The organism is Ilumatobacter fluminis (assembly GCF_004364865.1).
Taxonomy (GTDB): Bacteria; Actinomycetota; Acidimicrobiia; order Acidimicrobiales; family Ilumatobacteraceae; genus Ilumatobacter; species Ilumatobacter fluminis.
This window is the reverse complement of the sequence record NZ_SOAU01000001.1, coordinates 1-112,247: the sequence shown is the minus strand read 5'-3', so window position 1 is coordinate 112,247 and position 112,247 is coordinate 1. Positions and strand designations below refer to the sequence as shown.

The 112,247-nt window shown below is 68.9% G+C and carries 112 protein-coding genes (1 of these 112 running past the window's edge); 49 read left to right on the top strand and 63 right to left on the bottom strand.

All coding sequences use genetic code 11. From position 1 onward, the window contains the following. Positions 1-96: the beginning of a hypothetical protein gene (locus tag BDK89_RS00545; protein WP_133867094.1), read on the bottom strand. It extends 507 nt beyond the left edge of the window; 96 of the gene's 603 nt are visible here — the first part of the coding sequence; its start codon is at positions 94-96; its stop codon lies beyond the left edge, outside the window. Positions 97-282: 186 nt separating this feature from the next. Between BDK89_RS00545 and BDK89_RS00540 the strand changes: the two genes are divergently transcribed. Together BDK89_RS00540 and BDK89_RS00535 are read left to right on the top strand one after the other, a co-directional pair. Further along, entirely contained in the window at positions 283-1,029 is a 747-nt protein-coding gene (locus tag BDK89_RS00540; protein WP_133867093.1) for a hypothetical protein, read from the top strand. Positions 1,030-1,062: 33 nt separating this feature from the next. Beyond that, a complete protein-coding gene (locus BDK89_RS00535) occupies positions 1,063-1,362 on the top strand; it encodes a GlsB/YeaQ/YmgE family stress response membrane protein (RefSeq protein WP_208293908.1) in 300 nt (99 codons plus the stop codon). 22 nt (positions 1,363-1,384) lie between these two features. Here the strand turns inward: BDK89_RS00535 and BDK89_RS00530 are convergent, their stop codons facing one another. Next, on the bottom strand, positions 1,385-1,762 hold the full coding sequence (locus tag BDK89_RS00530; RefSeq protein WP_133867092.1) for a hypothetical protein: 378 nt from the start codon (positions 1,760-1,762) through the stop codon (positions 1,385-1,387). A gap of 56 nt (positions 1,763-1,818) precedes the next feature. Here BDK89_RS00530 and BDK89_RS00525 point away from each other — a divergent pair, with 56 nt between their 5' ends. From BDK89_RS00525 to BDK89_RS00495, 7 genes are all read left to right on the top strand, one after another. Continuing rightward, a complete protein-coding gene (locus tag BDK89_RS00525) occupies positions 1,819-2,196 on the top strand; it encodes a VOC family protein (protein WP_133867091.1) in 378 nt (125 codons plus the stop codon). 71 nt (positions 2,197-2,267) lie between these two features. Then, positions 2,268-2,612, top strand: coding sequence for a nitroreductase family deazaflavin-dependent oxidoreductase (locus BDK89_RS00520; RefSeq protein ID WP_166657278.1), 345 nt, complete (start codon positions 2,268-2,270; stop codon positions 2,610-2,612). 94 nt (positions 2,613-2,706) lie between these two features. After that, complete coding sequence (locus tag BDK89_RS00515; RefSeq protein WP_133867089.1) at positions 2,707-4,953, top strand: CHAT domain-containing protein; 2,247 nt, start codon at positions 2,707-2,709, stop codon at positions 4,951-4,953. Between the two features lie 323 nt (positions 4,954-5,276). Beyond that, positions 5,277-6,011 carry an SDR family NAD(P)-dependent oxidoreductase gene (locus tag BDK89_RS00510; protein WP_133867088.1) on the top strand — a complete coding sequence of 245 codons (735 nt, stop codon included), beginning with the start codon at positions 5,277-5,279 and terminating at the stop codon, positions 6,009-6,011. A 22-nt stretch (positions 6,012-6,033) separates the two neighbouring features. Continuing rightward, positions 6,034-6,357: a DUF971 domain-containing protein gene (locus BDK89_RS00505; protein ID WP_133867087.1), complete on the top strand. Its 324-nt coding sequence runs from the start codon at positions 6,034-6,036 to the stop codon at positions 6,355-6,357. Between the two features lie 304 nt (positions 6,358-6,661). Next, positions 6,662-7,705, top strand: coding sequence for an LLM class flavin-dependent oxidoreductase (locus tag BDK89_RS00500; protein ID WP_133867086.1), 1,044 nt, complete (start codon positions 6,662-6,664; stop codon positions 7,703-7,705). Positions 7,706-7,877: 172 nt separating this feature from the next. Next, positions 7,878-8,351 carry a PNPOx family protein gene (locus BDK89_RS00495; protein WP_133867085.1) on the top strand — a complete coding sequence of 158 codons (474 nt, stop codon included), beginning with the start codon at positions 7,878-7,880 and terminating at the stop codon, positions 8,349-8,351. An 11-nt stretch (positions 8,352-8,362) separates the two neighbouring features. Here the strand turns inward: BDK89_RS00495 and BDK89_RS00490 are convergent, their stop codons facing one another. Then, positions 8,363-10,447 (bottom strand): EAL domain-containing protein, encoded by a 2,085-nt coding sequence (locus BDK89_RS00490; protein ID WP_133867084.1) that lies wholly within the window; start codon positions 10,445-10,447, stop codon positions 8,363-8,365. Positions 10,448-10,548: 101 nt separating this feature from the next. Continuing rightward, positions 10,549-11,490 (bottom strand): DUF808 domain-containing protein, encoded by a 942-nt coding sequence (locus BDK89_RS00485; RefSeq protein ID WP_133867083.1) that lies wholly within the window; start codon positions 11,488-11,490, stop codon positions 10,549-10,551. Between the two features lie 170 nt (positions 11,491-11,660). Between BDK89_RS00485 and BDK89_RS00480 the strand changes: the two genes are divergently transcribed. Further along, positions 11,661-12,080 (top strand): YrdB family protein, encoded by a 420-nt coding sequence (locus BDK89_RS00480; RefSeq protein ID WP_166657277.1) that lies wholly within the window; start codon positions 11,661-11,663, stop codon positions 12,078-12,080. An 89-nt stretch (positions 12,081-12,169) separates the two neighbouring features. Beyond that, complete coding sequence (locus BDK89_RS00475) at positions 12,170-13,189, top strand: glycerate kinase (RefSeq protein WP_166657276.1); 1,020 nt, start codon at positions 12,170-12,172, stop codon at positions 13,187-13,189. Here the strand turns inward: BDK89_RS00475 and BDK89_RS00470 are convergent. From BDK89_RS00470 to glgP, 11 genes are all read right to left on the bottom strand, one after another. Next, positions 13,186-13,950, bottom strand: coding sequence for an HpcH/HpaI aldolase family protein (locus BDK89_RS00470; RefSeq protein ID WP_133867080.1), 765 nt, complete (start codon positions 13,948-13,950; stop codon positions 13,186-13,188). The two genes, BDK89_RS00475 and BDK89_RS00470, sit on opposite strands and share 4 nt — an antisense overlap. Positions 13,951-13,984: 34 nt before the next feature. Beyond that, on the bottom strand, positions 13,985-14,974 hold the full coding sequence (locus BDK89_RS00465; RefSeq protein ID WP_133867079.1) for a 2-hydroxyacid dehydrogenase: 990 nt from the start codon (positions 14,972-14,974) through the stop codon (positions 13,985-13,987). Between the two features lie 3 nt (positions 14,975-14,977). Next, positions 14,978-15,652: an RraA family protein gene (locus BDK89_RS00460; protein ID WP_208293907.1), complete on the bottom strand. Its 675-nt coding sequence runs from the start codon at positions 15,650-15,652 to the stop codon at positions 14,978-14,980. Positions 15,653-15,707: 55 nt separating this feature from the next. Further along, positions 15,708-16,805 (bottom strand): Ldh family oxidoreductase, encoded by a 1,098-nt coding sequence (locus BDK89_RS00455; protein WP_133867078.1) that lies wholly within the window; start codon positions 16,803-16,805, stop codon positions 15,708-15,710. Beyond that, complete coding sequence (locus BDK89_RS00450) at positions 16,798-17,493, bottom strand: GntR family transcriptional regulator (RefSeq protein WP_133867077.1); 696 nt, start codon at positions 17,491-17,493, stop codon at positions 16,798-16,800. Before BDK89_RS00450 ends, BDK89_RS00455 begins: the two co-directional genes overlap by 8 nt. 13 nt (positions 17,494-17,506) lie before the next feature. After that, positions 17,507-18,730: an enolase C-terminal domain-like protein gene (locus tag BDK89_RS00445; RefSeq protein WP_133867076.1), complete on the bottom strand. Its 1,224-nt coding sequence runs from the start codon at positions 18,728-18,730 to the stop codon at positions 17,507-17,509. Between the two features lies 1 nt (position 18,731). After that, a complete protein-coding gene (locus tag BDK89_RS00440) occupies positions 18,732-19,700 on the bottom strand; it encodes an aldo/keto reductase (protein ID WP_133867075.1) in 969 nt (322 codons plus the stop codon). Further along, positions 19,697-21,271, bottom strand: a complete 1,575-nt coding sequence (locus BDK89_RS00435) for a tripartite tricarboxylate transporter permease (RefSeq protein WP_133867074.1) — start codon at positions 21,269-21,271, stop codon at positions 19,697-19,699. The genes BDK89_RS00440 and BDK89_RS00435 overlap by 4 nt, the downstream gene beginning before the upstream one ends. Next, entirely contained in the window at positions 21,268-21,792 is a 525-nt protein-coding gene (locus BDK89_RS00430; RefSeq protein WP_133867073.1) for a tripartite tricarboxylate transporter TctB family protein, read from the bottom strand. The genes BDK89_RS00435 and BDK89_RS00430 overlap by 4 nt, the downstream gene beginning before the upstream one ends. A gap of 7 nt (positions 21,793-21,799) precedes the next feature. Next, entirely contained in the window at positions 21,800-22,963 is a 1,164-nt protein-coding gene (locus BDK89_RS00425) for a tripartite tricarboxylate transporter substrate binding protein (protein WP_133867072.1), read from the bottom strand. Positions 22,964-23,087: 124 nt separating this feature from the next. After that, the gene (glgP, locus tag BDK89_RS00420) at positions 23,088-25,064 is read right to left on the bottom strand and encodes an alpha-glucan family phosphorylase (protein WP_133867071.1); all 1,977 of its coding nucleotides are present in this window, start codon (positions 25,062-25,064) and stop codon (positions 23,088-23,090) included. A gap of 118 nt (positions 25,065-25,182) precedes the next feature. Here glgP and BDK89_RS00415 point away from each other — a divergent pair, with 118 nt between their 5' ends. Next, entirely contained in the window at positions 25,183-26,040 is an 858-nt protein-coding gene (locus tag BDK89_RS00415; RefSeq protein WP_166657275.1) for a DUF4184 family protein, read from the top strand. Here BDK89_RS00415 and BDK89_RS00410 read toward each other — a convergent pair. Further along, positions 25,951-26,925: an isopenicillin N synthase family dioxygenase gene (locus BDK89_RS00410; RefSeq protein WP_166657274.1), complete on the bottom strand. Its 975-nt coding sequence runs from the start codon at positions 26,923-26,925 to the stop codon at positions 25,951-25,953. The two genes, BDK89_RS00415 and BDK89_RS00410, sit on opposite strands and share 90 nt — an antisense overlap. Before the next feature lie 255 nt (positions 26,926-27,180). Between BDK89_RS00410 and BDK89_RS00405 the strand changes: the two genes are divergently transcribed. The 4 genes from BDK89_RS00405 (at position 27,181) to BDK89_RS00390 (ending at position 32,177) form a co-directional block, all read left to right on the top strand. Further along, the gene (locus BDK89_RS00405) at positions 27,181-28,833 is read left to right on the top strand and encodes an amidohydrolase (protein ID WP_133867068.1); all 1,653 of its coding nucleotides are present in this window, start codon (positions 27,181-27,183) and stop codon (positions 28,831-28,833) included. Positions 28,834-29,068: 235 nt separating this feature from the next. Next, positions 29,069-30,604: an alpha/beta hydrolase gene (locus BDK89_RS00400; RefSeq protein WP_133867067.1), complete on the top strand. Its 1,536-nt coding sequence runs from the start codon at positions 29,069-29,071 to the stop codon at positions 30,602-30,604. Between the two features lie 213 nt (positions 30,605-30,817). Further along, positions 30,818-31,345, top strand: coding sequence for a cupin domain-containing protein (locus BDK89_RS00395; RefSeq protein WP_133867066.1), 528 nt, complete (start codon positions 30,818-30,820; stop codon positions 31,343-31,345). Between the two features lie 205 nt (positions 31,346-31,550). Then, complete coding sequence (locus tag BDK89_RS00390; RefSeq protein WP_133867065.1) at positions 31,551-32,177, top strand: alpha/beta hydrolase; 627 nt, start codon at positions 31,551-31,553, stop codon at positions 32,175-32,177. A gap of 18 nt (positions 32,178-32,195) precedes the next feature. Here the strand turns inward: BDK89_RS00390 and BDK89_RS00385 are convergent, their stop codons facing one another. The 5 genes from BDK89_RS00385 to BDK89_RS00365 form a co-directional block, all read right to left on the bottom strand. Then, positions 32,196-33,167 carry a quinone oxidoreductase family protein gene (locus BDK89_RS00385; RefSeq protein WP_133867064.1) on the bottom strand — a complete coding sequence of 324 codons (972 nt, stop codon included), beginning with the start codon at positions 33,165-33,167 and terminating at the stop codon, positions 32,196-32,198. A gap of 253 nt (positions 33,168-33,420) precedes the next feature. Next, positions 33,421-33,999, bottom strand: coding sequence for a TetR/AcrR family transcriptional regulator (locus BDK89_RS00380; RefSeq protein ID WP_166657273.1), 579 nt, complete (start codon positions 33,997-33,999; stop codon positions 33,421-33,423). A gap of 34 nt (positions 34,000-34,033) precedes the next feature. Beyond that, positions 34,034-35,635 (bottom strand): DHA2 family efflux MFS transporter permease subunit, encoded by a 1,602-nt coding sequence (locus tag BDK89_RS00375; RefSeq protein ID WP_133867062.1) that lies wholly within the window; start codon positions 35,633-35,635, stop codon positions 34,034-34,036. 223 nt (positions 35,636-35,858) lie between these two features. Further along, positions 35,859-38,015: a hybrid sensor histidine kinase/response regulator gene (locus BDK89_RS00370; protein WP_133867061.1), complete on the bottom strand. Its 2,157-nt coding sequence runs from the start codon at positions 38,013-38,015 to the stop codon at positions 35,859-35,861. Positions 38,016-38,196: 181 nt separating this feature from the next. After that, positions 38,197-38,988 carry a DUF169 domain-containing protein gene (locus BDK89_RS00365; RefSeq protein ID WP_133867060.1) on the bottom strand — a complete coding sequence of 264 codons (792 nt, stop codon included), beginning with the start codon at positions 38,986-38,988 and terminating at the stop codon, positions 38,197-38,199. A 134-nt stretch (positions 38,989-39,122) separates the two neighbouring features. Between BDK89_RS00365 and BDK89_RS21995 the strand changes: the two genes are divergently transcribed. From BDK89_RS21995 to BDK89_RS00340, 5 genes are all read left to right on the top strand, one after another. Continuing rightward, positions 39,123-40,244: a hypothetical protein gene (locus BDK89_RS21995; protein WP_208293906.1), complete on the top strand. Its 1,122-nt coding sequence runs from the start codon at positions 39,123-39,125 to the stop codon at positions 40,242-40,244. Between the two features lie 15 nt (positions 40,245-40,259). Further along, a complete protein-coding gene (locus BDK89_RS00355) occupies positions 40,260-40,910 on the top strand; it encodes a hypothetical protein (RefSeq protein ID WP_133867059.1) in 651 nt (216 codons plus the stop codon). Between the two features lie 75 nt (positions 40,911-40,985). Continuing rightward, positions 40,986-41,936 (top strand): hypothetical protein, encoded by a 951-nt coding sequence (locus BDK89_RS00350; RefSeq protein ID WP_133867058.1) that lies wholly within the window; start codon positions 40,986-40,988, stop codon positions 41,934-41,936. Positions 41,937-42,155: 219 nt separating this feature from the next. Then, complete coding sequence (locus BDK89_RS00345; protein WP_133867057.1) at positions 42,156-43,001, top strand: SMP-30/gluconolactonase/LRE family protein; 846 nt, start codon at positions 42,156-42,158, stop codon at positions 42,999-43,001. A 1-nt stretch (position 43,002) separates the two neighbouring features. Further along, on the top strand, positions 43,003-43,782 hold the full coding sequence (locus BDK89_RS00340; protein ID WP_133867056.1) for an exodeoxyribonuclease III: 780 nt from the start codon (positions 43,003-43,005) through the stop codon (positions 43,780-43,782). 268 nt (positions 43,783-44,050) lie between these two features. On the opposite strand, the gene BDK89_RS00335 is transcribed toward BDK89_RS00340, so the two are convergent. The 4 genes from BDK89_RS00335 to BDK89_RS00320 form a co-directional block, all read right to left on the bottom strand. Then, positions 44,051-44,317 (bottom strand): GlsB/YeaQ/YmgE family stress response membrane protein, encoded by a 267-nt coding sequence (locus BDK89_RS00335; protein ID WP_133867055.1) that lies wholly within the window; start codon positions 44,315-44,317, stop codon positions 44,051-44,053. Positions 44,318-44,336: 19 nt separating this feature from the next. Beyond that, positions 44,337-44,627: a TehB-like domain-containing protein gene (locus BDK89_RS00330; protein WP_133867054.1), complete on the bottom strand. Its 291-nt coding sequence runs from the start codon at positions 44,625-44,627 to the stop codon at positions 44,337-44,339. Beyond that, on the bottom strand, positions 44,624-45,064 hold the full coding sequence (gene trxA / locus BDK89_RS00325; RefSeq protein WP_133867053.1) for a thioredoxin: 441 nt from the start codon (positions 45,062-45,064) through the stop codon (positions 44,624-44,626). Before trxA ends, BDK89_RS00330 begins: the two co-directional genes overlap by 4 nt. 84 nt (positions 45,065-45,148) lie before the next feature. Further along, positions 45,149-45,565 carry a nitroreductase family deazaflavin-dependent oxidoreductase gene (locus BDK89_RS00320; protein ID WP_133870916.1) on the bottom strand — a complete coding sequence of 139 codons (417 nt, stop codon included), beginning with the start codon at positions 45,563-45,565 and terminating at the stop codon, positions 45,149-45,151. 95 nt (positions 45,566-45,660) lie between these two features. Between BDK89_RS00320 and BDK89_RS00315 the strand changes: the two genes are divergently transcribed. After that, on the top strand, positions 45,661-47,103 hold the full coding sequence (locus tag BDK89_RS00315) for an amidase (protein WP_133867052.1): 1,443 nt from the start codon (positions 45,661-45,663) through the stop codon (positions 47,101-47,103). 33 nt (positions 47,104-47,136) lie between these two features. Here BDK89_RS00315 and BDK89_RS00310 read toward each other — a convergent pair whose 3' ends face one another. Continuing rightward, complete coding sequence (locus BDK89_RS00310; RefSeq protein ID WP_133867051.1) at positions 47,137-48,168, bottom strand: alpha/beta hydrolase; 1,032 nt, start codon at positions 48,166-48,168, stop codon at positions 47,137-47,139. A gap of 92 nt (positions 48,169-48,260) precedes the next feature. On the opposite strand from BDK89_RS00310, the gene BDK89_RS00305 reads away from it, so the two are divergent. The 4 genes from BDK89_RS00305 to BDK89_RS00290 all read left to right on the top strand — a co-directional run bounded on the left by BDK89_RS00305 (position 48,261) and on the right by BDK89_RS00290 (position 51,949). Then, on the top strand, positions 48,261-49,448 hold the full coding sequence (locus BDK89_RS00305; protein ID WP_133867050.1) for a voltage-gated chloride channel family protein: 1,188 nt from the start codon (positions 48,261-48,263) through the stop codon (positions 49,446-49,448). Positions 49,449-49,618: 170 nt separating this feature from the next. After that, entirely contained in the window at positions 49,619-49,996 is a 378-nt protein-coding gene (locus tag BDK89_RS00300) for a hypothetical protein (RefSeq protein ID WP_133867049.1), read from the top strand. A 96-nt stretch (positions 49,997-50,092) separates the two neighbouring features. Further along, positions 50,093-51,541 carry a catalase gene (locus BDK89_RS00295; protein WP_133867048.1) on the top strand — a complete coding sequence of 483 codons (1,449 nt, stop codon included), beginning with the start codon at positions 50,093-50,095 and terminating at the stop codon, positions 51,539-51,541. Between the two features lie 219 nt (positions 51,542-51,760). Continuing rightward, complete coding sequence (locus tag BDK89_RS00290) at positions 51,761-51,949, top strand: hypothetical protein (protein ID WP_133867047.1); 189 nt, start codon at positions 51,761-51,763, stop codon at positions 51,947-51,949. Positions 51,950-51,977: 28 nt separating this feature from the next. Here BDK89_RS00290 and BDK89_RS21515 read toward each other — a convergent pair whose 3' ends face one another. Then, the gene (locus BDK89_RS21515) at positions 51,978-52,133 is read right to left on the bottom strand and encodes a hypothetical protein (RefSeq protein ID WP_166657272.1); all 156 of its coding nucleotides are present in this window, start codon (positions 52,131-52,133) and stop codon (positions 51,978-51,980) included. An 82-nt stretch (positions 52,134-52,215) separates the two neighbouring features. Here BDK89_RS21515 and BDK89_RS00285 point away from each other — a divergent pair, with 82 nt between their 5' ends. Continuing rightward, the gene (locus BDK89_RS00285) at positions 52,216-53,286 is read left to right on the top strand and encodes a L,D-transpeptidase family protein (RefSeq protein ID WP_133867046.1); all 1,071 of its coding nucleotides are present in this window, start codon (positions 52,216-52,218) and stop codon (positions 53,284-53,286) included. A gap of 9 nt (positions 53,287-53,295) precedes the next feature. Here BDK89_RS00285 and BDK89_RS00280 read toward each other — a convergent pair whose 3' ends face one another. Next, positions 53,296-54,660 (bottom strand): MFS transporter, encoded by a 1,365-nt coding sequence (locus tag BDK89_RS00280; protein WP_133867045.1) that lies wholly within the window; start codon positions 54,658-54,660, stop codon positions 53,296-53,298. A 260-nt stretch (positions 54,661-54,920) separates the two neighbouring features. Here BDK89_RS00280 and BDK89_RS00275 point away from each other — a divergent pair, with 260 nt between their 5' ends. Next, positions 54,921-55,433 carry a gluconokinase gene (locus tag BDK89_RS00275; RefSeq protein ID WP_133867044.1) on the top strand — a complete coding sequence of 171 codons (513 nt, stop codon included), beginning with the start codon at positions 54,921-54,923 and terminating at the stop codon, positions 55,431-55,433. Between the two features lie 12 nt (positions 55,434-55,445). Here BDK89_RS00275 and BDK89_RS00270 read toward each other — a convergent pair whose 3' ends face one another. After that, positions 55,446-56,702, bottom strand: a complete 1,257-nt coding sequence (locus tag BDK89_RS00270; RefSeq protein ID WP_133867043.1) for a serine hydrolase domain-containing protein — start codon at positions 56,700-56,702, stop codon at positions 55,446-55,448. Positions 56,703-56,917: 215 nt separating this feature from the next. Here BDK89_RS00270 and BDK89_RS00265 point away from each other — a divergent pair, with 215 nt between their 5' ends. Next, the gene (locus BDK89_RS00265; RefSeq protein ID WP_208293904.1) at positions 56,918-57,802 is read left to right on the top strand and encodes a bifunctional helix-turn-helix transcriptional regulator/GNAT family N-acetyltransferase; all 885 of its coding nucleotides are present in this window, start codon (positions 56,918-56,920) and stop codon (positions 57,800-57,802) included. Positions 57,803-57,945: 143 nt separating this feature from the next. On the opposite strand, the gene BDK89_RS00260 is transcribed toward BDK89_RS00265, so the two are convergent. Genes BDK89_RS00260 through BDK89_RS00245 form a run of 4 tightly spaced genes read right to left on the bottom strand, consistent with a single transcriptional unit; the run spans position 57,946 to position 61,768 of the window. Continuing rightward, the gene (locus BDK89_RS00260; protein WP_133867042.1) at positions 57,946-59,217 is read right to left on the bottom strand and encodes an SAM-dependent methyltransferase; all 1,272 of its coding nucleotides are present in this window, start codon (positions 59,215-59,217) and stop codon (positions 57,946-57,948) included. Between the two features lie 37 nt (positions 59,218-59,254). Next, positions 59,255-60,025 (bottom strand): DUF1365 domain-containing protein, encoded by a 771-nt coding sequence (locus tag BDK89_RS00255; RefSeq protein WP_133867041.1) that lies wholly within the window; start codon positions 60,023-60,025, stop codon positions 59,255-59,257. Next, positions 60,022-61,326, bottom strand: coding sequence for an NAD(P)/FAD-dependent oxidoreductase (locus tag BDK89_RS00250; RefSeq protein ID WP_133867040.1), 1,305 nt, complete (start codon positions 61,324-61,326; stop codon positions 60,022-60,024). The genes BDK89_RS00255 and BDK89_RS00250 overlap by 4 nt, the downstream gene beginning before the upstream one ends. A gap of 1 nt (position 61,327) precedes the next feature. Continuing rightward, on the bottom strand, positions 61,328-61,768 hold the full coding sequence (locus BDK89_RS00245; protein WP_133867039.1) for an SRPBCC family protein: 441 nt from the start codon (positions 61,766-61,768) through the stop codon (positions 61,328-61,330). 206 nt (positions 61,769-61,974) lie between these two features. Here BDK89_RS00245 and BDK89_RS00240 point away from each other — a divergent pair, with 206 nt between their 5' ends. Both BDK89_RS00240 and BDK89_RS00235 read left to right on the top strand, forming a co-directional pair. Continuing rightward, positions 61,975-62,286: a putative quinol monooxygenase gene (locus tag BDK89_RS00240; RefSeq protein WP_133867038.1), complete on the top strand. Its 312-nt coding sequence runs from the start codon at positions 61,975-61,977 to the stop codon at positions 62,284-62,286. A gap of 4 nt (positions 62,287-62,290) precedes the next feature. Continuing rightward, positions 62,291-63,460 carry a CaiB/BaiF CoA transferase family protein gene (locus tag BDK89_RS00235; RefSeq protein WP_133867037.1) on the top strand — a complete coding sequence of 390 codons (1,170 nt, stop codon included), beginning with the start codon at positions 62,291-62,293 and terminating at the stop codon, positions 63,458-63,460. A 137-nt stretch (positions 63,461-63,597) separates the two neighbouring features. Here BDK89_RS00235 and BDK89_RS00230 read toward each other — a convergent pair whose 3' ends face one another. Beyond that, entirely contained in the window at positions 63,598-64,467 is an 870-nt protein-coding gene (locus tag BDK89_RS00230; protein ID WP_133867036.1) for an alpha/beta fold hydrolase, read from the bottom strand. A gap of 82 nt (positions 64,468-64,549) precedes the next feature. Between BDK89_RS00230 and BDK89_RS00225 the strand changes: the two genes are divergently transcribed. Further along, entirely contained in the window at positions 64,550-65,095 is a 546-nt protein-coding gene (locus tag BDK89_RS00225) for a TetR family transcriptional regulator (protein WP_166657271.1), read from the top strand. A gap of 123 nt (positions 65,096-65,218) precedes the next feature. Here BDK89_RS00225 and BDK89_RS00220 read toward each other — a convergent pair whose 3' ends face one another. Further along, positions 65,219-65,740 (bottom strand): dihydrofolate reductase family protein, encoded by a 522-nt coding sequence (locus BDK89_RS00220; protein ID WP_166657270.1) that lies wholly within the window; start codon positions 65,738-65,740, stop codon positions 65,219-65,221. A 100-nt stretch (positions 65,741-65,840) separates the two neighbouring features. Between BDK89_RS00220 and BDK89_RS00215 the strand changes: the two genes are divergently transcribed. Beyond that, entirely contained in the window at positions 65,841-67,022 is a 1,182-nt protein-coding gene (locus BDK89_RS00215) for an MBL fold metallo-hydrolase (protein ID WP_133867033.1), read from the top strand. Between the two features lie 51 nt (positions 67,023-67,073). Here the strand turns inward: BDK89_RS00215 and cysN are convergent, their stop codons facing one another. Both cysN and cysD read right to left on the bottom strand, forming a co-directional pair. Then, positions 67,074-68,975 (bottom strand): sulfate adenylyltransferase subunit CysN, encoded by a 1,902-nt coding sequence (gene cysN, locus BDK89_RS00210; RefSeq protein WP_133867032.1) that lies wholly within the window; start codon positions 68,973-68,975, stop codon positions 67,074-67,076. Between the two features lie 40 nt (positions 68,976-69,015). Continuing rightward, positions 69,016-69,972 (bottom strand): sulfate adenylyltransferase subunit CysD, encoded by a 957-nt coding sequence (gene cysD / locus BDK89_RS00205; protein ID WP_133867031.1) that lies wholly within the window; start codon positions 69,970-69,972, stop codon positions 69,016-69,018. A gap of 161 nt (positions 69,973-70,133) precedes the next feature. Here cysD and BDK89_RS00200 point away from each other — a divergent pair, with 161 nt between their 5' ends. After that, positions 70,134-73,460: an SdrD B-like domain-containing protein gene (locus tag BDK89_RS00200; RefSeq protein WP_166657269.1), complete on the top strand. Its 3,327-nt coding sequence runs from the start codon at positions 70,134-70,136 to the stop codon at positions 73,458-73,460. A gap of 42 nt (positions 73,461-73,502) precedes the next feature. Here the strand turns inward: BDK89_RS00200 and BDK89_RS00195 are convergent, their stop codons facing one another. The 3 genes from BDK89_RS00195 to BDK89_RS21510 form a co-directional block, all read right to left on the bottom strand. After that, positions 73,503-74,474 (bottom strand): 3'(2'),5'-bisphosphate nucleotidase, encoded by a 972-nt coding sequence (locus BDK89_RS00195; protein WP_133867029.1) that lies wholly within the window; start codon positions 74,472-74,474, stop codon positions 73,503-73,505. After that, positions 74,464-74,931 (bottom strand): RrF2 family transcriptional regulator, encoded by a 468-nt coding sequence (locus tag BDK89_RS00190; RefSeq protein WP_133867028.1) that lies wholly within the window; start codon positions 74,929-74,931, stop codon positions 74,464-74,466. The genes BDK89_RS00195 and BDK89_RS00190 overlap by 11 nt, the downstream gene beginning before the upstream one ends. Positions 74,932-75,064: 133 nt before the next feature. Beyond that, positions 75,065-75,220 (bottom strand): DUF6131 family protein, encoded by a 156-nt coding sequence (locus BDK89_RS21510; RefSeq protein WP_166657268.1) that lies wholly within the window; start codon positions 75,218-75,220, stop codon positions 75,065-75,067. 60 nt (positions 75,221-75,280) lie between these two features. Between BDK89_RS21510 and BDK89_RS00185 the strand changes: the two genes are divergently transcribed. Together BDK89_RS00185 and BDK89_RS00180 are read left to right on the top strand one after the other, a co-directional pair. Next, entirely contained in the window at positions 75,281-75,748 is a 468-nt protein-coding gene (locus BDK89_RS00185) for a PPOX class F420-dependent oxidoreductase (protein WP_133867027.1), read from the top strand. A gap of 121 nt (positions 75,749-75,869) precedes the next feature. Further along, complete coding sequence (locus tag BDK89_RS00180; RefSeq protein ID WP_133867026.1) at positions 75,870-76,655, top strand: alpha/beta fold hydrolase; 786 nt, start codon at positions 75,870-75,872, stop codon at positions 76,653-76,655. Positions 76,656-76,765: 110 nt separating this feature from the next. Here BDK89_RS00180 and BDK89_RS00175 read toward each other — a convergent pair whose 3' ends face one another. Genes BDK89_RS00175 through BDK89_RS00165 form a run of 3 tightly spaced genes read right to left on the bottom strand, consistent with a single transcriptional unit; the run spans position 76,766 to position 79,265 of the window. After that, positions 76,766-77,497: an energy-coupling factor ABC transporter ATP-binding protein gene (locus tag BDK89_RS00175; RefSeq protein ID WP_133867025.1), complete on the bottom strand. Its 732-nt coding sequence runs from the start codon at positions 77,495-77,497 to the stop codon at positions 76,766-76,768. Continuing rightward, entirely contained in the window at positions 77,494-78,270 is a 777-nt protein-coding gene (gene cbiQ, locus BDK89_RS00170; protein ID WP_133867024.1) for a cobalt ECF transporter T component CbiQ, read from the bottom strand. Before cbiQ ends, BDK89_RS00175 begins: the two co-directional genes overlap by 4 nt. Then, the gene (locus BDK89_RS00165; protein ID WP_208293903.1) at positions 78,270-79,265 is read right to left on the bottom strand and encodes an energy-coupling factor ABC transporter permease; all 996 of its coding nucleotides are present in this window, start codon (positions 79,263-79,265) and stop codon (positions 78,270-78,272) included. The genes cbiQ and BDK89_RS00165 overlap by 1 nt, the downstream gene beginning before the upstream one ends. A gap of 223 nt (positions 79,266-79,488) precedes the next feature. Between BDK89_RS00165 and BDK89_RS21505 the strand changes: the two genes are divergently transcribed. Together BDK89_RS21505 and BDK89_RS00155 are read left to right on the top strand one after the other, a co-directional pair. Further along, positions 79,489-79,899 (top strand): Fur family transcriptional regulator, encoded by a 411-nt coding sequence (locus BDK89_RS21505; protein ID WP_166657267.1) that lies wholly within the window; start codon positions 79,489-79,491, stop codon positions 79,897-79,899. 31 nt (positions 79,900-79,930) lie between these two features. Continuing rightward, the gene (locus BDK89_RS00155; protein WP_133867021.1) at positions 79,931-80,551 is read left to right on the top strand and encodes an MSMEG_1061 family FMN-dependent PPOX-type flavoprotein; all 621 of its coding nucleotides are present in this window, start codon (positions 79,931-79,933) and stop codon (positions 80,549-80,551) included. Positions 80,552-80,576: 25 nt separating this feature from the next. On the opposite strand, the gene heR is transcribed toward BDK89_RS00155, so the two are convergent. Beyond that, entirely contained in the window at positions 80,577-81,386 is an 810-nt protein-coding gene (gene heR / locus BDK89_RS00150; protein ID WP_133867020.1) for a heliorhodopsin HeR, read from the bottom strand. A gap of 87 nt (positions 81,387-81,473) precedes the next feature. Here heR and BDK89_RS00145 point away from each other — a divergent pair, with 87 nt between their 5' ends. Continuing rightward, entirely contained in the window at positions 81,474-82,304 is an 831-nt protein-coding gene (locus BDK89_RS00145) for an enoyl-CoA hydratase (RefSeq protein WP_133867019.1), read from the top strand. 347 nt (positions 82,305-82,651) lie between these two features. Then, positions 82,652-83,731 (top strand): hypothetical protein, encoded by a 1,080-nt coding sequence (locus tag BDK89_RS00140; protein ID WP_133870914.1) that lies wholly within the window; start codon positions 82,652-82,654, stop codon positions 83,729-83,731. A 318-nt stretch (positions 83,732-84,049) separates the two neighbouring features. On the opposite strand, the gene BDK89_RS00135 is transcribed toward BDK89_RS00140, so the two are convergent. From BDK89_RS00135 to BDK89_RS00125, 3 genes are all read right to left on the bottom strand, one after another. Beyond that, positions 84,050-84,778 carry an alpha/beta fold hydrolase gene (locus BDK89_RS00135; RefSeq protein ID WP_133867018.1) on the bottom strand — a complete coding sequence of 243 codons (729 nt, stop codon included), beginning with the start codon at positions 84,776-84,778 and terminating at the stop codon, positions 84,050-84,052. A 103-nt stretch (positions 84,779-84,881) separates the two neighbouring features. Next, positions 84,882-87,311, bottom strand: a complete 2,430-nt coding sequence (locus tag BDK89_RS00130; protein WP_133867017.1) for an RCC1 domain-containing protein — start codon at positions 87,309-87,311, stop codon at positions 84,882-84,884. Positions 87,312-87,475: 164 nt separating this feature from the next. After that, the gene (locus BDK89_RS00125) at positions 87,476-88,024 is read right to left on the bottom strand and encodes a shikimate kinase (RefSeq protein ID WP_133867016.1); all 549 of its coding nucleotides are present in this window, start codon (positions 88,022-88,024) and stop codon (positions 87,476-87,478) included. 97 nt (positions 88,025-88,121) lie between these two features. On the opposite strand from BDK89_RS00125, the gene BDK89_RS00120 reads away from it, so the two are divergent. Next, complete coding sequence (locus BDK89_RS00120) at positions 88,122-88,850, top strand: MaoC family dehydratase (RefSeq protein ID WP_133867015.1); 729 nt, start codon at positions 88,122-88,124, stop codon at positions 88,848-88,850. Between the two features lie 6 nt (positions 88,851-88,856). On the opposite strand, the gene BDK89_RS21500 is transcribed toward BDK89_RS00120, so the two are convergent. Beyond that, positions 88,857-89,021, bottom strand: a complete 165-nt coding sequence (locus BDK89_RS21500) for a hypothetical protein (protein WP_166657266.1) — start codon at positions 89,019-89,021, stop codon at positions 88,857-88,859. Between the two features lie 165 nt (positions 89,022-89,186). Here BDK89_RS21500 and BDK89_RS00115 point away from each other — a divergent pair, with 165 nt between their 5' ends. Further along, positions 89,187-90,008: a sulfurtransferase gene (locus tag BDK89_RS00115; protein WP_133867014.1), complete on the top strand. Its 822-nt coding sequence runs from the start codon at positions 89,187-89,189 to the stop codon at positions 90,006-90,008. Between the two features lie 69 nt (positions 90,009-90,077). Here the strand turns inward: BDK89_RS00115 and BDK89_RS00110 are convergent, their stop codons facing one another. Together BDK89_RS00110 and BDK89_RS00105 are read right to left on the bottom strand one after the other, a co-directional pair. Beyond that, on the bottom strand, positions 90,078-91,655 hold the full coding sequence (locus tag BDK89_RS00110) for a WS/DGAT/MGAT family O-acyltransferase (RefSeq protein ID WP_133867013.1): 1,578 nt from the start codon (positions 91,653-91,655) through the stop codon (positions 90,078-90,080). Positions 91,656-91,744: 89 nt separating this feature from the next. Continuing rightward, on the bottom strand, positions 91,745-93,139 hold the full coding sequence (locus tag BDK89_RS00105) for a mannitol dehydrogenase family protein (RefSeq protein ID WP_133867012.1): 1,395 nt from the start codon (positions 93,137-93,139) through the stop codon (positions 91,745-91,747). A gap of 44 nt (positions 93,140-93,183) precedes the next feature. Between BDK89_RS00105 and BDK89_RS00100 the strand changes: the two genes are divergently transcribed. Beyond that, the gene (locus tag BDK89_RS00100) at positions 93,184-93,816 is read left to right on the top strand and encodes an MSMEG_1061 family FMN-dependent PPOX-type flavoprotein (protein WP_133867011.1); all 633 of its coding nucleotides are present in this window, start codon (positions 93,184-93,186) and stop codon (positions 93,814-93,816) included. A gap of 69 nt (positions 93,817-93,885) precedes the next feature. Here the strand turns inward: BDK89_RS00100 and BDK89_RS21990 are convergent, their stop codons facing one another. From BDK89_RS21990 to gluQRS, 3 genes are all read right to left on the bottom strand, one after another. Beyond that, positions 93,886-94,806 (bottom strand): L,D-transpeptidase family protein, encoded by a 921-nt coding sequence (locus BDK89_RS21990; protein ID WP_208293902.1) that lies wholly within the window; start codon positions 94,804-94,806, stop codon positions 93,886-93,888. A 92-nt stretch (positions 94,807-94,898) separates the two neighbouring features. Then, entirely contained in the window at positions 94,899-95,486 is a 588-nt protein-coding gene (locus tag BDK89_RS00090; RefSeq protein ID WP_133867009.1) for a 2OG-Fe(II) oxygenase, read from the bottom strand. 22 nt (positions 95,487-95,508) lie between these two features. Continuing rightward, positions 95,509-96,444, bottom strand: coding sequence for a tRNA glutamyl-Q(34) synthetase GluQRS (gluQRS, locus tag BDK89_RS00085; protein WP_133867008.1), 936 nt, complete (start codon positions 96,442-96,444; stop codon positions 95,509-95,511). Positions 96,445-96,492: 48 nt separating this feature from the next. On the opposite strand from gluQRS, the gene BDK89_RS00080 reads away from it, so the two are divergent. The 3 genes from BDK89_RS00080 to BDK89_RS00070 all read left to right on the top strand — a co-directional run bounded on the left by BDK89_RS00080 (position 96,493) and on the right by BDK89_RS00070 (position 99,540). Further along, complete coding sequence (locus BDK89_RS00080) at positions 96,493-96,876, top strand: HNH endonuclease (protein WP_208293901.1); 384 nt, start codon at positions 96,493-96,495, stop codon at positions 96,874-96,876. Between the two features lie 148 nt (positions 96,877-97,024). Then, positions 97,025-98,473 carry a zinc ribbon domain-containing protein gene (locus BDK89_RS00075; RefSeq protein ID WP_133867007.1) on the top strand — a complete coding sequence of 483 codons (1,449 nt, stop codon included), beginning with the start codon at positions 97,025-97,027 and terminating at the stop codon, positions 98,471-98,473. 38 nt (positions 98,474-98,511) lie between these two features. Beyond that, complete coding sequence (locus BDK89_RS00070) at positions 98,512-99,540, top strand: threonine aldolase family protein (RefSeq protein ID WP_208293900.1); 1,029 nt, start codon at positions 98,512-98,514, stop codon at positions 99,538-99,540. 112 nt (positions 99,541-99,652) lie between these two features. On the opposite strand, the gene BDK89_RS00065 is transcribed toward BDK89_RS00070, so the two are convergent. From BDK89_RS00065 to BDK89_RS00040, 6 genes are all read right to left on the bottom strand, one after another. Continuing rightward, positions 99,653-100,216 carry a YdeI/OmpD-associated family protein gene (locus BDK89_RS00065; RefSeq protein WP_133867006.1) on the bottom strand — a complete coding sequence of 188 codons (564 nt, stop codon included), beginning with the start codon at positions 100,214-100,216 and terminating at the stop codon, positions 99,653-99,655. A gap of 362 nt (positions 100,217-100,578) precedes the next feature. After that, positions 100,579-102,177 (bottom strand): alkyl hydroperoxide reductase subunit F, encoded by a 1,599-nt coding sequence (gene ahpF / locus BDK89_RS00060; protein WP_133867005.1) that lies wholly within the window; start codon positions 102,175-102,177, stop codon positions 100,579-100,581. A 257-nt stretch (positions 102,178-102,434) separates the two neighbouring features. Then, positions 102,435-102,998, bottom strand: a complete 564-nt coding sequence (gene ahpC, locus BDK89_RS00055) for an alkyl hydroperoxide reductase subunit C (RefSeq protein ID WP_133867004.1) — start codon at positions 102,996-102,998, stop codon at positions 102,435-102,437. Positions 102,999-103,126: 128 nt separating this feature from the next. Next, a complete protein-coding gene (locus BDK89_RS00050; RefSeq protein ID WP_133867003.1) occupies positions 103,127-103,711 on the bottom strand; it encodes a class I SAM-dependent methyltransferase in 585 nt (194 codons plus the stop codon). Positions 103,712-103,742: 31 nt separating this feature from the next. Further along, a complete protein-coding gene (locus BDK89_RS00045; RefSeq protein WP_133867002.1) occupies positions 103,743-104,216 on the bottom strand; it encodes a glutathione peroxidase in 474 nt (157 codons plus the stop codon). Positions 104,217-104,242: 26 nt separating this feature from the next. After that, the gene (locus BDK89_RS00040; protein WP_166657264.1) at positions 104,243-105,067 is read right to left on the bottom strand and encodes a diacylglycerol/lipid kinase family protein; all 825 of its coding nucleotides are present in this window, start codon (positions 105,065-105,067) and stop codon (positions 104,243-104,245) included. A gap of 81 nt (positions 105,068-105,148) precedes the next feature. Here BDK89_RS00040 and BDK89_RS00035 point away from each other — a divergent pair, with 81 nt between their 5' ends. The 3 genes from BDK89_RS00035 to BDK89_RS00025 all read left to right on the top strand — a co-directional run bounded on the left by BDK89_RS00035 (position 105,149) and on the right by BDK89_RS00025 (position 108,013). Next, a complete protein-coding gene (locus BDK89_RS00035) occupies positions 105,149-105,427 on the top strand; it encodes a MazG nucleotide pyrophosphohydrolase domain-containing protein (RefSeq protein WP_133867000.1) in 279 nt (92 codons plus the stop codon). A gap of 13 nt (positions 105,428-105,440) precedes the next feature. Beyond that, on the top strand, positions 105,441-105,896 hold the full coding sequence (locus BDK89_RS00030) for a CYTH domain-containing protein (protein ID WP_133866999.1): 456 nt from the start codon (positions 105,441-105,443) through the stop codon (positions 105,894-105,896). Between the two features lie 149 nt (positions 105,897-106,045). Then, the gene (locus tag BDK89_RS00025; protein ID WP_133866998.1) at positions 106,046-108,013 is read left to right on the top strand and encodes a hypothetical protein; all 1,968 of its coding nucleotides are present in this window, start codon (positions 106,046-106,048) and stop codon (positions 108,011-108,013) included. A gap of 77 nt (positions 108,014-108,090) precedes the next feature. Here BDK89_RS00025 and BDK89_RS00020 read toward each other — a convergent pair whose 3' ends face one another. Genes BDK89_RS00020 through BDK89_RS00005 form a run of 4 tightly spaced genes read right to left on the bottom strand, consistent with a single transcriptional unit; the run spans position 108,091 to position 112,223 of the window. Further along, positions 108,091-108,924, bottom strand: a complete 834-nt coding sequence (locus BDK89_RS00020; protein WP_166657263.1) for a L,D-transpeptidase family protein — start codon at positions 108,922-108,924, stop codon at positions 108,091-108,093. Positions 108,925-108,940: 16 nt separating this feature from the next. After that, positions 108,941-109,819, bottom strand: coding sequence for a M23 family metallopeptidase (locus tag BDK89_RS00015; RefSeq protein WP_133866996.1), 879 nt, complete (start codon positions 109,817-109,819; stop codon positions 108,941-108,943). A gap of 40 nt (positions 109,820-109,859) precedes the next feature. Further along, entirely contained in the window at positions 109,860-110,882 is a 1,023-nt protein-coding gene (locus BDK89_RS00010; RefSeq protein WP_133866995.1) for an aspartate-semialdehyde dehydrogenase, read from the bottom strand. Between the two features lie 51 nt (positions 110,883-110,933). After that, on the bottom strand, positions 110,934-112,223 hold the full coding sequence (locus BDK89_RS00005) for a serine hydrolase domain-containing protein (RefSeq protein WP_133866994.1): 1,290 nt from the start codon (positions 112,221-112,223) through the stop codon (positions 110,934-110,936). Between the last annotated feature and the right edge of the window lie 24 nt (positions 112,224-112,247).

Sequence of the window (112,247 nt, the reverse complement as noted above, 5' to 3'; positions counted from 1 at the left end):
GTCGTCGCTCTCTTGAGCGTTGACCATCGAGCCGACGCCGACGGCGGCGCCTGCCAGGCCGAGCGAGACGACCAGTGTGGAGAGTTTCTTGTGCATGGTGTTGGGTCCTGTCTGTGTTGCGGGGAGTTGGACGAGGATCACTCTGCGACCCGGAGGTAAGTCGGTTGTTCGCGAGTTCGAAAGACCGTCGAAAGATCGGCCGTGAGTTCGCTGGGTGTGTCTTTCGACGGTCTTTCGCGCCGCCGCCGTGCCGCCTTACCGCCGGCGGTGATCGTGCACCCGATGCCGCACACACTCCCCGACACCACCGACCGCCATACCCGCCCCCGAGCACCCGGCGCAGCCCGACCCGGGATGCCTGCCTCCACCCTGCTCCTCCCGCTCCAGCTGTTCCTCGCGGCCGGGTGGATGCGCGCCGGGATCGAGAAGGTGATCGAGCCCGATTGGTGGAGCGGTACCGCACTCGAGGCGTTCCTGTCCGCCCAAGACGGCCAGGTACTGCCGCTCTTCGTCCCATTCGTGGACTACGTCGTCGCCCCGTGGACGGTGGGGGTGGCGTGGTTCGTGATGATCGCCCAGCTCGCCGTGGCGTTCTGCCTCGGGCTCGGGCGCTTCCTCCGGCCTGCTCTGTGGACCGGCGTGTTGTTGAACGTCACCTTCGTGATGTCGGGTCGAGTCGATCCGTCGGCGTTCTACCTCGTGATGGAGATGTCGTTGCTGTTCGCGCTCGCCCGACCGACGAGTCGCCGGTTCGCGATGCGTCGAGCCACGCTGTGGTCACTCGCCGCCGTCCCGTTCGTGCCGTTCGTGACCACGCTGCATCCCGCCGAGGTCATCCACGATCCGGCGATGATGATGATCACCCTGTGTTCGATCGCCGCCATCACCACCATCGTGCGATCGGTCGACCGCGAGCGTCTCGGTCCCCTCGCCTTGCCGCTCTGGCAGGCGCCGACCGACGCTGCCGAACCGACCCCTGTTCCCCATGGTCGGGGCCAGACGTTTGATCGTGACGCCCGGAGGTACTGACGGCGTGTCATCGAACAAAGGAGTTCAACCGACATGGACATCGGAAGCCTGATCGCCGCCCTCCTCCTCGGCCTCGTGGCCGGAGCGATCGGACGGGCACTCGTCCCCAACGACGCGTTCCGTCACATGAGCGGGCCCACCTCGTGGCTCGTCTCGACCGGGCTCGGGCTCGCCGGCGCCCTCGTCGGCTACTGGATCTTCACGGCCCTGCTCGGCATCGGCGACGACGACCGGTTCGACTGGGGTGGCATCATCGGCGCAGTCATCGGTGCCGTGATCGTCGTGATCGGCGCCTCCTGGGTCCTGAAGCGCACCGGCCGCCCCGCCCTCTGACGCTGCGCCGTCCGACACGGCGCTAGTGCGAGATCACGTCACCGGCACGAACCGCTCGTTCGAGGTCGGCGAGGTCGAGGACGATCGCCGCAGTCGCCACGAACCCGTCGGCCGGCACCACCTCCGGCGGTTTGCCCGACCGGAGTACGACGACGAACTCCCGCTGTCGGTCGCCCAACGCCCGGACGTGTTCGTAGACGGTCTTGAAGCGCTTGGCGCCACGCGACCGTGCACACGCCGACGCCGCCAATGCGACGGCGTGATGGAGCGGGATCGACGTCGGCACCTCGCGGCCGTTCGGGCCCTTCGTCGACAACACACCGCGCAGTGATGCCGAGGGTGCCGGCAACCGGGCGATGAGTTCGGTCGTGTCGTACCAACCGTCGGACACCGTGCTCATCGCTCCCACCTCATTCCCGGATGATCGCACGTCACGGCGCGTGTACGTTCACGACCATGACGCACCGCAGCAGGCTTTTCGTCGCCGTGATCGATGTGCCAGCCGACGACCACGCCGATGAGACCGCCTTCTGGGGTGCCGCCACCGGCCACCCGATGCGCGAACTCGATTCGCCCGAGTTCCACGGCACCCGCCTCACCGAGCACTCGGCTCTGCTCGTCCAACGTCTCGACGACGGCGACGCCCGCATCCATCTCGACATCCACACCGACGACCTCGACGCCGAGGTCGAGCGGCTCGAAGGCCTCGGCGCCCGGGTCGTCCGTCGACACGACGAGTGGACCGTGTTAACCGACCCGGCCGGGCTCGAGTTCTGCGTGGTGATCGACCCACCCGGCACACTCAACGACGACAACAGCACCGTCTGGAGCTGAGGCCGGCACCCGCCGCACGAGATCCGGCGTGCTCGCGGAATACTGCGGGAGTGCTTGCTGTTGTTCCCACCGTGCTTCCCGACACCAGCGCCATCACCCGCACCGCCTTCCGCACCCTGAACCAGGTCGTTCGGCCGGTCCTGGCGACCGGACTTGGCAACCCCCTCCCCGTCGGGGCCGGCGCCGTGGTGGTCGAGACCACCGGACGCAAGAGCGGTCTGCCCCGCCAGGTGCCCCTGGTCGCCGTCCGGCTCGGTGACAAGGTCGCCGTGTCGACCGTGCGTGGCGACTCCCACTGGTTCGCCAACCTCGAAGCGAACGACGACGCCAAGATCCAGCTCGGCGGCCGCTTCCGCGACGCCAAGGCCTGCACCACCCGCGGCCCCCTCAACGTCGCCGTCCTTTCCACCACCTGACTTCCCTGCCCATCGGGTCGGGTGGGGCGCAAACATCGGCAGGGCGTCGCGGACGTTTTGTACGGTGGTCGGGACGTCGAGCGGAAGGCGCACCATGACGCAGGGGACACGATCGGCACGGTTCACGTGCATCGCAGCGGCCACCATCCTCCTCCTGAGCGCATGCTCGGGCGGCGACGACGCCGGCAGTGACGAACCGGACGAACCCGACGCCACCGAGACGACCGGCGCCACGAGCGAGCCCGGGGAGCGCGACGACTCCGACGACGAGTCGACGAGCACCACGGCCGCCGCCGACGACCAGACCGACCCGGCCGACGAGCCCGACGAGCCGGTCGAGGTGCCGACCGTCTCCGAGTTGACCACGTGCGGCGCAGCCGACCACCCCTGCACCTGGGCCGAGGCAACGACCGAGGCGCTGGAGGCGACGTTCGCCATCGGCGAAGCCGCCCAAGCGTCGTACGGCGGCGGAGCCGACCTGTTCACCGTCGCCGACGAGATCGCCGGCAACGACGACATCGCCGGCGTGCTCGTCAGCGGTGATGCGATCTGGTTCCGCGTCGACGGCGGCATAGGTGCCTGGTTCTTCGGCGACGGTGCACTCGGCACGAGGAGCACTCGATCCGCGGCACCCGCTCGCTCCGGCACCGCAGCCGTCACGCGACCGATCCCGCGCGACGTGGTCGGAGACGACCACGAGACCAAGCGCGCCCTCGTGCTGTCGCCCTACCAATTCGACTTCGCCGAGACCGACGAAGGCGCTGCCGTCGCCGCCCTGTACGAGGGAGCACGCGGCTATGAGGGCAACGTCGAGTACTACGAGAACACCGCCACCGAGACGGGCGTCGGCCTCTCCTCGTTCGAAGGATGGGACGCGTATGACGTCGTCCACGTCTCGACACACGGTCAGCAGATCTGCGACGAGAGCGGCTGTGTGACGTCGCTGCTCGTCGACTCCGACGTCACCATGCAAGTGCTCGTCCTCGACGAGAACGGCGGCGCCACCGTCGGCTTCAACCGCAACGGTGCCGACCGACTCGTCGACAACTCGTTCCTCGCAGAGCAGTATCCGGACGGTCTCCCCGACACGGTGGTGCTCTCCGCATGCGAGACCGGACGCGGCGAAGACCTCACCAACGCCTTCGGCGACGGCGTCGTGTTCTCCTGGACCGAAGCCGTCGACTCGGCATTCGCGCAGGCATCCTCGCTCGCCCTGCACAGCACGCTGATCGAGACCGGCTCGACGACCGAACGTGCCCACAGCGTCGTCGGCGACGCCGACCTGGTCACCTACGACGACGTCGCCGACCCCGACACACCGGACGAACCCGGCGAAATCCTGGTCCTCGGTAGCGACGGCCGGTTCCACTACGTCACCGGCGCAGATGTCGGCGGCAGCGAAGCGACGAGTGACGGCAACGGACCCGAGATCGAGGCGCTCGACCGGCCCGACACACCGGAGGAAGGCGGGGAGATCACCGTCACCCTCGTCCGGCGCGGCGGTGGCAGCGGCGACCTGCGCGTCCGTGAGGTCGCCTGGATCGACCACCCACAGGACGGGGGCGAGATGCAACCGGGCGCCGAAGTCCGGGTCGACATCCGCGACGACGCCGACTACATGCCGGTCGCGCTCCGCGTCGAAGGACTCGACCCGGGCACCGAAGCCGACACGACCCTGCGGCTCGAGGTCGACGGGATCGAGGTCGACACGTGGTCGGCATCCGAGGGCAACCCGACCGGCAAGTGGGGCGAGTGGCTCATCGAGGACGACGTCAGGCTGCTCAACCGGATCGAGGAGGACGACGAGGTCGAGATGAAGCTCACCATCGAACTCCCCGAGAGCGGCCAGAGCATCGACGAGATCGCACCGGTGAAGCTGACCTGTCTCACCGGCGTGTGGCGTCTGCGGAGCCAAGCGTTCCTCGACGAGATCATCCGCGTCGCCGGCCAGGGTCAGGGAGTCCAGATGACGCACCGGTCTGGCGAATACACCGTCACCTTGCGTCCCGACGGCACGTACACCGGACGCCGCAACCAGTGGCAGATCGGCATGACAACGCCGCAGGGCACACTCGTCACGACGATCGACTCGACCGATCCGGGTACCTGGAGCTCGTCGGGGAACCAGCTCACGATCTCCGACCCGGGCAGCCCGGCGACGGTCACCATCCAGCTCGAGGTGGGTGGCCAGCTGCAGAACCTGCCGTTCGGAGCTGGGAACCAAACCGTCGGCTCCGAGGCCATCGCCGGCACCGGCACCTTCACCTGCGAGGACCAGGTCCTCACCACGACCTACGAAGGCGTCACCGCCACCCTCGACTTCGTCGGCCCCGCCGAGTAACCACGCCGCCGGGTCAGGTCACCTGACTCGGGGGCCTGTGGTTGACCAGGGGGCTCGAGTGCTCGAGTTCGCGCACCGATCCCGGGTCAGGTGATCGCCGGTAACGCCTCGCCCCGGGGGCGAGTCGTCACCTCTGACACCTGACCCGAAGCACCGACGCCCCGACCCGAGGCGTCGGATGATGTCTGACATCAACCGACGGCCCGGGGAGTCGAGCCTGACAGGGACCTGGTCGGTGTCGCCGCTGACACCTGACCCGACGCACCGACGTCGCGTTTCCTCCGACACCCGGCCGGGCTGGGCTCCGATCTAGGTTCGTCGGGATGGGTCGCGTTGCGTTGATCGCTGACACGTCGTTCTACGTGGGGCCACACATCGCGCGGCTCCTGGCCGGGCGCGGGCACGACCTCGTCGTCGCCGCACCCGAGGACGGGCTGGTCGAAGAGCTCGTGGCGATGGGTGCGACCGTCGAGGTGTTCCCCGACCGGGTGCGCCTCGCCGACCCCGACGCCGCGACCGCCCTCGTCCAGGCCGGACTCGACCGGTTCGGCCACGTCGACGCCGCCGTCGCGTTCACCGGACGCGTCGTCACCGGCTCGTTCCTGTCGTCCACCGCCGACGATCTCGACGCCGCCGTCCGCGGGTGTGTCGTCGAGCCGTATCACTTCCTCCGGTCGGTCGTCCCGCACATGGTCGAGCGCGAGCAGGGCCAGGTGCTCGTGTTCACCAGCGCCGCCGGTTCGAAGCCGACGCCGAACGCACCGCTCTACTCGTCGGCCCGGGCAGCCGCGAACATGATGGTGCGCAACGTCGCCGCCGAGGTCGCCCCCACCGGCGTGCAGGTGAACGCGATCGGCACCAACTTCATGGACTTTCCCGAGTTCCGTCGGGCGAGCGGCGCCGACGACCCCGACGTCCGCGCTCGCATCGAGTCGGCCGTTCCGCTCCGCCGACTCGGCACCATGGAGGAATGCGCAGCCTTCTCCATGCCGTTCATCGACGGCACCAGCACCTTCACCACCGGCCAGATCGTCAACTACGCCGGCGGCTGGGTCTGACCGTGCCGAACGAGGGACGGCCATGAGCGCCGGCGACGTCGTGGGGATCGAGGTGGAGCGTGACTCGCACATGGCGGTGACGTTCGACGACGACGTCACCGTGCGGTACGGGGTCGGCGAACTCCGACTGGCGTGCCCGTGCGCGACCTGCGTCGGGCGGCGCAACGCCGGCGAGTCGGTGTCACCGGCCGTGGAGCGCGGCGAGCTGGTCTCGATCACCGACGCCGCACTGGCGGGCGCATTCGGGATCAACCTCGACTGGAGCGACGGTCACCGCACCGGCATCTACGCCTGGACCTACCTGCGGGAAGCCTTCGACACCGGCCGCCTCGGCACGGCTGCCTGACCCCCGGGGTCGGGTCACCGGGTCGGGTGCCAGAGGTGACGGGTGAGGCGCAGCCGAACCCGTGACCGGCGGTCACCTGACTCCGGGGTCCTGTGGTTGGCCAAGCGGCTCGAGCGCTCGGGTACGCGCACCGATCCCGGGTCAGGTGATCGCCGGTAACGCCTCGCCCCGGGGGCGAGCCGTCACCTCCGACACCTGACCCGGAGTACCACCTCTGACACCTGACCCGGAGTACCACCTCTGACACCTGACCCGGGGGTGCTCCGACCGGTCGTCGGCGGAGTCGGTCTGGGAGGCTGCGGGGATGGAGTTCGGGATCTGTGTGGCGTCGCGACCGGGCGACCTCGACTACGTGGTGGAGGCCGAGTCGCTCGGGTTCACCCACTGCTGGATGGCCGACAGCCAGATGATCTGGTCGGACGTCTACGCGATGCTCGCGCTCGCCGCCGAACGGACCACCACGATGCAGCTCGGCACCGGCGTCGCCGTCGCCGGCACACGACCCTCGTCGGTCACCGCCGCCGCCCTCGCCACCATCAACGAGTTGGCCCCGGGCCGGGTCTTCTGCGGGATCGGATCGGGCAACACGGCGATGCGCATCATCCGCCACAAGCCGATGCCGATCGCCGAGTTCGATCGCTACCTGACCGAGCTGCGATCGCTGCTCGACGGCGACGAGACGACCGTGCACTTCCGCGGCGCCGACACACCGGTGCGTCACCTCATGCCCGACCACGGCTTCGTCCGCTTCGAGCCACGCATCCCCGTCCACGTGTCGGCGTTCGGTCCACGATCGCTCGAACTCGCCGCTCGCCACGGCGACGGACTCATCAGCTCCGCGCCGGCCGACCCCGACGTGATCGCCGCGCTGCGCGGACGCATCGATCGCCCACGCGACGAGTTCGCGTTCTCCAACCTCACGACGATCGTCGTCACCGACGACGGCGAACCACACGACAGCGAACGAGTGCGCCGCCAGGCGGGTGCGTTCGCGATCGCAGCCGTGCACTACGCCTACGACCAGTACGCACAGTTCGGCCGACGACCCCCTGCCCACATGGCCGACTTCTGGCCCGACTACGTCGCCCTCGTCGAGGAAACACCGCCCGAGCTCCGGCACCAGCGGGTCCATCAGGGGCACAACTGCTGGGTGCTCCCCGAGGAGGAGCCGTTCCTGACCGCCGAACTGATCGACCGATCGTGCCTCGTCGGCACCCCGGCCGAACTCGCGACCCGCATCGCCGACCTCGAAGCCGCCGGGCTCGACCAGATCGTCGTGCTCCCACCCCTCGCCGAGAAGGAAGCCGTGATCCGCGACGTCGCTCAGAAGGTCATCCCCCTCCTCTGACCCGGGCACGCACCTGCGTCACCGGAGTCGGGTGATCTCCGGAAACGGCGACTCCGTCGCCGTTCCCTCCGACACCCGACCCGGCTCGTTCCTCGCCGTCACCTCTGACACTTGACCCGATCTGCTTCGTCAGCTGGACCGAGTGCGCTCTCGGTGTGGTTAGGTATCGGGCATGAAGATGATCGTGCGGGGCGTGTTGGGGTTCGGGTTGCTCGTGGGGGTGCTGTTCGGTGTGCTCCTGTTCGGGATCCGGACGCAGAACCCGACCGTGCTGCGGGGAGTGCGCACGGTCAACAAGTCGTTCTGGAACAAGCAGGCGATCAAGACCGCAGGCGACCCGGGGGCGGGCTACTCCAAGGTCGTGCACCGCGGCCGCTCCAGCGGCACCGAGTACGAGACCCCGATCGACGCCATCCCGACCGACGACGGGTTCGTCGTCGTCCTGCCCTACGGCACCCAGGCCGACTGGGTCCGCAACGTGCTGCACCACGGCGCCGCCACGATCGTCCACGACGGCGAACGGGTCGACGTCCACCGGCCGGTCCTCATGCCGCCGCGCGACATCGAGCAGTGGCTCTCCCCGGCGGCGCAGCGCACGAACCAGCTGTTCGGCATCGAGCGCGTCCTCGTCGTCCGCCGGGTCTGACCGGCCGGTCGTCAGGCCTTCGCCGGGCGACCCAACGACGATGCGATGACCGGCCAGAAGGGCCGCTCACCACTGCGCATCAACGCGTCGATGTGCTCGGCCGGTGCGGGCGGCGAGAACAGGAACCCCTGCATCAGGTCGCAGCCCAGTTCGACCAGCAACGCCGACTGGTCGGCGGTCTCGACGCCCTCGGCGACCGTGATGAGTTCGAGCGACCGTCCCAGTTCGAACGTCGACTTCACGAGCGCCTTCGCGCGGTCGGACACGGCGACGTCACGCACGAACACCCGGTCGACCTTGATCACGTGGGCCGGCAGCCTCGAGAGATGGCTGAGCGACGCCCAGCCAGATCCGTAGTCGTCGACGGCGACCCGGAAACCCATCTCGACCAACCGGCCGAGCACCCGCTGCGCCGCCGAATCGAGCGGCGCGGTCTCGACCAACTCGATCTCGACCTGCTCGGCCCGCACGCCATCGCGGGTGATCAGGTCTTCCATCTCACCAATGAAGCCTGGGGTCATCAACTCGTCGACGGACACGTTGAGGCAGATCCGCTCGAGGCCCAGCTCGAACCACGGCGTCGCATGATCGATGGCGAGGCGCCGCAAGGTCCGGCCGATCGTCGGCATCAGATCGAGCGACTCGGCGGCCGGGATCACGATGTTCGGTGCGACGACCTCACCGTCGAGGCCACGCATCCGCATCAACATCTCGAGCGCGACGATGCGGCCCTCGGCGTCGACCTGCGGCTGGAACCACGGTTCGAACCGGTGCTCGTCGAGCGCACGACGGACGTCGACCGGCGGCATCACCGGTCGATTGGGATGAGCCGGGTCGTCGGCCAGCGACGTCATCGGCGGCAACTGCGCCACCGCGAAGGCGAGCCGACGGGCGATGCGGTCGAAACGACCGACGTTCGCAGCATCGAACGGATTCCCGAAGTGCGACCACAGGGTGAGCGTCGCGACGACCTCACCGCCGCGCACGATCGGAACGGCGAGGCACGACGACACACCGGCTTCGAGTGCGAGCTGGCGCCACGCCGAGTAGCTCGGATGGTCGGGCGTCATGACCACCGGCTGTCGCTCCTGTACCGCTCGACCGGTCGGGCCGTCGGCGAGCGGTCCCTCGTCCCAGCGGATCTTGAGGTTCTGGATCGCCGGCACGTCGCCCGCGCTGGCGATCAGGTCGACCGAGCCGTCCGGCATCGGAAGACCGACGGCCGCGATCTCGACACCCATCAGATCGACCACCTGCTCGCACACCGATTCGATCACCTGCAGCAAGGGATCGCCGCTCGCCAGGCGGCCGAGCGTGGCGGCGCCGACCTCCGACTCGGCGCGATCGCGGCGCGACTCCGTGACGTCGCGGATCCGGCCGTCGATCGCGACGATGCGGCCGCGACGATCGGTCACCGAACGGAGATCGATCAACGAGTGGAACACCCGCCCGTCGGCATCGATCCACCGGATCAACGCGGGGACGTCGCTCGTCGCATGGGCGATCAGTTGTCCGAACCGCTCACGGTCGTCGGGGTGGACCTGGCGCACGAACAGGTCGGGCTGCGCGTAGTAGTCGGCCGCCGGCATGCCCATCCAGTGATCGACGTGTTCGGAGATGTAGTCGAAGCGGACGATCGGCCAGATCCGGTAGCGGAAGGTGAGGTCGCCGGTCGACTCGATCAGCTCCCGCAATCGGTTCGCCGACCGGCGGGCACGCCGTCCGTACTCGAGCAGCAATGCGCCGAAGAACACCGAGGTGGCACCGACGAAGCCGATCCCCTTCAGGATCTCCGGGTTCGTGATCGACGAACCCGACACGATCGACGACGACACGACGACCCACAACGATCCGAGGACGAAGTACAGCGTGGCGAGCGCCACGGCGGGGCGCCACGACCAGCGACTCGAGCTCGCCGACAACTCGACTGGGTCGAGGATGCGCGCCCACCAGCACCGCAGCCGACCCACCCGATAGGCGCGTGGATCGGCGCGGCGGGGGTCGAGCGTCGGATCGACACCGGGAATCGGTGGGAGGTCGGGCGTCGGCTCGCGACCGGGTGCGGGAACAGCAAGCGTCTGCGTCTCAACGGACATCCGCACCCCCCACTCTGTCGATCTGAATTGTCACGGACCGTAGCGCAATCGCCACTGGCACCACCAGTGGTATCGGCCGGCTCGGACCTCGGTCGAGCAGGTCAGTGCGCGACTGCACCGCGGCGTCCTTTGACAACGTTGACGACGGCGACGATCACGAAGCCGACGACGAGACCGATCAGCGCCGACACGGCGGTGTTCACCAACCACGCCAGCACACCCCCGATACCCCCGATGTCATGGACGCCTTCTTCGAGGCGGTGCACGAAGTCGTACGGCCCGTGCCAGCCGAGTTCGTCCGTGCCGACCAGGATGATGTGGCCACCCACCCACAGCATCGCCGCCGTGCCGACCACCGACAGCACGGCGAGCACCTTCGGCATCCCGTTCACCAACAACCGACCGATCCGGGCGGCGCGTTCGTCGCCGGTCTCGACCATGCGCAGACCGATGTCGTCCATCTTGACGATCAACGCGACGACGCCGTAGACGACGACCGTGATCAACACGGCGACGACGAGCAGGATGATCGCCCTCGACCAGAACCCCTCGTCGATCACTTCCTTCAGGGCGATCACCATGATCTCCGCCGACAGGATGAAGTCGGTCCGGATCGCGCCCTGCACCGTCGCCGCCTCGGCCTCCGGGCCCTTCACCGCCGCCGGCACCTCGTCGTGCACGTCGTGCGCGACGAACTTGTGGTGGACCTTGTGCGCGCCCTCGTAGGCGAGGAACGTGCCGCCGAACATCAGGATGATCTCGACGAGCAGCGGGACGAACTCGCTCAACAGCAGCGCGGCCGGCAGGATGAACAGCACCTTGTTGCGAAGCGATCCGGTGGCGATCCGCTTGATGATCGGCAACTCGCGGTCGGCGGCGAGGCCGTGCACGTAGGCCGGCGTCACCGCCGTGTCGTCGACCACCACACCCGCCGCCTTCGCGCTGGCGCGCCCGGCTGCCGCGCCGACATCGTCGATCGATGCCGCCGCGAGCTTCGCGAGCGCTGCGATGTCGTCGAGCAAGCCGACGAGGCCTCCGGCCATGTGGCCCTCCAAGGCGGTGTGGTCATGGGTGGCGCCGATCGGGAAATCGGACCCACGGAGACTACCGGCGGACCAGAAGAGGGCGCGCGGACGGCCACCTCATAACAGTGCACTAACGCGTACCGTGTCGGAAACGATGCCGTACGCGCCGCATGTGGCAGGCTCGCCACATGACCGGCAGCGCTGACGACCTCGCCGACACGAACGATTCGGCACTCACGCCGGCCCAGGGCGCCTTCCGGTTCCTGGTCGAGCTGGCGGCGCTCGCGTGCTGGGCCGTCGTCGGGTGGGAGGTCGGCGGTGACGGATTCGGATGGGTCCTGGCCATCGCGTTCCCGGTCGTGGCGGCGTCGACGTGGGCCACGTTCCGGGTGCCGGGCGATCTCAGCGCCGGGCAGGGCGGACCGATCCCGGTGCCCGGCATCGTGCGGCTCATCATCGAGCTCGACGTCCTCGTCCTCTCGGCAGTGTTCGCGATCGTCGTCGGCCAGGTCGTGCTCGGCGCTGTCGTCCTCGTCGCGATCGTCGTCCACTACCTCCTGACGATGCAACGAGTCCGCTGGCTCCTCGCCCAACGCTCCGTCACCTGACGACGGGGTCGCCCACGGCGCCTTCGGCTGACGCTGCCTCGGCCTCCGCTCACTCCTTCGTCAACCAGTTCGTGTCGTACAATCGGAGAGTGAGAGTTGTTGCGGCGGTCGACAAGTTCCGAGGGACCCTGGACGCTGACGGCGTAGCTGCGGCGATCGCAGCGGCGTGCGAAGCCAAGGGACACGAATGCGACCGGGTGCCCCTCGCCGACGGCGGCGAGGGGCTGCTCGAGGCATTCGGTGGTGCCACCGAATGGTCCACCGTCACCGGGCCCGCCGGCGAGCCGGTCCGCGCCGGCTGGTATCGCAGTGACACACTCACCGTCATCGAGATGGCCCAGGCCGCCGGGCTCGCACTGGCGGGGGGCGCCGATGTCAATCGGCCCGAGGAGGCCACCACCGCCGGCGTGGGCGAGCTCCTGCTCGAGGCCGTACGCCGAGGAACATCCCGGATCGTCGTCGGCATGGGTGGGTCGGCCACCAGCGACGGGGGCCAGGGCGCCGTCGATGTGCTCGAATCGTCGGGCGAGATCGACGCACTGCGGGCCGTCGACATCGTGATCGCCTGCGATGTCGACACAGCATTCGGCGATGCCGGCAGGGTGTTCGGCCCGCAGAAGGGAGCCGACGCAGCCGCCATCGAACGGATCACCGGCCGGCTCGAGGCCCTCGCCGACACCTACCGGTCGACATACGGCGTCGACGTCACCACGATGCCGGGAGCGGGCGCCGCAGGCGGCCTGGCAGGCGGGCTCGCTGCAGCAACCGGCGCTACCATCTCGTCGGGGTTCGAGTTGGTCGCGGGTGAGCTCGGTCTCGCCGGGCTGATCGATACCGCCGACCTCGTCATCACCGGCGAGGGGTCACTCGACCCGACCAGCCGGAACGGCAAGGTGGTCGGCGGGGTGCTGTCCATGTGTTCCGATCGCTCGGTCGACGTGCACGCGATCGCCGGCATCGTCCGAGATGTCGACTGGATTCCATACACCGCGCTCGTCGAGACGTTCGGGGAGCACCGGGCGCTCACCGACACCCAAGCCTGCGTCGTCGAGGCGACGCACCGTCTTCTCGAAGCTCGCAGCTCGGCTGCCGCTCCGGACCAGTCCTAGTCGGACGACGCCACGGCGGCGGCCAACTCGGCGGCGACGGCCGCGCCGATCGACTTCGCGTCGTTGGCGACGGTCACCATGCGGAATCCTTGGGCGAGGCGGCGTCGCGCCATGTCACCGTCGGCGCAGTGGATGCCCGCCACGATCCCGGCCGACTCGCACGCCTTGCGGATCCGCTGGATCGACGACTCGTGGGTCGGATCGTCGTGCTCGTACTTCGGCGGCAGGCCGAGCGCGAGCGACAGATCGGCCGGCCCCACGTAGATCGCACCCACGCCCGGGGTCGCGGCGATCGCCTCGACATTGGCGAGCCCCTCGTCGGTTTCGACCATGACGGCACAGAGCACCTGCTCCAGCGCATCGATCTCGCTCGAACCGGCGGCGACCGACGCACGGATCGGTCCGAACGAACGCACACCTCGAGGTGGGTAGCGACACGCTGCGGCCGCCTCCGCAGCCTGTTCGGGCGTACTCACCAACGGCACCACCACGCCTTGCGCTCCGGCGTCGAGCGCGCGGCCGATCTCGGCCATGTCGTTCGCCGAGACACGCACGAGTGGCGTGACCCCTTCGGCCCGGACGGCCTGCATCATCGGGATCGCATCGCTGTAGCCGACTGCGCCGTGCTGCATGTCGACACAGCAGTAGTCGACCCCGGTGCGGGCGACGATCTCGGCAGAGATCGAGCTCGGGACGGCGAGCCATGCACCGCGGGCGATCTCGCCCTGCGCGAATCGGTCGGTCAGGAGGTTGTTGGACATCGGAGTGCCTTTCGTCTGGGGGATGGGAGCCGACTCAGTTCGACTGCACGGCCGGCCGGTTCACAGCGTGACTCGGCTGCTCACCGGCGAGGGTGTCGACGACGTTGGCGACCGCGACGTCGGCCATGCGGCGTCGTGTGGCCGTGGTCGCACTGCCGATGTGAGGGAGCAGCACCACACGCGCGTGCTGCTCGAGCAAGCGAGGATGGACGGCCGGCTCGTTCTCGTACACGTCGATGCCGGCCCCGGCGATGGTGCCGTCGGCCAGCGCATCGGCCAGTGCCGATTCGTCGACGAGTGGGCCTCGAGCCGTGTTCACGAGTACCGACGTGGGGCGCATCCGAGCAAACACATCGGCGTCGAACCGGTGCCTCGTCGCGTCGGTGAGCGGGGCATGCAGCGAGACGAAGTCCGACTGCTCGACCAACTCGTCGAACTCGACCCAGCGGGCGCCGATCCTGCGCTCCACCTCGGGATCGAGCTTGCTCCGGGTGTGGTAGCACACGTCCATCGCGAAGCCATGCGCAGCGCGTCGGGCAACGGCCTGGCCGATCTCGCCGCAGCCGAACAGGCCCAGGGTCTTGCCGTGCACGTCGAGGCCGATCTGCGGCTGATCGAGCACCCAGTGCGTGTACTCACCGCCGCGCAGCGCACGATCGCCCTCGACAACCCGGCGCGCAGCACCGAGCAGCAACGCGAACGCCAGATCGGCCGTCGATTCGGCCAACACGCCCGGCGTGTTGCACACGAGGACTCCGGCGGCGGTGGCCGCGTCGACGTCGATGTTGTCGAAGCCGGCGGCGACGTTCGCGACGACGCGCAACGACGGTGCTGCGGCGAAGACCGCCTCGTCGATCCGGTCGGTCAGAATCGTCAGGAGCGCATCGGCGCCCGCCACGAACTCCACGAGCTCACCGTGTGGCAGCGGGTGGTCATCGGTGCGGACGCGGAGCTCATGGCCCGCTGCGCGCAACGGTTCGAGCGCATCGTCGTAGACGAACTGAGGGACAGCAACGAGCGCCACGGCTCAGTGCACCTCCTCGACGCGGAGCGCCTCGGCCAGCCAGGTGCGATCCCAGCGGTCGTCGTCGATCGCCTCGAACTCGGCTTGCTCGGCCGCAGCCTTCGCCTCGGCCAACTCGACGATCTCGGCTGCACGTGCACGGGGCACGACGGCGACTCCGTCCACGTCGCCGACGATGATGTCGCCGTCGTCGCACGGCACGCCTCCGATCGACACTCGACAGCGGAGTTCACCCGGTCCGTTCTTGTACGGGCCGAGGTGCGTCACTCCGGCGGCGAAGACCGGCAGCCCGATCTGTCGGAGGTCTGCGATGTCGCGGACGGCACCGTCGACGACGATTCCGGCGAGGTCGCGACGCTTCGCGTAGGTGACCATGAGCGCGCCGAGCAGGGCCCGGTCGAGATGGCCGCGACCGTCGATGACGATCATCTCGCCAGGACGTGCTTCCTCGAGTGCCTGGTGCACGACGAGGTTGTCGCCAGGGCGGGTCCGCACGGTGACCGCAGGTGCCGCAATGACCTGGTCGTCGGCGACGCCGGCAAGCGGCATCACACCGGTCGCCCCGCTCCAGCGGTCGAAGACGTCGCTCACGAGCGAGGAGGCCAGCTTGGTGAAGCGGTCGAGCAAGTCGGGTTCGGGGAGGTCCGTCGCAGGGTGCAGACGGCAGATCTGGGTCACGGGATGTCCTTTCGAGAACGAGGGTCGAGATCGAGGGCGGGGCTCTGCCCCCGGGTCAGGCCACGACGAGGCGGCCGTCGTAGTCGGCGAGCTCTGCCATGGCGTCGAGGTCGGCAGCGACCGTCGCCGAGAGCTGAACGCCGTCGGTCCGGGCCGCGTCGAGTTTGCGGTCTTCGACCTCGCCGGGCAGCAGCACCCCGTCGAAGCCTTCGGCCGGGGGCAGGCCGTGCACTCGCTCGGCGAACCCGTCGATGTGGCGTGCGAACGTGTCGCGACCGACCCATGCATCCGGGTCGAGGGCGATGAACAGATGGCTGACGCGCTGTGGCCGGGTCCAGTCTTCGTACATGTCGCCGATGCCGTCACCGGTCACGTCGGCGATCAGCGCGCCGCACAGCAACTCGACCATCATCGCAAGACCGGAACCCTTCGCGCCTCCGACGGGCAGCACCGAACCGAGCAGCGCGGCGGCGCTGTCGGTGGTCGGCCGCCCAGCGTCGTCGACCGCCCAGCCTTCGGGGATCGACTGGCCGAGCTGGTTGGCGAGGATGATCTTGCCGCGGGCCGTCGCGCTCGTCGCCATGTCGACCGTGATCGGCGGGTGCCCCGGTCGCGGCACCGACATGCTGATCGGGTTCGTGCCGACCGCCCGCGACCGACCGCCGAAGTAGACCATCGTCGTCGGCGCCGTCGACATCGCCATCGTCACCAGGCCTCGCTCGGCCGCTCGGCGGGTGAAGTAGGCCAACGTGCCGCAATGGTTCGAGTTGTGGACGCCGGCGGCGGCGATGCCGGTTTCGACAGCACGCTCCGTCGCCGCGTCGAGCCCGGCGAGCGCTCCGACGTGCCCGATCGCATTGTCGGCGTCGACCTGGAGCGCCGCCGTGCGAGTCGAGACGACGTGCGGCTCGGCGGCCGCGTTGATCATGCCGGCGCGCAGACGCTCGCCGTAGATCCGCGTGCGGGTCACGCCGTGTGACGAGATCCCTCGCGCCTCGGCGTCGACGAGCGAGTCGGCGACCAGATGCGAGGCCTCGGACGGCAACCCGCAGGCATCGAGGACGCCCGCACAGTGTGTGCGGAGATCGTCGATCGTGACTCGGACCGGGGGAGCATCCGTGGCGGTTCCCTGAACGTACGCTGGCTTACTCATGTCTCTCCATCAGGTTGCGGAGTTGGTTGGTCATCATCGCCTCGCCGGTGTGCAGGTGGCTGAGTAGCTCGACCTTCGCCCGGTCGAAATCGCCGGCCACGATCGCCTCGACGATCGAGAGGTGTTCGTCGAGCGTGGCATCGACGCGATCGGCCACCTCGGTCAGGAGCAGGTGTCGGCCACGATCGATGTGGTCCTCGACGATCGCGTAGAAGCCTTGGAGCCGTTCGTTTCCGCTGCACTCGATGAGGAGCTTGTGGAAGGCGTGGTCGGCGCCGAAGTAGTCGGGGAGCAGTTCGGGAGCGATCCGATTCTCGAAGCCGTCGAACGCTCGACCGAGTCGGGCGACGGCGTCGGGGTCGAACTGCTTCGCGAGCCGGTCGAGACCGACTGGCTCGAGGAGCCGGCGCATCTCGAACAGATCGTGGACATCGCGCTCCGTGAACGACGCCACCGCCCAACCGGACCGGCCTCTCGACTCGACGAGGCCGACCGCCTCGAGCCGATAGAGCGCCTCGCGCACCGGCGTTCGGCTGACCGCCAGGCGAGCGGCGAGCTCGCGGTCCTTGAGGACCTCACCCGGTCGGAGCTCGACCGCGACGATGGCGGCGCGCAGTTGTTCGTAGGTCCGCTCGCCGAGCTGGACGTTCTCGATCGGATGGAGCGCCTTGGTGTCGGACTCGCTCATTGCCTCTCCCCTGTCATGGCGAGTAGGTCGGGTCTGCCCATCGCTCGTTCGGGATCAGCGGATACCAACCCGGGCGATGGGGATCGCGGTCGTAGGTGTAGTTGCCCATCTCTCGGAAATAGGCCGCGTACTGCTCGACCCGTTCGGGGTCGAGTGTGACTCCGAGCCCCGGACCTTCCGGGACCGCGAGGTGGCCGTCGACGTACTCGAGCTTCCCGCCCATGATGACATCGTCGACGAGGTGGTGGTAGTGGGTGTCGATGGCGAAGGGCATGTTCGGGAGCACCGAGGCGGTCTGCAGCATCGCGGCAAGGCCGATCCCGGACTCGCCCGACGAGTGCATCGCCACACTCAGTTGGAACGTCTCGCAAACGCCTGCGGCCTTGATGCAGGCGCGGACCCCGCCCCAGAAGTGCAGGTCGAGCAAGATGACGTCGACCGCGGGATCGTGGATGTTGGCCGCGAGCTGTTCGAAGCCGACGACGACGGCGTTCGTGGCAAGCGGGATGCGCACCTGTTCACGAACCCGTCGCATGCCGCCGAGGCCCCACGTCGGGTCCTCGAAGTAGTCGTTGCGGAGGTGCTCGATTGCTCGCCCGAACCGGATCGACTGCTCGACGGAGAGGACCGAGTTCGGGTCGTATCGCAGGCCGTCACCGGGCACCGCCGCGGCCAACGCTTGGAAACACTCGAGTTCGTAGTCGGGATGGAAGACCCCGCCCTTCAGCTTGTGGGCTCGGAATCCGTGTCGCCGCTTCGCGTCGAGCGCGAACTCCACCAACTGCTCGGGTGTCCGCACCTCACCGGATCCGTCGTCGGCCGGGTACCGGAAGAAGAGGTAGCTGGCGAACTCGACCGACGATCGGACGCGACCGCCGAGCAGCTGCGACACCGGCAGGTCGACCGACTTGCCCATCAGGTCGAGACACGCCATCTCGACGGCGGCGAACACGTGACCGCGGTTGCCGTATAGAGCCGCGGTCGGATTCAGGAGGGCGAACCGCATCGCCTCGAGGTCGAACGGGTCGTGCCCGATCAAGTACTTGCGCAGCCCGACGATCGCCTCCTCGGTGGGCGCACCGGCGCCGCGCAACTCACCGATGCCGGTCAGCCCATTGTCGGTGTCGATCTCGACGATGGTGCGGACGAAGCGACCCCAGTGCCCGCCGTTGGCGTGCCGGAGCGGGGCCTCGAGCGGGATCGCGACGGTCGTTGCGCGGATGTCGGTGATCTTCATCTCAGCGGTTGTACGCCGGTGCGGCGCCTCGGAGCGTGGTCCAGACCTCGTCGCACGCGGCGATCGTGTCGGCGTCGGGAGCGGGGCCGTCGATGGCGGCGAGGTTCGCACGGAGCTGCTCGATGTTCGACGCGCCCAACAGCATCGCCGAGGTCAGTGACCGGCTGAGAACCCAGCGGAAGGCGAGTTCGATCAGGGTCACTCCGGCGTTCGACGCGATTCCTGCGAGCCGTTCGACGGCGTCGAACTGGGTGTCGTTCCAGTAGCGATCGCGGTAGATCTCCTTCGCGAACCGTCCGTCGCCGGGCGACTGGTCTCGTCGATGCTTGCCGGTCAGGAGGCCGCCGGCGAGCGGGTTGTACACGAGCGTGGTGAGGCCGAGACGCGAAGCACAAGCCTCGTACTCCTCCTCGACCCGTCGACCGACGAGGTTGTACATCTGCTGCGACAGCGCGGGCGTCGGCCAGCCCTCCCGCTCGGCGATCCAGTGCATCTCGGTGATCTGCCACGCCGCGAAGTTCGACTGCGCCAGATATCGGACCTTGCCGGCCTCGACGAGTTCGTGGACGGCTTCCAGCGACTCCTCGATCGGGGTGTTCCAGTCGGGTCGGTGGAAGTAGTAGTAGTCGACGTAGTCCGTCCCGAGTCGCGTCAGGCTGGCGTCGACCGCGGCGTGGATCGCCTTCCGGGTCAGACCGCTGAGTTCGGGGTCGTCCTGATAGACGTGGCTGCCGCTCTTCGTCGAGATGAGCACCTCGTCGCGGAACGGCGCGACGATCCGACCGAGCATCCGTTCCGACTCACCACCCGCATAGTTGTTGGACGTGTCGAACATCTTCACCCCGGCGGCACGACACACGTCGACCATCTCGGCAGCGTCGCCCTCGTCGACCGGAGCACCGAAGGTCATTGCACCGAAGACGATGCGTCCGATGTCGTCGCCGGTGTTCGAGGATGGGTGCGTGGTCATTCGACGGTCTCCTTCTGGTCGGGGTCGACGTCGGCGACGTCTCCGCCGGCTGCGAGGGCGGTCCGACGGGCTCGCATCGAGCGGACACCACCGACGATGGGCATGGTGAGCATCGCTATGCTCGCGAGGAAGACCGGCAGACCGATGTGGCTCGTCAACAGCTGGCCGAGCCAGTCGGAGACGTTGCCGTCGCTGATCTGCAACGAGCGTCGAAGGTTGGTCTCGAGGATCGGCCCGAGGATCAGGGCCAGCACGAGCGGCGGCTTGGGGATGCCGACCCTCGACATGACGAAACCGAGGATCGCGAAGACGAGCATGATCCCGACCTCGTACACGCTGTTGTTGATCGCGTACGTGCCGATGATCGACAACGCTGCGACCGCCGGGAGGAGCAGCGATCGCGGCACCGACAGGATCTTCGCCATCCGCCGCGCAGCGATCAGACCGATCACGAGCAGACAGATGTTCGCGATCAGCAGGCTGATGAAGATCGACGAGACGAGCTCCATGTCGTTCTCGAAGAGCAACGGACCGGGCTGAACACCCTGGACGACCAACGCTCCGAGCAGAATTGCCGTGAGCGCGTCGCCGGGGATGCCGATCGTCAGCATCGTCATCAACGCTCCGCCACTGCACGCGTTGTTGGCCGTGTCGGAGGCAGCGATGCCCTCCGGTGAACCGGTTCCGAGCTCGTCGGGCTTCTTCGAGAGACGGCTCTGTGCCCCGTACGAGATCACCGAGGCGATGGTGGCGCCCGCTCCGGGCAGGATGCCGACGAAGGTCCCGATGATCGACGATCGAGCGATCACCCACTTGACCGGAGGGATGTCGCGCAGGGCGGTGCGGATGCCGGTCACCTCCTGGACCTCGGGATCGACCCGATGCAGTCGCGAATACACCTGCTCCAGCACCTCGGCCATCCCGAAGATGCCGATGATCACGGCGATGAAGTTGACGCCGCCGAACAGGTTGGGCTCGTCGAAGGTGTACCTCGCCTGACCCGACAACAGATCGCGCCCGATCAGCCCCACGAAGAGTCCGAGCAGGGCGCTGATCACGCCCTTCACCAGCGACGATCCGGCGACGTAGGCCATCACCGACAGGCCGAGGAAGGCGACCGCGAAGTACTCGATCGAGCCGAACTGCCGTGCGACACCGGCGAGGGCGGGGCCGCCGATCCCGAGGATCAGCACGGCGACCATCCCGCCGCAGAACGACGAGATCACGCCGATGCCGATCGCGCGGCCGGCTTCACCCCGTTTGCTCATCGGGTATCCGTCGAGCGTCGTCATCAGGTCGGCCGGCGTGCCCGGCATGTTGATCAGCACGGCCGGGATCGTTCCGCCGTAGAGCGAGCCGAGCCAGATACCGGTGAGCACGGCGATCGCGTCGGTCGGGTTCATCGTGAACGTGAACGGGGCCAGCACCGCGACGCTCATGTTCGCCGTGAGGCCGGGGATCGCGCCGACCGCGAGACCGACGGAGACGCCACCGAGGATCAGCAGCAGCGTCACCGGGTTCGCGACCAGGTCCCAGCCCGACGTGTACAGGGATGTGCCGACGGCGATCATGGCAGTGGCGTCTCCGGCAGCGGGACGTTCAAGGCCGAGATGAACACGAGCCGGATGGCGATCACCATGCCGACCGCAAATCCCAACAGGACCAGCAGCCGTCGCCCACGGGGCGTCCAGCTGAGCAGGATCGGCGCGCCGACGAGGAATGCGAATGTCGTCGTGAGATAACCGACCCTGAACGCGAGGGCGGCGTAGGCGATGACCGTGACGGCCATCGCCGCCGTCGTCACGTAGTCGGGCGATTCGTCCTCTGCGCTCCCCTCGGTCTCGAGCTCGTCGAGCGCCTCGACGTCGGGGAGCGGAACATGCCCGGAACTGCTCGCTGTCGTGCCGGTCCGGAGGTGATACCACCCCTGGCCGACGACGATCAGACCGCACACGATCAGAAGGCCGCCGACCAGTTCGGGGAGAAGTGCCGGGTCGTTCGTGACCGTTGCGGCATCCGGCAAGCGGAGCGCTTCGATCAAGATGAACGTCCCGATGACGGCGACCACGGCGCCGGTCACGACATCGCGCATCGGACGGTCAGCTGCCGGCGACCCGCTCGGGCTCGGAGACGACGAAGGCTTCACCGCCGAAGAGCTCGCGGAACTGCTCGTCCTCGTCGCTGATCAAGGCCCCGAACTCGTCCGGGCCGATCCACGTCGTCTCGAAGCCGGCATTGGCCATGGCGGTCTGGTTCGTCTCGCTCGCTGCCGCTTCCTCGACGAGGGCGGACAGTGCGAGACGGACGTCGTCCGGTGTCTCGGAGTCGACGACGTAGCCGCGCCACACCACGTACTCGACATCGACGCCCGATTCTTGGAAGGTCGGGACATCGGGGTACAGCGCCGAACGCTCGGCACCCATCACGCCGAGCATCACGGCGTCGCCGCTCTCGATGAACGGCCGGGTCTCGGGCGCCCCGATCGTCACGGCGTCGATCTCACCGGCGATCAGCGCGTTGCCGGCAGCCGAACCGCCGTCGTACTGGATGAAGGAGAACTCGACGCCTGCCTCACGAGCCAGGGTGAGTCCGGCCGCATGCCAGACACCGCCGGTCCCCGACGTGCCGATCAAGATCTCGCCGGGGTTCTCCGCGGCATACGCGAGGAACTCGTCGATCGTCTGGTACTCGGCGTCGGCCCGTACGGTGAGCGCTGCGACGTCCTGGTGCGTGACACCGACAGGCGCCATGTCCGTGACGGGATCGATCTCGGGTGTACCGGTGTAGGGCAGCGCGGAGATCGAACGCGACACGATCATCATCGTCGTCCCGTCGGCATCCTCGCTGAAGAGTCGCTCGGCGCCGATCGCACCACCCGCACCCGGCAGGTTCTGCACGACGACGTCGTTGCCGGCGGTCTCGGACACAGCCGGCTGCAACGAACGAGCGGCGATGTCGAACCCGCCGCCCGCATTCGCGGGCACGATGATCGTGATCGTGCCGTCGATCTCGGCACCCGAGTCGGACGGCGCGTCGGTGGTCGCACCCCCTTCGTCGGCATCGTCACCGGCGTCGGCATCGTCACCGGCGTCGGCATCGTCACCGGCGTCGGCGTCGTCACCGGCGTCGGCATCCGAGCTGTCTTCCGTCGACGTCGGTTCGTCGTTGTCAGCGGCGTCGTCGTCGCCGCCGCACGCGGCGACGGTCAGGGCGAGAGCAGCAATGAGTGCACCACAGCGACGGGTGCGGGACCGGTTGATCATGATTCCCCCTCAGGATCACGGTGTTCCGTATTTGGTATACCAACCCTGACATCGACGGGCCAGCTCGTCAAATCGGAGACGACAATTTCTCCTCACCGGGCGCGTCGCGCCTGGTCAGCCAGCGTCAGAGGGCGCGCAGCATCGGTTGGTAGAGCTCGTTGTCGTAGTCGGACACCATGCGGGCAGCGGTGACCTTGGGGCCGAGGGTGCGCCAGTTGTGACGCATCCGGTCGACCCACGCCTCCGACGGACGGCCCGAGCCGTCGGCGTGGAACTCGGCGGCGATGTCGCCGAGCAGTGACAACGCCGACGCCGACTCCTCGGTGTCGCGGACGTCGTCGTCGGTGGCGTCGGACGTCGGGATGTCCCAACCGTTGCGACCGTCGGACATCTCGGCCCACCAGCCGTCGAGGATCGAACAGTTCAGCCCGCCGTTGAGCGCCGCCTTCTCGCCGCTCGTCCCCGACGCCTCACGCGGCCGCACCGGGTTGTTCAGCCACACGTCGCACCCGAAGTAGAGGGCGCGAGCGACACCGATGTCGTAGTCGGGGATGAACGAGAAGCGACCGTTCGCCTCGGCCGATGCGCCGTAGGCGACGACCTGCTCGATGAGCTGCTTGCCGGGCTTGTCGGCCGGGTGGGCTTTGCCGGCGAACAGGATGTGGATCGGACGCTCGTCGTCGGCCAGCAGCGCGGCCAGCACGTCGGGGTGGCGGAGCAGCAGGTTGGCCCGCTTGTAGGTGGCGAAGCGGCGGGCGAATCCGATCACGAGCGCATCAGGGTCGAGCGTCGCGCCCGACCGTTCGGCGAGCAGCTCGATGAGCGGCGCCTTGTCGGTGGCACGGGCCGTGACGATCGCGTCCGACTCGACGTCGTCGATGCGCTCCCATGCGCCGGCGTTGCCGAGCGCCCAGTCGGTGCCGAGGCGGGCGTCGAACAGATCCTGCAGGGTGGGGCTGACCCACGTGCGGGCGTGCACACCGTTGGTGACCGACGAGATGTCGGAACCGCCGGGCACGTCGCCGAACAGGTCACGGCTGACCTCGCCGTGCAGCTTCGACACACCGTTCGCCCGGGCCGCGACCTTCAGGCACAGCGCGGCCATGTTGAACGTCTTGGCGTCGTCGGGGTCGGGGCCCAGCGCGAGTACGTCGGCGATCGGGTCGCCCCACGAGTCGGCCCACGGCTGCAGGTGCGGTGCGATCATCGCGTGCGCGAACCGGTCGATGCCGGCGGGCACCGGGGTGTGGGTCGTGAAGAGCACGTGCGGGCGGATCGCCTCGATCGCGTCGTCGAGCGTTGCGGCGTCGCCGGCGCGGGCACGGTCGAGCAGCTCGATCGCGAGGAAGCCGGCGTGGCCCTCGTTGGAGTGGTGCACGCCGGGCGTCCAACCCATCGCCGCGACGGCGCGTGCACCGCCGACACCGAGCACGAGTTCTTGTTCGAGCCGGTGCAGCTGGTCGCCGCCGTAGAGCTGATCGGTGATCGCCCGGTCGTGTTCGGAGTTCTGCGGCAGGTCGGTGTCGAGCAGCAGGAGCGGCACCCGACCGACCTCCATCTTCCAGACCTTCGCATCGACGACCCGGTCGGCGACCGGCACCTCGACGACGATGCCGGTGTCGGTGAATCCGAAGTCGTCGGCCTGGTAGGTCTCGATCCGCTCGGCCTGGCGGCCGCCGTCGAGGTACTGGCGGAAGAAGCCGTGGCGGTAGAAGAGGCCGACGGCGCCGAGGCCGATCTCGAGGTCGCTGACCGACTTCAGGTGGTCACCGGCCAGGATGCCGAGACCGCCCGAATACTGGGGGACGACATCGGTGATGCCGAACTCGGGTGAGTAGTAGACGACGTCGGGTGACGTCACCGCCGACGCCATCACCCCGTCGAGATGGGCGAGCCGATCGGCCACCGCGCCGACGAACGCGTCGTCGGCAGCGAGCGACGCGACCTGGTCGTCGGTCAGCGAGCGCACGGCCGTGAACGGGTGCTGATCGACCGTCGCGGTCGGCAACGCGTCGAACAGCGCGGCGGTGCGGTACTCGTAGGTCCAGAGGTGGTTCGAGGCGAGACGCAACAGCGCGCTGCGGAGGTCGTTTCGGTCCATCGGTGGTCTCCTGATCCGGGGGTGGAGCCCCGACGCTACTTGCCCCGAACGGCACCGACGACCGGCCGGAGGTCCCGAATCGGGAGCGACGTCGGGCACCCTCCGCCAGACTGTCGGGGTGCCCGTGACGTGGTTCGCGCATCAGGCCCCGGCGGTCGGACTGAAGCTGGCCCGCCCGCGCTGGTTCGACGGCACGGCGCTGTGTGTCGGCACGATCATGCCCGACACACTCCTCTCGGTCGGCGAGGAGCTCGGGATCGACTCGCACACCTGGCCGAGCGCCGTCCTGCTCGGCGTGCCGATCGGTGTCGCCCTGACGGTGCTGTTCCGCCTGGTCGTCGCGCCGCTCGCGGCGACGATGCTGCCCGACCTCGGGCCGTTCCGACTCTGGTCGTTCGGCGTGTTGGCCGATCGCCGACCACGCTGGTGGACGACGGTCACGAGCGTCGTCGTCGGCATCGTCACCCACGTCGTCCTCGACTGGTTCACGCACGGCGAGCGGTGGCTGCCCCAGCGCCTCGGCTACGCCGACACGACCGTGACGTGGTTCGGCGACACGATGACCGCGCCCGAAGCGCTCCAGATCGTCGGCCACATCGGCCTGTCGATCACCACCGTGGCGCTGGCCTGGCATCTCGGGCGACACCGCAAACTCGAGGAGTGGTACGGCGCCGACACCGTCGAGCGAGCACGCACGGCGACACTCGGTCCGGGCGCCGTCGTCGGCTGGTACGCGACGGTCGCACTGGGCGCCGCCGCCGGCGCGGCGTGGGCCGGTTCGTCGTTCTGGGTCGTCGGCGTCGAACGGGTCGCCGTCGGCGTGTACGTCGGCGCGATCGTCGGCGCCGCACTCGTGCGGCGAGTGGCGAACGTGTCGGTCAGCGGCTCACTCGGTGAGCAGCGGGTTGCGGTAGGCGTGGGTCCCGTCGAACCGGCTGAGCAGATACGGGCCGGTCACGACCGGCGCGTGCCGTGACGTGCCGTCGGCATCGAGACAGGTCGGGAGCGTCTCGACACGCAGGTGGAACGCCGGCTCGACGAACAGCGGCGACGAGTAGCGGTCGACACCCGGCGGATTGACCACCCGGTGCGGGTTCGACACCCAGCGATCGTTCGTCCAGATCGCCATCAGGTCGCCGATGTTCACGACGAGCTCACCCGGCGGCACCGTCACGTCGACCCAGTCACCCGACCGCATCTGCACCTGCAACCCACCGACGCCGTCGTCGGCGAGCACGGTGAGCGTGCCGTAGTCGGTGTGGGCGCCGCACCCCCACTGGCCCGGCGCCGGCGTCGCCCGCGACTGCGGCGGATAGTGGATGAGGCGCAGGTGGTACATCGGCTCGCCCGGCAACGCGTCGAAGTAGTCGGCGTCGAGTCCGAGGCCGACCGCCATCACCTGATGCATCCGTTCGGATACGGCGACGACCGCCGCCCGGTACGCCTCGACGGCGTCGCGGAAGCCGGGCAGATCGGGCCACTGGTTCGGACCGTGGAGCGGCGTGCCGGCGACCACCTCGGGATGGTCGGGGCCGTGATCGAAGCCGGTGTCGAGCGTCTCTTTCAGGTCGCCCGCCGCAGCGGTGCCGATCGCGTCGTCGGCGTTGCCGAGCGCACCGTCGAGCGACTCGGTGCCGATGCCGACGTAGCCCCGGTGGCACGGCGAGTTGCCGATCGCGATCGCCTCCTTGTCGGCGAGCGGCAAATCGAAGAAGGAGCGGATCGCGTCGAAGTAGCGATCGCGGACGTCGTCGGGCACACCGTGGTTGCGGGCCGTCACGAACCCGACGTCGCGCAGCGCCGCATCGAGTTCGGGCCCGAGCTCGTCGACGGGCCGGGACAGATCCAACGAAGGAATCACGCCACCCAGCCTAAACACCCCCACCGGGCCGGTTGTCGTGCGGAGCGCGGAGGCACGCCACACCCGGGTCGGGTGTCGTACGGAACGGCGAGGCGCAGCCGAGGCGTCTCGGGAGATCACCCGACCCGGACGCGCACCGTTTGTCACCGGAGTCGGGTGATCTCCGGAAACGTCGACTCCGTCGCCGTTCCCTCCGACACCCGACCCGGGGCGGTGGGCTGCGGGCGGTGGCGGCGGCTGTGGGAGAGTGGCCGGATGGGGGAACAGGACAGGATTCTGCGGGCTCGGCGCGTCGTCACACTCGATCCGGCGTTGCCGACGGCCGAGGCGGTGGCGATCCGAGGCGACCGCATCCTCGCCGTCGGATCGGTCGACGAACTCACCTCGGCGTGGGGCTCGATGCCCGTCGACGACACCTTCGCCGACGACGTCCTGCTCCCCGGCTTCGTCGAAGCCCACTCGCACTCGCTCGAAGGGGCGATCTGGGCGTGGGAGTACGCCGGCTACTTCCCGCGCACCGGTCCCGACGGCGTCGAACGCTCGGGCTGCCGCACGTTCGACGACCTGATCGAACTGCTCCGACGACTCGACGACGAGCTCGACGATCCGGCGGAGTCACTCATCGTCTGGGGTTTCGACCCGATCTATTTCCCCGACGAACGACTCGCCGCCAAGCACCTCGACGCGGTCTCGACCACCCGGCCGATCTGCGTCGTCCACGCCAGCCTGCACCTGATCACCGTCAACACGGCGCTGATGGAGCGGGAAGGATTCGCCGACGGCATCGACGTCGAAGGCGTCCCCACCGACGGGAGTGGCCGACCGATCGGCGAACTCCAAGAGCTCGCCGCCATGTCACTCGCCCGGCGAGAGATGGGCGCCCTGTTCGGCGCACTCCGGGATCCGGCGGCGCTCGACCGGTTCGCCCGCATCGCACGCGTCGTCGGCTGCACGACGGTGACCGAGCTCGGCGCGTCCCCGATCCGCACCGACGACGACGCCCAGCGATGGGTCGACGTGTCGTCGGCCGACGGCTTCCCGGCCCGCCTCGTCCCCCTGTTCAACCCGGCGTCGGGCGGCATCACCGACGGCGACGAAGCCGCCCGCTGGGTGCTCGCCCTGCGCGAGATGTCGACCGCCAAGACGCGATTCGGGCTCGTGAAGATGATCCTCGACGGATCGATCCAGGGCTTCACCGCCCGCCTCAATCCACCCGGCTATCTCCCCGACCCCGACGGCAACGAACGGCCGAACGGCATCTGGCTCCTCGCCCCCGAACAGTTCGCCGGCTGGTTCGACGCGTTCCACCGGCACCACATCACCGTGCACACCCACGTCAACGGCGACGAGGCGGTCGACCTCCTGCTCGACACGGCGGAACGATCGATCAGCGACCACTCGTGGCTCGACCACCGCCACACCGCACAGCACACCCAGCTCACCAGCGCCGCCCAGTACCGGCGGATGGCAGCGCTCGGCATGTGCGCCAACATCTTCTCCAACCACATCTTCTACTGGGGCGACCAGCACCGCACGATCACCGTCGGCCCCGACCGAGCCGCCCGGATGGACGCCTGCGCGACCGCCGACCGTGAGGGCGTGCGCTACAGCATCCACTCCGACGCGTCGGTGACACCGCTCGGCTCGCTCCATACGATGTGGTGCGCGGTCAATCGGGTCACGGCATCCGGCGATGTGCTCGGCCCGGACGAACGGATCGGCGTCGAACGAGCGCTGCGAGCCGTCACGGTCGACGCCGCGCACCAGCTCCGACTCGACCACGAGATCGGCACGATCCAAGCCGGCAAACTCGCCGACTTCGTGGCCCTGAGCGACGACCCCCACGACGTCGACCCGCTCGCCATCAAGGACATCGCCGTCCGCGGCACCGTCGTCGGCGGCGACTGACACGACGCACTGCCGGGTCGGGTGTCGTACGGAACACCGAGGCGCAGCCGAGGCGTTTCGGGAGATCACCCGACCCGGCAGTCTGTTCGCGCACCGGTCACCGGCGTCGGGTGATCTCCGGAAACGTCGACTCCGTCGCCGTTCCCTCCGACACCCGACCCGGAACTGCTCCGTCGCCGTCGCCGCCTCTGGCACCTGACCTGCGTGGTCGCTGTGTGGTGAACTGGGAGGCGTCATGACCACCACGCCCGAGATCCGGTTCGCCCGAGCCTCGCGCTCGACGATCGCGTACATGATCTACGGCGACGGACCGGCGACGATCTGCGCCGTGCCACCGATGGCACAGAACGTCGAGCTGGCCTGGAACTCCCCGCGCATCACCGCGATGTTCGAACGATTCGCGACGTTCAGCCGACAGGTCGCGTTCGACAAGCGTGGCACCGGCATGAGCGATCGCAGCCTCGACATCCCCGGGCTCGACGAACGCGTCGACGAGCTCAAAGCGGTGATGGACCACGCCGAGATCGACCGCGCCTACATCCACGGGGTGTCCGAGGGCGGCCCGATGTCGATCATGTACGCAGCCACCTACCCGGATCGGGTCGAGGGGCTGATCCTCGAGGGCGCCGGCGCCTCGATGTTCTCGGACGAAGAGCGGGAGATCCGTCGCACGACCGAACGCAGCGACATGTTCAAGACGTTCGTCGACGGTTGGGGCACCCCCGACTCGATCACGCTCCGGATCTTCGCACCGTCGCTCGCCGACGACCCCGATTTCGGCGCCTGGTGGCCGACCTACGAACGCCAGGCCGCCAGTCGCGATGCCCTCGAGACGTTGATGGATCTGATCGCGGACATGGACGCCCGCGAGGCGATCCCGCGTGTCGAATGCCCGGTGCTGATCGTGCATCGCACCGACGACCAGGCCACCCCGATCGCCCGGGCGCGCGAGACCTACGAGCTGTTCTGCGATGCCGGCGCCGACGTCGAGATGGTCGAGGTCGAGGGACGCGACCATTTCTCGTACGCCGGCGATCTCGAACCGATCGCCGCCGCGATCGAACGGTTCACGACGGGAACGGTGCGGGAACGCGCACCGGTGAAGAAGGATCGGATCGAGGTGCGCACGCTCGGTGCGTTCGAGGTGCTCGACGGCGGCGAACCAGTGCCGACGAGCGAGTGGGGATCGAAGCGTGCGCGCACGCTGCTGAAGCGACTGGTGGCCGCCGACGGTTGGCCGGTCACCCGCGACGAGTTGATCGAACTGCTGTGGCCCGACGAGCTGTCGGACCGGCTCAACGCCCGCTTGTCGGTGCAGCTGTCGGCCGTGCGACGGGTGCTGCGCGGCGCCGTGGTCGCCGACCGCTCCACGGTCCGACTCGACCTCGATGCCGTCGATGTCGACGTCACGGCGTGGAAGCGCCTCGACGACGACGCGACGATCGTCGACGGCTACGTCGGCGACTTCCTGCCCGACGACCGGTACGACGACTGGACCGCCCCCGTACGCGAGGCAGTTCGTTCGCGCTTCGTCGACGCCGCACACCGCGAACTGGACCGAGCGCTGAGCGACGGTGACGTCGGACGGGTCGACACGGTCGCGCGCCGACTGCTCGACGGCGACCGGTACGACGAGCAGGCGCACCAGACGTTGGTGCGGGCGTTGCACGGTGCCGGTCGCCACGGCGAAGCACGCGCCGCCTACGACTCCTACACCGCCGCCATGACCGAACTCGCCGTCGACCCGACCCCCTTCGACACGCTCACCTGACGACGGGTCGGGTGTCGTACGGAACGACGAGGCGCAGCCGAGGCGTTTCGGGAGATCACCCGACCCGGCGCGCACCGTCGTCACCGGAGTCGGGTGATCTCCGGAAACGTCGACTCCGTCGCCGTTCCCTCCGACACCCGACCCGGTTCCGAGGCGTCACCTCGACGCCTGATCCGAAGGTTTTCGGAAGGCTGGTCTCGCATCGTCGTGGGCATGACGATGCTCAACGACTCCACCACCGCACTCTCGATCGACCGGCCCGGCCATCTCGCCACCGGCGACGGCGACCACCGGTGGTTCCTGAATCACCTCGCCACCGTCAAGGTGACCGCCGGCGACGACGGCCCGAAGATGTCGGCGGTCGAGTTCACCGCCCCACGTGGGTTCGGTCCGCCCCTCCACGTGCACCAGGACGAGGACGAGATCATGTACGTCCTGGAGGGCGAGATCCGGCTCGACCTCGGCGACACGTCGCAGATTGCCACCGCCGGGTCGGTCGTCTCACTGCCGCACGGCGTCCCGCACGTGTTCCAGGTCGAGAGCGACCAGGCCCGCTTCCTCACCGTCACCTCCGGCGGCAAGGCACACCCGACGTTCGACCGGTTCGTCCAGGAACTCGGCGTCGAGACCGACCCGACGAACCTGCCGGCCCCGGGCGAGATCGACCCCGGCCACGTCGCGCAGGTCTGCGCGATGCACGGCATCGAGGTCCTCGGCCCGCCGCCCGCACCGCTCGACTGACGTTCCCGACCATCCCGGTCGGTCCACCGGGTCGGGTGTCGTACGGAACACCGAGGCGCAGCCGAGGCGTTTCGGGAGATCACCCGACCCGGCCAGCTGTTCGCGCACCGGTCACCGGAGTCGGGTGATCTCCGGAAACGTCGACTCCGTCGCCGTTCCCTCCGACACCCGACCCGGTGGGCGGTGTGTGCGCGACGATGGGGGGATGCCCCTCACCACGTATCGGATCGATCGGGACGGCGCCGACCGGATGCTCGTGCTGTTGCACGGCTGGAGCGCCGAACAGCACCACCTCGCCGCCTACGTCCCCCTCGTCGACCCCGGCGAGCGGTACACCGCCGTCGCGCCGCGCGCCCTCCACGACCTCCCCGAGGGCGACGGCGCCTCGTGGTACGACCGCACCCCCGACGGGCCCGACGCCGCCTCGTTCCGACACGCAGTCGACACCGTCGCCCAGTTCGTCGACGACGAACTCGAGGCCGCCGGCATCCCACACGACCGGTGCGTGCTCGGCGGATTCTCGCAGGGCGGGTTCGTCTCGCTCGCCCTCGCGCTCCGACCCGGCGCGCCGAGCTACGCCGGGGTGTGGGCGATGTGCTGCGCGCTCCCCGAGATCGACGGACTCGACATCGACCCGACCAACGGTGACGACCGTCCGGCGCTGATCCAGGTCGGCGAACACGACCGCATCATCACGCCCGATCGGGGCCTCGCCGCGGCCGCCGCCATGCGAGACGGCGGTTGGAACGTCACCGACGTCGAATACGACATGGCGCACAGCCAGACCATCGAGATGATGATCGACGCACGCGCCTGGCTCGCCGCGATCTGAGCCGGCCTCTCCGCCGGATCAGGGCAGCAGGACGACCTTCCCGGTCGTGGCGCGCCCCTCGAGGGCACGGTGGGCGTCGGCCGCGTCGGCCAGGGCGAAGCGTTCACCGATGCGCACGTCGAGATCGCCGGCCGCGTGCCAGCCGAACAGGTCGTCGGCACGGGCCTGGATCTCGTCGGGCGTCGACGCGTAGTGGAACAGCGTCGGCCGCGTCAGGAAGATCGAACCGTTCGCCGACAAGTCGAGCGGGCTGACCGGATCGACCGGCCCCGACGCGTTCCCGAACGTCACCATCATCCCGCGCTGACGGATGAGGGACAGGCTCTGGGAGAACACCGACTTGCCGACCCCGTCGTACACCACGTCGAGCGGGCGCTCGGTGCCGGCGATGCCGCGGATCGCCTCGGCGAAGTCGACGTCTCGGTACAGGACGGTGTGGTCGGCGCCGGCCGCCTTCGCCAGCTCGGCCTTCTCGGGCGTCCCGACGGTCGTGTAGACCTCGGCGCCGCGCAACTTGGCGATCTGGATGAGCAACAGGCCGACGCCACCGGCGCCGGCGTGGATCAGGCAGGTGTCGTCCGGACCGAGCGGGTACGTGTCGACGGCGAGGTAGTGGGCGGTCATGCCTTGCAGTGGGATCGCGGCAGCGACCTCCCAGTCGATCCCGTCGGGCACCTTCATCGACTGTGCGGCGGGGACGGCAACCCGTTCGGCGTACGAACCCGGGGTCGACGCCCAGGCGACGCGGTCGCCGACCACGAGGTGGTCGACGCCGTCGCCGACCTCGACGACCGTGCCGGCACCTTCGAGTCCGAGCACGTACGGCAAGCCCACCTGATACAGCCCGGAGCGTTGGTAGGTGTCGATGAAGTTGAGGCCGGCGGCACCGAGTTCGACGACGACCTGGCCGGGGGCGGCAGTGGGGTCGTCGAGTTCGACCCACCGCATCACGTCGGCGGAACCGTGCTCGGTGATCTGGATCGCATGCATACCCCCGACCCTAGGGCCACCCCACGGGGTCGGCTCACCGGGTCAGGTCACCGGGTCAGGTGCCAGAGGTGACGGGTGAGGCGCAGCCGAACCCGTTACCGGCGGTCACCTGACCCGGGATCCTGGAGTCGACCAAGCGGCTCGTGCGCTCGGGGACGCGCACCGACTCCGGGTCAGGTGATCGACGGTCACGGCTCGTTCCTCGCCGTCACCTCTGACACCTGACCCGAATGGCGTGCGGTGGTCGGCGGAGTCACGGGGTGATGGTGGGGAGGATGAGGGCGAGGAGGCGGTCGACGAGGGTGGCGTCGATGGCGTCGCCGGTCAGGAGCTTGCGGTAGATGAACGGGCCGACGAACGCGTCGACGATCGTGTCGAGGTCGAGGTCGTCACGGATCTCGCCGCGCTCGATACCCCGGGTCAGGATCGCGACGAGTGGCTGGCGACGATGCGCCACGTAGCCGTCGAGTTCGACCCGCAACTGCTCGTCGTGCACCGCCCACTCGATCAGGTGCGGCAGCACGTCGGTCATATTGCCGCTCGCCATCCGGTCGGCGAGATCGTTGAGGTACGTCACCAGGTCGGCACGGACCGAACCGAGGTCGACCTCGTCCATCGGGTTGATCGCGCTCCGGAGCGCCTGCAGCACGAGTGCTTCCTTCGACGCCCACCGGCGGTAGATCGTCGCCTTCGACACGCCGGCGCGTTCGGCGATGACGTCCATCGACATGCCGCGGAAGCCGACCTCTCGCGCCACGTCGAGCGTGGCGGTGAGGATTGCCTCGTCGGCACCGGCGGACCGCGGGCGTCCGCGTCGTGGAGCGTCGGTCACGCCACCATTGTGGCCTGCGACACCGTTCGCCACATCAGTCACCGGCGCTCGGCGCGAGCGTCGGCTCGACCGGTCGTTCGCCCGGCGTCGCCGCGGGCACCGTGTCGGGCCCGGCGGCGCGGGCCGGAAGGAACTTCCAGGCCATGATTGCCGTGCCGATGATGATCACGGCCGACAGGAGCATGCCGTTCGTCATCGCCTCGGTGAAGGCGACGTTCGCGTCGTCGAACAGCGTGGTGTCGCCGAGTTCTGCGGCGACCTGCTGGGCACCACCGAGCGACGACTCGGCGGTCTCGGTTGCCGCGGCTCCGAGTCCGAGATCTCCGGCGATGGTGTCGATCCGTCCGGCGTACATGCTCGACACGACCGAGCCGATGATGGCGACGCCGAGCGCACCGCCGACCTGGCGGGTCGTGTCGTTGATCGCCGAACCCACACCGGCCATGTCGCGAGGCAGCGAGCCCATCACCGACTCGGTGGCCGGCGCCATCGTCATGCCCATGCCCGACGCCATGACGACGAAGAACGAGATGACCACGACGTAGGGCGTGTCGGCTTCGATGGTCGACAGCAGCAGCAGGCCGGTCGTGATGAGGGTGAGGCCGGTGAGCACGACCCGCTTCGTGCCGACGTGCTCGACGAGGCGGGCCGACAGCGGCGCGACGATCATCATCGTGGCGGCGTGGGGCAGCAGGCGGATGCCCGCTTCGAGCGGCGAGTAGCCGTGCACGAGCTGCCAGTACTGCGTCATCAGGAACAGCGAACCGAACAGGGCGAAGAAGACGAGCGTGATCGTGAGGCTCGCCGCGGTGAAGCGGGCGTTCTTGAACACGGTCATCTGCAGCATCGGGTTCGGGGTGTACAGCTCCCAGGCGATGAATGCAGCGATCGCGAGGGCGCCGACGGCGAAGCCGGCGATCACGATGTCGTCGGTCCATCCCTTGGCCGGCCCCTCGATGATGCCGAACAGCAGGCTGGCGAGACCGACCATCGACAGGACGGCACCGATCGGGTCGAGCGGTCGCTGCTTCGAGTCACGCGAGGTCGGCACGTACCGAACGCCGAGGGTCAACGCGAGTGCACCGATCGGCAGATTGACCCAGAACACCGAGTGCCACGAGAAGTGCTCGAGCAGGAACCCGCCGATCATGGGGCCGATGGCGACGCCGAGGCCGGAGAAGCCGGCCCAGATCGCGATCGCCCGGCCGCGCTCGCGCGGGTCGCGGAAGACGTTCGTGAGGATCGACAACGTCGCCGGCATGATCAGCGCGCCGCCGATGCCCATGAAGGCGCGGGTGGCGATCAGCTGGTTCGCGGTCGTCGACATGGCCGCGGCAGCCGAACCGATGGCGAACAGGACGATGCCGATCTGGAGGGCGCCCTTGCGGCCGAAGCGGTCGGAGAGGCTGCCGGTGGTGAGGAGCAGGCCGGCGAACACCAGCACGTAGGAGTCGATGATCCACTGGATCTGGCTGTTGGTCGCTCCGAGGTCGACCATCAACGACGGGATCGCGACGTTCAGGATCGTGTTGTCCATCACGATGATCAGCAGGCTCAGGCAGAGTACGCCGAGCGTGATCCACCGCCGTTCGTGGATCGCGGGGTCGATCGGGTCGAGGTCAGGGGAGCCGTGCATGGGAGTCCTTGTCGCGTCGTGGTGCCGTCGTCGATGCGGCCGGTCGGGTGGGTGGTTCGTCGTGTCTCGGCGGGCGGAGGCTCGGACGGTCGGAGGGTCACCGTCCGGGCCGCTGCCCGACTTACGAAACTGAACCGGCCAGTATCGTAAATCATTCCCGATCGCAGACGAACGTGGACGACGGTGACGTCGGTCACCCGGGCGAGCCGACGAGGTCGATGGTTCAGCCGGAGGAGAGCGACCAGCGCTCGACGAGCGCTTCGACGATCGCCGCCCGGAGCTGCGACTGGCCGAACGGCTTGGCCAACACTGCAGTCGGCTCGGCGCCGCTGCCGACCTCGGGGGCGCCCGAACCCGACATCAGCACCACCACCGCATCAGGGCGGGCGTCGGCCATGGCGGTCGCGACCTCCAGCCCGTCGAGCTCGGGCATGTGGAAGTCGGTGAGGACGACGTCGATCGCGCCGTCGTGCGAGCGGGCGATCTCGACGGCGTCGGCACCGGAGCCGGCGGCGATCACCTCGCAGCCGGCGAGCACCAACAGTCGCTTGGCGACCTCGAGCAAGATCGCGTCGTCGTCGACCACCAGCACGACGAGCCCCTCGAGCGACGGTTCGGAGATGGCGACGGGCGTGGCGTCGGTCGGCCGCTCCTCGACCGGCACCGACGGCAGCAACACCTCGAACGTCGTGCCCTCCGGACCCGTCGACGCGACACGAACCGAGCCGCCCGCCCCTTCCGCCACCTTGAGCACCGTCGAGAGTCCGAGCCCCGTGCCGGTCTCCTTGGTGGTGAAGAAGGCGTCGAAGAGCTGGTCGACGATCTCGTCCGGGATGCCCGGACCGGTGTCGGCCACGCGGACACGTACCTGTTCGACCGTGTCGTCGATCGACGGGAGGCAGTCGATCGAGACGCACAGCCGGCCGGAGCCGCCCATCGCGTCTCGGGCGTTCACGACCAGGTTGAGGAGCAACTGCTCGTAGCGTCCTCGGTCGAGCTCGACCGGCGGCACGTCGGGAGCGATCTCGAGCCGCATCTCGATCGAGCGGCCGATCGTTCCGGCGAGCAGCGCCTCGGCGTCGCGGGTCGCCGCCACCACGTCGAGCGCCTCGACGTCGTCACCCTGGTCTCGGGCGAAGGTGAGGAGCTGGCGGATCATCCGACGGGCCTGCTCGGTCGCGTCGTCGATCAGGTCGAGATCGGCATCGAGACCAGCGCCGTCGGCCGACCGCACCGGCTGCTTGCCGTGGGCCCGGGCGAGCTCCGACGCGTTGCGGATGATCTGCAGCACATTGTTGAAGTCGTGGGCGATACCGCCGGCGAGGTGACCCAGCCCTTCGAGACGGCGGGCCTTCCACAGTTCGGTCTCGACGCGTTCCCGCTCGGCGACCTCCCGCATCCGACGTTGCTCGTCCAATGCCGAACGGCTTTCGTACTCGGCGCGGAGACGGGCGACCTCCTCGGCAGCGAGTTCTCGCTCGACGTGCTGACGGTGGGCCGTCTCCTCGGCGAGTCGGGCCATCGCGATCTTCGCCTTCGTGAGGTTCTGATGCGCTGAGTACGCACCCATCAGCGCGAGCGCCACGAGCGCCGCGACGAGACACGAGGCGACGAGCATCACGGTGGCGACGCGCTCTCGGTCGAAGTCGCCGTTCGACGCCGCCCCGAGCGCCCCTCGCCACGTGAGCGTGGACGCGGCGAACACGACCGCACCGACCACGCCCGGCAGCCACTTGCCGATGTCGGCTCGATCGCGCCTCGCCGCCTCGGCGAACAAGCCGCCCGCCACGGCCACGAATCCGAGTGCCGTCGGGACCGCCATGCGGGTCGACTCGTCCCACCACAACTCGTCCCAGCCCGGAACGAAGCGCCGCATGAGGGCGAGGACCGGGATCACGGCGACCATGCCGCCGGTGAGGCCGACGAGGGTGGTCGACGCGCTCGGACGGTCGGTCCGGTCGGCCCAGACCGACGCGATGACGCCGGCGCCGAACAGCAGGAGGACGAGCGCGGTTCGGGGCGACATGCGGCCCGGGCTCGCCACCTCGGTGGTGACGAACGGGTCGACGAACACGGTGTCGATGCCGACATCGACGTCGAACACGTACTGGACCATGGCGACGACGCCGAGCGCCAGCGCGACCACTGCGCCGAGGACGGTCACCCACCAGCGTCTGATCGCGAAGCCGAACAGACCGAGCGCGCAGGCGAGTTCGCCGATCGCGGTGTTCTGCTGCATCGGCGCCCAGCTCGACCGCCACTGCACCATCCACGCCGTGTGGGTCTGCCACCCGGCGATCGAGACCATCGAGATGACGACGACGATCGTGATGCACGCGTGGAGGATGGGGGATCCGACGCTCTCGGACGAACGCGTCATCGCGGGCTCTCGGACACCGAGAGCAGTTCCACCCACAGGGCGATCCTTCCAGACGTCGTCACTCACCACCAGGGTCATCGGCTACTTCAAGCCCCGATCAAGCCGATAACACCAGGATCACGCACGTGAGTGATGCATTCGCGTCAAGCGACCCTCCGTTCGGTCATCGAACGGTCACGTTTCAGTCGTAGCTGTGCCCCAGTCCGGCGCGGGCGTCGGTGGTCACGCCGTACGGCGCGATCGGGTACCGGAGGCCATTTCGCGCCAGCGCGGCGAGGCCGTCGACGACCGTCGGGAGAAAGCTCGGCGGGATCGCCATCAGCAACTCGTCCTCCATCACGCCGCCGTAGCGGCGCTCCGCGAAGCACGGGATCGAGAGGCTCGGTTCGCCCGTGGCGAGTGCGCGTCCCCACGAGTCGGCGCAGGACGACTCGCCGACGCATCCCCACTCGAGCTTGCGGTACCCGGTCCACTGCAGCCCGTTGATGAACAGGATCATCTGTGCCGGCGTCGCGTAGATCAGGCAGATGTCGGGCGGGTCGAGTCGGCCACTCGCCAGGGGCGACACGACGACCGCCTCGTGGGTGCCGAACGACGGCAGGTCCATGGCGGCCTGATGCGCTGCTGCGTCGTCCGGCGTCGAGTACCAGACGCCGGCGTAGCGCTCGCCGGCGAGCCAGTCGTCGTCGCGAGGGTGGAGGCCGACGACCGCCGCGCACTGGTCACCGACGAAGTCGTCCTTCGTCACGCCGACCGTCCAGCCGTTGCGAGACGCCTGCCCGACGATCTGGTCCATCGTGTGGATCGCCTGCGGCCGCCGCACACGCGGCACCGCCTCCATGTCGGCGACCGTTGCGAAGCGCTTCATCCCGATCGGTGTCGTCCGCAGCCGCAGCAACCGGTTGAGATCGTCGACCAGACGCCCCCAATCGAGATGCCCGTCGACGTCGACCCGTGTCCCCTCGTTCCCCATGCGGCGATCGTACGACCACCCGGCCGGCTGGCCCCCGACCGGGGTCGTTCCGCTACGACGCAGGGTGGTGCGGCGGCAACGCTGTGTGCGAACGTTCGCGATTTCGCGAGGCGCTGGGAGTAGGTTGCCCGCCCATGCGCCCATCGCTTCGCACCACCGTCGTCGGCCTGCTCGGCGGCAGCCTCGTCGCCTCCGGAACCGTCTCCGCCGGCGAGGCGCCCGACGTCGAGCCGGCCGTCGGCCCGCCCGCCTCGGGCGACCGGCCCGAGCGCGCACCGGCGCAGGACACCGGCACCTACGAGTCGTGCAGCGCCGAGTTCGGCCTCACGAAGGGAAACGTCGCCCCGTTCGGCATCTCGGTCGCCGCCGGAACCGGCGACGTTCCCGACCCGCTCCCGATCGTGCCCGACGATCTGCTGCCGGTCGTCACGATCGAGATCGAGGGCGAAGGCACCGTGGAGTGCACCCCCGAACAGGGGTGGGCCGACGAAACCGAGTTCCACGAGTTCTTCGAGATCGAGTTCTTCGCCGCGAGCGGCAGCGAGAGCACGTTCGCACCGTTCCCCGGCGCGAACTACTACCTCATTCCGAGTGCGGAGGCCTTTCCCGACATCACCTCGATCACGATCCGACACGAGCACACGCTCGACGACGACCTCAGTGTCTCCACGGCACCGACCGACCTCATGTCGTTCCGGAACCCGGGACGTCTCGCCGAGCAACGTGTCTTCGACGACACCGGCTTGGCCGTCATCTCCCAGGCGCTCCGCGACGCCGGCTACCCCGACGAGGCCGACTACATCGCCTACCTCGACGATCCGGAGACCAGCTGTGACGACGACCCCGAGGCCGCTGCCGCCACCCTGGCGGCGTACGTGGCCGTGTTCGGCCTCGACACCGGGCTCGACGAGAGCATCTGCGACGACTTCTTCATCTACGAGGTGGAGGCGCTGTACAGCATCAGCCTGCAGGAGGTCGTGGAGGACAACCAGGTGGTGGTGACGGTCACCGGACCCGCCACGACCACGACGACGACCACGACGACCACGACGACGACGACCACGACCACCGCGACGACGCTGGCGCCCACGACCACGATCGACGACGATGCCGGTGTGGTCGCTCCCTCGACGGTTGCACCGATCCTGCCGCCGACCGGCGACACCACCAGCCGCTCCGCACTCTTGGCCTCGCTGCTGGTCGCACTCGGACTCGGCGGCGTGATGATCAGCCGCCGGCCCCGCACCGACGCCTGACCGACGGCCGCGACCATGCCGATCGACGAGGTCTCCGCGGGCACGCCGCCTGAGTCGGGGACCTCTGCGTGGTACGTGCGCGAGCAGCCGCTCCGCCACGGCCGTTGGCAGGTGCGCTGCCATCTCGACGACCGACACGACGACGGCACGATCGTCGACGACTCCGGTGACCTCGACGACGTGTTCGTGCTCTGGCGGGCCGAACTCGCCGCCGACGGGCACTCGACGATCACGGTCGCGCCCGGGATGGCACCCGGCGCACCGGGCTGCTGGTTCGTCGAACTGCCCGAAGGCAACGCCGACCCGCCGGCGATGACGCTCGTGGCCTTCGGCACCGACGACCACGCCCCCGGCACCGTGGTCTCCGACGCCGAGTTCTTCCACCTGCCCGTTCGCTCCGACCAGCAACTCGGCGCCATCCGCTGGTGGCCGGAGGAAGCGGTGGTCGACCAGGTCTTCGTGCACGAGGACTGGCGCCGCCGACACGTCGCCACCGTGCTGATCTACACCGCCTCCGCGTACCACCAGCACCACGGCTGGCCCGGGCGTCTCCACAGCGACGGCCGCCGCACGAAGCTGGGAATCAGCCTCGTCACCGGCCTGCGACACCCCGAGCGCATCGCCCCGCTCGACCTCGTCCTGCCGCCGATGGACCGGCCGACCTGACCCCCAGCCGCTCGATGGGGTCGGGTGGCTGTTCCGGTCGGGTGGTGGGCGTCGCCGACGTGGCACGCTGGCACGGTGAGTTCGCACCCGTTCCCGTCCACGTCCCTCGAGCAGCACGACGGCCGCGTCGTCGGGCCGGAGCGACGGCCGAAGCAGATGCTCGCCGACCAGGAGTACGACGGACACACCAGCGTCCACGACGACGCCACCGCCGACAAGCTCGGACTGACCGGCGCCCCGATCGAAGGGCCGACCCACTTCAGCCAGTTCGACCCGATCGGGTTCGACCGGTGGGGCGAGCGGTGGTTCGCCGACGGCTGCATCAGCGCCCACTTCCAGACGATGGTGATCGAGGGCGAGTCGGTCATCGCCTCGGCCGACATCGGCGACGGCGACGGCGACGGCACGGTCGACTCGGTCAGGATCGACGCCGCCAAGGGTGACGGCACGCCGGTGCTGACCGGCACGATCTCCGTCGGCGACGCCACGACCGAGCTCGCCGAGCGGCTGGCGAAGGCGCAGTCGCGCGAGCCGGGTGAGCTGTTCATCGTCGACCAGGTGACCGTCGGCGCCCTGCCGGCCGACGACCGTCGGGTCTCGGTCGATGCCGACACCGCCAACGGCAACCTGTATCCGTTCTCGCTCGCCCAGAAGCTGGCGGCGATCACCGAACCGAGCGACTGGTACGTCTCGGGCGACAACCCGTGGGGTCGACCGATCCTGCCGTTCGAGATGTACAGCGTGCTCGCCCACAAGATCGGCTCAGCGCTGCCGGTGCGCGGCCCGGCGGTCGGGCTGTTCCTCGACCTCGAGGTCCGGGCCTTCGGCCGGCCGCTGTTCGTCGGCGAGGAGTACGTGCTCGAGCGAGCGGTCGTGGCGGTCGGTCAGAGCCGCAAGGTCGAGTCGCACTGGGTCGACACCACGGTCCGCCACGCCGAGTCGGGCGAACCCGCCGCCAAGGTCCTGCTCCACTCCGGCGTGTTCAAAGCCAGCTACGCCGACTACCCCACCGACCGCCTCACCTGACCCCGACCCACCGGGTCGGGTCACCGGGTCAGGTGCCAGAGGTGACGGGTGAGGCGCAGCCGAACCCGTGACCGGCGGTCACCTGACTCCGGGGTCCTGTGGTCTGGTCCGACGACTCGTTCCCGCGGTTTCGCGCACCGATCCCGGGTCAGGTGATCTCCGGTAACGGCTCGTTCCTCGCCGTCACCTCTGACACCTGACCCGCGTAGGGTGCGGTACATGACGTGGGAACGGTTGGTCGGGGGGATCGATTTCGGGGAGGGGCCCCGCTGGCACGACGGGCGGCTCTGGTACTCGGACTTCCACCAGGCGACGATCTACTCGGTCGGACTCGACGGTGACCGCCGCGCCGAGTACACCGACCTGCCCGACCGGCCGAGCGGCCTCGGCTGGATGCCCGACGGCTCCCTCCTCGTCGTGTTCATGACCTCCAGAAGGGTCATGCGCGACCACGGCGACGGCGCCCTCGTCGAACACGCCGACCTGTCGAGCGTCGCTGCCTGGCACTGCAACGACATGGTCGTCGACGCGAACGGCAACGCCTACGTCGGCAACTTCGGGTTCGACCTGGAGGAACGCCGACCGTTCCAGCCGGCCGACCTCGCACTGGTCCGGCCCGACGGATCGGTCGAGATCGCCGCCACCGACATGCGCTTCCCGAACGGATCGGTCATCACACCGGACGGGTCGACGCTCATCGTCGGCCAGTCGTTCGGCGGCAACTACGTCGCGTTCACGATCGCCGACGACGCCACCCTCACCGACCGCCGCGAGTGGGCGGCGATCGAGGGCAGCGCCCCCGACGGCTGCACACTCGACGCAGCAGGCGGCATCTGGTTCGCCGACGCACTCGGTTCGCAGGTGGTGCGGGTCGAGGAAGGCGGCACCGTCACCGACCGGATCGACACGCCGCAGCCGACGTTCGCGTGCATGCTCGGCGGCGACGACGGCCGCACCTTGTTCGCGCTGTGCGCGCCCGGATCACATCCCGACGACAGCGCCGGCACGGGCCTCGGCGAGATCGTCATGACCCGCGTCGAGCACGGTCGCGTCGGCCTGCCCTGACGTGCGACTCGTCAGCTGGAACGTCAACTCGATCCGTTCCCATCACCACCGACTCGTCGAGTGGATCGAACGCCACGACCCCGACGTCGTGGCGCTGCAGGAGACCAAGTGCACCGACGAGGTGTTCGCAGCGCTGATGGCCGAGGTGCTCGCCGACGGGTACGAGTTCGCGCATCACGGACACAACCACTGGAACGGGGTCGCCATCCTGAGTCGGGTCGGGATCGACGACGTGCGCTACGGACTGCCCGGCGTGAACCGGCCGCCGTACGACGAGGCCCGGGTCGTGTCGGCGACGTGCGGCGGCATCGACGTCCACTCCCTGTACGCACCGAACGGTCGCGAGCTGGACGACCCGCACTACCTGTTCAAGCTGGTGTGGCTCGAACGACTCCGCACCGTGCGGGTGCCCGGTCGGCCGACCGCACTGCTCGGCGACTTCAACGTCGCGCCGACCGACCGAGACATCTACGACCCGGTGCGATGGCGTCGGCGTACGCATGCCAGCCCGCCCGAGCGGGCGGCGATCGACGCGCTGGTCGACGACGGATTGCGCGACGTCACCCGCGAGCACCTGCCCGACGACGGCGTGTTCACCTGGTGGAGTTACCGACCCGGCCAGTTCGCCGCGAACCGCGGCCTGCGAATCGACCTCGCCCTGTGTTCCGACGACGTCGCCGACCGGGTGGAGCGCCTCTGGATCGACACCGCCGAACGAGCCGACACCCACGACGTCGAGAAGCCCAGCGACCACGCCCCCCTCGTCCTCGACCTCGACTGACCCGTCGGGTCGGGTGTCGTACGGAACTCCGAGGCGCAGCCGAGGCGTTTCGGGAGATCACCCGACCCGACGCGCACCCACATCACCGGAGTCGGGTGATCTCCGGAAACGTCGACTCCGTCGCCGTTCCCTCCGACACCCGACCCGGCTCGTTCCTCGCCGTCACCTCCGACACCTGACCCGAAGCTCGTTCCTCGCCGTCACCTCCGACACCCGACCCGGATCGCTCCTCGCCGTTCCCTCCGACACCCGACCCGGGGTCTGGTGTTCAGCGGCGGGTTCGGGGGCCTCGGCCGGCGATGGCTTGGAGGATCAGGAGGAGCAGAACGGCTCCGATCGCGGCGACGATGATCGACCGGAACGAGAAGTCGTCGACGCCCTGCTCGTCGATCAGCGACATCAAGCCGCCGCCGATCAGGGCACCGATCACACCGACGATCACCGTGTAGATGCAGCCGGTGCGCTCGTCCTTGACGATCCAGCGTGCGAGCAGTCCGGCGATCAGGCCGACGAAGATCCAACCGAGGATTCCCACGCCGTCAACCTAACGGCGCTCAGGAACCGACCGCGGTGTAGAACTCGACCGCGAACCGCACCGACTCGGTGATCTGGACTCGATGCGGCGTGTCCGGCGGGATGACCTGGTCGTCGCCGGCGACGAGCGCGACGACGCTGCCGTCGTCCTCCCAGACGAAGGCGAGACACCCACTGTCGACGACCAACCGTCCCCACGTCCCCTTGGCGACACGGTGTGCCCGCATCAGTCCGCGCGGCACGGTCGCCTCGTCGAAGGTCTCGGTGATGCGCACCAGTTCGGCACCCGACGGCAGCTGCAGCGCGTTCACGACACACCGCGCCCGGAACGCAGTTCGCCCTCGACCAGGGTGCGCATCACGTGCTCGGGCTGCGCACCGACGACGGTGTTCACGACGTCGCCGCCGCGCATGAACAGCATCATCGGGATACTGCGCGCCTCGTAGCGCTGGGCGGTCATCGGCGACTCGTCGACGTTCACCTTCACGATCTTGACCCGCCCGGCGAACTCGCTGCTGATCCGATCGAGGATCGGGGCGACCATGCGGCACGGGCCGCACCACGGCGCCCAGAGATCGACGATGACCAAGGCGGAGGTATCGACAGCGGTGGCGAAGTCGGCGTCACCGGCGTCGACCGTCCACGGCAGATCGGTCTGGCACTTCGGACAGCGCGGATGACCTTTGGCTGCGAACGGTACTCGGTTCTTCGTGCCGCACGAGGGGCACGCCACCACGGGAGTTCCCATGCCGACCAGGCTAGATCGGACCCGGTGTGACCCCCAAGGGTCGAACGGCACAGGTGTCGGGCGGGCGCACCCCGCCGAACGGCGTCAGCGCGGGTCGAGGACGACGACGGGGATCTCTCGGTCGCCGGCCGACTGCTCGTACTCGGCGAACTGCGGCGCGTTCGACTTCTGGGTTTCCCAGATGCGGCTGCGCTCGTCGCCCTCGGCGACCCGGGCACGCACGGGGACGGTGTCGGCGCCGACCTCGATCGAGACGTCGGCGTCGGCGGTCACGTTGTAGAACCAGTCGGGGTTCGACGGGGCGCCGGCCTTCGACGCGAAGATCGCGTACGACCCGTCGAGGGGCTGGTACACGAGCGGGTTGAGGCGCTCCACACCCGACTTGCGGCCGGTCGAATGCAGGATCAGCAGCGGCATGCCCTCGAAGGGGCCGCCGACCTTGCCGGCGTTCGCCCGGAACTCCTCGATGATCTGCTTGTTCCACTCGTTGACGTCGTCCATGACACGCACCAACCGGATGCCGACGCCGCCCATTCCCGACCTCGTCGCCTCCACCGACGATTCACCCTCGGTTCATGTGGAACGATGGGCGGCGCATGAACGAACTCCACTGGTGGACCGCCTACGGACTGGCCGATGCGATCCGCGGACGCGAGGTGTCGGCTCGGGAAGCACTCGAGCACATGGTGCGTCGTGTCGAGGCCCTCGACGGCGAGGTCAACGCCGTCGTCCGACTCGATCTCGAACGTGCGCGAGCCGCCGCAGCCGAGGCCGACGAGGCGATCGCTCGCGGCGACGAGCTCGGCCCGCTCCACGGCGTGCCGATCACCGTGAAGGACTCGTTCATGACCGAGGGGTGCATCACCACCTCGGGCGCACCCGAACTCGCCGATTTCGTGCCCGACCACGACGCGTGGCCCGTCGCCCGCCTGCGTGAGGCCGGCGCGATCGTGTACGGCAAGACCAACCTGCCGATCTTCGCCGGCGACATCCAGAGCTACAACGAGGTGTACGGCACGACCAACAACCCGCACGACGTCACCCGCACCTGTGGTGGCTCGTCGGGCGGGTCGGCCGCTGCGCTCTCGATGGGCTTCACACCGATCGAGGTCGGCTCCGACATCGGAGGATCGATCCGCGTCCCCGCCCATTACTGCGGCGTCAAAGGTCACAAGCCGAGCTACGGCATCGTGCCGTCACACGGCCAGATCCCCGGCATGCCCGGCACGCTCACCCAGGCCGACCTCGCCGTCGCCGGCCCGATGGCGCGCTCGGCCCGCGACATGGAGATGATGCTGCAGCTGATGAGCGGCCCCGACCGGTGGCAGCAGCCCGGCTGGAAGCTCGAACTGCCCGAACGGCCCGTCGACGACTTCTCCCAACTCCGCATCGCCGCCTGGCTCGACGACCCGTACTGCCCGGTCGACTCGTCCACCCGACGCGTGATGGGCGATCTGGTCTCGCTGATCGAATCGGCCGGCGGTCACGTCGACACCGACGCGCGACCCGGCTTCACGCTCGAGAAGGCCGACCGTGTCTTCAAGGCGCTCCTGTTCGCCGCGCTGTCGGGTGGCTACTCTCCCGACCAGATCGAACAGCTCGCGACGATCGACGGCGACGGTCCGGCCGAGTTCGCGAAGCGGTCGTCGGCACAGCGTCATCGAGAGTGGCTCGCGAACAACGAGCGGCGGCTGCAGCTGCGTGAGCGGTGGCGCGAGTTCTTCGAGGGATACGACGTGATCCTGATGCCGGTGCAGCCGCGTGGCGCGATCCCACACGATCACAGCGAACCACAGTGGGAACGCACCATCGACATCGACGGGGTCGAGCGGCCGTACCTCGATCTGTTCGGCTGGACCGGGCCGGCCGGTGCCGGCATGTTGCCGTCGACGGTCGTGCCGGCCGGCATGGGCGACGACGGCCTGCCGATCGGGGTGCAGGTGGTCGGCCCGTACCTGCACGACATCACCACGATTCGCGCCGCACGCCTCATCTCCAAGCTGTGCGGCGGCCCGCCCCGCCCGGCGATGGCCGTCTGACGGAGTCGCCGCAGCGGCGAGTGCCACGGCCGCTCAGGCGACGACGCGTTCGACCTCGAGCCCGGAAGCGAGCGCTGACAGCATCCCGTCGATGAAGCCGGCCGCCGCCGGGGCATCCGGCCGGATCGCCTCGGCGCCGTGGTACATGCCCGGCACCACGTCGAACCGGACCGGCACGCCGGCAGCCTCGAGGCGCTCGGCGTAGTCGACGCATTCGTCGTGGAACAGATCGATGTCGCCGACGCCGATCCACGCCGCAGGGAGGCCCCGGAAGTCGACCCGGCGCGACGCCGACGCGTAGGGGCGCCCCTCGTGCTCGCGTGGTGGGTGGTTGAGGTAGGCGGTCCACGCATACTCGTTCGAGGTGTTCGTCCAGAGCAGCGCGTCGGTGTCGCGAAGCGGAGTTCGGTCGTCGAGCATGGGGTACTGCAGCAGCTGGAAGCGCACGGGCAGGTCGCCTCGGTCGGTTGCGACCTGAGCAAGACAAGCCGCCAGTCCGCCGCCCGCCGACCCGCCGCCGACCGCGACACGGCCGGTGTCGAGGCCGAGCGCATCGGCCTGCGCGTGCATCCAGGCCAGGGTCGTAACGCAGTCGTCGAGCCCCGCCGGGAACGGGTCTTCGGGAGCGAGCCGGTAGTCGGGGTTGACGACGACGATCGATAACTCCTTTGCGATCCGTGAGCAGAGTTCGTGGTTCATCTCGGGGCGCCCCATCACCAGGCCGCCACCGTGGATCCAGAGCAGCGCCGCTGACGGGCCGACACGACCCGACGGCTCGTAGACGAGGGTTCGTACCGGCGGGTCTCCTCCGTCGGTCGGCACCATTTCGGTCCGGACGTCGACGCCGTCCGCGACCAGCTTGCCGGCCTGCTTCGACAGGGCATCGATCAGCCGTCGCCCGGTCTGCAGGCTCGAATCGGACCGGAGCGACATCGGAACCATCAGCTGCGGGTGCCGCAACTCCGGAGCGACCGCCGCGATCCGACGCTGCCGTCGGGCCACGGCGAGCCCGGCGAACACGGCCACGGCGGCAGTGATGATGGTGAGGGGCAGCAGTCGTCTCATGTCGTTGCACTCGCGTCGTCGTATACGGGCCTGCGCCGAACGTACCGCGGACGTCCGCTGATGGTCCGACGGAGCGGGGTTACTCTGCGCAGGTGCAGGATCGTGTGAACCGCCTCGGATCCGTCGGCGCCCTCTTCGCCACGGCCATCGTCACGGGTGCGATCGCCGCCGTCATCACGGCGGCGTTCATCTGGTGCTACGAGCACGGGATCGATTTCGTGTGGGGCGACGTGCCCGACGCGCTCGGGGTCGACCCGTACGGTTCGTGGTTCACGATCGCGGTGCCCGTCGTCGGCGGGCTCCTCGTCGGCCTCGTCCACCTGTGGATCGGCGACCACCCCCAGGCCATGGAGGTCGCGCTCGAGACGTGGAAGTCGGGCGAGCGGCTCGCACCGAGCATCGCACCCAAGACCATGCTCGCCGCAGCCGTCATCTTGATCCTCGGTGGTCCCGTCGGCTTCGAAGCAGCGATCGTCGGTGTGGCCGGTGGCATGGCGGCATGGTCGGCGGTGCGGATCCGATCGGTCGGCAGCCTGGTCCGTCAGGTGTGGGGCGCCGAGCGGATCGACATGTTGCCCGAGCAGTTCGCGAAGTCGCCGTACTGGGTCGCCGGCATCACCAGCCTGGTCGCCTACCGATGGATGCCGTTCGGCGGGATCGACATGGGCTTCCGGTTCGATCGCTTCGACGGCGAATGGGCGGTGGGTGACGCCGCTACCGCGTTCGTCACCGCCGTGCTCGTCACCGTGCCGACCCTGCTCGCACTCGTGGTGATCCAGCGGTGCGAACGATCCACCCGCTACGAGCGATCGCCGATCGTGTACGGCATGGTCGGCGGCTTGTTGTTCGCCATCTTGGCGCTCGGCAACGAGATCGTGCTGTTCTCGGGCCAGATGCAGTTCCAGCAGCTGCCGTTCGAGAGCGACGGGGCCCTGCTGTACGTGACGGTTGCGAAGTTCGCGGCCTTGCTCATCGCCGTGTCGACCGGGTGGCGTGGCGGGCCGATCTTCCCGCTGTACACGTCGATCGGTGCGTTCGCGATCGTGGCCGCCGACGTCGTCGGCGCAACGACCGACATCGTCCAGGTCGCGGCGCTGGCAGCGGTGAGCACGGTCCTGGTGAAGGGCAACGTGCCGCTGGCGCTGGTGCTCACGCTGTACGTCGTGCCGATCTCGTACGGCTTCGTCATGGTGATCGGCAGCGTCGCCGCCGTCGTCGTCCTCGCCCTCCTCCGCACCTCCGGCGTCATCCCCGAGCCCGACGAACCCGAACCCGCCTGACGACGCGCACCACACCCGGGTCCGCGATCCCGAGCACTCGAGTCGTCGGGACGACCCACAGAAACCCCGGGTCAGGTGACCGCCGGTAACGGGTTCGGCTGCGCCTCACCCGTCACCTCTGGCACCTAACCCGGTTTGGGGTGGCGGTGTGGAGGGGTATCGGCGGCGACATGTCGATCGAACGTGTTGCGCTCTGGTTCGCCGCCGCCGTCGGGGTGACCCGCGCTGCGACCGGCCTGTGGTTCGCCGCCGCACCGCGACGGCCGAGCTCGACGTGGGTCGGTCGCGACGACCCCTCGACGCGCACCCTCGTCCGCGGCATCGGCGGCCGCGACCTTGCGATCGGTGCCGGCGCACTCGCAGCCGTCGCCCGCGGGTCGTCGGTCGTGCCGTGGATCGCTGCGTCGGTCGCCGCCGACCTCACCGACGCTGCCGCCGGTGCCGCCTCGCTGTCGGGCGAGCACCGCACCAAGACGCTCGCCTACGCCGGTGGCTTCGCAGCGCTCGGCGCCGGCGCGCTCGCCGCAACGATCGCCGCCGGCGCCTGACACCCGACCGGGTGACCGAACCCTGATCCGGTTTCGGCACGGCACCGAGCGGGCACGACCCGGTGGTCCGGCACCGACGCCCACCCAGGAGGACCCATGGCCGATTGCCCGTTCACCACTACCGACAGCGGGGCACCCGCACCCAGCGACGAGCACTCGCTGACCGCCGGTCCGGACGGGCCGATCCTGCTCCACGACCACTATCTGCTGGAGCAGATGGCGAACTTCAACCGGGAGCGCATCCCAGAACGGCAGCCGCACGCCAAGGGCAGCGGTGCGTTCGGCACGTTCGAGGTCACCGGCGACGTCAGCGAGTTCACTCGCGCCGCCTTCCTCCAGCCCGGCGCGACCACCGAGATGGCCGCTCGCTTCTCCACCGTCGCCGGTGAACGAGGCTCCCCCGACACGTGGCGCGATCCGCGAGGTTTCTCGCTGAAGTTCTATACGTCCGAGGGCAACTGGGACATGGTCGGCAACAACACGCCGATCTTCTTCATCAAGGACCCGATGAAGTTCCAGCACTTCATCCGCTCCCAGAAGCGACGCGCCGACAACGGCCTGCGCGACCACGACATGCAGTGGGACTTCTGGACCCTGTCACCCGAGTCGGCGCACCAGGTGACGTACCTGATGGGCGATCGTGGCATCCCCCGCAGCTACCGCCAGATGAACGGCTATTCGAGCCACACGTACTCCTGGTACGACGCCGACGGGAACCTGTCGTGGGTCAAGTACCACTTCCACAGCGACCAGGGCGTCGAGGGGTACACACAGGACGAAGCCGACGAGATGGCCGGCAAGGACAGCGACGTGCACCGGCGCGATCTGTTCGACGCGATCGCCGACGGCGAGCACCCGTCGTGGACGTTGAAGGTGCAGCTCATGCCGTACGAGGACGCCAAGACGTACCGCATCAGCCCGTTCGACCTCACGAAGGTGTGGCCGCACGCCGACTATCCCTTGATCGACGTCGGACGATTCACCCTGCACACCAATCCCACCGACTTCCACACCCAGATCGAGCAGTTGGCGTTCGAGCCGAACAACATGGTGCCCGGCACCGGCCTGTCGCCCGACAAGATGCTGCTCGCCCGTGGCTTCTCGTACGCCGACGCGCACCGTGCCCGACTCGGTGTGAACTACAAGCAGATCCCGGTCAACGCTCCGCAGTGCCCCGTGCACAGCTACTCGAAGGATGGCGCGATGCGCATCGTGCCCGTGACCGATCCGGTCTATGCGCCGAACAGCAAGGGTGGTCCGGCGGCCGACCCGAGCCTGATCGGTGACGACAACCGGTGGAGCTACGGCGTCAGCGACGACATGGTCCGCACCGCCTACGTCGAGCGCGAGGACGACGACGACTGGAGCCAGGCCCGGGCACTCGTGCGGGACGTGTTCGACGATGCGCAGCGCGACGAGTTCGTCGACAACGTTGCCGGCCACCTCGCCGACGGGGTGACCGGACCGGTCCTCGAGCGGGCGTTCGAGTACTGGCGCAATGTCGATCAGGAGATCGGCGACCGCATCGCCCGCGCCGTCAGCTGACCCCTCACCGGGTCGGGTGTCGTACGGAACGGCGACGGAGTCGACGTTTCGGGAGATCACCCGACCCGGCAGCACCGCCGCCAATGGGTCGGGTGATCTCCGGAAACGTCTCGGCTGCGCCTCCCCGTTCCCTGCGACACCCGACCCAGAGAGCGTTCGGTATCCGCGGTGGGTGGGCGAGCGGGTCGTAGGGTTGGCACGCCCGATACGGAGGTTCCCATGATCAAGGCACTGCTCGCATTCACCGTCGTGTTCCTGTTGGCCACCTTCCCGGCCACCTGGCTCCTGATGCTGTTCCTCGGCAACGTCGGCCTGACGGTCGGCTACTGGGGAACGCTGCCGCTCGGCATCCTCGTGTCTGCCCTGCTCGGCGGCGCCACGAGCACCAACGTCTACAACGTTCGCTGACGGTCCGCAGGCGCCGGCCGACTCGTCGTCAGGCGTCGCCCGACGAGTGCGGGTCGACGTCGGTCAGGTGCGGATGGCCGCTGTCGACGGCTCGTTCGGGCGACCGCCCGCGTATCGCCGCCACGACCCGCCACAGCACGAACGCTGCTGCTGGGAGGAGGACGGCGACGATGATCAGTTCCACGCCATCCGAGTACCCGTCGCGCCACGTCACCGAAACCCGGGCCGCCGGAGGTCGTTCACGCACCGCCGATAGCCTCGACGTCGTGCGGATCACGGGCGCGGCGCTCCTCACCGGCGGCTTGTTGTTGGCGTCGGGTTGCTCCGGCGGATCCGACGCGGCCGCACCCGGCGACGACACCGCCGCACCGACCGCGTCGGCGGTGACCACCACGACCGTCGACGCCACCACGACGACCACCACCACCTCGGTCGCGCCGACCACCACGGCACCGCCGGAGATCTGTGTCGTCACCGTGCAGCCCGGCGATTCGCTCGGCGGCATCGTCGCCTCGCTCGACGGCGTCACGATGGACGAACTGCTCACCGAGAACCGGATGAGCGAGACCGACATCATCCACCCCGGCGAGCAGTACGACATCTGCCCCGGCAACGACGTCGACGACGTGACCGGCACGTCCCGGCTCGCGCCCTCGCCCGCCCACGTCGAGGTGCAGCAGGCCGAGCTGAACGAGTTGTTCGCCGGCACGTCGCTGTTCGAACTCGGCATCGACGGCGACTCCGGACCGCTCACCCGCCAGGCGATCTGCGCGGCCCGCATGTTGCTCGGCCTGCCGGAGAGCACGACCCACCTGCCCGAGGGCAGTGACGAGGAGGCGGCGATCTTCGACGCGACGCGTGACTCGTTCACGATCCCGCGGGGCGCAGCGACGTGGTCGTCGAAGTGGATCCTGATCAACGAGACGTGTCAGGTGATCGTCACCGGCGAGGGTGACGAGCGCATCGTCGACATCTTCCCGACGTCGACCGGCGAGCCCGACTACCCGACCCACAACATCCAGGCCCTCGACGCCTACCGCTACGACCCGGCGCTCGACAACGACGGCTGGCACGACAGCACGAACTTCCCGAGCGAGGTCGACAACCCGCTCAACGGCAACATGTACAAGCCGATCTACTTCAACGGCGGTCAGGCGATCCACGGCGCCGGATACATCCCGCCGAACCCGCGCAGCAAGGGCTGCGCCCGCACGTTCCCGCACCACCAGGATCGCATCATCGACTGGCTCGGCATCGACGACATCGTCGAGCCGGTCTGGAACGCCGGGGCGATCGGCGCCACGGTGTCGGTCGTCGGCGAGTACCGCGATCTCTGACCGACGCCGTCAGGCGTCGCCGGGAACAGGTAGTGGCGGGCGGATCAGGCAGTACACCGACAGCGCGAGCGCGGCGGCCGGCACGACCGCCGAGATCCACAGCGCCGCCTCGTACGACCCGGCCAACGACTTCACGAGAGCGAACAACGCCGGACCGATGGCGCTGCCGATCACCATGGCACTCATTTGCACACCGGAGATCGCGCCGAGGTGTCGGCGACCGAACAGTCGAGGGACCGCCGCCGATGTGAGCGGTGCGAAGCAGCCCTGCGACGTGCCCCAGGCACCGATCGCGAGCACCGCCGTCCACGTCGTGTCGATGTAGGTGACCGTGAAGTACATGAGCAGCTGCGCCGCGCACATGACGAGGGCGATCAACACCGGGGTGACCTTGTCGATCAGCCAACCGTTGATCAAGGTGACCGGCACGCTCACGAACGCGATCGGCAGGAAGATCCGCACGATCTCGTCGTCGGTGAGGCCGATCTCGGCGCCGATGTCGACGATGTGGAACGTCAGCGCCGTCCCGGTCGAGCTGAGCGCGGCGACCGGCAGCGTCACCGCCCAGAAACGCGGGTCGCGGAGCGCCTGACCACGCGTGAGGTCGCGGTCGGTGCCGACCGGCGCCTTCGCCCGCATCGCACCGTTCGCCTCGCGCTCTGCGATGCCCCCGTCGATCACGAGCCCGGACGCCTCGGGGCTCTCCCGGAAGAAGACGACGATGATCGCACCCATCACGACGACGAGGACGGCCGCCATCAGTCGCCACGCGGTGCGGAAACCGTCGAGGTCGATCAGCCACAGCAGGAACGCTGGGCTGGCCGCGAATGCGAAGCTCATGAACGCGTTGGAGAACGAGGTGACGACGCCGCGTCGACGATCGAACCACTGCGAGATCATCGTGCGCGACGACAGGGTCAGCATGCCCTGGCCGGAGAAGCGCAGACAGCCGAACCCGACGCTCATCACGATCATCCCGACGACCGTGTTCATCGGGCCGACCACGCTGAAGCCGAGCAGGGTCGCGGCGAGACCGACCACGGCGGCGAGGGCCATGACCCGAGCGCCGTACCGGTCGACCGCACGGCCACCGCGAGGGAGCACGAAGCCGCTCGTGCCCGTGCCGATCAGATAGGCGATCGAGAGTTGGAGCCGGCTCAACCCGGTGCCGTCGGTGAGGTGGTCGGTGAAGACGCTGACGCCGGCGGTCTGGCCGGGCACCGACGCGATCATGCCGATCGTGCCGACGACGACGATCACCCAGCCGTAATAGAACGGGAACCTCGACGGGTCGAACGGCCACAAGCCGGTCTCGCGCTCGGCCAAAGACGCCGAGTCGTCCGGGCGCGCGTCGACGTCGGTGCGGGGGGTCACCGGATCAACCTACGCAGATCGACGGTCTCCGCCACGACGATCCGGTTCGATCGAAGCGTCGCCCGAACGCGATGCGGCGACGACCGGTGCCTCGGTCGTCGCCGCGAATCCCACCGCTGGCGGGCGGCGGCACCGGGCCGGGGCCGGCTCGGTGTGACGCGAACGATGCCACGTCGGCGTCGACGATGCGCGGATGGAACAGCGCCGCTGGAGTCGGGTCGTGGGTCGTCCGGCAGACGGCGTGGTTGAATCGATCGGAGATGGCCGACAGCGACACGACCCCCGAGACACCTCTCCGACTGATCGTGATGGGCGTCGCCGGATCGGGCAAGACCACGATCGGGCTCCGACTCGGCGAGGCGCTCGACGTGGAGTACGTGGAGGCCGACGACGCACATCCGCCGACGAACGTCGAGAAGATGGCGGCAGGAATCCCCCTCACCGACGCCGACCGCCAACCGTGGCTCGAGACGCTCGCGTCCCGGCTCGCTGCTCGGACTCGGGTGGTCATCTCGTGCTCGGCGCTGAAGCGCAGCTATCGCGACGTGCTGCGTGCGGCGGGTGGGGTCACGTTCGTGTGCCTCGATCTGCCGCCTGCCGTCGCCAGACATCGTGCCGGCGACCGGACCGATCACTTCATGGGGCCGAACATGATCGACAGCCAGTTCGCCACCCTCGAACCGCCGACCGCCGACGAGACCGACGTGATCACCGTCGACGCAACGGCCACTCCGGCCGAGATCGTCGCAGCGATCGTCGACCGGGTCGGCTGAGCGTCGCCCAGGTCACGGTGAGGCGGTCATGGCTTCGTCGATCACCGGCTCGATGACGCTCCGGATCGTCGCGCCGGTCGAGCCGTCGGCCTCGACGACGAAGTAGGCGCCGTAGCCGAGCTCGAGATCGATCCAGGGTTCGGCGCCGAACGCGCCCGGGTCGTTCAAGCGACCGTTGGCGCGATCGACCCACCAGCCCATTGCGTAACCGGGGAGCGCGTCGCCGCCCGGCAGGGTGATGGTGCGGTCGGTGTGGAGCTGCTCGATGCCCTCCGGCGAGATCACCTGCTCGTCGCCGCAACGACCTTCGCGCAGGTGCATCAAGAGGAGCTCCCCGTAGTCGGGCGCCGCGATGTAGGCACCCGCCTCCATGTTCGGGTTGTCGGTGGGCTCGAGGGTGGTCGGATCGATGTCGTACGGGTAGCCGAGTCCGCGGGTGATCACGAAGTGGTTGTTGTACCCGAGGCTGTCGACGCCGCACGGCGTCACGTAGGTCTCGTCGATCAGCTCGGCCCACGTGCGACCCGACACGTGCTCGGCCAACGCACCCGCGATCTGCCATTGACCACCGCCGTACGCGAACCCGGTGTCGGGTGGGACGATCAGATCGTCGTCGTCCGGCGTCTCGAAGATCGTGGCGCCGCAGTCCTCGATGTCGCCGTCGGGGAACCACTGGCACACGTACGGCTCGTAGAAGAGCTCGGGGAACAGGCCGACGAGGCCCGACGTGTTCGAGACGAGCTGCGCCGGCGTCAGGTCGGGGTTGCCGACCCAGTCGGTCTGCTCGGCGATCGGCGTGTCCATGTCGAGCAGGCCCTGGTCGTCGAGACGCATCAGGACGCCGGCGGTGATCATCTTCGACGACGACGCGATGAACGACTGCCGGTCGGCGTCGAACGCACCCCAGTACTCCTCGTGCACGATCCCGTCGTCACGATCGACGACGACAAGAGCCGCGCCACCGAGCTCGAACTCGTCGACGATGCCCTGCACCATCGGGCCGAGGGCCGAGAAGTCGCGTTCCGGTGCCGTCGTTGCGGTCGTCGCCGGCGCGGCGGTCGTCGCGGGCGCGCTGGTCGACGGTGAGCTCGTTTCGGGAGGGGCCGACGAGGTGGTGGGCGCTTCCGTCGCCGGGGCGGACGTCGACGGGATCGACGACGCTGTCGTCGACGCCGGTTCGGCGTCCGGCTCGGGATCATCGCTGCATGCCGCCATCACGAGCACGAGCACGCCGCTCACCACCGCCGTCATCAATCGTTTCCCACCCATCGAGCCGACCCTAACGCCGGTTGATGTCGGTTGAGGTCAGACCCCAACCGACGAACGTGCTCGGAGGCTGCAGTCCTGCGATATCGGTTGGGGTCTGACCTCAACCGACGAACGTGCTCGGAGGCTGCAGTCCTGCGATGTCGGTTGGGGTCTGACCTCAACCGACCGATCACCGTGAGAAGAACCGGCCGTTTCTCTGACTAGAGTCAGAGATCGTGATCGACGACGTCACCGAGCAGCTGCGGCGGTTCAACCGCTCGTTCACCCAGCGGATCGGCGTGCTCGACGACTCGTTCCTCGGCGCCGGGCGACCGCTCGGCCAGGCCCGACTGCTGTTCGAGATCGGGATGGGCCACGCGTCGCTGCTCCACCTCCGACATCGGCTCGGGCTCGATTCCGGCTACCTCAGTCGGCTCCTGCGCGAGCTCGAGCACGACGGACTCGTCGACGTCGTCGCCGATCCGGACGACGGCCGACGTCGAGTCGCCACCCTCACCGACGCCGGCCGCCGCGCCTGGGCCGACCTCGACCGGCGATCGGACGACCTCGCCGCCCGGCTGATCGACCCGCTCACCGATCGCCAGCGCGACGAACTCGCCTCGGCGCTCGCAACCGCCGACCGGCTCCTGCGAGCCGCCGCGATCGGCTTCGACGTCGTCGATCCCGCGTCCGAGGAGGCGGTCGCCGCGATGTCGGCCTACTTCGGCGAACTCGACGATCGTTTCACCGACGGCTTCGATCCGGGCGACACGCTGGTCACCGATGCGCCGTCGATGCGCGCACCGACGGGATCGTTCGTCGTCGCCCGATCGGACGACGACGTCGTGGCGTGCGGCGGCGTCGTGCGTCACGACGCCTCGACCGGCGAGATCAAGCGGATGTGGGTGCACGCCGACTGGCGCGGTGCAGGCGTGGGCCGCCGCACCCTCGCCGCGCTCGAGGCCGAGGTCGCCCGGCTCGGCTACGACACGATCGTGCTCGACACCAACGCCGTGCTCACCGAGGCGATCGCCATGTACGGCCGGGCCGGCTACACCCCGACCGACCGCTACAACGACAACCCCTACGCCCAACGCTGGTTCACCAAACCCGTCGGTTGATGTCGGTTGAGGTCAGACCCCAACCGACGAACGTGCTCGGACGCTGCGGTCCTGCGATGTCGGTTGATGTCAGACATCATCCGACATCTGAGGACGCGGAACCCTGCAGTCCTGTCGGATGATGTCTGACATCAACCGACCGGTCACCGTTGGAAGGTCAGTTGGTGCAGGAGGCAGTGGCGTTCGAGGAAGGCGGCCTCGCAGTAGGCGAGGTACATGCGCCACAGACGCTGGAACCGTTCGTCGAGACCGAGGTCGGCAACCGCCGGGAGCTGAGCGTCGAACTCGACGCGCCAGCGGTGCAGCGTCTCGGCGTAGTGCTCGGTGTAGTCGTCGACGGCAACCACGTGCATCGACGTCGCCCGACCGATCGAGTCGCCGATCGCGCCGACCGAGGGGAGGAAGCCGTTCGGGAACACGAACCGTCGGATGAAGTCCTCGGTGTTCTTGGCACGCTCCCAACGGTCGTCGGGCAGACAGATCGCCTGGATCGCAGCGCGCCCACCGGGCTTCAGTGAACGGTCGATCGTGGCGAAGTAGGCGTCGTAGTCGCGCCAGTCGACCGCCTCGATCATCTCGATCGACACGACGGCGTCGTACGTGCCGATGAGGTCGCGCCAGTCGTCGGTGAGGAGCGTGACCCGGTCGGCGAAACCGGCCTCCCGGACTCGTCGGGTCGCCTCGGCGTGCTGCTCGGACGAGATGGTGGTCGTCGTCACCCGAGCGCCGCGTTCGGCCGCCCGCAGCGCCATACCGCCCCAGCCGGTACCGATCTCGAGGAGGTGGTCGCCGGGGCCGACGCCGAGCCGGTCGAGGAGCAGGTCGTACTTGTGACGGCTGGCGTCGGCGAGCGATGCGTCCGGGTTCGGCCACACGGCCGACGAGTACGTCATCGTCTCGTCGAGGAAGAGCGAAAAGAAGTCGTTGCCGATGTCGTAGTGGGCGCCGATGTCCTCGCGGTTGCGCTCTCGCGAGTCGCGGGGCAGCGCCTTGCGGACCGGGTCGGAGATCCAGCCGGTCCAGCGGCGGGTCCGATTGCGGACCCGGTCGAGCCCTTCCATGTTCCGGATCGCGAACTGCACGACGGCGACGGGGTCGTCGGAGGTCCACCAGCGCTCGATGAAGCCACGCCCGAATCCGATCGCGCCCTCACGAACGAACGCGGCGTAGGCGCGTTCGTCGAGCACGGTGACGTGGGCGTCGACCGCGCCGACGGCCAGGGTGCCCTCGGCGCCGTAGACGTGTCGCTGCGGCGTTCGACCCGGCACGACGTCGTCGACGGTCAGACGGTCACGCGTCGTTCGGCGGAGAACGAATCGTCCGAGCGATGCGGCTCCCGATGTCACGGGGCCGGGCCGGGTCGCAACGTCGCGCTCGGCGTGGCGCAGCAGCCGATCGGCGCTGATCGCGCTCATCGCTCGACCGCCTGGGCTCGTTCCTGGATGATCGGGGTCATGCCGGTACCTCCCGCTTCCGCGGGTGCGGCACGAACGGCACCCGCTTCCACCACAGCTTCAGTGCTTGCCAATGAATACCCCACGACACGCGGTGTGTCGAGAGGAACGGCCGGACGAACGCTCGCGAGAGCGCGGATCGCGTCGCCGGGACGCGCTCGGTCGTCAGGCCGGTGACCACGATCGGTTCGTCCATCCCGTCGGGGACGACGTCGATGCCGAACTCGATGCGTTCGTCGTCGCCGCGCAGGCGGATGTCGTACCGCTGCGACTCGTCGAGGAACGGGGAGACGTGGAGCACCTTGTCGGTCGTCGCCGTCAGCCAGTCGCCTCGGCGCCACAACCGGACGGGGTAGCGCAGTCGTTCCTTCCACGGGGTGTTCGTCACCTCGAGCACGGCGCCCGCCGGATCGGCGTCGTCGTCGGTCCAGGCGAGGTAGACGGTGATGGGGTTGAACAGCCAACCGAACCGACGCACCTGGGTGAGCATGCGCACGGCGCCGGTGGGACGCTCCTGCAACACCGGCGTCAGGTCGTCTCGGACCGACTCGGCGAGCGAGCCGGTCGCCTCGAGCCCGTAGTCGCTGCGACGGAAGCGGGCCGGGGCCGTCCGCGTCGCCGACCAGAGCGGATGCTCACGGCAGAGACGATCGGGGTGGTCGGGGTCGATCCAGACGTAGCCGACCGGGTACGTGAACTCGTTCCGGGTCGGCACGTTGCGGCGGTGGTACACGGTGCCGCTGCACACGGCCGCGCCGCCCGGCCTCATCGGTCCTGCTCCAGCAGTGTGCTGCGATGCCAGTCGACGCCGATGCGGTGGCAGACCCGCAGGCCCGACACCATGCCGTCCTCGTGGAAGCCGTACCCCCACCAGGCGCCGCAGAAGTGCACGCGGTCGGCGCCGTCGACCTCGTCGAACCGGCGCTGCGCCTCGATCGCGTCGGCGTCGAACACCGGGTGCGAGTACTCGAACGAGCGCAAGACCTTCGACGGGTCGATGTGGTCGTCGCTGTTGAGGCTGACGAGATAGCGGTTGCTGCCCGGCAGATGCTGCAGGGCGGTCATGTCGTAGGTCAGCGTCGCTTCGCGCTGGTCGGCGGACCGGCGCTCGTAGTTCCACGCCGACCATGCCCGCTTCGTGGGAGCGAGCAGCGAGGTGTCGGTGTGGAGCGTGGCCGTGTTCGGCTGGTACCGGACGGCGCCGAGCACCTTCTGTTCGATCGGGGTGGCGTCGGCGAGCATCGTCAGCGCCTGGTCGCTGTGGGTCGCCAGGATCACCCGGTCGTACCGCTCGACGAGGCCGAGCGACGACACCAGCACGCTGCGGGAGTCGCGATGGATCGAGGTGACCGGTGCCGAGAGCCGGATCGTGCCGCTGAAGCGGCGGGCGATCGCATCGACGTAGGTGCGGCTCCCGCCGACGACGGTGCGCCACTGTGGACGATCACCGACGCTCAAGAGTCCGTGGTTGTCGAGGAACCGGAAGAGGGTGCGGGCCGGGAACTCTGCGAACGACGACGGGTCGGCCGACCACACCGAGGCCCCCATCGGGATGAGGTGCAACTCGACGAAGTCACGGCTGTAGTCCTCGCGCTCGAGGAACTCGGCGAGCGACAACTCGTCGCTCTCGACCGAATCGTCGTCGAGCAGTGCCCGGGCGGCCTTGTAGAACCGCGGCACGTCGCGCAGCATCCGCCACATCGCCGGACGCAGGATGTTGCGCCGCTGGGCGAACATGCTGTTCGGGCTGGTCGCTCGATAGGCGAGCCCGTTGGTGGCCGATTCGGGGTCGCGGTCGATCACCCCGAAGCTCATCTCGGTGTCGATCGTCTCGACACCGAGCTCGTCGAACAGGCCGACCAGGTTCGGGTAGTTGCGGTCGTTGTGGACGATGAAGCCGGTGTCGACGCCGATCGTGCCGGCGGACGGGTCGACCACGTCGACGGTGTTGGCGTGGCCCCCGAGGCGGGGTGCCGCCTCGTACAGGGTGACGTCGTGATGGGGGCCCAACACGTGAGCACAGGTGAGGCCGGCGATACCCGACCCGACGACGGCGATGCGTTCGCGCATGTCAGCGCTTCGTTCCGTCGAGCGCCTGCTGGAGGCCCTCGTCGGCGCGGCCGCCGATGCGACCGAACGCGGGCTTCAGGGCGAAGTCGAACAGGCCGAGCGGGCCGTTGAGGGTGAGTTCGGCGTCGTAGGTGACGAGCGAGCCGGTCTCGGTCGGCTCGACCGTGATGCGGTCGAGCGAGGTGAACAGCGTGCTGCTCGCCTTGACGGTGCACGAGTTGGGGGCGTCGTACTCGGTGGTCTCGTAGCGGAGGGTGAGGCCCTTGCCGGGTGCGTCGACGGTGACGTCGAACACGGCGTCGGGGCCAGGGCCCGAGCCCTCGACCTGTACCGACTTCTGGACACCCGGGTCCCAGTCCTCGAAGTTGCGGAGATCGGCCATGAAGGTGAACGCCTGGTCGGCGGGCATCGGGGTCTCGATCGTGGTCACGTACTTGGCCATGGGGGGTTCTCCTGGGTTCGGCGGCTGTCGTGGTGCGTGCCCGGTGTCGGTGGGCGGCAAACGGCTGCGTTCACCAGGTACTTCGGAGCCACCCCCGCATCCGGATGCATCGGGGTCGACGCGGCTGGTCGGATGCGGCGGTCGGATCGGTGCGAAGCGTCGGTTCGATCGGGGGCGGGAGCGGCCGGGTGGGTACGGTCGGGGCCATGTCGAAGCTCTCCGTCATCGCCAAGCTGACCGCCGCCGACGGCAAGTCGGCCGAACTCGAGACCGCGCTCGCCGGGCTGATCGCTGCCGCCGAGGAGGAGTCGGGCCTCGAGATCTATTCGGTCCACGCCGCCAAGGACGAGCCCGGCGTCTACTGGTTCTTCGAGCTCTACACCGGTGACGACGCCATGGCCGTGCACGGCAAGGGCGACGGCATGAAGGCGGCCATGGGCGCCGTCGGCGGCCTGCTCGCCGGGCGACCCGAGGTGATCATGATGTCGCCGGTCGCCGCCAAGGGTCTCGATATCTGAGTCGATGACGACCGACGGCACACCCCCCGCCGCCGGCCAGCGCGGACCGCTCGACGGACTGGTCGTCGCCGATCTGTCGCGCGTGCTCGCCGGACCGTACGCGTCGATGATGCTGGCCGACCTCGGCGCCACCGTCATCAAGGTCGAGAGCGCTGCCGGCGACGAGACCCGCACGTGGCGGCCGCCCGAACACGAAGGAACCGCCACGTACTACCTGTCGATCAACCGCAACAAGCGGTCGGTCGTGCTCGACTTCCGCGACCCCGACGACGTCGCGCTCGTGCACGAGCTGTTCCGACGGTCCGACATCGTCCTCGAGAACTACATGCCCGGCAAGCTCGCCGGCTTCGGACTCGACTACGACGCGGCACGATCGATCAATCCGAAGCTCGTCTACCTGTCGATCAGCGGCTTCGGGTCGGGCGAGGGCGCCTCGCTGCCCGGATACGACCTCGTCGTCCAGGCGATGTCGGGCCTGATGAGCCTCACCGGCGAGCGCGACGGGCCGGCCTACCGCGCCGGCATCGCGATGTTCGACGTGATGACCGGCCTCCACGGCACCGTCGGCGTGCTGGCCGCACTCCACCACCGGGAGCGGACGGGGGAAGGGCAACACGTCGAGGTCAACCTGATGTCGTCCGCGCTGTCGGGGCTGGTCAACCACACGGCGGCGTACACGGCGGCGGGCGTGGTGCCGATGCGGATGGGCAACAACCATCCGAGCGTCTACCCCTACGAGCCGCTCCCGACCGCTGACCGCGACATCATCATCGCGGCGGCGAACGACCGCCAGTTCCGAGCCCTGTGCGAGGCGCTCGGGATTCCCGACGTGGCCGACGATCCCCGCTTCCTCACCAACGGCGACCGAACGGTGAACCGTGACGCGCTGCGTCCGCTGCTGGTCGCGGCGATGACGTCGCGGTCGGCCGACGACCTGTTCGACGCGCTGAGTGCCCGTGGCGTGCCGTGCGGGCCGATCAACACCGTCGGCGAGGGCATCGAGTTCGCGGAGCGGATCGGTCTCGAGCCGAGGGTGACGGTGGGTGAGGGCGACGAGGAGGTCGACCTCGTGCGCAACCCCATCCGATTCAGCGCCGCCGCCCCGCAGTACACCCTCCCGCCCCCGACCCTCGGCCAACACACCGACGACATCAAAACCTGGCTCCGCACCTGACGACGAATGGTGTCGGATCCGTTGCGTCGTTGGGTCCTGCCGATCACCGCGACGAATGGTGTCGGATCCGTTGCGTCGTCGGGTCCTGCCGGGATCACCTCGGCGCGGCGACGCAACGGATCCGACACCGTTCGTCGCTACCGGACTGTGGCGAGGATGGCGGTGGCGACTTCGGCGGGGCGTTCCTCGTGGGAGAAGAGGCTGGCGTCGTCGATCACGGTGAGGCGGGCGTCCGCGAAGTCGGCGACGTGGTCGCGGGCACGGTCGACCGGGAAGAACGGGTCGTGGCGGCCCCACACCAGATGGACCGGCACCTCGATCCGGCGGTGGAGGTCGGCCAGTTCGGTGACGAACCGTTGCTCGAACGAGTCGACGATCCGCACACCGGCGGCGAGTGCGACCGGATCGGTGTGGAGTGGCCGGAGGAAGAACTCGTCGAACTCGCCGTCGAGCAGATCGTTGTCGACGAAGGCGCCGCCGAGCACGAGCGGGAACCGGCGGAGCCGGCGCCGACCGACGACCCATCCGAGCACCTTGCCGAACCCGGGCAGTCGGGTGCCGCGGATGAAGGCCGTGAATCTCCAGCTGAGTCCGTCCGGCAGTTCGGTGTCGATCATCACCATCGACCGCACCCGTTCGTCCCCGGCCAGCGCGTGCCGGGCGATCATGCCGCCACTGTCGTGCCCGACGACGGCTACGTCGGTCAGGCCGAGCTCGTCGACGACTCGTCGCACCGCCTCCACGTGACCCTCGATACCGACCGGCGTCCGTTCGTCGTAGTCGCTGGAGCCGGTGCCCACGAGATCGATCAGGTGGCAGGTGACGTGGGGCGTGAGATGCGGCAACAACTTCCGGAAGGTGGCGCCGGTGACGGGCCAGCCGTGCACGAAGAGGACGTCGGGTCCGGTGCCCACGGTGCGGACGGCGACCTTGCCCGCACCGACGTCGATCAGGCGGTCGGGGTCGCGGCGGAACAGGTCGGCGGCTTCGGTGGCGGTGAGGGTCATGGCGGTCTCCGTCAGTGTTGTAGTGACAACTACAACTGTATCTGTAGTGACCACTACGGTCAACCCCGTTACGATCCACGTCGTGTCCCCCAGTCGCAAGCACAGCCGTGACGAGATCCTCGCCGCCGCCGTCGAGACGGCCTTCGACGGTGGGCTCAGCCAGCTGAGCTTCGGGCGCGTCGCCCGACGACTCGGCATCGCCGACCGGACGGTCGTCTACTACTTCCCCACGATCGGCGACCTGATCGCCCACGTCGTGGTCATGCTCGGCCTGCAGCTCCAGGCCACCCTCGAACCGGCCTTCGAGGGCGGCGCCGCCGAGCCGATCGAGCTGGTCCGCCGGGCCTGGCCGGCGCTCACGAACCCCGAAGCCGACGCGACCTTCGGCCTGTTCTTCGAGGCGAACGGGCTTGCCGCGGCGGGCCGGTCGCCGTACGACGCGATCGTGCCCCAACTGGTCGAGGGCTGGATCGACTGGGCGACGGGCTACTTCACCGGCCCAGAGGAACAGCGCCGAGCCGACGCCGAAGCGGCCATCGCCCTCCTCGACGGCGTCCTGCTCCTCCGCCAACTCGCCGGCCCCGAACCCGCCGACCGAGCCGCCGCCCGCCTCGGCATCGTCGGTTGAGGTCAGACCCCAACCGACAGGCATGCTCGGCATCGTCGGTTGAGGTCAGACCCCAACCGACCGGCATGCTCGGAGGCTGCAGTCCTGCACCGTCGGTTGGGGTCTGACCTCAACCGACTGGGATCAACGGACGGGGGTGTAGGTGAGTTGGACGAGGCCGGAGCCGAGTTCTCGGGTGGCTTGCAGTTCGAGCTCGTGACGGTTGCCGACGCCGGCGAACAACGGGCGGCCGGCGCCGAGGACGACCGGGATCATCGTGACGGTCATCTCGTCGACGAGACCCGCCTCCAGCGCCTGACGAACGAGTTCGCCGCCGTCGAGGTAGACGTCTCGCTCTCCGGCAGCCTGTTTCGCCTCGGCGACCATGTCGTCGATCGAACCGGTCACGGCGCGCACCGTCGGTTCGGTGTCGGGCATCGGCCGACGTGTCGCGACGAGCACCGGCGTGTCGCCGTAGGGCCACGGGCCGTCGAACGACGACACCACGTCATAGGTACGGCGGCCCATCAGCATCGCGCCGACGTCGGCGAAGAACGGGGTGAACGTGTCGTCCGCGTCGGGGAAGTCGAGCCAGTCGAGTTCGTCGTCGGGGCCGGCGATGAACCCGTCGAGCGACGAAGCGATGAACACCCGACAGCGAGTCACGACGTCACCATACGCCCCCGTCGACGATCGCACCATCGCGACGAGATGAACCCCGACTGACGATCGGGAACAGCCGCTGAGTACGGTCGAGCGCACCCTCATGAGCCACGACGAACACCAACACGAACACGCTCCCGGCCGGACCGACGGGCACACCCATCGGCACGGCCACCAGCACGGCGCGGCCCCGGCGACGGGGAACACCGGCGACGAGGCGCCGCGCCCGCGCAAGCAGGAGCAGGAGACGGCGACGACCGACGTCACCGAGGTCGCTCCCGGCGTGCTCCGGACCGAACTCCCGATCCAGCTGCCCGGCCTCGGCCACGTCAACTGCTACGTGATGGAGGACGAGCGAGGCATCGCCGTCGTCGACCCGGGCCTGCCCGGCCCCGAGGCCTGGGAGTCGCTCGTCGACCGACTGGGCCGAGCCGGCTACCAGGTGACCGACGTCCACACCGTCGTCGTCACCCATTCGCACCCCGACCACTTCGGTGGCGCACAACGGCTCCGATACGAGTCGGGCGCCGACATCGTCACCCACGAGTCGTTCCGGACCCTGTTCGACTACGCCGTCGACGAGTCGGAGGACTCGGCCGAACTCACCATCAACTCCTTCGACGAACAGGTCGAGGCGATCGAGCGCTACATGAGCCGCCCGTCGCCGTGGGGCGGCCGGCGGGCCGGCCCGTCACGGGAGTTCCTCGAACGGCTGCACGGCGGACGCACCGACTCGGTCCGGATCTTCGAGCCGCTCCGACCCACCAAGCCGCTCGTCGAGGGACAGACGATCCGGCTCGCCCGACGCGAGTGGGTCGCGATGCACACGCCCGGCCACACCTACGACCATCTGTGTCTGTTCGACCCCGAGTACGGCGTGATGTTCACCGGCGACCACGTGCTCCCCACCATCACGCCGCACATCAGCGGGATGGCGCCCCAGGCCGACCCGCTCGCCCTGTTCTTCGAGTCGCTCGCCCGAATGGCCGATCAGGAGGGTGTGTCGGTCGCGCTCCCCGCGCACGGCAAGCCGTTCACCGACCTGCGGGGTCGGTCGGAGCACATCATCGAACACCACGGCGACCGGTTGCAGATCATCCGCGACGCCGCCGAGCGGGTGCCCGACGGCACCGTCAACGACTACATGCGGGTGCTGTTCCGCGAGCGATCGTGGGGCGAGATGGCCGAGAGCGAGACCTACGCCCACCTCGAGCACCTGCGCGAACTCGGTGAGTTCGCACGCTGGACCGACGACGGCCTGGCCCACTACCGCCCGGCCGGCTGACCGACCGATCAGCTGACCGGCGGGGTCGGCTACCCCGACCCCGCCCGGCGGTCAGGTGATGATGCCTTGGGCGCGCAGTTGAGCGATGACCTGGTCGGCGGCTTCCTCGGGTGTGATCGACGTGGTGTCGACACGCACCTCGGCCGACTCCGGCGCCTCGTAGGGCGAGTCGATGCCGGTGAAGTTCGACAGCTCGCCCGAGCGGGCCTTGGCGTACAACCCCTTCGGGTCACGCTCTTCGGCCACCGCGAGCGGCGTGTCGACGAACACCTCGACGAACTCGCCGTCGTCGACCCGCGACCGGGCGAGGTCGCGCTCGGCACGGAACGGTGAGATGAACGACACGAGCACCACGAGACCGGCGTCGGCCATGAGACGCGACACCTCGGCGATGCGCCGGATGTTCTCGACCCGATCGACGTCGGTGAATCCGAGGTCTCGGTTGAGGCCGTGGCGGACGTTGTCGCCGTCGAGGAGGTAGGTGCGCACGCCCATGGTGTGCAGCTTCGACTCGACGATGTTGGCGATCGTCGACTTGCCGGAACCGGACAGGCCGGTGAACCAGACCACGCCGGGGCGATGGCTGTTCATCTCGGCCCGGGCGTCCTTGTCGACCTTGACCTCTTGCCAGTGGATGTTGTGCGAGCGCCGCAGGGCGAAGTGCAGCAAGCCGGCACCGACGGTGTTCTGGGTCAGCTTGTCGATGATGACGAAGCCGCCCATCTCGCGGTTGTCGGCGTAGGGGTCGAACGGGATCGGCCGATCGAGACTCAGGTTGCACACGCCGATCTCGTTCAGCTCGAGCGTGTTGGCGGCGAGGTGGTCGAGGTTGTTGACGTCGATGCGGTACTTCGGGTTGGCGATCGTCACGCCGACGGTGCGGGTGCCGATCTTCAGGAGGTACGGCCGGCCGGGCAGCATCTCGTCCTCGTGCATCCACACGACGTGGGCCTCGAACTGGTCGGCGACCTCGGCCGGCGCGTCACCGGCACAGAGCACGTCGCCGCGCGAGGCGTCGATCTCGTCGGCGAGGGTGATGGTGACCGACTGGCCGGCGATCGCCTCGTCGAGGTCGCCGTCCATGGTGACGACCCGGTCGACGGTGCTGGTGGTGCCGGCGGGCAGCACCCGCACGGCGTCGCCCGGACGGACGGTGCCGCCGACGATCCGTCCCGAGAAACCGCGGAAGTCGAGGTTCGGGCGGTTGACCCACTGCACCGGCATGCGGAACGGGCCCGACGCCGTGGCATCGTCGACCTCGACGGTCTCGAGGTAGCCGAGCAGGGTCGGCCCGTGGTACCAGTGCATGTGCTGGCTCGGGGCCACGACGTTGTCACCCTTGAGGGCCGACATCGGGATGAACGTGATGTCGTCGAGACCGATCCGCTTCGCGAAGTCGCGGTACTCCTCCTGGATCGTCTCGTACACCTCGTGCGACCAGTCGACGAGGTCCATCTTGTTGACGGCGACGATGATCTTCTGGATGCCGAGCAGCGACACGAGGAAGCTGTGGCGGCGGGTCTGGGTGAGCACGCCCTTGCGCGCGTCGACCATCAGCACGGCCACATCGGCGGTCGACGCGCCCGTGACCATGTTGCGGGTGTACTGCTCGTGGCCGGGCGTGTCGGCGACGATGAACTTGCGCTGCTCGGTCGAGAAGAAGCGGTAGGCGACGTCGATCGTGATGCCCTGCTCGCGCTCGGCCGACAGGCCGTCGAGCAGGAGCGCGAAGTCGAGATCGCCGCCCTGGGTGCCGACCTTGGCCGAGTCGGCCTCGAGCGCTGCCAGGTGATCTTCGAAGACGAGATGCGACTCGTAGAGCAGGCGCCCGATGAGGGTGCTCTTGCCGTCGTCGACCGAACCGCAGGTGATGAAGCGGAGCAGCGACTTGTACTGGTGCGAGACGAGGTACGCCTCGATGTCGTCGGCGATGAGATCGGATGCGTGTGCCATCAGCGGACCCTCCGATCGGCGAGCGTCGTTGCGTCGTTCATCAGAAGTAGCCCTCCTGCTTCTTCTTCTCCATCGATGCGGCGCCGTCGAAGTCGATGATGCGCCCCTGCCGCTCGGACGTGGTCGCGAGCAGCATCTCCTGGATGATCCCGGTGAGCGTGTCGGCGTCGCTCTCGATCGCGCCCGAGAGTGGGTAGCAACCGAGCGTGCGGAACCGCACGTTCTTCATCATCGGGACCTCGCCGTCGTCGAGCGGCATGCGGTCGTCGTCGACCATGATCAGCACGCCGTCGCGGTCGACGACGGGGCGCGGCGCCGAGAAGTACAGCGGCACGATCGGGATCTGCTCGAGATGGATGTACTGCCACACGTCGAGCTCGGTCCAGTTGCTGATCGGGAACACGCGAACCGTCTCGCCGGGGCTGCGGCGGGCGTTGTAGATCGACCAGAGTTCGGGACGCTGGCGCTTCGGGTCCCACTGGTGTTGCGGCGAGCGGATCGAGAAGACGCGCTCCTTGGCGCGTGACTTCTCCTCGTCACGGCGGGCGCCGCCGAAGCAGAGGTCGAACTTGTTCTGGTCGATCGCCTGCTTGAGGCCTTCGGTCTTCCACATGTCGGTGTGGAGTGCCGAGCCGTGGTCGAAGGGGTTGATGCCGCGCTCGATGCACTCGGGGTTCTGGTGGACGATCAGCTCCATGCCGGCCTCCTCGGCCGCCTTGCCTCGGAACTCGTACATCGCCTGGAACTTCCACGTCGTGTCGACGTGCACCAGCGGGAACGGCGGCGGCGACGGGTAGAACGCCTTGCGGGCCAAGTGCAGGAGCACCGAGCTGTCCTTGCCGACCGAGTACAGCATCGCCGGGCGCTCGCTCTCGGCGACGGCCTCGCGCATGATGTGGATCGCCTCGGCCTCGAGCCGTTGCAGGTGGGTCAGGCGGCCGGCGGTCAGGCCGTCGGCGTCGATCGTTCCGGTCGTCGTGCCGGCGGATTCGGTCATCACAAGTCCATTCGAAACGGTGGTCGTATTGTCCGGTAAGACTACGGACAATACAACAATTGCGGCGAACTGCCACCCCTCCACGGGTCGCGAACTTCAGGAGAACGTCAAGATCCGACCCGGTCATGCCGATGACCAGGCACGACACGGATCGACCGACGATGCATCGCCTCCTCTCGCTCGTGATCGCGCTCGGCGCGACGGCAACCGGCTGGACGGTCGCGTCCCCGACGACGGTCACGGCATCCACCGAGCCCGTGGCGGCGCACTCGTCGGGCTGCGGGGGCGTCGTGTTCGACGACCTCGACTTCGACGGCGAACACGACGAGACGGAGTCCGGCGTCGCCGGCGTCACGATCCGGACCACCGACCGCACCGGCCGAGCGATCACGGCCGACACCGACGACACCGGCACCTGGCACGTCGATCTCGACGACGACCAGTTCCCGATCCGACTCGAGTTCGAGACGCCCGACGGGTTCGAGCCCGGCCCCACCGGGCCCCACAACGGCAGCGACGTGCAGTTCGTCGACGATGCCGACTCGTGTACCGGCGAGCCGACCGGCTCGTTCGGCGTCTTCGTGCCCGGAGCGTCGTGCGCACACAGCGCCACCCTCGTCACCGGGTGCTACCGCGCCGCCGATCACCCCGACGGCGGCCGCGTCCCGGCCGTCGAACTGGTCGATCCGTCGACCGTCGATGTCGGCGCTGTCGACGGAGACAGCGCCGACGACTGGCTCACCCTGGCACCCGAGCCGGCCGCCGACGTCGACACCGTCGGTTCGATCCACGGCATCGCCACCGACTGGCGCGGCAACGTCTATGCCGCCGCGTTCGTGAAGCGGCACACGACGCTGCGGTCCGATCTCAACCCGGCCGGCAACCCGACGGCGATCTACCGACTCAGGCCCGGTGCCGAGCCCGAGCTGCTCACGATCGTCGACCGGAACGCCACCGACCCGCACGACACCGACGGCGACGTTCGCTCCGACGCGGCGGCGTTCGACGACGTCTACCGGACCGGTCTCGGCGACATCGAGGTGACGAACGACGGCACACAGTTGTTCGCCGTCGACCTCGGTCGGCGCGAACTCGTGACGGTCGCGCTGCCGTCCGGCGACGTGACCGGGCGCCGACCGCTCACGGCCGACACGCTCGGGATCAGCCGATGCAACGCCACCGAGGCGTCACCGTTCGGCGACCTGCGCCCGTTCGGTCTCGGCATCACATCGGACGATCGCCTGCTCGTCGGCGTCGTCTGTTCCGCCGAGTCGACCGTGGAACCCGGCGGGGCGATCGACGACGAGCAGGCCGACGCGCGACCGCTCGGCGACCCGACCCAGTTGCGCGCCTACGTCGTCGAGATGACCGAGACCGTCGGAACAGCCAAGTCGGTCGGGAACGGGTTCGAGGTGCGGTTGGCCTGGGACCTCGACGCGGACAGGGGCGTCACGTACGACAACGGCCTGCTCTCGAACGCCGCCGTCTGGCGACCGTGGGTCGACGCCGTGCCGTTCCGCACCGAACACGACGTCGTGTCGTACCCCCAACCCGCCGTCACCGACATCGACGTCGACGGTGCCGGCAATCTGATCGTCGCGCTCGGCGACCGGTGGGGACACCAGACGATGCCCGACAGCACCGCGCCGACGACCGACGGCGACACCCACGACATCGTCGAGACTGTGATCGCCGGCGATCTCCAACGGGCCTGTCCCGACGGCGACGGCTGGGTCATCGAAGGCACCGGCGACTGTGACGGCGGCGTCGGCAACGGCTTCGAGTTCTTCGACGGCGACAGCTACGGGTGGCACGCCGAGACGACACTCGGCGGCGTCGTCACGATGCCCGACGACGGCACCGGCAAGGAGGCCGTCGTGGTGACGCAGATGGACCCGCTCGTCGGATGGGCCGAACCGTGGCGGTCGGGCGGGATCGCCTGGCACGACACCTCGACCGGCGAGTTCGTGCGCGGCGTCCGCCTGTACGACGGACGCAACGCCGAACCCGACCACACCTTCGAGAAGTCGTCCGGACTCGCCGGCCTCGCGCTGCTGTGCGAGACCGCACCGATCGAGATCGGTGGTCGGGTGTGGCGCGACGTCGACGGCGACGGAGACCAGGACGCAGACGAGCCGTCGATCGGCGGGGTCGAGATGGAACTGCGCGCACCCGACGGGGTCGTCCTCACGACCGCCGTGACCGACTCGGACGGCCGCTACCGCTTCCGCGACGACGGCAAGGTGCCCCTCGCCGACCGCGACGACTACCTCGTCACCGTCGCCCACCGGAACTCGACCAGCGGACCGTTCGGTCGATGGGGCGAACACACCGGCCTCAGGCCGACCCACCCGCACCTCGGCGGCGACGCACGACTCGACTCCGACGCGCTCGTCGCGCAGGACGACACGACCGTGTCGGGCATGACCTACGCGCCCGTCCACGCCGGCGACGACCCCGACACACCAGCGCTCGAACCACTCGTCGACCACTCGACCGACTTCGGTTTCCAGGAACAGTACGACCTCGCCGTGGCGACCCGGTGGGTGCGCCACGACGACGTGCTCGGCGTGCTGGCGTTCGAGATCATCATCCACAACCAGGGCTCGGAACCGTCGGGTGCGTTCTCGTTCGTCGACCGCATCCCCTACGGCACCTCCGTGCTCGCAGCGAGCCACGGTGCCGACACCGACGCGACGGACGGCAGAACCATTCGGTGGCACATCACCGAATCGGCACAACTCGCACCGGGCGAGACCCGACGCCTCACGGTCATCGTGAACGTCGACGACCCCGGCCAATCACCGTTCGTGAACGTCGTCGAACTCACCGGCTACGCCGATCGCGACGACGACTCGACGCCCGGCAACGAAACAGCCGACTCGATCCGAAATCGTCCCAACGCCTACACCGCCGACGGCGGCATCATCGACGACAACGGCGCATGGGCGGAGGAGGACGACGCCGACATCGCGACGGTGCACCTCCACCAGATCACCGGGCGTCTCTGGGTCGACCCCGACCGTGACGCCGACTACGAGCCGAACGATCTCGTCGGTGACACCGCCTGGGAGCGGCCGGTCGCCGGCGTCGCCGTCGTGCTCCGCCATGTCGACGGTGCCGAGGTCGAACGCCAATGGACGTCGCACGACGGCACGTACCGGTTCACGATGGTGCCGTCCGACGAGTACGTGCTCGAGGTGCAGCCCGACGAGTTCACCGACGCCCGGCCGTTGGGTGACTACGACTGGTTGTCGTCGCCGTACCGATCGGGACGCATCGAGCGCCTCGACGGGGTGACGATCCCGGTCGAGCTCCGCGCCGGCGACGACGCCGTCGTCACGATCGACCTGCCGGTCGCGAAGCGCGGCGGTATCGCCTGGCTCGGCTGGTATCGCACCGAGTTCGTACTCCCCGTGCTGATCGCAGCCGCCGTGGTGCTCCTGCTCCTCCAGCGCCGGGCGAACCGGATCACCGCACTGGCGTAGGCCGGTCGACGGACGGCGTCGACGGCATCGACGATCGTGTCGTCAGGCCAGGACGTCGCGGACGACCTCGATCACCCGGTCGTGGAACCGTCCGTCGGTCGCGACGATGCCGCGGTTCTCCTCGAGGCGTCGACCGTGGCGGAAGTCGAGCGACGCGCCGTCGACGTCGGTGACGACACCGCCCGCCTGCTCGACGACGAACTTGCCGGCCGCGTGGTCCCAGATCTTCTCGCGATACCCGGGCCGGGTCGGGAGCCGCAGGTAGATCGACGCGTCACCTCGGGCGACGGCCGCGTACTTGCACTGACTGTCGATGCGGTACGGCTCGGCGACGATCCCGAGCCGCGACGCGATCTCGGCGGCGTCGTCGTGGCTCGAGTGGCCGGACTCGACCGACTCGCAGAATCGAGCCTCGGCGAGCGTCGCCGGTTCGGCCACCCCCACCCGGACCGGATCGGTCGCCCCGGCCGGGTAGGCGACCGCCTCGCCGCCGGACGCGACGAAGACGGCACCGGTGGAACCGTCGGGATTGGGGAGATTGGGGCAGCCGAGCACACCCAACACGACCTCGCCGTCCTCGATGAGGGCGAGCGCGATCGCGTACTGGTCGCCGCGCAGGAAGCCCTTCGTGCCGTCGATCGGGTCGAGGGTCCAGTACCGGTCGGACCGCCCGTCGGAGCCGCCGACGCCGATCCAGTCGAGCACTTGTCCGGCCGCGACATCGTGGCCCAACTGTGTCGACACGAGCGCGGTCACGCCGTCACGCAGGCTGGCCTGATCGTCGCTCGCCAGATCGGCCGGGTCTTCCTCGCCGACGAGTTCGATCGAACCGAGCCGATCGGTCAACGCCTCGACGACGACGGCTTGCGCCGCGAAGTCGGCGACCGTCACCGGGCTGTCGTCGCCCTTGGTGAGCGTCTCCCCGGCGACGAGCCGACCCTGGGCTGCGGAGCACAGCGTGGCAGCGCTCCGAACGGCGTGGAGAGCGGCGTTGCGTTCGAGATCAGTGACCAAAGCGTTCCTCGGTGGTTCGTCGGTACTCGGCGGCGAGTTCGTTCACCGCGTCGGGGAGGCGGTGCTCGACGAGATCGGCCACGGTGACGGTCTCCAGCACGCGACGCAAACTGCCGCGGATCGCCATCCAGACCTGGGGCAGGTCTTCTGCCGGGGCGGGGTACGACAGCCCTCGCAGGCTCTCGTCGTGGACGTCGGCCAATGGCCCGTCGACGGCTCGGAACACGTCGGCGAGCGAGATGTCGGTCGCCGACCGGCTCAGGGTGAACCCGCCGTCGGGGCCTCGTTTCGACCGGACGAGTTCGGCGCGCTTGAGGTCGCGCAGGATGTCGAGCAGGTACTTGAGCGAGATGTCCTGGTGCGACGAGATCGACTCGGCCTTGACCGGCGCGCCGTCGCCGACCGCGAGTTCGGCCATCGCCCGCACGGCGTTGTCGACCCGCTCGGAGATCCGCATGTGCGCCGACGCTACCCGCCTGCCGGCACGAACGCCCGGACGCGAACCGGGTCGGGTGCCGTGGGGAACGACGACGCAGTCGACGTTCCCCACGATCACCCGACCCGGTTCAGGTCAGTTGGTTCGGTACGGGTCAGTAGTAGTGCGCTCGGCCGCCGATGCTCCGGCCCATCGCGCCGAGCACCCACAGGACCAGACCGATGACGGCCAGGATGATGCCGATGGTGTACAGCACGGGGATCGAGAGCAACGCCCCGAGGATGATGAGGATGACTCCCAAGATGATCATGGGATGTCGATACCCCTGACACGTCGCCGTGAAACCGTCCGAGCGGCTACAACGGACGGCATGGTTTCGATCGCCACCAACCGCCGAGTCGACCGCGACGAGCTGCTCGAGTTCGTCCGTCCACGCCACCACGGTGTCCTGCACACCTTCCGCCGCGACGGCTGGCCGCAATCGTCGCTCGTGACGATGGGGCTGTCGAGCGACGACCACATCGTCGTGTCGAGCTACCCCGAACGCGCCAAGGTGCACAACATCCGCCGCGACCCGCGCGCGTCGATCATGGTCATGTCGAACGAGTTCGACGACGAGTGGGTGCAGGTCGAGGGCGCCGCCGAGGTGATCGACCTCCCCGACGCCCTCGACGGTCTGGTCGACTACTTCCGGGTCATCTCCGGCGAGCATTCCGACTGGGACGACTACCGCGCCGCGATGGAACGTCAGGGCAAGTGCCTGATCCGCATCTCCGTCGACCGCTGGGGCCCCATCGCAAAGGGCGGCTTCCCGCCGCGCCTCGCCAACCCCGACTGACGGTCGGATGATGTCAGACATCATCCGACGTCCATCAGCTCGGGCGTTTCAGGACCCGGTCGGATGATGTCTGACATCAACCGACCTGGTCCGGCCGCATGCGTGTAATACGGTTCGCGGGATGGGGACAGCACAGGTCAACGGGGTCACGGTTCACTACGACGACACGGGCGGTGACGGCCCGGCGGTGCTGTTCAGCCACGGCTTCCTGATGGACCGGTCGATGTTCGACCGGCAGGTGGAGGCGCTCGGCGGTGACTACCGCTGCGTCCGCTGGGACGAGCGCGGCTTCGGTGGCACGGCGGCAACCGGTGAGTTCAGCTACTGGGACTCGGCCGACGACGCCGTCGCCTTGCTCGACCACCTCGAGATCGACGAGGCCGTCTTCGTCGGCATGTCGCAGGGCGGCTTCTTGTCACTGCGCGCCGCGCTCGCCCACCCCGATCGGGTGCGAGCCGTGGTGCTGATCGACTCGGCGGCCGACACCGACGACGAGGAAACGCTCGACGGCTACCGCGGCATGCTCCACGTGTTCGGCAACGGCACCGACGAGGAACGGGCCGGCGTGTTCCAGATCGTGGCCGGCCTGATCCTCGGCGACGAGCAACTCGCCGAGGAATGGATCCCGAAGTGGCAGGCGATCGACCCGTCGCAGCTCACCCTCGCCGGCGGGGCGCTCCTGAACCGGGACGACATCTCCGACCGGGCCGGCGAGATCCGCTGCCCGGTCATGTCGATCCACGGCACCGACGATCAGGCGATCGCACTCCAGCGGGCGCTGGCGCTCGCCGCCACGCTGCCCGACCACCGCGGCGTCATCGAGGTCGAGGGTGCCGCACACGCCCCCAACATGACCCACCCCGACACCGTCAACCCCGCCCTGCGAACCTTCCTCGACTCCCTCTGACACCGTCGGATGAGGTCAGACCCCATCCGACGGATGATGTCAGACATCATCCGACGTCGATCAGCTCGGCGTTTCACGACCCCGTCGGATGATGTCTGACATCATCCGACTCAGGTGATGGTGTAGCCGAAGGGGAGCTCGAGGCGGTGGGTGGCGAGGAGGGCGTCGTCGGCGAGGAGTGACCGGGTGGAACCGTCGGCGACGACCCGGCCGCCGTCGAGGATCACGGCCCTCGGGCACGTCGCCAAGGCGAACGGCAGGTCGTGGGTGACGATCAGCTGGGTCTGCTCCAGCCCGACCAACAGCTCCGACAACTCGCGGCGACCCACCGGGTCGAGTCCGGATGTCGGTTCGTCGAGCACCAACACGTCGGGGTCCATCGCCAGCACCGTGGCGAGCGCAGCACGCCGCTTCTCGCCGCCGCTCAGGTGATGCGGTGTACGCGGCCCGAGGTCGGCGGCTCCGACCGACTCCAACGCGTCGGCGACGCGTCGTTCGCGTTCGTCACCGTCGATACCGAGGTTGGCCGGACCGAACGCAACGTCGTCGTGCACGCTGTGCATGAACAACTGGTCGTCGGCGTCCTGGAACACGAGGCCGACCCGACGGCGGACCTCGCGCAGGTGATCGGCGTCGACCGGTGCATTACCGATGCGGATCTCGCCGTGCTGCAGTTCGAGCAGACCGTTGAGGTGCAGCACCAGTGTGGTCTTGCCCGAACCGTTCGGTCCGAGCACGGCGACTCGCTCGCCCGACGAGACCGACAGGTCGAGATCGTCGAGCACCCGGTGGTGTGTGCCGGGATACCGGAACGCGAGGCCGGTGATCGTCACGTCACTCACGCCAACACCACCGTGAGCAGGGCGGCCGCTGCGATCGCCGCCGGAATCAGTGCGATCGGCCAGTCGGTAAGCGGCGTGGGTCGCTCGTCGAGATCGGGCATCCGCCCGTCGAAGCCGCGGGCGAGCATCGCCTGGTGCACCCGCTCGCCACGTTCGTAGGAGCGGACGAAGAGGGTGCCCGACGACGAGGCGATCGGGCCGACCTGCCAGAGCCAGCGTGGGTCGTGGCAGCGGGCGACCATCGCCTGCCGCATCCGACGCAGCTGGTCGACGATGAGGTCGAGGTAGCGGAACATGAACGCGACGATGCCGACGATCACCGACGGCACCCGCAGCTCCGACAACGCCCGCACCACGTCGGGGACCGGCGTCGTGGCGGCGAAGACGATGGCCGCGGTGGCACCGAGGAGGGCCTTCGATGCGACACCGAATGCCGCCCACAGACCGTCTTCCGACAGCGACATCCCGAGCACGTCGACCTGTTCGCCGGTCCCGATGAACGGCACGATCGCCGCGAAGACGAGGAACGGCACGATCACGACGAGTCGCGACAGGACGAGACGGATCGGCAGCCGTGCGATCACGACGAGCGCGATCACGACTGCGCCGTACACGGCGAACGCGGCGACATCACGGCGCGGGGTGAGCGCGACGGTGGAGACGAACGCGACGAGTCCGATCAGCTTCGGTGCGGGTGCGAGTCGGTGGATGCGACTCGTGCCCGGGACATGGAGGTGGGCGTGCCCCGGTGAGTGGGCCCGGCCGCCCGCCATCAGGCGGCCAGACGTCGGCCGGGTCGTCTCGTCGCGACGACGATGCCGTAGCCGACGAGCAGCGTGAGCGCGACACCGGCGAGACCGGCGACCGCCAGGCTGACCGTCTCGTTGTCGATACCGGTCGTCGCGTAGTCGGCGAAGATGCTGTCGGCGATCGCGTGCTCCTCCGCGGAGCTCTCGAATCCCTCGTCGATCGCGACGCGCTCGAGACCGTCGGGGTCGTCGACGGCGAACTGGCTGACGACGGCAGCGAAGAAGACCGCGACGAGCAATCCGCCGAGCACGAAGGCGCGCACCCCGACCGGACGGCGGTCGGAGACGGCGTCGATGTCGAGATCGCGTGCGCCGACGACCAGGTCGGGTCGGGTGGCGAGCACGGCCGACACCATGAGCGCGCTCAGCACGCCTTCACCGATGCCGATCAGGGCGTGCACACCGACCATGGCGGTGAAGACGGTGTCGAACGGAACCGGTGCCGATGCACCGAACAGCCACTCGATCGAGAACGCCATCGACGACAGCACGACCGAGGCAGCAGCGGCGAGCCCGGTGCCGACGACCACGCCGGACGCGTTGGCGGGCAGCACCTTGCGGAACAGCTTGTAGAGCGCCCAGCCACCGAACGCAGGAACGATCGCCATGTTGAGCACGTTGTACCCGAGCGCCGTCAACCCACCGTCGGCGAAGAGCAGGGCCTGCACGACCACGACGACGCTGACGACCAGCGTGCCGACGTGGGGCCCGAGCAGGATCGCGGCGAGCGCCCCGCCGAGCAGGTGACCGGACGTGCCCGACGCGACGGGGAAGTTGAACATCTGGGCGGCGAACACGAACGCGGCGGTGATACCGGCGAGCGGTACCTGGCGGTCGCCGAGTTCGTCCTTGGCGGCGCGCAGGCACAGGGCGAGGATCGCGACGCTGATGACCGCGGTCGCGGCGGCGACGGCAGGCTCGAGGAAGCCGTCGGGGGCGTGCATGGCGAACAGAGTCATCGTGAGAACACCTTCTTCGGGTGCGGATCTCGGGGGTCGACCCGCACTCCGGCGAGCGTACGCAGACCACCCCGTTGTTGCAAATCACTCGCAACAACGGTCGGATGATGTCAGCCATCATCCGACGTCGACCAGCTCGGGCCCGTCACGACCGTGTCGGATGATGTCAGACATCATCCGAACCATCCGTGCAGCGGGGGCGTGGCGGCCTACGCTCGGCGAGATGGAGCTGGAGGCGACGTTGCGCGAGCACGGGCATCGGGTCACGCGGCCTCGCAGCGTCGTCTGGCAGGTGCTCGCCGACACCGACGGGCACCTCAACGCACTCGAGATCACCGAACGGGTGCAGTCGCTCGATCCGGGGATCAACCAGTCGTCGATCTATCGCACGCTGGCGCTGTTCACCGAGATCGAACTCGTCCGCGAGTCGCGCCTCGGCGACGCCGCCACGTGGGAACGGGCCCACGGCGATGCCGTCATCCACCTCGTGTGCGACCGGTGCGGTGCCGTGTACCACCACCACGCGCCCAGCATCGAACGACTCCGACGCGAGCTCGGCGGCCACGCCGACTTCGTCACCGACGCGATCGACGTCCGGGTCACCGGACACTGCAGCCGCTGCAGCGTCGGCTGACCGCTGCGACCCTGCGCGGTAGCGTCGGCGCATGAGCACCGCCGACGACCGAGGCCTCGTCCGTTCGATCGAGCAGCTCGAGGAGCTGTATCCGTGGCGCGAGGGGATGGAGCGCAAGGTCACCCCGACGATCACGCCCGAGCAGGCCCGCTACGTGGAGGAGTCACCGTTCGTCGTCGTCGCCACGGTCGGGCCCGAGGGCGTCGACTGTTCGCCGCGCGGCGATCCTGCCGGATTCGTCCGCATCGTCGACGAACGCACCCTGATGATGCCCGACCGGCGCGGCAACAACCGGGTCGACACCCTCCGCAACATCGTCCGTGACGGTCGGGTCGCTCTGCTGTTCTTCGTGCCCGGCATCGGTGTGACACTGCGGGTCAACGGCACCGCTCGACTGCTCACCTGCCCGGCGCTGCGCGCATCGTTCGCGATGGACGACAAGGTGCCGACGTCGATCATCGAGGTGGCGGTCGGCGAGGTGTACACCCAATGCCCGAAAGCGTTGGTGCGGTCCGACCTCTGGAACGCCGAGCACCGGACCCACGACGACGTGCCGACGGTCGGCCAGGTGATGGCCGGGATCGTCGACACGTTCGACGGCGACGCCTACGACGCCGGCTATCCCGAACACATGGCACGCACCATCTACTGACGGTTGCGACCGGCTCCCGACGGGGTCAGTCGATCAGGACGTTGGCGAAGATCTGCCAGGCAAGGGCGGTCTTGGCGACGAGGCTGAGCACGCCGTACGTGCGCTCGCCGACCAGGTAGTCGCTCCACTTGCCGACTCGCTTGTACTGCAGCCACTGATTGACGGCGAAGCAGTTGAACAGGACGAACAGCGACACGAGGATGCCCCAGACGAACGCCGGCGGACCCTCGTCGGTCTTGTTGATGGCGTAGCCCAGATTGGCGGCGATCGCGATCCACGGCGCAGCACCGGCGATGCAACCGAACCAGAACGGTCCCCACCAGACCGTGTCGGTATCGGGGCGGTTGACGACTTCCATGACCCATCCGAACAGGATCATGGCGATGTTCGCAGCAGCGATCGCGATCAGAGCGGCGACGTCGGTGATGCCGGTGATCGTGGCGATGATGACGATCATCAACGTGGCCGACATCGAGTATTCGACCCAACGGAACCGGTTGCGTCCGTGCTCGAGTTCGCTGCGGTACTTCGACGCTCCGGGCGGCAGCGCCACGATCAGATGGAACAGCGCCGACAGGAACGCGAACGCTGCGACGGCGGGGCCGAGCGGGTACTCCCAGACCGTGCTCACGGTGCCCGATTCCGGGTCGGTCCCCGGGGGGCCGCCGATCGAGAACGAGCTGATACCGATCTCGAACCCGTTGTTCAGAACGAGCATCAGCACGCCGGACGTGGCGTGGAGTGCCGCGAGCGCGAGGTTCGTGATGCGGAGGCGGCCGAACTGTTGGTCGGTGACCTCCACGGTGGGGGCGTCGTGGTCAAGGCGCGTCGACATGCAGGCGGAGTGCCCGTCACACATCCGGCTGAAACCTGTCACCCGCCCGGCACGCCCGCCGGTCGCCCGGTCGACCACACTTCGGAGATGAGCGACTGGGAGCACATCAGGTACGAACGACCGGCCGATCGGGTCGCCCGCATCGTGTTGGCGCGGGCCGAGGCGGCGAACGCCCAGGACTATCGGATGCTGTCGGAGCTCAACGAGGCGTTCGACCGGGCGGCCCGCGACGACGAGGTGCGAGCCATCGTGTTGGCCGCCGACGGCAACCACTTCTCGTCGGGACACGACCTGCGAGCCGGCACGAGCATGGACGGCATCGACCCGGTCGGCACGTGGTGCTGCTTCGACCAGCCCGGTGCCGAGGGCTACATGGCGACCGAGGCCGAGATGTACGTCGGGCTGTGCTGGCGCTGGCGCAACCTGCCGAAGCCCACCATCGCGCAGGTGCAGGGCAAGGTGATCGCCGGCGGCCTGATGCTGGTGTGGCCGATGGACCTGGTGGTCTGTTCGGAGGACGCCACGTTCTCCGACCCGGTCGTCGCGTTCGGCGTCAACGGCCACGAGTACTTCACACACCCGTTCGAAGCCGGTGCCCGGTTGGCGAAGGAGATGCTGTTCACCGGACGGGCGATCACCGCCGAGGAGGCGTTGCGGCACGGCATGGTGAACAAGGTCGTCGCCCGCGACGAGTTGGAGTCGGCGACGTTGGCGATGGCCGAGCACATCGCCAAACGTCCGTCGATCGGGCTCACGCTGGCGAAGCAGTCGGTCAACAACGCCCTCGACGCAATGGGGATGTACACGGCGATCCAGTCGGCGTTCGGCCTGCATCACGTGGGCCACAACCACAACCTCCGCCTCCACGACAGCCTCGTCGACCCCGCCGGCCTCCAAGTCATCCGCGACGAAGCCTGACACCCCACACCCACCGGGTCAGGTGCCAGAGGTGACGACTCGCCCCCTGGGCGAGGCGTTACCGGCGGTCACCTGACCCGGGGTCCTGTGGCTTGGCCCGGCGACTCGTTCCCTTCGGTTCGCGCACCCGTCCCGGGTCAGGTGATCGCCGGTAACGGCTCGTTCCTCGCCGTCACCTCTGACACCTGACCCGAAGCACACTCGTCTCGCCGTCACCTCTGACACCTGACCCGAAGCACACTCGTACCTTGCCGTTCCGTACGACACCCGACCCGGATGTCCTCGACGCCGGCCGCGCTCAACTCCTGGCGGATCTCGCCGATACTGCACCTGTGCGGGGTCTTGCCGTGGTTGCGTTCGTCGTCGCCCTGGGGGCGACCGTTGCGGCCGCGCCCTCGCGCATCGACGAGCCGGCGCGGGTGACCGAACACGCCGTCCGCGTCGTCGACGACACGGTCGGCAGCCCCGGCAATCCGAACGGGGTGCCCCTCCCGGCGAGCGCCCGGCCGGTCGACGTCTCCCGCCCCGATCACGTGATCGGCACCGGCACCCCGACGGGCTGCACCTCGCAGGCCGTCGTGTCGGCGGTCGCGGCCGGTGGCGTCATCACGTTCGACTGCGGGCCCGACCCGGTGACGATCACGATGCAGGCGACCGCCAAGGTCGTCAACAACCGGCCGAACATCGTGCTCGACGGAGGCGGACTCGTGACCTTGAGCGGTGCCGACCAGCGCCGCATCCTCTACATGAACACCTGCGATCAAGCCCAGGTGTGGACCACCCCACACTGCCAGAACCAGGATCATCCGACCCTCACCATCCAGCGGATGGGGTTCACCCGCGGCAACAGCACCGGACAGAACGTCGACGGCGGTGGCGGCGGTGCCGTGTTCGTTCGCGGCGGACGCGTGAAGGTGCTGGAGTCGACGTTCACGAACAACCGGTGCGACCCGGTCGGCCCCGATGTCGGCGGCGGCGCGCTGCGCGTGTTGAGCCAGTACGACGGCCTCCCCGTGATCGTGGCCACGAGCACGTTCACCGATAACCGCTGTTCGAACGGCGGTGCGCTCTCGAGCATCGGCGTGTCGTGGCAGGTCATCAACTCGGTGTTCACCGGCAACCGGACGACCGGTGACGGGGCGAACCCGGCCCAGCCCGGCACGCCCGGCGGTGGCAACGGTGGGGCGATCGCGCTCGACGGCAACCGGTACACGCTCGACGTGATCGGCACCTCGATCGTCGACAACCTGGCGGGCGAGGGCGGCGGCGCGATCTTCTTCGTGTCGAACAACCGGACGGGCAACCTGCGGATCGACCGGTCGGAGCTGCGCGGCAACCCGAGTCTGGGCTTCGAGACCCAGGGCTTCCCCGGCATCTTCTACCTCGGCAGCGGCCCCATCCAGGTCACCGACTCCGTCATCCGGTAACCCCCGGACACGCGAGTCGGGTACGCGGGTCAGGTCCGCGGGTCAGGTGCCAGAGGTGACGGGTGAGGCGCAGCCGAACCCGTTACCGGCGGTCACCTGACTCCGGGGTCCTGTGGTGTGGCCCGACAACTCGTTCCCTCGGGTTCGCGCGCCGACCCCGGGTCAGGTGATCGACGGTAACGGCTCGTTCCTCGCCGTCACCTCTGACACCTGACCCGACGCACCCTCGTTCCTCGCCGTCACCTCTGACATTTGACCCGGAGCACGCTCGTTCCTCGCCGTCACCTCTGACACCTGACCCGACTCCCGGACTGGGTGCTAGTGGGCGGCGAGGAAGGTGCGGACCTGGTCGGGGAAGGCGGCGAGGGCGTCGCCTTCCTTCCAGGTCTCGACGAAGGTGACGTCGGGCGCGACGTCGGCGATCGTGCGCGACGTCGACTGGGGGTGGTAGAGGTCGTTCCCCATCGCCACCAACAGCGGTGTGTCGGTGACCGCCATGTCGTCGGTGGTCGCGGTGAGCACGAAGTCGCCGTCCCACATGTTGCTGCGGAACGAGTCCCACGTCGATCGGTCGACGTCACCGTGCGTCTCGGTCTTCATGTCGACCCACGCGTCGAACATCTCGTAGAACGCCTGGCGGTTGCTGCCGTCGGGTTCGATGCCGACCGGCTGCAGCATGACCGCCGACCGGAAGCGGTCGGGCGCGGCTCGGAGCAGGCCCGCGATGTACGGACCGCCGATGCACATGCCGAGCACGTGGCACTGCTCGACTCCCAGATGGTCGAGGAGCGCGAGCTGGTCGTCGCGCATCGTGTCCCAGCCGTCGTCGGGCGTCACCGGGGCGTGCGACCGCCCGGCGTTGCGCTGGTCCATCCCGATCAGCCGATAGGTGTCGGACAGTTCGCTGCGCGGGTTGAACGGCATGTCGTTCCAGATCGCGTTCGCGGAACGCATGCCGCCGGGTGCGATGAGGAGGACGGGGACACCGTCGTCGGGTCCTTCGAGGTCGTAGGCGATCGTCGCGTCGCCGCAGGTGAACTCAGCCATCCCCCTGGTCTAGTCGCCCCCGACCAGGAGGTTGTGACCGATCTCCGAACGCTTCGCTCGGTCGGTGAACTGCCGCAGCCGTTGCCGCTGGCGCTGTGGGCCGTCAGTCGGCGAGCCAGCTCTGGACGAATCCTGGGTTGCGCTGGCCGGCGCCGCTGTCGGTCGGGAAGCCGAGCCGGTAGTTGAAGTTGCCGCCGGCGCACATCGCAAAGCCGTCGTCGAGCAGCCAGCAGGCAGTCCCGTCGCTGGTCGCGTCGACGCTCACGGCATCGCCCGACAGGGGAGCAGTCCACCACAGCGGCGCATCGGAGTCGGGGTTGTCCGGCCCGAACCCGCGATAAGCGCCCCAGCAGATCGATGCACCCGCGTCGGTCACGGCGCAGTTGTTCTTCTGCCCACCGCTCACCTGCACGGCGCCGCTCACGTTCTTCACCTGCACGGCGTGACTCCGCTCGGCGGTCGTCCCGTCGCCGAGCTGTCCGTAGAAGTTGGAGCCCCAGCACCAGACCGTGCCGTTCGTCCGCACGGCGCAGAATCCGGAGGCACGCCCATCGATCGAGTCGACTCCGGCGAGCGGGCTCGTCGCTGCAGCGTCGGTCATCACGACACCACCGTTGTCGCCGTCGCCGTCGCCGAGGAAGCTGTAGATCCCGTCGGCGGCGAACCCCCAGCAGAGGACCGACTCGTCGTCGAGCAGTGCGCACGTCGAGTCATTGCTGACAGCGATGTCGTCGACGGTGCGTCCAGGCGGAATGACCGTCACGGGGGCGGGGGTGCTCGTCGTCGTCGTCCCGCCCGTACCGAGGGCGTCGTACGCCGCACGCCCCCAGCAGTAGGCCGTGCCGGTCGAGTCGAGGGCGCAGCTGTGGCGGGCACCGGTGACGATCTTGGTCAGGTTGTCGAGCTTGCCGCTGCCCGACGTCCCGACGACCGGATTCGGGCCCGCCATGACGCCGTCGTCACCGGAGAACGGCTTCCCGTCGCCGCGCTCGCCGTTGGTGCCCTGGCCCCAACACACCGCCGTGGCGTCTTCGAGGAGGGCGCAGCCGCGGTAGCCGTAGAGCGACACCTCGATGACGTTCGACAGGTTGGGAACCCGATACGGGTACACGCTCGGCTGCTCCTGCGTGCTGTTGTCGCGCAGCGCGGTGAAGCCCGGCAACGCCTCGTACAGGTTGTGCCCCCAGCAGATCACGCCACCGTCGCTGTCGACGCCGCACCCGATGTTGCCGCTGTGGGCCACCTGGGTGAACCCCGGCGACGGCGGCGGCACGTAGCCGTTCACGTCGACGATCAGGTGCGTCTCGGCGAGGGTGAAGATGCAGATCTGCCCGTTGCCGTCGAGGCTGATCTTCGACAGCGCCGCGTTGGGACGCGCCGTTCCCGCGACATAGTTCACATTGCTCGACCCGGGCTGCGGCTCGTCGCACGGCCACACGGTCAGGTGCCCGTTCCCGGACGGATTCACCGCTGTCACGTTGATGTACGCAGCGACTGCGGCATCGGGAATCCCGCATCGCCCGGCGATCGTGACGGCATACACCGAACCGGCCGCCTGGCGGCCGGCACCGAGGAACAGCCCGTCGAACGTCCGCCCACCTTGCTCGGGCGGCCGCGTGTCGGCGCATCGTGCCGGTTCGATCGCCGTCCGGTTTCCGCCCGCCGGGAGATAGGCGTTCACGTCGGCGATCAGGTCGGCGTCGGCGTGGGTGTAGATGCACACGTGCCCGTCATCGGAGACGGTCGCGAGCACCGAGTTCGGGACCGTCTGGTTGGTCACGTAGTTCAGATTCGACACCTCGGGGACCGAGTCGGTGCACGGGTACACGGTGAAGTGCCCGGGACCGCCCGGCCGAATCGCGGTCACGTTCAAGAACACGGCCTCGGCCGTCGTCGGAACCTCGTCTCCCTCTTGGCCGCGATCCCACACCTTGAACTTGACGCTCGTGCCGCCGGCGACGCGGCCGATCCCCTCGTACTGATGATCGACGGTGACGCGATCGGCGACCTTGCGGGTCTCGACCAGGCGGGCCGGCTCGACCGGGATCGGCGCCGCTCCGGCGGGCACGTAGCCGGACACGTCGACGACGATGTCGACGGCGGCATGACTGAAGATGCACACCTTGCCCGACGCCGACAGCTTCGCGACGACACTGTTCGCCACCGCGCCGCCCGGCACGTAGTTGACGTTCGACGATTCAGGGACCTGCTCGGTACACGGGTAGACGGTCAGGTGGCCGTCGGCGCCGGGGTTCACGGCGGTCACGTTCAGGTAGGCAGCGCTCGCGTCGGGGTCGACTCCGCCGCGGCCGGCGACGTCGAGCGGCACGATTCCACCGGCGGGAACGCGCCCGTACCGATCGAACTTGCCGTCGACCGTCGGTGACGCCTGGTTCGTGCGAGTCTCGAGCAAACGGGCCGGCGGCACTGCGACGATGTTCCCATCGTCAGCGGCGGCGTCGGCTGGGGTCGGCGCCGCGAGCACGGCGACCGTGGCGCCCAGGGCGAGTGCTGAGGCGACGAGCGACGCCATCCGGTGACGGGTACGAGTGTCTCCCATTTCATCATCTCAGCACACGCCCGGTCGGCTTCGCGCCGAATAACGTCAGCACGCTCGACGAGCGTGCGACGACGTGCGTCCGCAATGCACTCGTTGCGCGACGGCGCCGGGTCGACCAGCGCAGCAGTTGCGAGCGCTCAGGTGGGGCGGCGTGTGTCGTCGGCCGTCACGTGGTCGACGAGCGCCACGATCTCGTCGGCAATCTGGTTCGGCCAACGGTCGTCGGTGGCGACCTGATGGAAGCGGGCGTAGGCGGCGGACCGTTCGGCGAGCAGTTCGGCGATTCGGGAGCGGACGTCGGTCCCGGCGAACATCGGGCGGGACTCGGCGGCACGGTCGCCACCGACGCGCAGGAAGATCGTGTCGGGGGTCGCCGTGAGGGCAACGACGACGTGGTGGCGCTCGAACACGTCGGCGTTGACCGGGTCGACGAGCATGCGGCCGCCCGTGGAGACGACGAGGCCGTCACGCTCGGCGAGTTCCGCGGCGACCTCGCGTTCGAGCGTCCGGAAGTGGTTTTCGCCGTGCTCGGCGAAGATCTCGGTGATCGGGCCGTGACGGTCGACGATGATCGCGTCGGTGTCGACGAACTCGTAGCCGAGCCGTTCGGCGAGGACGCGTCCGACGGTGGTCTTGCCGGTGCCCATGAAGCCCGTCAGCACCACGCTCGGCCGTCGATCGCCCATCCCGCCGGAGGGTAGCCGAGCCCACCCGCCCGGACCCTGGCGTCACCGCTGACACCTGACCCGGAGCGGACCCAGGGCGTGCCGTACGGTGGGCGACATGACGGAGCCGAAGTCGTGGGCGGTGTTGGCGCAGAACCTGCCCGAGCATGCGGGCAACCGGATCCACACCGACGAGGGTGCCCGCGAGGCCGGGTTCCCGTCGGCGCTGGTCGCCGGGGTCACCACCTACGCCTACCTCACGCATCCGCTCGTCGCCGCGTGGGGGATCGACTGGGTCGCTCGCGGCGGCGCTTCGGTGCGGTTCCGCGCACCCGTCTTCGCGCAGCGCACCATCGACCTCGTCCCGCGGCCGAACGACGACGACACCTACACCGTCACCGCCGTCGACCCGGCCGAGGAGCAGAACCCACGTGCCCTGATCGAAGCATGGCGCGACTCGGGTGCCGCGACCGACATCCGCGCCGGCGAGGCGCTCGACACCCGCCAGTTCGTCCTCGACGGCGAGTTCGGTCCCGACTACGGCTCCCGCGCCGGTGACGACCTTGCGCTGTACGAAGGCAGCGAGCTCGTCCACCCGGCGGTGTGGCCGGCGATCGCCAACCGGATCTTCTCGACCGATCTGGTCCGCGGATCGTGGATCCACACGCGCAGCGTCATCCGACACCATGGCGTGGCTCGTCGCGGTGACACCGTCGACGTCACCGCCAACGTCATCGACCGGTTCGAGCGACACGGCGAACGCGCCGTCGTCGACATCCGGATCGGGTTACGCGGGCGACCGATCGCCTCGGTCGAACACGAGGCGATCATCGCCCTCCCCGACTGACGCGGCTCAGTCGTCTTCGTCGTCGATCGGCACCTCGAGTTCCTGCTCGAGGGCGTCGGCCTCCGGTACCTCGAGCGGCAGATCGAGATGGTCGGGCAATTCTTCGTGCGGTTCGGGCACCACCGGTTCGTCACCGTCGACCCAGCGGCGCTCGGGTGTCTGGTTCGTCATGACTCCATGGTGACGGACTCGTCGTCGATGTGCCAGGGCACGAGGTCACCGCGCAGAGATCCTCGGCCGACGAAGGGGGTCGGATACGTTTCGTCCGGACCGACGAAACGTATCCGACCCCTGGTTCCCGTCGATCTCGCTCGTGGCGCGCGGTACGGTCGGCTCATGACGCTGGTCTCGGCAACCGATCTCCGCACTCTGGTCGACGGCGACGCGCCGGTCGTCGTCTGCGACGTGCGCTTCTACCTCGCCGATCACGACCAGGGCCGACGCGTGTACGACGAGGGGCACATTCCGGACGCGCGGTTCGTCGACCTCCACACCGAGTTGGCGGGCGGCGAGGGCGGCGGTCGCCACCCGTTGCCGTCGGTCGACGAGTTCACCGAGCTGCTCGGCCGGCTCGGCATCGATCCGGCGACCCACGTCGTCGCATACGACAGTGCGGGCGGTGCGATTGCCGCTCGCCTCTGGTGGATGCTTCGCTCGATCGGCCACTCCCAGGCGTCGGTGCTCGACGGCGGCATCGCCGCCTGGACGGCGGCCGGGTTCCCGCTCACCGACGAGGTCCCGGTAGTCGACCCGGTCGAGTTCCCGCCACGTCCCGACTGGACCGGCACGGTCGACGCGGAGGCCGTCGCGCAATCGGTCGAGTTCGGTGGCACGGTGATCGACGCCCGCGCACCGGAGCGCTTCCGTGGCGACCACGAACCGATCGACGCCCGTGCCGGCCACGTTCCCGGGGCGACCAACATCTTCCACGGCGCCAATCTCGGCCCCGACGGCACCCACCTGCCGCTCCCCGAGCTGGCGCAACGGTTCGCCGGCGTCGGTCAGTCACCGATCGTGTACTGCGGGTCGGGCGTCACCGCCTGCCACGATCTGCTCGTGCTGTCGCTCGTCGGTGTGGATCAGGCCCGTCTGTACCCGGGCTCGTGGAGCGAGTGGTCAGCCGACCCCGATCGCCCCGTCGCCACCGGCGACGCCTGACGCTCGTTCACGTCGCGTTCAGTTCCGTGGAGGTGGACCTCAGCGCGACATGAACGTGGGTCGACGGCTTCAGGACGCCGCCCGCTTCTGCGCCGCTCGCTTCTTGCGCGCCGCCTTCTTCTTCGTCCCCGACTTCTTGGCCGCGGCCTTCTTCTGCTTCCCCGAGCGATCGGTCCGCTCGACCCCGGCCGCGTCGAACAGGGCGTCGATCTGGTCGATGTGGAGGTCGACGAGATCCCACAGGTCGGGCACGAGGTCGCGGTCGGCGACGAGGCCGAAGTCGAGGCGGTCCTCGTAGGAGTGGACGGTGATGTTGAGTCCGACGCCGTTGCTGATCGTCGAGACCGGGATGTACCCGTCGAGCTTCGCGCCCGCCATGTAGAGCGGCTCGCGCGGGCCGGGCACGTTCGAGACCACCACGTTGACCGGCATGTTGAAACGGTCGGCGAGCCGCGCCTGGAGCCGGATCGCAGCGGTCGCCACCATCGGCGACGTGACGTCGGTGGCCCGCATGATCGCGTCGGCCGGCACCAGATCGAGTTGCTGCTTCGCGACCTGCATCGCATCTCGACAGCGGGCGACGCGTTCGAGCGGGTCGTTGCAATCGGTGGGGAGCTCGGCGACGAGGCTCGACACGAGGTTCGTCCACGGGTCTTCCTCGAGCCCCGTGCGCACCGAGACCGGCACCATCGCCCGTAACGGCTCGTCGGGCAGGGCGTCGTGACGCAACAGGTACTCGCGGAGCGCACCGGCGCAGATCGCCATGACCACGTCGTTGACCGTGCCGCCCGTGGCGTTCTTCAGCGCCTTGATGTCGTCGAGCGAGACCGACCGCATCGCGAATCGGCGGTGCGGCCCGACCGCCTTGTTCCAGGGTGTGGGTGGTGCCGGGGTGAGCGGCATCGACACCTTGCGGAGCTGCTCGCTCAGCTGAGCCGACTCCTCGGAGCGGCCCGCCGCCGAGGCGATCACCTCACGAGCGCGCGACGCCGCACCACTGAGCGACGTGATACCCGCGGCGTCGGCGAGGTTGCGCACCACCTTGAGCGACAGCCGCGTCGCCTTCACCGGGTTGGCGACCATGTGTTGGATCGTGTGCTGGAGCAGTTCCTTGTCGGACGGAACCGGTTCGCCTTCCCACGGCACCTCGACGAACGGGAACTCGGCGTCGGGCGCCAGCTCGGTCATCATCCGCAGCATGATCACACCGGCGGCGCCGTCGATCGTGGCGTGATGGAACTTGGTGAGCAGCGCCCAGTGGTCGGGGTCTTCGAGCCCCTCGATGACGTAGACCTCCCAGAGCGGATGGTCGCGATCCATCGGACGACCGATGATCCGAGCCACTTGCTCGCCGAGTTGCTCCCGGTTGCCGGGTGGGGCGAGGCCGATCTCACGGACGTGATAGTCGAGGTCGAAGTGGGGGTCGTCGAACCAGTAGGGGTGGTCGAGCCCGAACGGCACCTCGGCCACGCGTCGACGCAGCGGCTCGATGTGGCCCACCATCGCCGCGAAGCGGTCGCGGACCACCTCGTACGGCTTGAAGTCGGACGACGGCCGTTGATAGAGCGACAGACCGTTCACGTGCCCGTAGGTAGTCGGCGTCTCCATGTACAGGAACGCCGCATCGAGACCTGTGAGTTGTTGCAACCGAATCCCCCTTCGTCGGATCGCGGGGCCAGTCTCGCGCACGTCCCGACGACCGTCGACCGGCACAGGTCGGAGCCTGCCGGGTCGTGTCAGCCGATGGCAGCCCGTGGGCCACCGGCATCGAGTCGGCGGAAGGCATCGACGAACGCCTCGCGGAACTCGGCGCTCGCCGCGAGGTCGGGCGGGAAACCGGCGCGTTCGTCGACGAACGCGCCAGGGTCCTCTCGCGCCGCCGACGCGAGCCGCCGCACGCGGTCGGCGGCGGCATCGGGGGCCTGATCGGCCTCGGGGACGACGGCGAGGTACCGGGCCCAGCCGGCGACCGCCGTCGCGCATCGCTCCACCGAACCACCGTTGGCGAGACGGTCGGAGACGATCGGGAACAGGAACCGGGGCATCTTGGCCGTCCCGTCGACGCAGAGTCGGGCGATCTGGTCGCGGACGCCGGCGTTCGCGAACCGATCGAGCACCGTCGCCACGTAGTCCTCGGGCGGATGGCCGTCGATCGGATCGAGCGATGGGACGGCCTCGTCGAGCAACAGGCGCTCCAAGAAGTTCGCGAAGTCGGGGTCCGCGAGCACCTCGTCGACGTAGGTGTAGGGCACGAGCGCTGCGAGGTAGGCGATCGCCGAGTGAGCGGCGTTCAGCAACCGGAGCTTGTAGCGCTCCCAGGCGTGCACGTCGTCGCTGAGGATCGCACCGACCGACGCGATGTCGGGTCGTCCGGCGGCGAACCGATCTTCGACGACCCACTGACAGAACGGTTCGGCGACGACCGGCCATCGGTCTCGGAGGCCGAAGTCGTCGAGGAGCGCACGCCGATCGTCGTCGGTCGTGACCGGCGTGATGCGGTCGACCATCGAGTTCGGGAAGGTGCACGAGACCTCGACGCGTGCAGCCAGTCCGGGCGATCGCCGATCGCACGCGGCCAGGACACATCGGCGGGCCGCGTCGCCGTTCCCGGGAAGGTTGTCGCAGCTCAGGACCGTCACACCGCCGAGCCCGCGATCGAGGCGCCGCTCGATCGCTGCCGCGATCAGATCGAACGTCCGACGATTCCGATCGGTGTCGTCGTATCCGGCTTCGGTGACGGTGAGCGACACGATCGCGGTGTCGGAACGAGCGAGCCGCTCGACGGCCGGCTCGTCGTCGGTCGGGGCGTGCACGACGTCGACGATCGATCCGATTACCGTCGACGATCGGGCCGCCGCCGTCTTCATGGTCAGCGTGTAGAGGTGGTCCTGTGCTCGCAGGGCATCGACGATCGCCGCATCGCCGGGCAGCAGGCAGAGTCCACAGATCGCCCAGTCATCACCACCTGCCGCGAGACGATCGACGTACATCGCCAGATGCGATCGATGGAAGCCACCGACACCGATGTGCACGATGCGGGGCACGAGGGTCTCCCGGTCGTACTGCGGGACGGCCATGCCGCGATCGGCCAGCACCGGCAGCCCACTCGTCGACAGGTCGATGACGTCCATGATCCCGTGGGAACACTACGGCCGCTGTCGTGCAGAATGGGTCGATGGACATCGCCTCGCTCGGTTCACGCGTCGACACACTCGAGCAGCTGACCTCGCTCTACCGCGAACCAGGTCGCGGCGCGGTCACGAAAGAGCTCGATCATCTGAACGACGGCATGGCCGCATTCGTCGACCGTTCGCCGTTCCTCGTGCTCGCCACCTCGAACGGGCAGGGTTCGGTCGACGCCTCCCCTCGCGGCGGTCCGGCCGGATTCGTGCGGCGCCTCGACGAGCGCCACGTGGCGATCCCCGATCTCAACGGCAACAACCGGCTCGACAGCTACCGCAACATCGTCGAGCACCCCTACGTCGGCCTGTTGTTGATGGCTCCGGGACGAGACGAGACGTTGCGCATCAACGGGCCGGCGGCGCTCACGACCGACGCCGACCTGCTCGCCGGGTTCACCAAGGAGCTGCGCACCCCGAAGATGGCGATCGTGGTCGAGGTGGCCGAGGCGTACGGTCACTGCGCCAAGGCGTTCCGCCGCGGGCACATGTGGAACCCCGACGAGTGGGGCAAGTTCGCCGACGCTCCCGACCTGGCGACGATGTACGCCTGCCAGTGGGGCTTCGAGGAACAGGTCATCCGCGACGACCTCGAACAGAGCTACGAAGCGGGCATCGCCGCCGATTGAACAGCGGGTCGAAGGGGGTCGGATACGTTTCGTCGGGACCGACGAAACGTATCCGACCCCGTTCGACGGTCAGCCGGGGATCGAGCCGTGGACCCAGACGGGGATGTCCATCGGCATGATCTCGCTGGCCCAGATCCAGTCCATCGCCGGCACGCTCACCCGCACGCAGCCGTGCGAGGCGGGATAGTTCGGGATGCTGTTCGAGCCGTGGACGGCGATGCCGCCCGTGAAGTACTTCGGCCGGTAGATCGAGCCGAGGTCGCCTTCCCACCAGCCGTCGTTGCGCTGGCGGTACACCGAGTGCAGGCCGGTGCGGGTGACCGAGTCGCCGGTCTGCCATTCGCCCGGGGTGTTCTGGTCGGGTTCGCGGTACGGGATCTCGCTGCCGGTCGAGGTGTTGAGGATCCACTTCGTCTCACCGTCGACGATGAAGAACAGCAGCTGCTTCGACTTGTCGACCTCGACCAGGGTGCCGGCGTCGGCGCTGGCCGTGGGCTTGACGGTGAGCGACGTCATGAGGGCGGCGGTCTCGTTGCCGAGCACACCGTCGGCGACGAGGCCGTGATACTTCTGGAACGCCATGACGGCCTGCCGGGTGGTGAGGCCGTAGTTGCCGTCGGGCTCCTGCAACCAGAACCCGAGTTCGAGCAAACGCCACTGGGCGGCACGGGTCGACTCACCGCTGCTCGACCCGACGGCCTGGATCGGCTGCCCGGCCGGCGGCACCGTCGGGACGGTGGTCGTGGTGGTCGGCGGCAACGTCGTGGTCGTCGTGGTGGTGGTCGTGGTCGTGGTGGTCGTCGTCGTGGGCGCCACCGTGGTGGTGGTCGTCGTGGAGGCGATGACCGGCTCGGGCTTGGTGGGCGTCGGCTCGGAACTGGCGAGCGTCGTCTCGGCGCACGCCGTCAGTGCGAGCGCGCCGACACCGAGGAGGAGCATCCTCCACTGCTGCTGCCCGCCGGGGGCCTGCCGCGCCACGTCACGACCCATAGCACGCAAGGCTAACGAGCGCGCGCATCCGCGCGCCGTCAGGTTCCCGGGTTTTCACGCTTTGTTTTTCGCCGCCTCGATCACGGATGGGGTCAGTACTGGTCGAGGTCGTCGGGGATGTGGCACCAGATGGTGAGGCCGTACTTGGTCCCCGAGCGCAGCGGGAGGGCCTCGTGGGGGTGGGTCACCAGCGACGGCCAGGCGATCAGCCGACCGACCGGGAGGTCACCGTTGTCGTACCCCTGACGGGGGAACGCCAGCTCGGCGCCGTCGTAGTCGTCGTTCAGCCGCACCGTCGCCGACACCTGGGCGACGTCCTGGTGCAGCCGGAGCGACTCCTGCTCCCCCACCCGGTATCGGATCACGAACGCGTCGCGTAGCCCCCGGTACTCGATCAGCGGCCACTGCTCCTGCAGCCGTGGCCACACGCGCCGGCCGATGTCGATCTCGACCCGCTGGAACAACGCCGGGCTGATCGTGGCGAGCGACACCTCGTGGCCGGGGACGGGATCGTCGGGGTCGGGCGTGAAACCGACCGCCTCGGCGGCCCGGACGAGGGCGCCGCAGAACTCGGGTGTCCAGAACGACATCTCGTAGATCTCGGGTGCGACCTCGACCGCCGGCTCACCGTCGTCGTCGGCTGCGTCGACGTAGCCGAGTACCCGCTGCAGATCGTCCATGCCCGCATCGTGGCACGCGGAGTCAGCTGCGGAGCGCGCAGAGCTCGGCGTAGGTCGACGGTGATGTCGGGATGGCTGCGGGGTCGTACCGGTCGACGAGGGACTCGGCCGTGATGCTCCCCGTCGGCTCGGTGTGCGACGCCAACCCCACCGACCGGGCGAGGACGGCGAGCACGTCGGCGGCCGTCCACCCATCGGCGGCGAGCTCGGCGAGGGTCACGGCGCCGTCGCGCTTGGCGAGGCGCTTGCCCGTCGGGCCGAGCACGAGGGGAACGTGCTGGTATTCGGGCGTTCGGAAGCCGAGCAGTTGCTGGAGGAGGAGCTGGCGAGGTGTCGAGCTGGCCAGGTCGTCACCGCGGACGACCTGATCGATCGCCTGCACGTCGTCGTCCACCACGACGGCCAGGTTGTAGGCGGGCACACCGTCGGCGCGGGCGAGCACGACGTCGTCGACGAAGCCGTCGACCCGACCGAGCACACGATCGACGAACTCGAACCGTTCCCCCTCGGTGCGCAACCGCAGCGCTGGTGTACGCCCGGCAGCCTCACGCTCGGCCCGTTCGTCGGCGGTGAGGTCGCGGCAGATGCCCGGATAGGCGCCGTCGGGCAGTCCGTGCGGAGCGCTCGCTGCGTTGTCGATCTCCTCGCGGATCTCGCGCCGGGTGCAGTAGCACGGGTAGACGCGCCCGATGGTGGTGAGCCGATCGATGTGGGAACGGTAGAGGTCGAAGCGCTCGCTCTGGCGCACGATCTCGCCGTCGTGGTCGAGACCGAGCGCCGCCATGTCGGCGACCTGCCGGCGCTCGTGGTCGACCGACGACGTGACCCGGTCGAGATCCTCCATCCGGATCAGGAAGTCTCGTCCGGTACTACGCGCCGCGAGCCACGCCAACAGCGCCGTCCGGAGGTTGCCGAGGTGGAGCTCCCCCGTCGGCGACGGTGCGAACCGGCCCGACATGGTCGCCCACGCTACGGCGACGGCCGTGTCGTGCGCGAGCCTGGAGGGGTGCGACGACCTCGCCAGCTCGGCCGCCGCGAACGGATGGCACTGATCCTCGAGCGCGACGGCGCCGAGTGCGTCTGGTGTCGACGACCGCTCGACGACGACACGTTGGTGCCGGCCACGACCGAACATCTCGTGCCGCGTATCAAGGGCGGGCCGAGCTGGATCGAGAACGAGCTGGCGGCCTGCCGTCGCTGCAACGGTGAACGCGGCCACCGCACGCCGGGCGAGTGGTTCGACGAGTGCGAGCGGCGCGGATGGGAACCGAACCGGACGGTGATCGTGCGTGCGCTGCGTTCGCTGCAGGAGGCGATCGCCGAGCGGGGCGGGCAGCGCCGGGCTCGGCCGTACATCGCGTCGCAGCTCCGCCGACTCGACGTCGACTGAACGTCGCCGGGTCCTCGTCCGACCGCCGACGGACTCGCGGGTGACGATGTGCACCGACGTGCACCTGATGTCGCGAACGTGTGACGTCTGGGTGTCGATGACTTGAACGACCCCAACGCGGCGCCGCGTGCCCCTACCATGCCTGGCCATGCAGTGCCACGAGTGCGGGAACTCGGTCGCCCCTGACGACCGCTTCTGCACCGCGTGTGGCGCCTCCCTGGCCGACCAGCAGGCCGCCACCGAACCGACCGACGACGACACGGCCGCGGTCGATGCGTCCGCGAGCACCGTCGCCCCGAGCGTCGAGGCCGGTGACGACACCGACGAGCTGGCACCGACCGAACAGGTCGACACCGTGCCGATCGCCGTTGTCGAGACGGCCGAACCCGACGACGTGTGGGGCGACGACGACCCCGTCTGGGCCGCGACCGGCAGCGTCGACACGATCGGCCAGCCGATCGCCGACACGCCGAGCACCGATCAGCTGCCGGCGACCGAACCGATCACCGAGGTCTGGACCCGTCCCGGTTCGGCGACGCCGATCGTCACCGCCGAAGAGGTCGCCCGCGACGACCCGTGGACGAACGAGCCCGGCATCACCCGCACGACGGCGATGACCACGGCGCCCGGCACGGCACAGATGCCGGTGCTGCCGACCCCGATCCGGGAAAAGGCGCGCTTCCGGTTCACCGCCGTGCTCGCCTTCTCGGTCGTCGGTGGCATCGTCACCCTGCTCTCGCTGTTCGCGACGATCGTGTCGGTGACGAGCAACGAGCGCCTCGTCCGCACCCCGGAGACCCCCGCCGCGTTCCGGACCGGCGACTGGATCAGCACCGACCTCGCCGACAACATGCCGATCGCCGGCCTGATCGCCGTCTGCCTCCTGGTCGCCGGTGGTGTCGCCTCGGCGTTCGGCTGGCGCGGCGGATCCGGTCTGGCCGGCGGCGCCGGGCTGGCGATCGCCGGCATCGCTGCGCTCACCGTCGGCCTCGCCCAGATCCCGATCGACGCCGCGTACGAGATGGCCGCCATTCCGAGCGAGCAACAGTTCACGCTCACGATCACCCGTGATCTCGGCTACTGGCTGCTCGTCGCGGCCGGGGCGATCGGCGTCGTCGTGTTCTTCGCGTCGCTCAACGACGCGTTCGGCGACCACCGCTCCGGCCTCAACCCGTGGATTGCCGCCGTCGGCGCGCTGTCCGGGCTGGTGATGGCCGGCGGCCCGCTCATCCCCGAGGGACTCGCGAGTTTCAGCGACAACTGGTACGTGAGCGACGCACCGGGTTCACCGCCGGCGATGCTGCTCACGACCAGGCTCGTCCAACTCGGCCTGCTCGCGCTCGCTGCGCTGATCGGCTTCCTGTCGGTTCGGCGATGGGGACTCGGCGTGGCCGTCGGTGGCGGCATGCCGTCGATCTGGCTGACCGTCAGCACCCTGTTCGAACTCGGCGAGAACCCGGCCGGACCCGGCTACAACAACCCGGGCGCCTCGTCGATGGGAGTGCACGGCGTCACCATCATCGGCGCCAGCGCATTGCTCGCCTTCGCCCTCCTCGCCGTCGTCGCCGCGTACGACCAGGCCAGCCGCGGCTACTGACCGGTCCGTCGAACGCATCCGTCCGGTAGAACGCTGGGGTGGACGTGATCGAACTCAGGAGTGACAACGCGGCCGGGGTGGCGCCGGAGATCGTCGAGGCGATCGCGGCGGCCAACACGGGCACGGCGATCGCCTACGGCGCCGACGACCTCACCGAACGGCTGCACGACGTCGTTCGCGAGGTGTTCGAACACGACGGTGCCCGGGTCTTTCCCGTCACCTCCGGTACCGCCGCCAACGCGCTGGCGTTGAGCGCGATCGTGCCGCCGTGGGGTGCCGTGCTGTGCCACGAGACCGCCCACATCCTCAACAGTGAGGGCGGTGCCACGTCGCTGCTCGGTGGTGGTGCCGTGATGCGCGGCGTCGCCGGCGACGACTTCCTCATGTCGCCCGACTCACTCCGCCGAGCACTCGACTCGGTCGGGTGGGGCGACCCGCACTACTCACAGCCGACCGCTCTCTCGTTCACGCAGCCGACCGACCGCGGCACGATCTACTCGGTCGACCAGATCGCAGCGCTGACCGAGATCGCCCGCGAACGCGGCATGCGATCGCACCTCGACGGCGCCCGGCTCGCCAACGCACTGGTGTCGCTCGGGTGCACGCCGGCGGAGATGACGTGGAAGGCGGGCATCGACGTGGTGTCGCTGGGGGCGACGAAGAACGGCGGTTTGTCGGCCGAGGCGATCGTCGTGTTCGACGACCATGCGTCCGACGAGCTGGTGTACCGCACCAAGCGGTCGGGGCACGTCACGTCGAAGATGCGGTACCAATCGGCGCAGTTGATCGCCTACCTCACCGACGATCTGTGGCGGCGGCTGGCGACCAACTCGAACGACCGGATGCGTGAGCTCGCTGCCGGACTCGCCGAAATCGACGGCGTCGAGCTCCTCAACCGACCCGACGTGAACATGTTGTTCGTCCGGTTGGCCGACGAGCACATCGACCGTCTGGAGGCAGCGGGCCTGCTGTTCTACCGGATGGGACCGGGTGTCATCCGTCTGGTGACCAACTGGTCGACCACCCCCGGCGAGATCGAGCGCGCCCTCACTGCGTTCCGGTCCTGACGGGTCGATCGCAGGGACGAGACGTCGATTCGCGCACCCGCCCCGGGTCAGGTGACCGCCGGTAACGGCTCGTTCCTCGCCGTCACCTCTGGCACCCGACCCGGAGGTCGGGCTACGGGAGCCGTTCGCCAGCGGCGCAGGCTTCGACCAGCTGGGCGAACCGCCGCTCACGCGTCTCGGGGCGCTTCGCCTCGGCCACCCAGAACGCACGCATCTTGCGATAGCTCGGCGGCGTGGCGTCCCAGAAAGCGGCCGCCTCCGGGTGGTCGCGGCGCAGCCGTTCGTCGAACTCGGGCGGGAGCCGGCTCGGACGTCGAGAGGTCGAGTACGGCTCCTCGCTCAGGTCGCGATCGGCGAAGGCCCGCCGTCCCGCCTCGGTCATCGACCCCTCCGCCTCGAGCTCGGCCACGAGCGCGACGTTGACGGCGCTCCACCGCCGGCTCTTCCGTGGCGTGAACCGCTGCATGTGGCGGTCGTCGTCGATCGAGCGGCTCTGCCCGTCGATCCAGCCGAAACAGAGCGCCTCGCGCACTGCCTCGGCCCATCGGAGCGACGGGACGCCCGTGTGCACCTTCCAGTAGCCCACCACGCACTCGGTCGCTGTCTCGTGATGGTGCTCGAGCCAGTCGCGGAACTCGGACGGGGCGCTGAAGAAGATCGGCTCGCCGTCGAACACGCCGTCGAGGCTACGTCCCGCGCACGGGTCGGGTGTCGTACGGAACGACGAGGCGAACCACACCGGGTCGGGTGTCGGACGGAACGACGAGGCGCAGCCGAGGCGTTTCGGGAGATCACCCGACCCGGACGCGCACCCTGGTCACCGGAGTCGGGTGATCTCCGGAAACGTCGACTCCGTCGCCGTTCCCTACGACACCCGACCCGGGATACTCTCCGTCGCCGTTCCCTACGACACCCGACCCGGGATACTCTCCGTCGCCGTTCCCTACGACACCCGACCCGGTCGGTGCCGAAAACCTTCGACGCCCGGCTCCTCGTTCGGGGCCGGGCGTCGCTGTTGGGAGACTGGCGTCGTCGTGATCAGACGGTGGCGAGTTCGGCCTCGGGGGCCGAGGTGCGGATCAGGTGATCGAAGGCGCTGAGCGCGGCGGTCGCGCCCTGTCCCATCGAGATCACGATCTGCTTGTACGGCACCGTGGTGACGTCGCCGGCAGCGAACACGCCGGGCACCGAGGTGCGGCCGTGGTCGTCGACGACGATTTCGCCGCGCTCGCTCAGCTCGACCGTGCCCGCCAACCACTCGGTGTTGGGCAGCAGGCCGATCTGGACGAACACGCCGTCGAGTTCGAGGACGTGCTGCTCGTCGGTCGGCCGGTCGGTGTAGGCCAGCCCGGTCACCTTCGAGCCGTCGCCGATCACCTCGGTCGTCATGGCGTTGAGCACGACGTCGACGTTCGGCAGGCTGCGCAGCTTGCGCTGCAGCACCTCGTCGGCACGGAGCTCGTCCATGAACTCGAGGAGGGTGACGTGGCCGACGATGCCGGCCAGGTCGATCGCCGCTTCGACGCCCGAGTTGCCGCCGCCGATCACGGCGACGCGCTTGCCGGCGAAGAGGGGACCGTCGCAGTGCGGGCAGTAGGTGACGCCCTTGTTGCGGTACTCCTGCTCACCGGGGACGTTCATGTTGCGCCAACGGGCTCCGGTCGACAGCACGACGGTGCGGGCCTCGAGCTTGGCGCCGTTGGCGAGTTCGACCGTGGTGAGGCCGCCGGGCTCGCTCGCCGGTACGAGGCGCTCTGCGAGCTGGAGGTTCATGATGTCGACGTCGTACTCGCGGACGTGGGTCTCGAGCGCCGCGGCCAGCTTGGGCCCCTCGGTCTTGGGAACCGAGATCAGGTTCTCGATGCCCATCGTGTCGAGCACCTGGCCACCGAAACGCTCGGTGGCGATGCCGGTGCGGATGCCCTTGCGGGCGGCGTAGACGGCCGAGGCGGCGCCGGCGGGGCCGCCACCGACGACGAGCACGTCGAAGGGGTCCTTGGCGTCGATCTCGTCGGCCATGCGGGCCTCGGCACCGGTGTCGAGCTTGCCGACGATCTGGTCGATCGTCATGCGGCCCTGGTCGAACGGTTCGCCGTTGAGGAACACGTTCGGGACGGCCATGATCTGGCGCTCCTCGACCTCGTCCTTGAAGAGCGAACCGTCGATGGCGACGTGGCTGATACGGGGGTTGATGACGCTCATGGCGTTGAGCGCCTGCACCACGTCGGGGCAGTTCTGGCAGCTGAGCGACATGTACGTCTCGAACGCGAGGTTGCGGTCGATGGCTCGGATCTGGGCGATGGTTTCGTCACCGATCTTGGGGACGACGCCGCCGACTTGGAGGATGGCGAGCACGAGCGAGGTGAACTCGTGTCCGAGCGGGATGGCGGCGAACTCGACGCCTTCGATCATGTCGGCGTCGCCACTGGCGGGCCGCTTGATCTCGAAGGAGGGTACGCGGGCCGAGGTGCCGTCGGTGCGGAGGCTGACTCGGTCGGCGAGGCCGGCGATCTGTTCGAGCAGGTCGCGCATCTCGGTGGCCTTGGCAGAGTCGTCCAACGAGGCGACGAACTCCACGTCGTGGGTCAGCGAAGCCAGGTGGGTCTTCAGCTGCGAGGAAAGCTGTTCATTCAACATCGAAGGGTTCTCCAAACATCAAGGGCGTTCGGCCGCCACCAGCGGCCAGGAAGCAAAGCGGTGAGCGCAAGTGGAAGCGCTGAGTGAGCATGGCCCGTGATCCCGCAGCAGGGACCACGGGCCAACTCAGTCATTCAAAGAATCCGCTCGCCTCTCGGAGGTGGGGGCGTCGAGCGCAAGGCGCGACGAACCCGAGCAGCCTCACGGCTGCGAGCGGTGAGGCGGAACGCAGCGATCGGCGTTCCCACCCCGAGAGGTCAGATTTTGCCGACGAGGTCGAGGGAGGGTGCGAGCGTGTCGTCGCCCTCTTCCCACTTGGCCGGGCAGACCTCGCCCGGGTGCTCGCGCACGTACTGGGCGGCCTTGACCTTGCGGACGAGCTCGGCGGCGTTGCGTCCGATGCCTTCGGCGGTCACCTCGAAGAACTGGATGACGCCGTCGGGGTCGACGAGGAAGGTGCCACGGTCGGCCAGACCTTCGTCGGGGCGCATGTTCTCGAAGTTGTTGGTGAGGGCGCCGGTCGGGTCGCCGAGCATCGTGTACTGGATCTTGCCGATCGTGTCGGAGGCCTCGTGCCATGCCTTGTGCACGAAGTGGGTGTCGGTCGAGACCGAGTACACCTCGACGCCCATGCGCTGGAGGTCTTCGTAGTGGTCGGCGAGGTCGCCGAGCTCGGTCGGGCAGACGAAGGTGAAGTCGGCGGGGTAGAAGAAGAAGATCGCCCACTTGCCGAGGACGTCCTGCTCGGTGACCTGAACGGTCTCGCCGGCGCGGAAGCCGGTCGCGGTGAAGGGTTTGATGGGGGTGTTGAGCACTGACATGGACTCCACTCTACGAACCACCAGGTCATCCGACAATTCGATTCGCCCTATGACATCGATAACCCGAACCTATGACGTGCGAGTCGTCGGAATGCGTGAACGAACTGCGGAATAGTTCCGCAGTTTGTTCACGCCTTCGCCGGGCGGTGGGCGCTGACGGCGTAGTCGCCGCCGTGGTGCCACGGGGCGCCCTCCCACGTGGCGAAGCGCTCGACGAGGGTGAGGCCGGCGGCGTCGCAGTCGACGTCGTAATGCTGCAGGTCGTAGCGGCCGCCGAGCTGGAATCCGGCGACGAGCACGCCGTCCGGCTCGAGGTGGCGCGCCAGGTTGGCGACGACCTCGCGCTCGGTGCCGGGCGCGAGGAAGATCATGACGTTGCCGGGGGCGGCCACGACGTCGAACCGACGACCGAGATCGACGGTTCGCAGGTCGGCGGCGACCCACTCGAGGTCGGGCGCCTTCTCGCGGGCGGCTTCGAGCATCGGGGGATCGAGGTCGACCCCGACGACGTCGACCCCGCGGCGTGCCAACTCGATGGCGACGCGGCCGGTGCCGCAGCCGGCGTCGAGGACCGATGACGGCTCGTACCGGCCGATGAAGTCGGCCTCGCCGTGGATCGAGACACCGGCGGCCTCCATCCGGGCCCAGCGCTCGTCGTAGTCGGCGCCGCGCTGGACGCCGGATGCGGCGCTCCAACGCGACGGACCGTTCATGACTGCTCTCTCCGGGTCTCGCCGGGTGGGGTCAGCGGTACTCGCCGATGACGGCGCCGACCTCTTCGGGCGTCGTCGGCGGGGCGAAGCGTCGAACGACGTTGCCCTGCTTGTCGACCAGGAACTTCTCGAAGTTCCAGGTGATGTCGGCGCTGTCGCCGTCGCCCGGCTGCTCGCTCTTGAGGAGCTGGTACAGCGGTGCGGCGCCGTCGCCGTTCACCTCGATCTTGGCGAACATCGGGAAGTCGACGTCGAACTTCGACCGCACGAACTCGAGGATCTCCTCTTCCGAGCCCGGCTCTTGGGCGCCGAACTGGTTGCACGGGAACCCGAGCACCTGGACGTCGTCGAACTCGTGGTGGAGCGCACGCAGACCTGCGTACTGAGGGGTGAGGCCTCAAGCGCTGGCGACGTTGACGATGAGGAGCACCTGGTCGCGGAACTGGTCGAAGTCGACCTGCTCACCGGTGATGCTCGTCATCTGGAGGTCATAGATCGATGACATGTCTGCGACTGTAGCGGGCGGACCGCTCACGACCGGATGGCGACGGCGCCGGGTTCGACCGTGTACCGGATCGTGCTGCGGGGCTCGACCGGATCACCGTCGCACTGCACGGCCACCTCGCCGGCCCATCGCACCTCGATCTCGCGACCCTGCGTGAAGCGGGCATCGGCGTCGGCGGGAAGACGCTTGCGGAACCGGGACCACCCGGCCCGCAGGTAGGACCGGCGCGAGCCGGTGATCACCACGACGTCGAGCAGTCCGTCGTCGGTGGCGGCGTCGGGGGCGATGCGGAACGACGCCGAGCCTCGCTCGCCGACGTTGAGCACCATCACGGTGAGGGCGTCGTCGTCGAACACGGTCTCGCCGTCGACCACGACGGAGACGTGGGACGGCTTCGCGCGGATCAGTTCGAGCAGGCCCATGGCGGTGTAGCCGGCGCGCCCGAAGCGCTTCGCACGGTCGTCGACCGCTGCGATCATCGCGGCGTCGAGACCACTGCTCGAGTTGAGCAGGTAGGCGTGGCCGTCACACCGCGCCAGATCGAACGGGTGCGCCTCGCCACGTTCGATCGCGTCGGCGGCGTCCTCGACCGACTCGATGCCGTGAACGCGGCCGAGCAGGTTGACGGTGCCGCCCGGCACGATCGCCAACTCGGTGTCCGATCCGGCGATCGCTTCGGCGACGGTCCGCTGGGTGCCGTCACCACCGACCGCCGCGACGACGTCGACGGCGGGGTCGACGGCTGCGTCGGCGGCCCGTTCGGCGATCTCGGACGGGTCGTCGGGTTGCTCGGTGTCGACCTCGACCCGATCGACGAGTTCGTCGGCGGCGTCGGTTCGTTCGGGGTTCACGACCGCTCGCTTTTCGGTTCCCATGCTGATGAGGTGCCCGTGGTGCGGGCCGCTCAAACGACAACCGGTACGGTCGGGCAGGTGAACCTGGTCGAGCTGCAAGACGTGATCGAACGCACCTACGGAGAGCGGGACCGCGACCGTGGCGTCGCTCCCACCGTGGCCTGGTTGTGCGAAGAACTGGGCGAGCTGGCGCAGGCGGTCCGCAAGGGCACGCGTGCCGAGATCGAGCACGAATTCTCCGACGTGCTCGCGTGGGTGGCGACCCTGGCCAACCAGGTCGACGTCGACCTGACGACGGTGGTCGACCGATACCGGAACGGGTGCCCGAAGTGCGACGCGATCCCCTGCGACTGCTGACGGAGGCGACGTCATGATCGAGATCGAACGCCGCTTCCTCGTCGAGCGGGTGCCGGACGACCTGCCGACCCCCGTCCGGATCGAGCAGGCGTACCTCGTGACCGAGCCGGTGTCGGTGCGCGTGCGCCGCAAGAACTCGGCGCGGATCCTCACGATCAAGGCCGGCAGCGGCCTCGCCCGCACCGAGATCGAACGCGAACTCACCGACGAGGAGTTCGACGCGCTCTGGCAGCAGCCGACCGAGCTGCGCATCGAGAAGCGCCGCCACGAACTCGACCTCGGCAACGGACACACCGCCGAACTCGACCTGTTCGACGGCGACCTCGCCGGCCGGGTGATCGTCGAGGTCGAGTTCCCCGACACCGACGCCGCCGCACGGTTCGATCCGCCCGACTGGTTCGGCACCGAGGTCACCGACGACAGCCGCTACACCAACGCTGCCCTCGCCCGCCACGGTTGGCCCGAGTAACAGATGGGGTCAGGCACCTTCTGTTGCGAGAACCCTGCGACACCACCGACGGCTGAACAGAAGGTGCCTGACCCCATCTGCTCGTCGGTCCGGTTCGACGGCGTCCGGGGTCGTGCGATAGTGGTGGTCATCGAACTGAGGGGGTTCAGATGTTCAAGCGGATACTCGCGCTCGCCCTGGTGGCGGCAAGCGTGGCGACACCGGCGGTTGCAGCACCGGGCGGCAACGCCGGCGGCAAAGGCGGCGGCCCGAAGGGCGGCCCGCCCGTCGTGAAGGTCGGTGCGGCGTCGAGGTCGGTGCTGCCGACCGTCGCCGGCAGCCACGACTATCTCGACCAGGTCGACCCGGATCCGAACGATCCGTACTCGCCGGGTCTGCCGATCCCGGCGTGGGACCAGGGGCTGGTGTCGGTCGGTAACGGCGACGACAACGGCTACTGGGTCCACGACGACATGCGCGTGCAGGCCGTCGCGTTCGAGGAGCAGCAGGGCAAGGACATCACCGTCGTGCTGGCCGCCAACCTCTACATGATCCTGCGACCCGACGCCGAGGCGATCCACGCCGCCGTCGAGGCACGCCTGCCCGCGAGCGTCGTCGACCGACTCGATCTGGCGATCCACGCCGATCACAACCACCACGGTCCCGACACGGCGTTCGACGTCAACCACGAGTGGTACGACCTGATGATCGATCAGGCGGCCGATGCCGTCGTCGACGCCATCGGTTCGATGCGGCCGGCCCGCCTCGACGTCGCCGAGACCGAGCACTACTTCGGCCTGCGCGACTCGCGTGATCCGCAGGTGCTCGATCCGACGCTCGGCGTGTTGCGTGCCACGGCGACCAACGGCGACACGATCGCCACGATGCTGTTCTGGGGCAACCACCCCGAGGTCACCCTGTTCTGGTCACCGCCGGTCGAGGCGATCGCCGACGACTGTGTCGTGCTCGGCCTGGTCGACGACTGCAGCGCACAGGACCGTTACTTCACGGCCGACTTCCCGGGCTGGGCGAGCCGGATCATCAGCGACGAACTCGGCGGCGAGACCCTGTTCCTCAACGGTGCCGTCGGCGACCTGATCACCCCGCTCGGAGCGACGGTCTGGGAGGTCACCGACGACGCTCCGCTCGGTGACGGCTTCACGGTGCCCGTCGGCGCCGAACCACCGATCGGTGCTGCGAACTACACAGAGCGAAACTTCCGTCGTACCTACCTGGTCGGTCGTGAGCTGGCGCACGCCGCGCTCGGAGCGCTCGAGCACGCCGAGCCGATCGCCCGACCGACGATCGACTACACGACGCAGACGTTCTACACGCGCATGTCGAACATCGGATTCCGCTTCCTGCTCAACGTGAACCCCGACGGCTTCACATCGCTCGGCCACCTGCCGGGCGAGCTCTACACCTGCCCTGCCACCGGCCCGAAGAACGACGACACCTGCACGGGTGACGCACTTGCCAGCACCGGCGACCCCGTCCTCGGGGCGGTCCGCGTCGGCGACCACACCAAGTCACAAGTGGCGTACCTGCGGATCGGACCGGTCGGCACGATGTGGCTCCCGGCGGAGGTCGGACCCGAGACGACGATCGGTCTGCCGGCCGGCTACCACGCGACTCCGGAGCTCTGGCACGACGACGACCTGTCGCTGCACGCCGTCGGCACCGACTACGAGACGTCCGGATTCGTCAAGAACCGCATGAACGACGAGTACCGCTGGGCGGTCGGCCTCGGCAACGACGAACTCGGTTACGCCGTACCGATCTCCGACTACCGCGTGTACTGCGTGGCCGACGAGCTGGCCGGACCGGGAACGTGCCAGGCGCTCTACGACCTCGGCGCCATCGAGTACCCCGACGGCGTGGCCGGCACGACGTGCAAGGCGATCACCGAGGATCCGTCGCTGCTGGCGGCCTACGGTCCGGCAGCCGAGGCGGTGGCCGGATCGTGTAAGTACGGCCAAGCGTTCGACGAGACCGACGACCACTACGAAGAGACGAACTCGGTCGGCTGGGACCTGGAAGCCGACATCATGGCCGCGGTCGCCGCCCTCACCGGCAACGACGACCCGACGACCGTGAACGCCGACTTCGCCGGCTGGTGGTCGGGCCTCACGCCGTAGGTCACGGCCCCTTCACTGCGATCCGGGGTCGGATCGGTTTCGTCGCGACCGACGGAACGTATCCGACCCCCGATCGTTCAGGAGATGACGACCACCTCGTCGCCGATGGTGAGCCAGTTCCAGATGGTGACGGCGTCGTCGGGCGACACTCGGATGCACCCGGCCGATTCGCCGTGGCGACTCGGATCGCCGAGCGAGTCGAGGGGTTGCACGAAGTCTCCGTTGCCCCACGTCGGCACGCTGTGGAACGCGATGCGTGACCCCTGGTACTTGCCGTGGGTGAACGCCACGAAGTGGGTCATGGTCGAGACCTCGTCGCCGATGTACGACCACGACTGCTGATCCTTGGCGTACACCTCGTAGGTGCCCGGGTCGGGCTGGGTGATCGCCGACGTCATCGGCATCTCGTCGACGACGGCGCCGTCGTCGCACAACCAGGCGCGCTGGGTCGCCCGATCGACCACGGCCGAGCGGCCGGTGTCGGGGCAGGTGTCGGGGTCGGCCGGTACGTGTCGGCCGCCGGCCCAGTTGCCGAGCAGGCCGGCGGTCACCGGTCCGGCGACACCGTCGACCGTCAGTGATTCGGCCGCCTGGAAGGCCCGCACGGCGGCGTCGGTCTGCTCGTCGAACACCGCATCCGGCTCGCCACTGAAGACGCCGGCCACCACCAGCCGACTCTCGAGACACACGACCTGCGGATCGACGACGCCCAGTTCGAATCGCACCGAGAGTTCGCAGTCGGCCGGGATCGTCGTCGTGGTCGTGGTCGTCTCGACCGGAACGACCGGCGCAACCGGCACCGTCTCTGCTGTCTCGACCGGTTCGTCGTCGCCGATGCTCCACGCAGCGAGCGCGCCGATGCCGACGACCACCGCCACTGTGGCGGCGAGCAGCGGGAACGATCGGGGCATCGTCGCGGAGCCTACGTCAGGCGTTCGAAGCGTTCGGGTCGGCAGCGGCGTCGGCGCACGCGGTCGGATTCGCCGCCACCCAGGCAGCGACCTCGTCGGCCGGGCCGACCGCATCGCCACCGGCCCACGCGTCGAAGTACGGCTGCGGCCAGACCACGCCGCGCCGCACCGACCATTCGAGCGCACCACACGGCGGCGAGACGCCGACGTGGACGTGGCAGCCGCCGGTCCGGCCCGTCAGACCGATCGTGCCAAGCAGGGTGCCCGGCTCGACCCGCACCCCCTCGCCGACGCCCTCGGCGATCTGGTCGAAGTGTGCCATGTAGTAACGGACGCCGTCGTCGCCGACGATGGCGACGGTTCGGCCGCCCCTGGTCGCCGGATCGTCGACGGCGGCGTCCCAGCGGTCGGTACGGCGGACCTGGATCACGACCCCTGCGGTCGGGGCGACGATCGGCGACCCGCAGTCGGCGAACACGTCGGCGGCCCGGTAGTCGCCGCCGTGACCCTCACCCCAGCCCCGATTGATCGACGCCGGCACCGGCACGGTGTACGCCCCGGCCTCGGCCGGGTACTGACCCGGCAGGAGCGGTGCGGTCGTCGTCGTGGGTGCAGCGCTCGACGTCGACGGTGCAACCGCGATCGTGCTGGTCGTCGTGCTGGTCGTCGCGGGCGCGAGGGTCGTGGAACTCGTCGTGGTCGACGTACTCGTCGTGGAGGTCGTGGAGGTCGACGATGTCGTGGTCGTCGTGCTCGTCGGTGCCACCGTGGTGACGACCGTCGTGGACGGGTCGATCGTCGACACCGTCATCGCCGTGGAGCCGACCGTATCGGTCGACGAGCAGGCGGTGAGGGCGACGAGCGCGGCGATACCGGCGGCGCGGATGGCGATCACGGCACGAGCTTCGCGGCCGACGGCCGGGGAGACCAGTCGGTCAGGCGAGGAACAGCTCTGCGATCTGGATCGTGTTGAGGGCGGCGCCCTTGCGCAGGTTGTCGTTGCTGACGAACAGCGCGAGGCCACGGCCGCCGGGTGCGCCGGGGTCGGTGCGGATGCGACCGACGTACGACGGGTCTTGCCCGGCCGCCTCGAGCGGCGTCGGGACCTCGTTCACCACGACGCCCTCGGCGGCGCCGAGGATCTCGTAGGCACGCTCCGGCGAGATCGGATTCGCGAACTCGGCGTTGATCGACAGGGAGTGACCGGTGAAGACCGGCACCCGCACACAGGTGCCCGACACGAGCAGTTCGGGGATGTCGAGGATCTTGCGGCTCTCGTTGCGGAGCTTCTTCTCTTCGTCGGTCTCGTTGAGGCCGTCGTCGACCACCGAACCGCAGAGCGGCAACACGTTGAACGCCATCGGCTTGGCGAACTTCTCGGGCGTCGGGAACTCGATGGCGGAGCCGTCGTGGGTGAGCTCGGCCGCGCGGTCGACGACCTGGCGGGCCTGCTTGTCGAGTTCGTCGACGCCAGCGAGGCCGCCACCGGACACCGCCTGGTAGGAGGCGACGATGAGGCGGGTCAGTCCGGCCTCGTCGTGCAGCGGCTTGAGCACCGGCATGGCGGCCATCGTGGTGCAGTTGGGGTTGGCGATGATGCCCTTCGGCGTCTCGCGGATGAGGTGGCCGTTGACCTCGCTGACGATCAGCGGCACCTCGGGGTCCATCCGAAACGCCGACGAGTTGTCGATCACCGTGGCGCCGGCCTCGGCGAACTTCGGCGCGTAGGCACGGGAGCCGGTGGCGCCGGCGGAGAACAGAGCGATGTCGAGGCCGGACGGGTCGGCGGTCTCGGTGTCTTCGACGGTGATGTCGGTGCCCTTCCAGGGCAGGGTCGTGCCGGCCGACCGGGCCGACGCGAAGTACCGGATCTCGTCGATCGGGAAGTTCCGCTCTTCGAGCAGACGGCGCATGACGCCCCCGACCTGACCTGTTGCTCCAACGATGCCGACGCGCATGTGAGAAAGGCTAACGCTGGTGCGAGAACGGGCGTCGCGCGGTTTCGCGCGTCAGGCGACGCCCATGGCGGCTTCGACGAGGGGGACGACCTCCTGGTAGAGCTGCGCACCCGTGCCGGAGTCGTCCTCGATCACGAGGTAGGCGCCGTAGCCGTTCGTCGTGTCGAGCCAGGGGAACGAGCCGTACGCGCCGGCGTCCTGGATGCGGGTGGAGTCGCGCTCGACCCACCATCCCATGCCGTACCCGGTCTCGGGGTCGCCGGCGTCGCCGTACTCGGCGACCCGGTCGGTGTGGGCACGGGCCACGGCCTCGGGCGAGAGCACCCGGCCGCCGTCGCACTCGCCCTCGCGGAGGTGCATCAGGAGCAGCGCTGCGTAGTCGAGCGGGTCGATGTAGACGCCGCCTTCCATGTGCGGGTTCTCGGTCGGCTCCAACGAGGCGGGGTCGAGATCGCTCGGGTAGTCGAACCCGCTCGCGAAGAACCAGTGGTTGTTGTAGCCGAGCGAGTCGACACCGCAGGGCTGGACGTAGATCTCGTCGATCAGCTGATCCCACGACTTGCCGCTGACCGCCTCGGCCAAGGCGCCGGCGATCTGCCACTGCACCCCGCCGTACCGGAACTCGGTGTCGGGCGGGACGATGTCGTCGTCGTCCTCGGGTGTCGTCATCGCCGTCTCGCCGCAGGCCTCGAGTTCGTTGTCGGGAAGGAACTGGCAGAGGTACGGCGCATAGGTCGGTTCGGGGCCGAGCCCGACGAGGCCCGAACTGTTCGACACGAGCTGCGCCGGGGTGATGTCGGGGTTGCCGCTCCCCCACTCGACGGCGTCGGCGATCGGTGCGTCGAGATCGAGCAGGCCGTCGTCGGCGAGGCGGAGCAAGACGCCGGCGGTGATCATCTTCGTCGACGACGCCACGTACGAGACACGGTCGGGGCCGAACTCGCCCCAGTACTCCTCGTGGACGATGCCGTCCTCACGGTCGACCACGACGAGCCCGGCCCCGTCGAGGCCGTTGTCGTCGACGAACGCCTGCACGGCGGGGCCGATCGCATCGAAGCCGGCCGGGGCGGGAACGGTCGTCTCGGGTGCCGCCGTGGTCTCCGGTGCGGCGGTCGTTTCAGGCGCGGCGGTCGTTTCAGGCGCGACCGTCGTCTCCGGGGCGGCGGTGGTTGCCGGGGCAGCGGTCGTCTCCGGCGCAGCCTCGGTCGTGGCGGGCGTGGTCGTCTCGACCGACGAACCAGCGGCCGGTGTCGTCTCGTCGGACGACTCGTCGTCGGAGCTACACGCTGCGACGATCAACGCGCACGCGACGAATCCGGCAGTGACAGAACACTTCCCCATGCGCCGAGCCTACGCGCCGCGCAC

Excerpts from the sequence above, each read along its gene's own strand:
- BDK89_RS00230 (WP_133867036.1), bottom strand. The coding sequence starts at position 64,467 with ATGACCCTCACCGCCACCGAAGCCGCCGACCTGTTCCGCCGCGACCCC.
- BDK89_RS00190 (WP_133867028.1), bottom strand. The coding sequence starts at position 74,931 with ATGCGGATCTCCGAGCGGGTCGACAACGCCGTGCGGGCGATGGCCGAA.
- BDK89_RS00165 (WP_208293903.1), bottom strand. The coding sequence starts at position 79,265 with ATGACTCTGTTCGCCATGCACGCCCCCGACGGCTTCCTCGAGCCTGCC.
- BDK89_RS00400 (WP_133867067.1), top strand. The coding sequence starts at position 29,069 with ATGACCACCACGCCCGAGATCCGGTTCGCCCGAGCCTCGCGCTCGACG.
- BDK89_RS00270 (WP_133867043.1), bottom strand. The coding sequence starts at position 56,702 with ATGGGTGGGAAACGATTGATGACGGCGGTGGTGAGCGGCGTGCTCGTG.
- BDK89_RS00355 (WP_133867059.1), top strand. The coding sequence starts at position 40,260 with ATGCCGATCGACGAGGTCTCCGCGGGCACGCCGCCTGAGTCGGGGACC.
- BDK89_RS00275 (WP_133867044.1), top strand. The coding sequence starts at position 54,921 with ATGGCCGACAGCGACACGACCCCCGAGACACCTCTCCGACTGATCGTG.
- BDK89_RS00120 (WP_133867015.1), top strand. The coding sequence starts at position 88,122 with ATGACGGAGCCGAAGTCGTGGGCGGTGTTGGCGCAGAACCTGCCCGAG.
- BDK89_RS21990 (WP_208293902.1), bottom strand. The coding sequence starts at position 94,806 with ATGGGTCGTGACGTGGCGCGGCAGGCCCCCGGCGGGCAGCAGCAGTGG.
- BDK89_RS00030 (WP_133866999.1), top strand. The coding sequence starts at position 105,441 with ATGATCGAGATCGAACGCCGCTTCCTCGTCGAGCGGGTGCCGGACGAC.
- BDK89_RS00320 (WP_133870916.1), bottom strand. The coding sequence starts at position 45,565 with ATGGACGACGTCAACGAGTGGAACAAGCAGATCATCGAGGAGTTCCGG.
- ahpC (WP_133867004.1), bottom strand. The coding sequence starts at position 102,998 with ATGTCAGTGCTCAACACCCCCATCAAACCCTTCACCGCGACCGGCTTC.
- BDK89_RS00485 (WP_133867083.1), bottom strand. The coding sequence starts at position 11,490 with ATGGCCGGAGGCCTCGTCGGCTTGCTCGACGACATCGCAGCGCTCGCG.
- BDK89_RS00235 (WP_133867037.1), top strand. The coding sequence starts at position 62,291 with ATGACGACCGACGGCACACCCCCCGCCGCCGGCCAGCGCGGACCGCTC.
- BDK89_RS00535 (WP_208293908.1), top strand. The coding sequence starts at position 1,063 with ATGGACATCGGAAGCCTGATCGCCGCCCTCCTCCTCGGCCTCGTGGCC.
- BDK89_RS00290 (WP_133867047.1), top strand. The coding sequence starts at position 51,761 with ATGATCAAGGCACTGCTCGCATTCACCGTCGTGTTCCTGTTGGCCACC.
- BDK89_RS00145 (WP_133867019.1), top strand. The coding sequence starts at position 81,474 with ATGAGCGACTGGGAGCACATCAGGTACGAACGACCGGCCGATCGGGTC.
- BDK89_RS00090 (WP_133867009.1), bottom strand. The coding sequence starts at position 95,486 with ATGGACGATCTGCAGCGGGTACTCGGCTACGTCGACGCAGCCGACGAC.
- BDK89_RS21505 (WP_166657267.1), top strand. The coding sequence starts at position 79,489 with ATGGAGCTGGAGGCGACGTTGCGCGAGCACGGGCATCGGGTCACGCGG.
- BDK89_RS00390 (WP_133867065.1), top strand. The coding sequence starts at position 31,551 with ATGCCCCTCACCACGTATCGGATCGATCGGGACGGCGCCGACCGGATG.
- BDK89_RS00495 (WP_133867085.1), top strand. The coding sequence starts at position 7,878 with ATGAAGATGATCGTGCGGGGCGTGTTGGGGTTCGGGTTGCTCGTGGGG.
- BDK89_RS00530 (WP_133867092.1), bottom strand. The coding sequence starts at position 1,762 with ATGAGCACGGTGTCCGACGGTTGGTACGACACGACCGAACTCATCGCC.
- cysD (WP_133867031.1), bottom strand. The coding sequence starts at position 69,972 with ATGACCGAATCCGCCGGCACGACGACCGGAACGATCGACGCCGACGGC.
- glgP (WP_133867071.1), bottom strand. The coding sequence starts at position 25,064 with ATGGACCGAAACGACCTCCGCAGCGCGCTGTTGCGTCTCGCCTCGAAC.
- BDK89_RS00510 (WP_133867088.1), top strand. The coding sequence starts at position 5,277 with ATGGGTCGCGTTGCGTTGATCGCTGACACGTCGTTCTACGTGGGGCCA.
- BDK89_RS00480 (WP_166657277.1), top strand. The coding sequence starts at position 11,661 with ATGACCGGCAGCGCTGACGACCTCGCCGACACGAACGATTCGGCACTC.
- BDK89_RS21995 (WP_208293906.1), top strand. The coding sequence starts at position 39,123 with ATGCGCCCATCGCTTCGCACCACCGTCGTCGGCCTGCTCGGCGGCAGC.
- BDK89_RS00050 (WP_133867003.1), bottom strand. The coding sequence starts at position 103,711 with ATGAACGGTCCGTCGCGTTGGAGCGCCGCATCCGGCGTCCAGCGCGGC.
- BDK89_RS00255 (WP_133867041.1), bottom strand. The coding sequence starts at position 60,025 with ATGAGGCCGGGCGGCGCGGCCGTGTGCAGCGGCACCGTGTACCACCGC.
- BDK89_RS00180 (WP_133867026.1), top strand. The coding sequence starts at position 75,870 with ATGGGGACAGCACAGGTCAACGGGGTCACGGTTCACTACGACGACACG.
- BDK89_RS00445 (WP_133867076.1), bottom strand. The coding sequence starts at position 18,730 with ATGAAGATCACCGACATCCGCGCAACGACCGTCGCGATCCCGCTCGAG.
- BDK89_RS00125 (WP_133867016.1), bottom strand. The coding sequence starts at position 88,024 with ATGGGCGATCGACGGCCGAGCGTGGTGCTGACGGGCTTCATGGGCACC.
- BDK89_RS00385 (WP_133867064.1), bottom strand. The coding sequence starts at position 33,167 with ATGCATGCGATCCAGATCACCGAGCACGGTTCCGCCGACGTGATGCGG.
- BDK89_RS00245 (WP_133867039.1), bottom strand. The coding sequence starts at position 61,768 with ATGGCCAAGTACGTGACCACGATCGAGACCCCGATGCCCGCCGACCAG.
- BDK89_RS00450 (WP_133867077.1), bottom strand. The coding sequence starts at position 17,493 with ATGAGCGAGTCCGACACCAAGGCGCTCCATCCGATCGAGAACGTCCAG.
- BDK89_RS00105 (WP_133867012.1), bottom strand. The coding sequence starts at position 93,139 with ATGGACGTCATCGACCTGTCGACGAGTGGGCTGCCGGTGCTGGCCGAT.
- BDK89_RS00525 (WP_133867091.1), top strand. The coding sequence starts at position 1,819 with ATGACGCACCGCAGCAGGCTTTTCGTCGCCGTGATCGATGTGCCAGCC.
- BDK89_RS00135 (WP_133867018.1), bottom strand. The coding sequence starts at position 84,778 with ATGGCTGAGTTCACCTGCGGCGACGCGACGATCGCCTACGACCTCGAA.
- BDK89_RS00215 (WP_133867033.1), top strand. The coding sequence starts at position 65,841 with ATGAGCCACGACGAACACCAACACGAACACGCTCCCGGCCGGACCGAC.
- BDK89_RS21510 (WP_166657268.1), bottom strand. The coding sequence starts at position 75,220 with ATGATCATCTTGGGAGTCATCCTCATCATCCTCGGGGCGTTGCTCTCG.
- BDK89_RS00115 (WP_133867014.1), top strand. The coding sequence starts at position 89,187 with ATGACGCTGGTCTCGGCAACCGATCTCCGCACTCTGGTCGACGGCGAC.
- BDK89_RS00020 (WP_166657263.1), bottom strand. The coding sequence starts at position 108,924 with ATGCCCCGATCGTTCCCGCTGCTCGCCGCCACAGTGGCGGTGGTCGTC.
- BDK89_RS00490 (WP_133867084.1), bottom strand. The coding sequence starts at position 10,447 with ATGTCCGTTGAGACGCAGACGCTTGCTGTTCCCGCACCCGGTCGCGAG.
- BDK89_RS00185 (WP_133867027.1), top strand. The coding sequence starts at position 75,281 with ATGGTTTCGATCGCCACCAACCGCCGAGTCGACCGCGACGAGCTGCTC.
- heR (WP_133867020.1), bottom strand. The coding sequence starts at position 81,386 with ATGTCGACGCGCCTTGACCACGACGCCCCCACCGTGGAGGTCACCGAC.
- BDK89_RS21500 (WP_166657266.1), bottom strand. The coding sequence starts at position 89,021 with ATGACGAACCAGACACCCGAGCGCCGCTGGGTCGACGGTGACGAACCG.
- BDK89_RS00300 (WP_133867049.1), top strand. The coding sequence starts at position 49,619 with ATGTCGATCGAACGTGTTGCGCTCTGGTTCGCCGCCGCCGTCGGGGTG.
- BDK89_RS00425 (WP_133867072.1), bottom strand. The coding sequence starts at position 22,963 with ATGATCAACCGGTCCCGCACCCGTCGCTGTGGTGCACTCATTGCTGCT.
- BDK89_RS00075 (WP_133867007.1), top strand. The coding sequence starts at position 97,025 with ATGCAGTGCCACGAGTGCGGGAACTCGGTCGCCCCTGACGACCGCTTC.
- BDK89_RS00315 (WP_133867052.1), top strand. The coding sequence starts at position 45,661 with ATGAACGAACTCCACTGGTGGACCGCCTACGGACTGGCCGATGCGATC.
- BDK89_RS00200 (WP_166657269.1), top strand. The coding sequence starts at position 70,134 with ATGCATCGCCTCCTCTCGCTCGTGATCGCGCTCGGCGCGACGGCAACC.
- cysN (WP_133867032.1), bottom strand. The coding sequence starts at position 68,975 with ATGGCACACGCATCCGATCTCATCGCCGACGACATCGAGGCGTACCTC.
- BDK89_RS00240 (WP_133867038.1), top strand. The coding sequence starts at position 61,975 with ATGTCGAAGCTCTCCGTCATCGCCAAGCTGACCGCCGCCGACGGCAAG.
- BDK89_RS00365 (WP_133867060.1), bottom strand. The coding sequence starts at position 38,988 with ATGGGGAACGAGGGGACACGGGTCGACGTCGACGGGCATCTCGATTGG.
- gluQRS (WP_133867008.1), bottom strand. The coding sequence starts at position 96,444 with ATGTCGGGCCGGTTCGCACCGTCGCCGACGGGGGAGCTCCACCTCGGC.
- BDK89_RS00250 (WP_133867040.1), bottom strand. The coding sequence starts at position 61,326 with ATGCGCGAACGCATCGCCGTCGTCGGGTCGGGTATCGCCGGCCTCACC.
- BDK89_RS00375 (WP_133867062.1), bottom strand. The coding sequence starts at position 35,635 with ATGCACGGCTCCCCTGACCTCGACCCGATCGACCCCGCGATCCACGAA.
- trxA (WP_133867053.1), bottom strand. The coding sequence starts at position 45,064 with ATGGGAACTCCCGTGGTGGCGTGCCCCTCGTGCGGCACGAAGAACCGA.
- BDK89_RS00010 (WP_133866995.1), bottom strand. The coding sequence starts at position 110,882 with ATGCGCGTCGGCATCGTTGGAGCAACAGGTCAGGTCGGGGGCGTCATG.
- BDK89_RS00100 (WP_133867011.1), top strand. The coding sequence starts at position 93,184 with ATGGACATCGCCTCGCTCGGTTCACGCGTCGACACACTCGAGCAGCTG.
- BDK89_RS00260 (WP_133867042.1), bottom strand. The coding sequence starts at position 59,217 with ATGAGCGCGATCAGCGCCGATCGGCTGCTGCGCCACGCCGAGCGCGAC.
- BDK89_RS00470 (WP_133867080.1), bottom strand. The coding sequence starts at position 13,950 with ATGTCCAACAACCTCCTGACCGACCGATTCGCGCAGGGCGAGATCGCC.
- BDK89_RS00440 (WP_133867075.1), bottom strand. The coding sequence starts at position 19,700 with ATGACCACGCACCCATCCTCGAACACCGGCGACGACATCGGACGCATC.
- BDK89_RS00430 (WP_133867073.1), bottom strand. The coding sequence starts at position 21,792 with ATGCGCGATGTCGTGACCGGCGCCGTGGTCGCCGTCATCGGGACGTTC.
- BDK89_RS00025 (WP_133866998.1), top strand. The coding sequence starts at position 106,046 with ATGTTCAAGCGGATACTCGCGCTCGCCCTGGTGGCGGCAAGCGTGGCG.
- ahpF (WP_133867005.1), bottom strand. The coding sequence starts at position 102,177 with ATGTTGAATGAACAGCTTTCCTCGCAGCTGAAGACCCACCTGGCTTCG.
- BDK89_RS00310 (WP_133867051.1), bottom strand. The coding sequence starts at position 48,168 with ATGAGACGACTGCTGCCCCTCACCATCATCACTGCCGCCGTGGCCGTG.
- BDK89_RS00395 (WP_133867066.1), top strand. The coding sequence starts at position 30,818 with ATGACGATGCTCAACGACTCCACCACCGCACTCTCGATCGACCGGCCC.
- BDK89_RS00345 (WP_133867057.1), top strand. The coding sequence starts at position 42,156 with ATGACGTGGGAACGGTTGGTCGGGGGGATCGATTTCGGGGAGGGGCCC.
- BDK89_RS00405 (WP_133867068.1), top strand. The coding sequence starts at position 27,181 with ATGGGGGAACAGGACAGGATTCTGCGGGCTCGGCGCGTCGTCACACTC.
- BDK89_RS00455 (WP_133867078.1), bottom strand. The coding sequence starts at position 16,805 with ATGAGTAAGCCAGCGTACGTTCAGGGAACCGCCACGGATGCTCCCCCG.
- BDK89_RS00370 (WP_133867061.1), bottom strand. The coding sequence starts at position 38,015 with ATGACGCGTTCGTCCGAGAGCGTCGGATCCCCCATCCTCCACGCGTGC.
- BDK89_RS00435 (WP_133867074.1), bottom strand. The coding sequence starts at position 21,271 with ATGATCGCCGTCGGCACATCCCTGTACACGTCGGGCTGGGACCTGGTC.
- BDK89_RS00155 (WP_133867021.1), top strand. The coding sequence starts at position 79,931 with ATGAGCACCGCCGACGACCGAGGCCTCGTCCGTTCGATCGAGCAGCTC.
- BDK89_RS00505 (WP_133867087.1), top strand. The coding sequence starts at position 6,034 with ATGAGCGCCGGCGACGTCGTGGGGATCGAGGTGGAGCGTGACTCGCAC.
- BDK89_RS00130 (WP_133867017.1), bottom strand. The coding sequence starts at position 87,311 with ATGGCGTCGCTCGTCGCCTCAGCACTCGCCCTGGGCGCCACGGTCGCC.
- BDK89_RS00005 (WP_133866994.1), bottom strand. The coding sequence starts at position 112,223 with ATGGGGAAGTGTTCTGTCACTGCCGGATTCGTCGCGTGCGCGTTGATC.
- cbiQ (WP_133867024.1), bottom strand. The coding sequence starts at position 78,270 with ATGGCGGGCGGCCGGGCCCACTCACCGGGGCACGCCCACCTCCATGTC.
- BDK89_RS00500 (WP_133867086.1), top strand. The coding sequence starts at position 6,662 with ATGGAGTTCGGGATCTGTGTGGCGTCGCGACCGGGCGACCTCGACTAC.
- BDK89_RS00540 (WP_133867093.1), top strand. The coding sequence starts at position 283 with ATGCCGCACACACTCCCCGACACCACCGACCGCCATACCCGCCCCCGA.
- BDK89_RS00295 (WP_133867048.1), top strand. The coding sequence starts at position 50,093 with ATGGCCGATTGCCCGTTCACCACTACCGACAGCGGGGCACCCGCACCC.
- BDK89_RS00515 (WP_133867089.1), top strand. The coding sequence starts at position 2,707 with ATGACGCAGGGGACACGATCGGCACGGTTCACGTGCATCGCAGCGGCC.